The organism is Lujinxingia vulgaris (assembly GCF_007997015.1).
GTDB lineage: Bacteria > Myxococcota_A > Bradymonadia > Bradymonadales > Bradymonadaceae > Lujinxingia > Lujinxingia vulgaris.
Genome location: NZ_VOSM01000001.1, coordinates 690,117 through 805,459 on the forward strand (window position 1 = coordinate 690,117; position 115,343 = coordinate 805,459).

At 64.7% G+C, this 115,343-nt stretch carries 83 protein-coding genes and 1 tRNA gene (1 of these 84 only partly in view); 55 read left to right on the forward strand and 29 right to left on the reverse strand.

Going from position 1 to position 115,343, the window contains the following annotated elements; genetic code table 11:
• The first annotated feature begins 107 nt into the window (after positions 1 to 107).
• The 5 genes from FRC98_RS02790 to FRC98_RS02810 all read left to right on the forward strand — a co-directional run bounded on the left by FRC98_RS02790 (position 108) and on the right by FRC98_RS02810 (position 7,116).
• On the forward strand, positions 108 to 881 hold the full coding sequence (locus FRC98_RS02790; protein WP_230467205.1) for an NADH-quinone oxidoreductase subunit J family protein: 774 nt from the start codon (positions 108 to 110) through the stop codon (positions 879 to 881).
• An 86-nt stretch (positions 882 to 967) separates the two neighbouring features.
• On the forward strand, positions 968 to 1,279 hold the full coding sequence (gene nuoK, locus FRC98_RS02795; RefSeq protein WP_115603029.1) for an NADH-quinone oxidoreductase subunit NuoK: 312 nt from the start codon (positions 968 to 970) through the stop codon (positions 1,277 to 1,279).
• A 94-nt stretch (positions 1,280 to 1,373) separates the two neighbouring features.
• A complete protein-coding gene (gene nuoL, locus FRC98_RS02800) occupies positions 1,374 to 3,497 on the forward strand; it encodes an NADH-quinone oxidoreductase subunit L (protein ID WP_146979771.1) in 2,124 nt (707 codons plus the stop codon).
• Positions 3,498 to 3,591: 94 nt separating this feature from the next.
• Positions 3,592 to 5,406 carry a complex I subunit 4 family protein gene (locus FRC98_RS02805; RefSeq protein ID WP_146979772.1) on the forward strand — a complete coding sequence of 605 codons (1,815 nt, stop codon included), beginning with the start codon at positions 3,592 to 3,594 and terminating at the stop codon, positions 5,404 to 5,406.
• A 66-nt stretch (positions 5,407 to 5,472) separates the two neighbouring features.
• Complete coding sequence (locus tag FRC98_RS02810; RefSeq protein ID WP_146979773.1) at positions 5,473 to 7,116, forward strand: NADH-quinone oxidoreductase subunit N; 1,644 nt, start codon at positions 5,473 to 5,475, stop codon at positions 7,114 to 7,116.
• A gap of 143 nt (positions 7,117 to 7,259) precedes the next feature.
• Here the strand turns inward: FRC98_RS02810 and FRC98_RS02815 are convergent, their stop codons facing one another.
• Positions 7,260 to 8,222: an FHA domain-containing protein gene (locus FRC98_RS02815; RefSeq protein WP_146979774.1), complete on the reverse strand. Its 963-nt coding sequence runs from the start codon at positions 8,220 to 8,222 to the stop codon at positions 7,260 to 7,262.
• A 217-nt stretch (positions 8,223 to 8,439) separates the two neighbouring features.
• Here FRC98_RS02815 and FRC98_RS02820 point away from each other — a divergent pair, with 217 nt between their 5' ends.
• Positions 8,440 to 9,216, forward strand: coding sequence for a tRNA 2-thiocytidine biosynthesis TtcA family protein (locus tag FRC98_RS02820; RefSeq protein ID WP_146979775.1), 777 nt, complete (start codon positions 8,440 to 8,442; stop codon positions 9,214 to 9,216).
• Positions 9,217 to 9,283: 67 nt separating this feature from the next.
• Here FRC98_RS02820 and FRC98_RS02825 read toward each other — a convergent pair whose 3' ends face one another.
• Complete coding sequence (locus FRC98_RS02825; protein WP_230467206.1) at positions 9,284 to 12,076, reverse strand: DNA translocase FtsK; 2,793 nt, start codon at positions 12,074 to 12,076, stop codon at positions 9,284 to 9,286.
• A 571-nt stretch (positions 12,077 to 12,647) separates the two neighbouring features.
• Here FRC98_RS02825 and fusA point away from each other — a divergent pair.
• The 3 genes from fusA to FRC98_RS02840 all read left to right on the forward strand — a co-directional run bounded on the left by fusA (position 12,648) and on the right by FRC98_RS02840 (position 16,582).
• Positions 12,648 to 14,735, forward strand: coding sequence for an elongation factor G (gene fusA, locus FRC98_RS02830; RefSeq protein ID WP_146979776.1), 2,088 nt, complete (start codon positions 12,648 to 12,650; stop codon positions 14,733 to 14,735).
• 136 nt (positions 14,736 to 14,871) lie between these two features.
• Entirely contained in the window at positions 14,872 to 15,435 is a 564-nt protein-coding gene (locus FRC98_RS02835; protein ID WP_146979777.1) for an NADPH-dependent FMN reductase, read from the forward strand.
• Between the two features lie 19 nt (positions 15,436 to 15,454).
• Positions 15,455 to 16,582, forward strand: coding sequence for a CNNM domain-containing protein (locus FRC98_RS02840; protein WP_146979778.1), 1,128 nt, complete (start codon positions 15,455 to 15,457; stop codon positions 16,580 to 16,582).
• Positions 16,583 to 17,175: 593 nt separating this feature from the next.
• On the opposite strand, the gene FRC98_RS02845 is transcribed toward FRC98_RS02840, so the two are convergent.
• Positions 17,176 to 18,417 (reverse strand): hypothetical protein, encoded by a 1,242-nt coding sequence (locus tag FRC98_RS02845; protein ID WP_146979779.1) that lies wholly within the window; start codon positions 18,415 to 18,417, stop codon positions 17,176 to 17,178.
• Positions 18,418 to 18,703: 286 nt separating this feature from the next.
• On the opposite strand from FRC98_RS02845, the gene FRC98_RS02850 reads away from it, so the two are divergent.
• On the forward strand, positions 18,704 to 19,222 hold the full coding sequence (locus FRC98_RS02850; RefSeq protein ID WP_146979780.1) for a metallophosphoesterase family protein: 519 nt from the start codon (positions 18,704 to 18,706) through the stop codon (positions 19,220 to 19,222).
• 14 nt (positions 19,223 to 19,236) lie between these two features.
• Here FRC98_RS02850 and FRC98_RS02855 read toward each other — a convergent pair whose 3' ends face one another.
• The 3 genes from FRC98_RS02855 to FRC98_RS02865 form a co-directional block, all read right to left on the reverse strand.
• A complete protein-coding gene (locus FRC98_RS02855) occupies positions 19,237 to 19,851 on the reverse strand; it encodes a methyltransferase domain-containing protein (protein WP_146979781.1) in 615 nt (204 codons plus the stop codon).
• A 27-nt stretch (positions 19,852 to 19,878) separates the two neighbouring features.
• On the reverse strand, positions 19,879 to 21,270 hold the full coding sequence (locus tag FRC98_RS02860) for a dicarboxylate/amino acid:cation symporter (protein WP_146979782.1): 1,392 nt from the start codon (positions 21,268 to 21,270) through the stop codon (positions 19,879 to 19,881).
• Between the two features lie 107 nt (positions 21,271 to 21,377).
• The gene (locus FRC98_RS02865; RefSeq protein WP_146979783.1) at positions 21,378 to 21,809 is read right to left on the reverse strand and encodes a DoxX family protein; all 432 of its coding nucleotides are present in this window, start codon (positions 21,807 to 21,809) and stop codon (positions 21,378 to 21,380) included.
• 195 nt (positions 21,810 to 22,004) lie between these two features.
• Here FRC98_RS02865 and FRC98_RS02870 point away from each other — a divergent pair, with 195 nt between their 5' ends.
• Complete coding sequence (locus FRC98_RS02870) at positions 22,005 to 23,672, forward strand: acyl-CoA carboxylase subunit beta (protein WP_230467207.1); 1,668 nt, start codon at positions 22,005 to 22,007, stop codon at positions 23,670 to 23,672.
• A 36-nt stretch (positions 23,673 to 23,708) separates the two neighbouring features.
• Positions 23,709 to 24,113, forward strand: coding sequence for a hypothetical protein (locus FRC98_RS02875; RefSeq protein WP_146979784.1), 405 nt, complete (start codon positions 23,709 to 23,711; stop codon positions 24,111 to 24,113).
• Positions 24,114 to 24,205: 92 nt separating this feature from the next.
• Here FRC98_RS02875 and FRC98_RS02880 read toward each other — a convergent pair whose 3' ends face one another.
• The gene (locus FRC98_RS02880) at positions 24,206 to 25,102 is read right to left on the reverse strand and encodes a ParB/RepB/Spo0J family partition protein (protein WP_146979785.1); all 897 of its coding nucleotides are present in this window, start codon (positions 25,100 to 25,102) and stop codon (positions 24,206 to 24,208) included.
• Between the two features lie 11 nt (positions 25,103 to 25,113).
• The gene (locus FRC98_RS02885; protein ID WP_146979786.1) at positions 25,114 to 25,902 is read right to left on the reverse strand and encodes a ParA family protein; all 789 of its coding nucleotides are present in this window, start codon (positions 25,900 to 25,902) and stop codon (positions 25,114 to 25,116) included.
• Positions 25,903 to 26,169: 267 nt separating this feature from the next.
• On the opposite strand from FRC98_RS02885, the gene FRC98_RS02890 reads away from it, so the two are divergent.
• Both FRC98_RS02890 and FRC98_RS02895 read left to right on the forward strand, forming a co-directional pair.
• Positions 26,170 to 26,243: transfer RNA gene (locus FRC98_RS02890), tRNA-Pro, on the forward strand.
• Between the two features lie 150 nt (positions 26,244 to 26,393).
• Positions 26,394 to 27,254, forward strand: a complete 861-nt coding sequence (locus FRC98_RS02895) for a UbiA prenyltransferase family protein (protein WP_146979787.1) — start codon at positions 26,394 to 26,396, stop codon at positions 27,252 to 27,254.
• Here the strand turns inward: FRC98_RS02895 and FRC98_RS02900 are convergent.
• The 3 genes from FRC98_RS02900 to FRC98_RS02910 all read right to left on the reverse strand — a co-directional run bounded on the left by FRC98_RS02900 (position 27,204) and on the right by FRC98_RS02910 (position 29,668).
• Positions 27,204 to 27,605 (reverse strand): hypothetical protein, encoded by a 402-nt coding sequence (locus FRC98_RS02900; protein WP_146979788.1) that lies wholly within the window; start codon positions 27,603 to 27,605, stop codon positions 27,204 to 27,206. The genes FRC98_RS02895 and FRC98_RS02900 overlap by 51 nt on opposite strands.
• Before the next feature lie 138 nt (positions 27,606 to 27,743).
• The gene (locus FRC98_RS02905) at positions 27,744 to 28,874 is read right to left on the reverse strand and encodes a THUMP domain-containing class I SAM-dependent RNA methyltransferase (RefSeq protein ID WP_230467208.1); all 1,131 of its coding nucleotides are present in this window, start codon (positions 28,872 to 28,874) and stop codon (positions 27,744 to 27,746) included.
• Between the two features lie 95 nt (positions 28,875 to 28,969).
• The gene (locus FRC98_RS02910) at positions 28,970 to 29,668 is read right to left on the reverse strand and encodes a pirin family protein (protein WP_146979790.1); all 699 of its coding nucleotides are present in this window, start codon (positions 29,666 to 29,668) and stop codon (positions 28,970 to 28,972) included.
• Between the two features lie 288 nt (positions 29,669 to 29,956).
• Between FRC98_RS02910 and FRC98_RS02915 the strand changes: the two genes are divergently transcribed.
• The gene (locus FRC98_RS02915; protein ID WP_146979791.1) at positions 29,957 to 30,871 is read left to right on the forward strand and encodes a phosphotransferase family protein; all 915 of its coding nucleotides are present in this window, start codon (positions 29,957 to 29,959) and stop codon (positions 30,869 to 30,871) included.
• A 90-nt stretch (positions 30,872 to 30,961) separates the two neighbouring features.
• Positions 30,962 to 31,939 (forward strand): asparaginase, encoded by a 978-nt coding sequence (locus FRC98_RS02920; RefSeq protein WP_146979792.1) that lies wholly within the window; start codon positions 30,962 to 30,964, stop codon positions 31,937 to 31,939.
• Between the two features lie 57 nt (positions 31,940 to 31,996).
• Here FRC98_RS02920 and FRC98_RS02925 read toward each other — a convergent pair whose 3' ends face one another.
• Both FRC98_RS02925 and FRC98_RS02930 read right to left on the reverse strand, forming a co-directional pair.
• Positions 31,997 to 32,716: a response regulator transcription factor gene (locus tag FRC98_RS02925; RefSeq protein ID WP_230467209.1), complete on the reverse strand. Its 720-nt coding sequence runs from the start codon at positions 32,714 to 32,716 to the stop codon at positions 31,997 to 31,999.
• Positions 32,717 to 33,019: 303 nt separating this feature from the next.
• Entirely contained in the window at positions 33,020 to 36,130 is a 3,111-nt protein-coding gene (locus tag FRC98_RS02930; protein WP_146979793.1) for a fibronectin type III domain-containing protein, read from the reverse strand.
• A gap of 284 nt (positions 36,131 to 36,414) precedes the next feature.
• Between FRC98_RS02930 and FRC98_RS02935 the strand changes: the two genes are divergently transcribed.
• From FRC98_RS02935 to FRC98_RS03000, 14 genes are all read left to right on the forward strand, one after another.
• A complete protein-coding gene (locus FRC98_RS02935) occupies positions 36,415 to 38,076 on the forward strand; it encodes a cation:proton antiporter (protein WP_146979794.1) in 1,662 nt (553 codons plus the stop codon).
• On the forward strand, positions 38,069 to 39,634 hold the full coding sequence (locus FRC98_RS02940) for a cation:proton antiporter (protein WP_230467210.1): 1,566 nt from the start codon (positions 38,069 to 38,071) through the stop codon (positions 39,632 to 39,634). The genes FRC98_RS02935 and FRC98_RS02940 overlap by 8 nt, the downstream gene beginning before the upstream one ends.
• 25 nt (positions 39,635 to 39,659) lie before the next feature.
• Positions 39,660 to 40,145, forward strand: coding sequence for a Na+/H+ antiporter subunit E (locus FRC98_RS02945; RefSeq protein ID WP_146979796.1), 486 nt, complete (start codon positions 39,660 to 39,662; stop codon positions 40,143 to 40,145).
• Positions 40,142 to 40,396: an MrpF/PhaF family protein gene (locus FRC98_RS02950; RefSeq protein WP_146979797.1), complete on the forward strand. Its 255-nt coding sequence runs from the start codon at positions 40,142 to 40,144 to the stop codon at positions 40,394 to 40,396. The genes FRC98_RS02945 and FRC98_RS02950 overlap by 4 nt, the downstream gene beginning before the upstream one ends.
• Positions 40,397 to 40,403: 7 nt before the next feature.
• Positions 40,404 to 40,715: a monovalent cation/H(+) antiporter subunit G gene (mnhG, locus tag FRC98_RS02955; protein ID WP_146979798.1), complete on the forward strand. Its 312-nt coding sequence runs from the start codon at positions 40,404 to 40,406 to the stop codon at positions 40,713 to 40,715.
• On the forward strand, positions 40,712 to 40,984 hold the full coding sequence (locus tag FRC98_RS02960) for a Na(+)/H(+) antiporter subunit B (protein ID WP_230467211.1): 273 nt from the start codon (positions 40,712 to 40,714) through the stop codon (positions 40,982 to 40,984). The genes mnhG and FRC98_RS02960 overlap by 4 nt, the downstream gene beginning before the upstream one ends.
• Positions 40,962 to 41,666: an MnhB domain-containing protein gene (locus tag FRC98_RS02965; protein WP_146979800.1), complete on the forward strand. Its 705-nt coding sequence runs from the start codon at positions 40,962 to 40,964 to the stop codon at positions 41,664 to 41,666. Before FRC98_RS02960 ends, FRC98_RS02965 begins: the two co-directional genes overlap by 23 nt.
• Entirely contained in the window at positions 41,663 to 41,968 is a 306-nt protein-coding gene (locus FRC98_RS02970; RefSeq protein ID WP_146979801.1) for an NADH-quinone oxidoreductase subunit K, read from the forward strand. The genes FRC98_RS02965 and FRC98_RS02970 overlap by 4 nt, the downstream gene beginning before the upstream one ends.
• On the forward strand, positions 41,965 to 43,476 hold the full coding sequence (locus tag FRC98_RS02975) for a complex I subunit 5 family protein (protein WP_230467212.1): 1,512 nt from the start codon (positions 41,965 to 41,967) through the stop codon (positions 43,474 to 43,476). The genes FRC98_RS02970 and FRC98_RS02975 overlap by 4 nt, the downstream gene beginning before the upstream one ends.
• 41 nt (positions 43,477 to 43,517) lie before the next feature.
• Positions 43,518 to 44,993: a complex I subunit 5 family protein gene (locus FRC98_RS02980; protein ID WP_370469234.1), complete on the forward strand. Its 1,476-nt coding sequence runs from the start codon at positions 43,518 to 43,520 to the stop codon at positions 44,991 to 44,993.
• Between the two features lie 2 nt (positions 44,994 to 44,995).
• Positions 44,996 to 46,780: a complex I subunit 5 family protein gene (locus tag FRC98_RS02985; protein ID WP_146979803.1), complete on the forward strand. Its 1,785-nt coding sequence runs from the start codon at positions 44,996 to 44,998 to the stop codon at positions 46,778 to 46,780.
• Positions 46,781 to 46,891: 111 nt separating this feature from the next.
• Entirely contained in the window at positions 46,892 to 47,779 is an 888-nt protein-coding gene (gene sppA, locus FRC98_RS02990; protein WP_146979804.1) for a signal peptide peptidase SppA, read from the forward strand.
• 4 nt (positions 47,780 to 47,783) lie between these two features.
• Positions 47,784 to 49,280, forward strand: coding sequence for a TolC family protein (locus tag FRC98_RS02995; protein WP_146979805.1), 1,497 nt, complete (start codon positions 47,784 to 47,786; stop codon positions 49,278 to 49,280).
• A gap of 106 nt (positions 49,281 to 49,386) precedes the next feature.
• The gene (locus FRC98_RS03000; protein WP_230467213.1) at positions 49,387 to 49,998 is read left to right on the forward strand and encodes an MlaC/ttg2D family ABC transporter substrate-binding protein; all 612 of its coding nucleotides are present in this window, start codon (positions 49,387 to 49,389) and stop codon (positions 49,996 to 49,998) included.
• A gap of 79 nt (positions 49,999 to 50,077) precedes the next feature.
• Here FRC98_RS03000 and FRC98_RS03005 read toward each other — a convergent pair whose 3' ends face one another.
• The 8 genes from FRC98_RS03005 to aspS all read right to left on the reverse strand — a co-directional run bounded on the left by FRC98_RS03005 (position 50,078) and on the right by aspS (position 63,207).
• The gene (locus tag FRC98_RS03005) at positions 50,078 to 51,397 is read right to left on the reverse strand and encodes an FHA domain-containing protein (protein ID WP_230467214.1); all 1,320 of its coding nucleotides are present in this window, start codon (positions 51,395 to 51,397) and stop codon (positions 50,078 to 50,080) included.
• A gap of 77 nt (positions 51,398 to 51,474) precedes the next feature.
• Positions 51,475 to 53,664: a TadA family conjugal transfer-associated ATPase gene (locus FRC98_RS03010; RefSeq protein WP_146979808.1), complete on the reverse strand. Its 2,190-nt coding sequence runs from the start codon at positions 53,662 to 53,664 to the stop codon at positions 51,475 to 51,477.
• A gap of 213 nt (positions 53,665 to 53,877) precedes the next feature.
• On the reverse strand, positions 53,878 to 55,134 hold the full coding sequence (locus FRC98_RS03015; RefSeq protein ID WP_146979809.1) for an ABC transporter ATP-binding protein: 1,257 nt from the start codon (positions 55,132 to 55,134) through the stop codon (positions 53,878 to 53,880).
• Between the two features lie 27 nt (positions 55,135 to 55,161).
• Positions 55,162 to 56,265, reverse strand: a complete 1,104-nt coding sequence (locus FRC98_RS03020; RefSeq protein ID WP_146979810.1) for an ABC transporter ATP-binding protein — start codon at positions 56,263 to 56,265, stop codon at positions 55,162 to 55,164.
• Between the two features lie 11 nt (positions 56,266 to 56,276).
• Positions 56,277 to 57,527, reverse strand: coding sequence for an ABC transporter permease (locus FRC98_RS21235; RefSeq protein WP_230467215.1), 1,251 nt, complete (start codon positions 57,525 to 57,527; stop codon positions 56,277 to 56,279).
• Between the two features lie 87 nt (positions 57,528 to 57,614).
• On the reverse strand, positions 57,615 to 59,108 hold the full coding sequence (locus tag FRC98_RS03030; protein WP_146979811.1) for an ABC transporter permease: 1,494 nt from the start codon (positions 59,106 to 59,108) through the stop codon (positions 57,615 to 57,617).
• A gap of 114 nt (positions 59,109 to 59,222) precedes the next feature.
• On the reverse strand, positions 59,223 to 61,154 hold the full coding sequence (locus FRC98_RS03035; RefSeq protein WP_146979812.1) for an ABC transporter substrate-binding protein: 1,932 nt from the start codon (positions 61,152 to 61,154) through the stop codon (positions 59,223 to 59,225).
• A 241-nt stretch (positions 61,155 to 61,395) separates the two neighbouring features.
• Positions 61,396 to 63,207, reverse strand: a complete 1,812-nt coding sequence (gene aspS / locus FRC98_RS03040; protein ID WP_347342143.1) for an aspartate--tRNA ligase — start codon at positions 63,205 to 63,207, stop codon at positions 61,396 to 61,398.
• Positions 63,208 to 63,476: 269 nt separating this feature from the next.
• Between aspS and FRC98_RS03045 the strand changes: the two genes are divergently transcribed.
• The 8 genes from FRC98_RS03045 to FRC98_RS03080 all read left to right on the forward strand — a co-directional run bounded on the left by FRC98_RS03045 (position 63,477) and on the right by FRC98_RS03080 (position 71,652).
• Entirely contained in the window at positions 63,477 to 64,157 is a 681-nt protein-coding gene (locus FRC98_RS03045; RefSeq protein ID WP_146979814.1) for a hypothetical protein, read from the forward strand.
• Between the two features lie 191 nt (positions 64,158 to 64,348).
• Positions 64,349 to 65,512 carry an ADP-forming succinate--CoA ligase subunit beta gene (gene sucC, locus FRC98_RS03050; protein WP_146979815.1) on the forward strand — a complete coding sequence of 388 codons (1,164 nt, stop codon included), beginning with the start codon at positions 64,349 to 64,351 and terminating at the stop codon, positions 65,510 to 65,512.
• An 85-nt stretch (positions 65,513 to 65,597) separates the two neighbouring features.
• On the forward strand, positions 65,598 to 66,467 hold the full coding sequence (gene sucD / locus FRC98_RS03055) for a succinate--CoA ligase subunit alpha (RefSeq protein WP_146979816.1): 870 nt from the start codon (positions 65,598 to 65,600) through the stop codon (positions 66,465 to 66,467).
• 61 nt (positions 66,468 to 66,528) lie between these two features.
• Positions 66,529 to 66,957 carry a nucleoside-diphosphate kinase gene (gene ndk, locus FRC98_RS03060; protein WP_146979817.1) on the forward strand — a complete coding sequence of 143 codons (429 nt, stop codon included), beginning with the start codon at positions 66,529 to 66,531 and terminating at the stop codon, positions 66,955 to 66,957.
• A gap of 194 nt (positions 66,958 to 67,151) precedes the next feature.
• Entirely contained in the window at positions 67,152 to 68,315 is a 1,164-nt protein-coding gene (gene rlmN, locus FRC98_RS03065; RefSeq protein WP_146979818.1) for a dual-specificity RNA methyltransferase RlmN, read from the forward strand.
• A gap of 74 nt (positions 68,316 to 68,389) precedes the next feature.
• Complete coding sequence (locus tag FRC98_RS03070) at positions 68,390 to 69,316, forward strand: PfkB family carbohydrate kinase (protein ID WP_146979819.1); 927 nt, start codon at positions 68,390 to 68,392, stop codon at positions 69,314 to 69,316.
• A gap of 60 nt (positions 69,317 to 69,376) precedes the next feature.
• Positions 69,377 to 70,159, forward strand: coding sequence for a hypothetical protein (locus FRC98_RS03075; protein WP_146979820.1), 783 nt, complete (start codon positions 69,377 to 69,379; stop codon positions 70,157 to 70,159).
• Positions 70,160 to 70,362: 203 nt separating this feature from the next.
• Positions 70,363 to 71,652 (forward strand): serine/threonine protein kinase, encoded by a 1,290-nt coding sequence (locus FRC98_RS03080; RefSeq protein WP_230467216.1) that lies wholly within the window; start codon positions 70,363 to 70,365, stop codon positions 71,650 to 71,652.
• Positions 71,653 to 71,755: 103 nt separating this feature from the next.
• Here the strand turns inward: FRC98_RS03080 and alaS are convergent, their stop codons facing one another.
• On the reverse strand, positions 71,756 to 74,416 hold the full coding sequence (alaS, locus tag FRC98_RS03085; protein WP_230467217.1) for an alanine--tRNA ligase: 2,661 nt from the start codon (positions 74,414 to 74,416) through the stop codon (positions 71,756 to 71,758).
• Between the two features lie 377 nt (positions 74,417 to 74,793).
• Between alaS and FRC98_RS03090 the strand changes: the two genes are divergently transcribed.
• Positions 74,794 to 75,834 (forward strand): tetratricopeptide repeat protein, encoded by a 1,041-nt coding sequence (locus FRC98_RS03090; RefSeq protein WP_230467218.1) that lies wholly within the window; start codon positions 74,794 to 74,796, stop codon positions 75,832 to 75,834.
• A 33-nt stretch (positions 75,835 to 75,867) separates the two neighbouring features.
• Here FRC98_RS03090 and FRC98_RS03095 read toward each other — a convergent pair whose 3' ends face one another.
• The gene (locus FRC98_RS03095; protein ID WP_146979824.1) at positions 75,868 to 76,800 is read right to left on the reverse strand and encodes a mechanosensitive ion channel family protein; all 933 of its coding nucleotides are present in this window, start codon (positions 76,798 to 76,800) and stop codon (positions 75,868 to 75,870) included.
• Positions 76,801 to 76,815: 15 nt separating this feature from the next.
• The gene (locus tag FRC98_RS03100; RefSeq protein WP_146979825.1) at positions 76,816 to 77,616 is read right to left on the reverse strand and encodes a DUF432 domain-containing protein; all 801 of its coding nucleotides are present in this window, start codon (positions 77,614 to 77,616) and stop codon (positions 76,816 to 76,818) included.
• A gap of 174 nt (positions 77,617 to 77,790) precedes the next feature.
• Between FRC98_RS03100 and FRC98_RS03105 the strand changes: the two genes are divergently transcribed.
• On the forward strand, positions 77,791 to 79,038 hold the full coding sequence (locus FRC98_RS03105) for a carboxypeptidase regulatory-like domain-containing protein (RefSeq protein WP_146979826.1): 1,248 nt from the start codon (positions 77,791 to 77,793) through the stop codon (positions 79,036 to 79,038).
• 33 nt (positions 79,039 to 79,071) lie between these two features.
• On the opposite strand, the gene FRC98_RS03110 is transcribed toward FRC98_RS03105, so the two are convergent.
• The 3 genes from FRC98_RS03110 to FRC98_RS03115 are packed head-to-tail and all read right to left on the reverse strand — an operon-like array spanning position 79,072 to position 81,745.
• Positions 79,072 to 79,842: an ABC transporter ATP-binding protein gene (locus FRC98_RS03110; RefSeq protein ID WP_230467219.1), complete on the reverse strand. Its 771-nt coding sequence runs from the start codon at positions 79,840 to 79,842 to the stop codon at positions 79,072 to 79,074.
• Positions 79,839 to 81,362 (reverse strand): hypothetical protein, encoded by a 1,524-nt coding sequence (locus FRC98_RS21240; protein ID WP_230467220.1) that lies wholly within the window; start codon positions 81,360 to 81,362, stop codon positions 79,839 to 79,841. The genes FRC98_RS03110 and FRC98_RS21240 overlap by 4 nt, the downstream gene beginning before the upstream one ends.
• Before the next feature lie 56 nt (positions 81,363 to 81,418).
• Positions 81,419 to 81,745, reverse strand: coding sequence for a tol-pal system YbgF family protein (locus tag FRC98_RS03115; RefSeq protein WP_146979828.1), 327 nt, complete (start codon positions 81,743 to 81,745; stop codon positions 81,419 to 81,421).
• A gap of 61 nt (positions 81,746 to 81,806) precedes the next feature.
• On the opposite strand from FRC98_RS03115, the gene era reads away from it, so the two are divergent.
• From era to FRC98_RS03135, 4 genes are all read left to right on the forward strand, one after another.
• Positions 81,807 to 82,751: a GTPase Era gene (gene era, locus FRC98_RS03120; protein ID WP_146979829.1), complete on the forward strand. Its 945-nt coding sequence runs from the start codon at positions 81,807 to 81,809 to the stop codon at positions 82,749 to 82,751.
• Between the two features lie 77 nt (positions 82,752 to 82,828).
• A complete protein-coding gene (gene der / locus FRC98_RS03125; RefSeq protein WP_146979830.1) occupies positions 82,829 to 84,151 on the forward strand; it encodes a ribosome biogenesis GTPase Der in 1,323 nt (440 codons plus the stop codon).
• Between the two features lie 27 nt (positions 84,152 to 84,178).
• Positions 84,179 to 87,733 carry a serine/threonine-protein kinase gene (locus FRC98_RS03130; protein ID WP_146979831.1) on the forward strand — a complete coding sequence of 1,185 codons (3,555 nt, stop codon included), beginning with the start codon at positions 84,179 to 84,181 and terminating at the stop codon, positions 87,731 to 87,733.
• Positions 87,730 to 88,566 (forward strand): class I SAM-dependent methyltransferase, encoded by an 837-nt coding sequence (locus tag FRC98_RS03135; protein WP_146979832.1) that lies wholly within the window; start codon positions 87,730 to 87,732, stop codon positions 88,564 to 88,566. The genes FRC98_RS03130 and FRC98_RS03135 overlap by 4 nt, the downstream gene beginning before the upstream one ends.
• A gap of 14 nt (positions 88,567 to 88,580) precedes the next feature.
• On the opposite strand, the gene FRC98_RS03140 is transcribed toward FRC98_RS03135, so the two are convergent.
• Positions 88,581 to 89,855 (reverse strand): hybrid sensor histidine kinase/response regulator, encoded by a 1,275-nt coding sequence (locus FRC98_RS03140; protein ID WP_146979833.1) that lies wholly within the window; start codon positions 89,853 to 89,855, stop codon positions 88,581 to 88,583.
• A gap of 273 nt (positions 89,856 to 90,128) precedes the next feature.
• A complete protein-coding gene (gene ligA, locus FRC98_RS03145; protein ID WP_146979834.1) occupies positions 90,129 to 92,111 on the reverse strand; it encodes an NAD-dependent DNA ligase LigA in 1,983 nt (660 codons plus the stop codon).
• A gap of 357 nt (positions 92,112 to 92,468) precedes the next feature.
• Between ligA and FRC98_RS03150 the strand changes: the two genes are divergently transcribed.
• From FRC98_RS03150 to FRC98_RS21245, 11 genes are all read left to right on the forward strand, one after another.
• The gene (locus FRC98_RS03150) at positions 92,469 to 92,960 is read left to right on the forward strand and encodes an RrF2 family transcriptional regulator (protein ID WP_146979835.1); all 492 of its coding nucleotides are present in this window, start codon (positions 92,469 to 92,471) and stop codon (positions 92,958 to 92,960) included.
• Positions 92,961 to 93,016: 56 nt separating this feature from the next.
• A complete protein-coding gene (gene sufB, locus FRC98_RS03155; protein ID WP_146979836.1) occupies positions 93,017 to 94,453 on the forward strand; it encodes a Fe-S cluster assembly protein SufB in 1,437 nt (478 codons plus the stop codon).
• Positions 94,454 to 94,562: 109 nt separating this feature from the next.
• On the forward strand, positions 94,563 to 95,321 hold the full coding sequence (gene sufC / locus FRC98_RS03160) for a Fe-S cluster assembly ATPase SufC (RefSeq protein WP_146979837.1): 759 nt from the start codon (positions 94,563 to 94,565) through the stop codon (positions 95,319 to 95,321).
• Positions 95,318 to 96,655, forward strand: coding sequence for a Fe-S cluster assembly protein SufD (gene sufD / locus FRC98_RS03165; RefSeq protein ID WP_146979838.1), 1,338 nt, complete (start codon positions 95,318 to 95,320; stop codon positions 96,653 to 96,655). The genes sufC and sufD overlap by 4 nt, the downstream gene beginning before the upstream one ends.
• Positions 96,656 to 96,700: 45 nt before the next feature.
• Positions 96,701 to 97,945, forward strand: a complete 1,245-nt coding sequence (locus tag FRC98_RS03170; RefSeq protein ID WP_146979839.1) for a cysteine desulfurase — start codon at positions 96,701 to 96,703, stop codon at positions 97,943 to 97,945.
• Complete coding sequence (gene sufU / locus FRC98_RS03175; protein WP_146979840.1) at positions 97,942 to 98,418, forward strand: Fe-S cluster assembly sulfur transfer protein SufU; 477 nt, start codon at positions 97,942 to 97,944, stop codon at positions 98,416 to 98,418. Before FRC98_RS03170 ends, sufU begins: the two co-directional genes overlap by 4 nt.
• A 3-nt stretch (positions 98,419 to 98,421) precedes the next feature.
• Positions 98,422 to 98,991: a NifU family protein gene (locus FRC98_RS03180; protein WP_146979841.1), complete on the forward strand. Its 570-nt coding sequence runs from the start codon at positions 98,422 to 98,424 to the stop codon at positions 98,989 to 98,991.
• A 189-nt stretch (positions 98,992 to 99,180) separates the two neighbouring features.
• On the forward strand, positions 99,181 to 102,417 hold the full coding sequence (gene icmF, locus FRC98_RS03185; RefSeq protein WP_146979842.1) for a fused isobutyryl-CoA mutase/GTPase IcmF: 3,237 nt from the start codon (positions 99,181 to 99,183) through the stop codon (positions 102,415 to 102,417).
• A 78-nt stretch (positions 102,418 to 102,495) separates the two neighbouring features.
• A complete protein-coding gene (locus FRC98_RS03190; RefSeq protein WP_146979843.1) occupies positions 102,496 to 104,394 on the forward strand; it encodes an ABC-F family ATP-binding cassette domain-containing protein in 1,899 nt (632 codons plus the stop codon).
• Between the two features lie 317 nt (positions 104,395 to 104,711).
• Positions 104,712 to 105,515, forward strand: coding sequence for a hypothetical protein (locus FRC98_RS03195; RefSeq protein WP_146979844.1), 804 nt, complete (start codon positions 104,712 to 104,714; stop codon positions 105,513 to 105,515).
• 658 nt (positions 105,516 to 106,173) lie between these two features.
• Positions 106,174 to 115,343: the 5' portion of a tetratricopeptide repeat protein gene (locus tag FRC98_RS21245; protein ID WP_230467221.1), read on the forward strand. It continues 2,308 nt past the right edge of the window; only the first 9,170 of its 11,478 coding nucleotides appear in the window; its start codon is at positions 106,174 to 106,176; its stop codon lies off the right edge, out of view.

Genomic DNA, 115,343 nt, shown 5'->3' on the forward strand with positions numbered 1-115,343 from the left:
CCTGCACCGGCCTCCAAAATGGAGGTCGACTTCGGCAGGCTCTGCCAATGCTTCGAAGTTGGCCGTCACGGGCGTACGCGTCCCGGCCTCTCGCGTGGAGTGTTTCAATGGGTTTTTGGGAACCCCTTTTCTTCTGGATGTTTGCGCTGGGGGCGCTGGTCACAAGTCTCACCGTGATTCTTGTGCGCAACCCCCTCTACAGCGCGCTTGCGCTGATCGTGGACTTCTTCTTCTTCGCCGGCCTCTACGTGCTGCTCTCGGCCCACTTCCTGGCGATCGTCCAGGTGTTGGTCTACGGCGGCGCGATTATGGTGCTCTTCCTCTTCATCATCATGCTCTTGAACCTGCGTGATGAGGAGCTTGGCGAGAACCGTTTTCAGCTGCATTTTGTGGCGGCGATCGCCAGCGGACTTGCGATCTTCTTCTTCGCGGGCGCCTCGATTCTGGCCGTCGTCAGCGACGAGAAGGTCGACCAGGGCCGCCAGGAGTATGCCCGGCAGGTGGAGCAGGCCGAGGAGGGTGAGCGCGTCGCGCGTATAACCGGCTCGGAGATCCCCGGGCTTGCCGCCGACCTCAATGAGGAGGGGCTTGAGCGCAGCTACCAGGCGCAGCTTGCGGCCTGGGAAGCCGGCCAGGGCAACCCCGCCCGGGGCAAGTACAACCGCTTTGATACCACCGTACCTTTTGAGCTTCCGCCGGCGCTCAGCGCCGAGACGCGCGAGGGTTCGGTAACCCCCGGTCGTCAGGGGCTCTACGGCACGTTCAAGCCGATCAGCATCGCGCTTGTGAACCGTTTTGTGGTCCCCTTTGAGCTGACCGCGATTCTTCTTCTGGCGGCCATCATCGGCGCCATGATCATCGCTAAACGACGCGTCGCTTAACCGACGCTTATGCGCAACCCGGGCCGCCCACGCAACGTGCGGCCCGTGACCAACCGGTTGCACGTCTTTGTGGATGGAGTGTGGGCATGTCCTGGGAACCAACCCTCGCACATTATTTGATCCTCTCGGCGGCGATCTTCTCGATCGGGATGATCGGGGTGATGGTGCGTCGTAACGCGATCATCCTTTTTATGAGCATCGAGTTGATGCTCAACGCGGTGAACCTGACCTTCATCGCCTTTAGCCGTTATCGCATCGACATGGACGGGCACATCTTTGCCTTCTTTGTCATGGCGGTGGCGGCGGCCGAGGCGGCCGTTGCCCTGGCCATTGTGCTGCATGTCTTCCGGCATAAGCGCAGCGTGAACGTCGACGAGATGCAGCAGCTTCAGTACTAGGACACGGGCCGCATGATGGATGGGCCGCTCCCCTCGATGTGAATGGAAGGGGAGGGGCCGCAGGTGCGACTCCCTGGCGATAGAATAGGCGATCATGGAACCGCTTTACTCCGATAGTTTTTATTTCCTCGGCCTGATTGTGCTGATGCCGATGCTCGGCGCGATCATCAACGGCCTTTTTGGCGCGAAGCTCCCCAAGAACCTGGTCAACTGGGTGGCCTGCGGGGCGATGGCGCTTTCCTTTGCGTTCGCGCTGGTGAGCTTCCAGGCCCTGGTCAACCAGGGCAATGGCGAGGAGGTGGGGCACCTGAGCTACACCGCCTTCCAGTGGATCTTCAGCGGGAGCCTGGGCGCCGAGATCGCGTTTTTGTTCGATCCCCTCTCGGCGGTGCTGGTGCTGATCATCACCGGCGTCGGTCTGCTGATTCACATCTACTCGACCGGCTACATGGCCGAGGACCCCTCGAAGTGGCGCTACTTCGCCTACCTCAACCTCTTTGTGTTCGCGATGCTGCTCCTTGCCCTGGGCAAGAACATGCTCGTGACCTTCATCGGTTGGGAAGGCGTGGGGATGGCCAGCTACCTGCTCATCGGCTTCTGGTACAGCGACGCCGACAAGGCCGCCGCAGGCCAGAAGGCCTTTATCGTCAACCGTGTGGGCGACTTCTTCTTCCTGCTGGGGATGTTTATCCTCTTCTTCACCGCGGGCACCTGGGATTACCTGGAGCTTGAGGCGCTGGCCACGAACACCGCCACCGCCGCTGTGCTACTCCCGATCGCGCTGCCTGTTGGCGTGCTGATCTTCCTGGGCTGCACGGGTAAGAGCGCGCAGATTCCGCTCTACGTCTGGCTCCCCGACGCGATGGCCGGTCCGACGCCGGTCAGTGCGCTGATTCACGCGGCGACGATGGTCACCGCCGGCGTCTTCTTGCTCTCGCGCATCAACTGGATCTTCACCCTCGATCCCAACCTGATGATGATCGTGGCCGTGGTCGGCTCCTTGACCGCGCTGATGGCTGCGACGATCGCGATCGTTCAGACCGACATCAAGAAGGTGCTGGCCTACTCCACCGTCTCACAGCTCGGCTTTATGTTCATGGCCGTGGGTGTGGGCTCGTTCACCGCGGCGGTCTTCCACCTGATGACCCACGCCTTCTTTAAGGCGCTGCTCTTCCTCGCGGCCGGTAGCGTGATTCACGGCATGCACCACGAGCAGGACATGCGCAAGATGGGCGGGCTTAAGAAGTACATGCCCTGGACCCACGCCGCCTTCCTGGTCGGGACGCTGGCGATTGCCGGGGTGCCGCTCTTTGCCGGCTTCTACTCCAAGGACTTCATCCTCTGGAGCGCGCTCTCCAACGTGCACGTGCTTAACGTCGCCGGCGTGCTGGAGACGGCGCAGATGGAGATGTTCACCACCACGCTCGCTCCGGCGGTTGTGGCGGCCGAGGGGCACGCGCTCGAAGTTCTCGGTGGCGCGCTCTTCATCAACTGGTTCGTCTTCATCGTCGGTGTGCTCACCGCGGGTTTGACCGCCTTCTACATGTTCCGCGCCTACTTCATGACCTTCCATGGCGAGTGCCGTGCGGATGACGAGACCAAGAGCCACATCCACGAGTCGCCCTCGGCGATGCTGGTGGCGCTGCTGGTGCTGGCCTTCCTCTCGGTGGTCGGTGGCTACATCGGCTGGCCGCACTTCATCGCGGCGGCCTTCCCGGCAGGCCTCAAGCACTATGCGCTGGGCCTTGAGCACTGGCTGGCCGAGGTCTTTGTGGTCTCGGACACCTACCGCATCATCGGCCGCTTCGGTGAGCACCCCTACCTGGCCGAAGGCCTGGCCGCGGCGACCAGCGTGATCATCGCCGGTGTGGGCATTGGCCTGGCGTACCTGATGTACGTCAAGCGCACCGACCTTCCGGGCGTGATTCACGCTCGCGTGACCAAACTTCATTACGTGCTGTCCAACAAGTACTTCGTCGATGAGGGCTACTTCGCGGCGTTTGTTCGCCCGACGTTGCTTATCGGGAAGGTGATGACCTGGTTCGACAAGAACATCATCGCCGGCCTGCTGGTGGGAGGCGCGGCGTTTATGACCCAGAACCTGGGTCGCATTTTGCGCAACCTGCAGAGCGGCAATGTGCAGCGCTACGCCACGTACATCAGCCTTGCGCTGGCGCTTGTAGTCCTGGCGATCTTCTACCCGGGCTGTCTCGCTTAAAGGCAGGCCCACGTTGGGACGTTCGAGGTAACCCTTAAGGCGCGCGCGCAGCATCGATGGCAACGCGCGTGAACCGAGCACTGGATTAGGACCGATGGTTCAATTGACGAACATCTTTAGTGCCCTGGCGGGCAACCCGCTTCTGGCCCAGGCCGCGGCGGTCAGCGAGGGAGGCATTCCCTGGCTGACGTTGACGACTTTCGGGCCGCTTCTGGGGATCCTGGCGCTGCTCTTGATCCCGCGCGATCAGGTGCAGGTGCTGCGTAACGTGGCGCTGCTCACCTCGCTGGGTGTCTTTGCGGTGAGCATCGGGATTCTGGTGCTCTTCGACCCATCGCTTCCGATGGCGGCAGGGGAGGCGTTCACCTTCCAGCTGACCGAGGGGCCCTACGAGTGGATTCCCTCCCTGGGGGTGAGCTACGCGCTGGGCATTGACGGCTTCAGCTACTGGCTGGTGCTCTTGACGACCTTCTTGATGCCGCTGGCGATCTGGTCGACCTACTCGTCGGTGCACGAGAACGTCAAAGAGTACATGATCTGCCTGCTCTTCCTTGAGGTGGGGATGATCGGTGCGCTTGTGGCCACCGACGTCTTCCTCTTCTACATCTTCTGGGAAGTGATGCTCATCCCGATGTACTTCATCATCGGCGTGTGGGGTGGGGCGGATCGCGTGAAAGCGGCCGCGACCTTCTTCATCTACACGATGCTGGGCTCGATCCTGATGCTGCTCGCCATCATGTACGTCTACTTCCAGGCGGGCGTGCAGACCGGGACCTTCTCCTTCCTTTACACCGACATCCTGGCGGCGGACTTCAGCGCCACCGAGCAGTTCTGGCTCTTTGCGGCCTTCTTCCTGGCGTTCGCGATTAAGGTCCCGCTCTTCCCCTTCCACACCTGGCTGCCGCTGGCGCACGTTCAGGCGCCGACTGCCGGTTCTGTGATCCTGGCGGCGGTGATGCTGAAGATGGGTACCTACGGGATCCTGCGCTACGCCTTCCCGCTCTTCCCCGATGCGCTCAAGACCTTTGCGCCCTATATCGCGGTGTTGTCGGTGATCGGCATCATCTACGGGGCGATCGTGGCCCTGGTGCAGGATGATGTGAAGAAGCTCGTGGCCTACTCCTCAGTCAGCCACCTCGGCTTCTGTGTGCTGGGCCTTGTGGCCATGACGCCCCAGGGCATCAGCGGGGCGATGTACGTGATGCTCGCCCACGGTATCGCCACCGGCGGACTCTTCCTCTGCGTGGGCGTGCTTTATGAGCGTCGTCACTCGCGCCAGATCGCCGACTTCGGCGGGGTGGCCAGCGTGATGCCGATGTTCGCGACCTTCTTCATGATCATCACGTTTGCCTCGGCCGGTCTGCCCGGTCTCAACGGCTTCGTCGGTGAGTTCCTGAGCATTATGGGCACCTCGCAGAGCCACTTCCTTTGGTTTGAGTCGCCCTTTGGTTTCATCAAGCCGGAGAACGCCGGCTCGGGCTACGGGGTCTACGAGCTCTCGGCCATGACCGATGTGGCGATTGGCTCGGCGCGTCAGGCCGGCCCGGAGATCACGGCCTTTGTCTTCACGATCTTTGCGACCTCCGGCGTCATCCTGGGCGCGGCCTACCTGCTGTGGATGTTCAAGCGGGTGATGTTCGGCTCGGTGGTTCACGATGAGATCCGCACGATGCCCCGCCTGAGCGCCCGCGAGATTGGCGTGCTCGTGCCGATCGTGCTGATGGCCATCTTCATGGGCGTCTTCCCCAAATTCTTCCTGAGCCGGATGGATCCCTCGATTCATCAGTTTTTGACCTACATGGACCAGAACGTCACCGAGGCGAACACCGTGGTGGTCGAGCCTCTTGACCCGAGCTGGGTCCCGCAGGGCTCGATGATCGACCTGGCCAAAGAGCGTAACGAGCGCTGAGACCTTCAAGCGCCCGGACGTTAACTCGGCGTGTGTTTCTGCGCCGTAGCTGCTGAGACGGATGTAATGACCATGCAATTGCTCTCCACATTGAACACGCTCGCGATGCTCACACCGCCCCAGGGCGCGGAGTTCGCCGCGATCGTCCCCGGGATGATCGTCACGCTTGTGGCGTTGGCGTTCATTCTCATCGACGTATTTCACCGCAAGGGGACGCCGCGCGACTACCTGGCCTACTTCTCGGTCATCGGTCTGGGCGTGGGCGCCGCGAGCAGCTGGTACCTGTGGGACGGCACCCTGGAGGCTCCGACCTTCTTCGGGATGCTCTACCTGGACCGCTTCGCGCTCTTCTTCAGCGCGTTGGCCTGTGTGAGCGGCGCGCTGGCGATCCTCTGCTCGCCAGCGGTCCTGCGCAGCCACCGGATGGACCGCGGGGAGTATTACCTGCTGGTGCTCTTCAGCGTGGCGGGCATGATCTTTATGGCGGCGTCGGCCGACCTGCTCAGCCTCTTCATCGCCTTTGAGATCATGTCGATCCCGATCTACGTGCTCGCCGGCTTCCTGCGCGAAGATTCGCGCAGCGCCGAGGCCTCGATGAAGTACTTCGTGCTGGGTGCCTTCTCGGCGGCGTTGATGCTCTACGGCATCGCGCTGATCTACGGCGCCACCGGCACGACCAACCTGGAGATGATCGCCCAGAACCTCTACTACCTCGAAGGTGGTGAGGGGCAGCACGCGGGCTTTGGTCTGGCGATGCTCGGTGTGCTCCTGATCTTCAGCGGTTTTGCGTTTAAGGTCGCCGCGGTTCCCTTCCACATCTGGACGCCCGACGTTTACACCGGCAGCCCCACGCCTGTGGTCGGTTTCATGGCGACGGCGGTCAAGGCGATCGCGTTCGCCGGCCTGATGCGCGTCTTCGCGGTGGCCTTCCCGCTCGATGTGCTGCGTGGCGGCTTCTTCGGCTACGGCTGGATTGACATCGCGTTTGCGCTGGCGGCCTTCTCGATGGTGCTCGGCAACGTGGTGGCGCTTGTGCAGAACAACGTCAAGCGCATGCTGGCCTACTCCTCGATCGCTCACGCTGGCTACCTGCTGCTGGGCTTTACGGCGGCCAACGCCCACCCGCGCTTTTTCCTGCACAACGACGCCATCCTCTTTTACCTGGTGTCCTACACCTTCGGCACGATCGGGTCCTTTGCGGTGCTCTCCTACTTCAGCCGCCGCGGTGAGTCGGTGGAGACCTTCGAAGACCTGGGTCAGCTGGGCATCAAGTACCCGATGATGGGTCTTGTGATGGGCATCAGCATCTTCTCGGCAGCGGGCATCCCGCCCACAGCTGGCTTCCTGGGCAAGTTCTACATCTTCCGCTCGGCGATCGATGTGGGTATGCAAACCGATGAGTTCTCCTTCATCGGGCTTGCCATCCTGGGCGTGCTCAGCAGCGTGGCCGGCGTGTATTACTACCTGAAGGTGCTCATCTACATGTACATGAAGCCCGAGAAGCGCGCGTTCCGCCCGCTGGAGCACACCGGTCCGAAGGTGGCGATGGTGGTCTGTGCGGCGATGACCCTGTACCTGGGCATCTTCCCGGCGCGCGCCATCGAGATCACCCAGGAGTCCATCCTCGACTTCCAGGGCGTCTCCTCGGCGGTGCAGGCCACGCTCGACCTTGGTCAGCAAGCGCTGGACGCCCGGCAGGCCGCCGAGTAAGGCGCTCGCGATAGACCTTGGGCCCGCCCGTCGCGGACCGGGGTCACGCACACATTTTGAGTCATAAAAAAGCCCCGGAGCCTCAACGGCTCCGGGGCTTTTTTATGTTCTCGGGTCCGGTCCGCGCCGGTGCGCGCAGAGGTTCAGACCGCCGGCAGCGAGAAGCGCAGCGCGACCTTTTCGCCAAGCACCAGCGTATCGCCTTCGTTGAGGCGCCGGCGATCGCCGGGCTCCAACAACTCGTCGTTGTACTGGGTTCCCGACGCGGCGAGGTTGCAGACGATGTAGTTCTTGTTCTGACGGTAGATCGCCACCTGGCGGCGCGACACCGCCTCGCCAGCGTGCTCACTCAGGTCGATGTGCGGGGTGTGCTCACGCTCAGCATCGGCGCGGCCTACCACCAGCGCGTCGAGCTCCACGGCGTAGGTCTCCAGCGCCTTCTGGTCGCGGAAAAGCGTCAGCAGGGCGGGCTCCTCATAGGGGCCGGGCACCGGCAGAGGTTGAACTTCGGGGCGCTCGCGCGGGGTGGTGCGCTGCGGCTCGAGTTTTGCCGCCGGGGTCTGCTCGAACTCGACCTCTGGTTCGCTGGCGAGCATGTCGGGGACGTCGCCCAGGTCGTCTTCGGCGCCCTCAAAGAGCGGGTCATCCTCGCTGTCGATGGGCTCCACATCCAGTGCTCCGAACTCGGCGAGATCTTCGGAATGTTCGCCCACCGCGGCCTCGACGGCGACCTCGGGGTAGTCGAGCGATGCATCGGCACCGGGCGGGGTCGGGGGCTCCTGGGAGGCGTCGCTGACTTCCACGAGGTCGTAGCCCTCGCCATCGAAGTACTGGTCCTCCTCGTCCGGGTCGCCATAGCCCTGGTCGAGATCGTCGTACCCATCCTCGGCGTCGAGGGGCTCAACCGGGATCTCGGCCAGCTCGAAGTCGTCGTCGGCTTCGTAGCCCTGCTCAGCGTCAACCTCCTCAGGGGCCTCGTCGAAGGCAAAGGGATCGTCGTCGGGGGCCGGCGCCGCCGCGCTCAGGTCGGCACCGCAGCTCTCGCAATACGCTTCGCTGGCGTAGTGGGCAGTCTGACATTGGGGGCAGATGATGGCGTCGGACATGAACTCCTCCAGGGGATGGTTCCAGACGTTGGGTGCGGCCGAGAGCCGGCCTCGATGCGCATAGTCTACTCTACGACCGGCCCGCGCGCCTAGGCCTGTGCGTGACGCCGCAAGCGAAGGGCGTAGGCCTTGCGCACCGGCGCGCAGCCGGTAGAATCCGCCGCCGAAGCTGCCCGCGAGCAGATCGTTGTCAAACCTGCACCCTGAGAGCCCCACCATGAGCGCTGCGCCCCTTGAAACCCCTGAGCCCCCCCGCGTCAGCCGCCCGGTGATGAAGCTTGTGGAGCGCGCCGTGCGCGACTTCGCGCTGGTGGAGCCCGGCGACCACGTGGCCGTAGGCATCTCCGGCGGCAAAGACTCGCTTCTGCTCGCAGCCGCCATGCTGGAGCTCGCCGCGCGCGAGGATATGGGCTTTAAGGTCACCTTGATTCACCTCGACCAGAACCAGCCCGGCTTTGACCGCGAGGGCCTCAACGCCGCGATGGCGCGCCTGGGCGCGCCGCTCGAAGTGATCGACCGCGACACCCACTCGGTGGTGCAGAAGATGCTCAAACCCGGGCAGATCCCCTGTGCCATCTGCGGGCGAATGCGCCGCGGCATCCTCAACGCGTACTGCGCGGAGCAGGGCTACACCAAACTCGCGATGGGGCATCACCTCGATGATGCCGTGGAGACGTATTTCTTAAATCTGCTCTTTGGCAGCCGCCTCGACCCGCTCAAGCCCGCCACGCCGGCGTCGACCCATCCGGTCACGACGATTCGGCCGCTGATTCTCGTCGAGGAGCGAAAGATTGAAGCCTGGGTCGACGAGGTCGGGTTGATGCCGGTGGCTTGCCCGGTCTGCGACAGCTTCCCGCAGTCGAGCCGCCGCGACGTCAAGGCCTTCTGGCAGGGATTTTCCGAGCTCGCCCACCGCGATGTGTACGCCTCGGTGCGTGAGGCCCTCTATGGCGACCCGGCGGTCTTCAGTGACGTTTCGGTTGAGAGTGCCTGAACGAAAAAAAACGCCGCGTTTCGCGGCGTTTTTTTGTGGCGGATGATGTCCTGTTGGGCAGGGCGCCTCAGTAAGGGGACTGGTCGACCAGCACCTCGCGCGGCTTATACCCGTCGGATTCTCCGACGATGCCCTCGATCTCCATAATATCGACCATGCGGGCGGCGCGGTTGTAGCCCACGCGCAGCTTGCGCTGGAGCATCGAGATGGAGGCCTGTTTCGATTCGACGACCAGGCGCACAGCCTCCTCGTAGAACTCGTCTTTATCCTCGTCGGCCACCGCGCTCTCATCATCCTCACCATCTTCGGCGAGGATCGATTCATCGTAGTTGGGCTCGCCCTGGACCTTGAGGAACTCGACCATCTTGTCGATCTCCTTCTCCGAGACGTAGGCGCCGTGGGTACGCTGCAAAAAGCTCGTGCCCGGCGGCACAAAGAGCATGTCACCGTTACCCAGCAGGTTCTCGGCGCCGTTGGCGTCGAGGATAACCCGGCTGTCGGTCTTGCTGGTCACGCGCAGCGCCAGACGGGTGGGGAAGTTGGCCTTAATAAGGCCGGTGATGACGTCGGTGGAGGGGCGCTGGGTGGCCAGGATCAGGTGGATGCCGGCGGCACGTGCCTTCTGGGCCAGGCGCGCCACGGCGGTCTCCACGTCTTTGGAGGCGGTCATCATCAGGTCGGCGAACTCGTCGATGATCACGATGATGAAGGGCAGGTGTTTGTGCTCCGGGTCGCCTTTGTGGTCGATGCCTAAGGAACGCAGCGCCTCGGAGTCTTCCAGGCCGTTGAGCTGGTCGAGCTCGGCCTGTTTGGTGAGCTTTTTGATCTTGTCGTTGTAGCCGGTGACGTTGCGCACGCCCATATCGGCCAGGGCCTGGTAGCGACGCTCCATCTCCTGGACCGTCCAGTTGAGCGCGACAGTGGCCTGCTTGGGGTCGGTCACAACCGGCAGGAGCAGGTGCGGGATGTCGGCGTAGATGCTGAACTCGAGCATCTTCGGGTCGACCATGATCATGCGCACATCGTCGGGGGTGTGCTTGTAGAGCAGGCTGCAGACCATGGTGTTGACCGCCACCGACTTACCCGCGCCGGTGGCACCGGCGACGAGCAGGTGGGGCATCCTCGCCAGGTCGGCGATAACAGGCCCGCCCTCGGTGTCTTTGCCCAGGGCCAGCGGCAGCTGCATCTTCTTATTATCGGCAAAGGCTTCATCGGCGATGATCTCTTTGAGGTAGACCATCTCGCGGGAGGGGTTGGGCACCTCAATGCCCACCACACCCTTGCCGGGGATGGGCGCCACGATACGCACGCTGTGCGCGGCCAGCGCCATGGCCAGGTCATCCGAGAGGTTGGCGATCTTCGAGAGCTTGACGCCGGGAGCCGGGCTGAACTCGAACATCGTAATGACCGGACCGGGGCAGATCTCCACCACGGTGCCCTCGACCTTGAAGTCGGCCAGAGTCTTTTCGATCTGGGCGGCCATATCGCGCAGGGCGTCGGAGTCGACGGCGACCTCCTCGCCACGGTCAAAGTTCAAGAAACTGATGGGCGGAAGCTCGTAATTGCCCTTTTTCTGGGGCTTGAAGAGCAGGCCGCCGTTGTCGTCGCTCTCGAGCATCTGCTGGCGCTCGCGGGCTTTGCGGGTGGCCTCGCTCTCGACGATCTGCGGGCCGAAGTCGCCTTTGACCGGGGCGCTGGCCTCGCGCTCCGAGCGCATGTCGATGACCTGGGTGTCGCTGACCTCGATGGCCTCCTCGGAGGGGCCGGCCTCATCGAGCCCGGCGATCGGAATCGGCTCGGCTTTGATGTCGGCGTCGGTCGCAAGCTCGCCCATCTCCCAGCCCTCGTCGTTGGCGACGGGGTTGGAGGGGGCATCTTTTTTGGCGTCGCTTTTCTTGTTCTTTTTCTCGCTCTTTTTCTCGGAAGAGGTCTTCGCGGGAGCCTCGTCGCTGGCCTCATCGGAGGAGGCCGGAGCGTCGTCGGCGAGCTCGGCGTTGCGCAGGCGCGGGCCAAAGAGACGCGCCAGGCGACCGGCGACCTTGCGCTCGACCTCCTCGTCGAGGCTCTCCTCGAAGTCGTAATTGCGCGTGGTTTTGCCCAGGACGGCGCGCTCCGCTTCCAGGCGTGCTTCTTCGGCGATGGTGAGCTCTTCGCCGGCGAGCAGGCGGTCGCGTTCTTCCTGGTAGCGCTGCTTGAACTCGCGGCGCACCGCGCGGCGGTGGCGCATCCAGGCCATAAAGCGGTGAATCTGGGCGGCGAACCAGCGCGCGACCGCGCCCGGGCTCATGTCGGTGACAAGCACCGCACCGATAAGAAACGCGCTGCCCGCCAGAATAGCCGTTCCCACCGTGCCCACCGCGCCGCGCATCAACTCGCCGCCGAAGGCGCCGATCCAGCCGCCGGGCTCATGGCCGAGCACGAGATAGCCGCTTAGCGCCAGGTGCCCGAGCACCGTGCCCGAGAGCACGAAGAGCAGCTGTCCGATGATCTCGCCAGGGCGCGCTTCAATGTCGCGGCCCAGCAGCATGGAGATGCCGAAGTACCAGAGCAGGGCGTTGATGAAGAAGGCACCGAGCCCGAAGATCGTCAGCAGCACATCGCCCACCCAGACGCCGAAGGGGCCAATCAGGTTAGTGGGCGCAGCTTCGCCACGGGCGAGGTCGGCCGGGTTGAAGCTGGCGATGGAGAGAAGAAAGACCAGCGCCAACGCCAGGAGCACCACCCCGCTGAGCTCACGCTGCAGCGCAAAGGAGGTGCCGTTGACCCGGGGGGCCGCTTTGGCCTTGCTGCTCGAGGAGCGGGAGGTCGACTTTTTCTTCGAGGATTTTGAGGATGAAGATGCAGCGCTCTTGGCCGCCATGACTGCCCTCCGTGGCAATGCATTGGGGTCGCAGAGCTTGCGTTTTGCGCCGAGTGGGCCCTGGCGAGCGACGCGCTTCCGTGCGCGTGACCCGCACCCACGCGATTGAACAGGGCGCGCAAGTCTGCGAGACGATTCCACGCTCAACCTACCACGGCGATCGGAGGCTGCAAGTTTTCAATTCGGCGCTGGGAGGGGGCAGAGCGGGGTGGAAAAGAGGCGGCCGAGGAGGTCTTCGGGAAGAAGGGGGCGGGGGGCCACGTTCAACGGCCAGCGCGGAGAGGGGAGTGGGGCTTGATATTTCGCGCAGAGCCGCTATAGAGTCCGCCGGCGCTCGCGGGAGCGACGCAGGCGCCGCGTCGTTTTCTCTGAGCAACTGGCGAGGATATCACCTTTGTGAGGCCCTCGCCGCTGCCTCCCGGCCCGGGTGGTGGCTTCGTATGCCGTATCCCGAAGATCGTCGGGGCGTGGCAAAAAACTTCGTCAACCGACGTGACAGGCGCTCCGAAATGGGGTAGGCGCTACGCGCAAATCGCGCCAGCCCGTCGTCTCAACATAACCGAGTAGGATCATGGACCTGAACAAACTTCGTAACATCGGGATCTCCGCCCACATCGACTCCGGTAAGACCACGCTCACCGAGCGTATCTTGTTCTACACCGGCCAGATTCACGCCATCCACGACGTCCGCGGCAAAGACGGCGTCGGTGCCAAGATGGACTCCATGGATCTGGAGCGCGAAAAAGGCATCACGATCCAGTCGGCGGCGACCTACTGCAAGTGGGGCGAGAACGCCATCAACATCATTGACACCCCGGGCCACGTCGACTTCACGATTGAAGTTGAGCGCGCCCTGCGCGTGCTCGATGGCGCCATCCTGGTGCTCTGCTCGGTTGCCGGCGTGCAGTCGCAGTCGATCACCGTTGACCGTCAGATGCGCCGCTACAACGTCCCGCGCATGGCGTTCATCAATAAGTGCGACCGCTCCGGTGCCGATCCCTTCTCGGTGACCGAGCAGCTGCGTGACCAGCTCAAGCACAACGCCGTGCTGATGCAGTACCCGATCGGTCTGGAAGACAAGCACGTCGGTGCGGTCGACCTTCTGACCCGTAAGGCGCACTACTTCGAAGGCGACAACGGTGAGATCATCCGCACCGAAGAGGTTCCCGCCGAGATCAAGGACGAGGTCGAGAAGTACCGCGCCAAGCTCGTGGAAGCGCTGGCTGACCTCGATGACGAGATCGCCATGGCGTACCTCGAAGGCGAGCCTGTGACCGCCGAGATGCTGGTTCCGGCGATTCGCAAAGCCACCATCTCGCGCTCGATGACCCCGGTCTTCATGGGCTCGGCGTACAAGAACAAGGGCGTTCAGCTTCTGCTCGACGCGGTGGTCAGCTACCTGCCCAGCCCGCTGGAGATGCCCTACCACGCGCTCTCGATGGACGAAGAGGAGAGCAAGGTGGATCTCGAGCCGGTGCCCGAGAAGCCGCTCGTCATGCTCGCGTTCAAACTGGAAGACGGTCGCTACGGTCAGCTGACCTACTGCCGCATCTACCAGGGCCGCCTCAACAAGGGCGACTTCATCTACAACATGAGCAACCAGAACAAGCACAAGGTCGGTCGTCTGGTGCGCATGCACTCCGATGAGATGCACGACATCGACACGGCGGTTGCCGGCGACATCGTGGCGCTCTTCGGTATCGACTGCGCCTCGGGTGATACCTTCACCGACGGCAACATCGAGGTGACCATGACCTCGATTCACGTGCCCGACCCGGTTATCACCTTCGCCGTTGAGCCCAAGAAGAAGGACGGCCTTCAGAACTTCTCCAAGGCGCTCAACCGCTTCTCCAAGGAAGACCCGACCTTCCGCGTCTCGCGTGACGAGGAGAGCGGCCAGACCATCATCGGTGGTATGGGCGAGCTTCACCTGGAGGTTTACATCGAGCGTATTCGTCGTGAGTACGGCGTCGACGTTGAGGTGGGTCAGCCGCAGGTTGCTTACCGTGAGACGGTCACCACGCAGGCCGACTTCGATTACACCCACAAGAAGCAGACGGGTGGTTCGGGTCAGTACGCGCGCGTCGTGGGTTGGCTTGCGCCGGCCGATGAGGGTGAGCACTACCAGTTCATCAACAACATCACCGGTGGTGTGATCCCCAAAGAGTACCAGCCCTCCTGTGATAAGGGCTTCCAGGACCAGATGGACGAAGGTGGTCTCATCGGCTTCCCGGTGGTCAACGTCAAGGCGGCGATCATCGACGGTAACTCCCACGCGGTTGACTCCTCCGATATGGCCTTCCGCCTGGCGGCCCGCGCGGCCTTCCGCGACGCCTACAAGCGTGCCAACCCGGTCATCCTCGAGCCGATCATGAAGGTTGAGGTCGAGAGCCCCGAGGAGTTCAGCGGGGCGGTGCTCGGTGGTCTGAACAAGCGCCGCGGTATGATCACCGGCTCGCGTACCCGTCAGGGCTACGCGGTGGTGATGGCGGAGGTGCCGCTCAGCGAGATGTTCGGCTACTCCAACGACCTGCGCAGCTCGACCCAGGGCAAGGCGGAGTTCTCCATGGAGTTCGCCAAGTACGCTCCGGTGCCGCGTTCGGTCCAGGAAGACCTGATCAAGGAGTACCAGGCCAAGCGCGCCGCTGAGAACAGCTGAGCCAGATGGTCTTAAGTAGCAAGCAATAAGGGCGGCGCTCCCCGGAGAACATCCGGGGAGCGCCGCTTTTTTTATGCGCGACTTTTTCGCGCGTACCCTTTTTCGAGAAACGTCTTAAAGGCGCTGGAGGTTCACGATGGCATTGAAAGTCATGGGTTTTGCCGCATCGCTGCGTCAGAACTCCCATAACGGAAAGCTCTTTGAAGTGGCAGCCTCGCTGCTCGACGCGATGGAAGGGGTGGAGGTCGACCGACGGAGCTTCGCGGAGTTCGAGATGCCCCTTTATAATCAGGACCTCCAGGAGGAGGGCTTCCCCGAGGGGGCGGAGCGGATGAAGGCGGCGGTGGAGGCGGCGGATGCGCTGCTGCTGGTGACCCCGGAGTACAACTACTCGATCCCGGGCAACCTCAAGAATGCGCTGGACTGGCTCTCCCGCTACCGTCCCGGGCCGCTTCGTGATAAGCCCTTGCTCCTGATGAGTGCGTCTCCTTCGATGATCGGCGGCAACCGCGGTCTGTGGCAGACCCGTATCCCGCTGGAGTCGATGGGGGCGGTGGTCTCACCGCGGATGTTCGGGCTTTCGATGGCCCACCAGGCGTTTGAGGATGATGGCAGCCTCAAGAGCGCCGAGTTGAATGAGCAGCTCGATGGTTTGCTCGCTGATTTCGTTGAATTTGCCAGAGCGTTGACGCGCGCCTGAGCGCGAGGACGAAGAGTCGATGACACTGCTGATAATTTATGCGCTCTTTGCGCTCGGGACCTCCTTTCTGTGTTCGCTGCTGGAGTCCGTGCTCTTAAGCGTGACCCCCTCCTATGTGGCGGCGCTGCGTAACGAGGGCCAGCCCATTGGCGAGCTGCTGCATCGACTCAAAAGTGATGTGGACCGGCCGCTGGCGGCGATTTTGAGCGTGAACACCATCGCGCACACCGTCGGCGCGGTCGGCGTGGGTGCCGAGGCCACAAAGATCTGGGGCGAGGGTTATGTCGGGGTGGTCTCGGCGGTGATGACGCTGGCGATTCTCTTTCTGACCGAGATCATTCCGAAGACCGTCGGCGCGAACTACTGGCGAGGACTCAGCGGTCCGGTCGCGCGTATTTTGCCGGTGTTGATTATCATCAGTTACCCGCTGGTGGTGGTCTCGCAGCTTCTGATGAAGGTGCTCTCCTCAAAAGAGGCGCAGCCGCAGCTGAGCCGCGAAGAGATGAGCGCGATGACCGAGATCGGCGTGCAGGAAGGGGTTGTCGACATCGGTGAGTCGATTCTTCTGCAGAACGTGCTGCGGGTCGGAGCGCTGCGGGTGCGCGATATCATGACCCCGCGCACGGTGCTTCTAGCCGTGGAGCAGGACACGGCCATCGGCGATTTTTTTGAGACACATCCCAACCCGGTCTTCTCGCGCATCCCGATTTACCGTGAGAAAGCCGACGAGATCGTGGGCTATGTGCTCAAAGGGGACCTGCTCCTGGATCTGGCGCGCGACCATGAGACACGCAAGCTCGTAGAACACCGCCGCGACATCAAGTTTGTGCCGGAGCACCTCTCGGTGCGTGAGCTTTTTGAGCTCTTCGTGGCCGAGCAGCACCATATCGCGGTGGTGGTTGATGAGTACGGCGGCATCGCCGGGCTTGTCACCATGGAGGACGTGGTGGAGACGCTGCTGGGTCTGGAGATCGTCGACGAGTCGGACGTGGAGCAGGATATGCGGGATATGGCGCGCAAGCAGTGGCTGCGCCGCGCCAAACGCATGGGCATCTCCACCGAGCAGTTTGAGAGCGTGACGGCCCAGGCCAGCGAAGGGGTCGCGGTGGACGCCGAGAAGAGCGAGCGTACCCCCGACGACGTCTGAGCGTAGCTGGCGCTCTCCATCAAGCGTGCGGCTTTTGAGACAGCCCTGCGGGCTCCTTCGGGAGTTCGCAGGGTTTTTTGTTCAGGGCGCTTTTCTGCGACGAGGTGCCGGGGAGGGCGTCGCGCAACCATGGCGCGTTACCCATCGGCGGGGCACGGTTCGACGGGGACACAGTCGTTGAGGTAACGCGCGCTGCCCGCGCTCCGTGGGAGGTGTTCGTCGAGGTGACGAGGGGTGTCCACGAGCCGTGGGGGGCGTTCGTCGAAGTGACGCGAAGTGTCCACGAGCTGCGGGAGTCGTTCGTCGAGACGACGAAGCGTGTGAGTTACCCATAAGGGGGTATTCGTCGAAGTGACGAAGGGGTGCTTAAGGGCTTCAGGGAGCCTTCGTCGAAGTGACGAGGCGCTTGAGTTACCCATAAGGGGGTATTCGTCGAAGTGACGAAGGGGTGCTTAAGGGATTGGGAGGTGGGGCGTTGAGGTCAAGAGGGACCTGAACGAAAAACCCCGGCCGCGAGCGGCCGGGGTTTTGGGACTTTCGATCAGGTGGAGGCGCGGCGCGTTACGCGAGCGTCTCCACCCCGGGGATGTGGCTTAGAAGCGGTAGCCCGCGGCCACCGAGGTGAACATGCCGCCGCCGGCGCCACCGAGGAAGTCAGGGCCGTTGGTGATGAAGCCGGCCTGGAAGGCGCCGTCGAGGGTGAAGTCACCCAGCTCGACGCCCAGGCCCGCGCGCCAGCCGAAGTCGCTGGTGCGGATGTTGGCGGTGGTGGTGTCGCGCACGTTGTTGCCAGCGTTGGGGTCGATCTCGTTGGAGGTCGTCGCGCCCAGGTAGGTGTACTGCGCGCCGGTGCGGAAGTAGAGCCAGTCGAGGAGCTGGATGTCGGCGGCGACGTGCAGACCCGGGGTCAGGTAGGTGGTGACGCGCTGGCGGTCGAAGTCGGTCTCGACGTCGGGGTCGGTGCCCTCGGTGGCCACGCCGAGCAGGGCGTAACCGGCCAGGGTGGTGGCTTCCTTGAGCTCAAAGACCGGACCGACGCCGGCCATGATGCCGAAGGCGCTGGAGGAGGCTTCGGTGCTGGAGGTCTCGTCGCCGTTGGCGTCGTAGGTGCGGCCGGTCAGGCCGTTGCTCTCAAAGGTCACGTCACCGAGGATGCCGAGGCTGGTGCGCTCGGCCATGGGGACGTAGGCGCGGGCGGTGGCGCCGATGGCCAGGCGAGTGACGTCGAGGACGTCGTCGCCGCCGTTGATCTGGTTGCCGGAGTTGAACTGGATGTTGAGGCCGGTGTCCACGCGGGTGTCACCCATCATGGAGTAACCCAGGGTCAGGCCCACGAAGTTGTGGGTCTCGGCGTCGACGACGTCTTCGCCGTCGACGTTGCGGAAGCCGCCGTTACCCAGCGAGAGGCGGGCGCCGGCGGAGCCTGCGCCCATGTCAAAGCCGGCGAAGAGGTCGAAGATGGTGTGGGCCTGGGGGCTGATCGGGGCGAGCGGGTTGCCGATGTTGCCCAGGTTGGGGTGGCCCAGGTTGTAGGGGTAGCTCTGCGCGGTGAAGAGGTCGCCGCGGTAGATGCCCAGACCGAAGACCATGGCGTCGTTGCCGATGAGCGCGAGGCCGGAGCCGGCGTTCTGCGCGCCGCCGTACTCCAGGCTGAGCAGGTTGTTGTACTCGGTGGAGGTCTGGGGGAAGAGGTAGACGTCGTTCTTGTCGAGGATCAGGCGGTTCTGGCCGAGGCTGGCACGACGCGCGGCGTCGGCTTCCGGCACAAGGGTCAGGGTCATGGCGCCGGCGGCGGCCAGGGTGAACATCCATCGCAGTTGCGTATTCATCTTCATGTACAGCTCCGTGTTTGCGACACCTACATTGGTGTCCATCCAAAGCGGCCGGCGGCCTTGCCGGCCTACAACTCAAACGGTGATACAGTGACGATTCAACTTCTGCATGGTACTTCGACGTTCATCTCGTCCCGCGAATCGCGAGCTCTCTAAGTTCGGGTTTTCTCGGGAGTGAGACGCGGCCATCGTGCACACGTCAGAAGGGTCGTGCAAGATATTTCTTAGACACGCCGCGTCGTGACGGGCCAGTCATTTCAAGGGTTTACGAGACTTTACGAGGGTGGAGATGGGACGAACAAGCGTGGGGCTGGTCTCAGATACGCACGGCTGGCTGGACGAACAAGTCCTCGAAGTATTCAAAAACGTCGCGCATATTGTGCATGCCGGTGATATCGGGCGAGAGGAGGTGATTCATCGCCTGGAGGAGGTGGCGCCGGTGACGGTGGTGCGGGGCAATATCGACGGCGGGGAGCTGCGATTTTATCCGCTGGAGGCCAGCGTGATGGTGGCCGGCAAGAAGATCAGCGCGCTGCATATCGCGGGCTCGCCCAAGCGCCCACGACCGGCGGCCCGCGAACTTATCTCCAGGCTGCGGCCGGATGTGCTGGTGGTGGGGCACAGCCATATCCCGGTGGTGGGGAAGGTGGGGCCGACGCTCTGGGTGAACCCGGGGGCTGCGGGGCGGGTGGGGTTTCATACGGAGCGCTACGCGGCGATTCTGCATATCGAGGAGGATGGCAGCTTCGCGATGGACCGGGTGGTGCTGGGGCCGCGCAGCGCGTCGTTGGAGAAGGGAGAGCGCTGAGGGGCTCATGGGGCTTACGCGCGCTCGAAGATGCCGAGCCACTCCATCTCTTCGCGTCCGGGGTGGCTTAGGTCCGGGGGCACGGGGTCGAGCCGGCGTGTCTTGAAGTGGGGGGCGACGAGCGCCTCGACGCCTGTGGGGCGAAGGGGAAAAGGCGGGCCGTTGGCCATGCGCTCCGTCTCGCGCTGCGGATCGTCTTCGAGCACCGGGAAGATCAACGTGGCGAGCAGGCCGCCGGGGGCGATGAGGGCGGCCATGCGCTCGGCCCAGCGGGGGCGAAGGGTGGGGTCGATGGCGCAGAGGAAGGTGTAATCCCACACCACATCGAAGGGGGCGTGCAGATCGTCTTCGAAGAAGTCGCCCACCTGGTAGGGCGCGCGCTCTTCGGAGAGGCCGGCGGCGTCGCGAAGTTCCATAAAACGCTCGCGGGCCGTCGGCGCGAGGTCGAGGCCGCGGGCCTCGTCGAAGGTGCTGGCCAGGGTGATGACGTCGTAGCCTGCCCCACACCCGGGGACCAGGGCGGAGCGACCTTTGAGTTCGCCGCGTTCGACTAAGGTTTGAAGAAGGGGGGAGGACTGGCCGGCGTCCCAGCCGGTGCGTCCCTCGCGCCAGGCGTCTTCCCAGGACATAGGGTTCCTTTGCGGTGGAGGTGGGAATCAGGTGGTGGAGTAGGAGGCGTCTTCGTCGGCCGGGGCGAAGAGTTTGCTCTCGTCGATGGCGTCTTCGAAGTGGGCGATGGCGGTGGCGCCGATGGAGTCGCTCCAGACGTTGATCATCGTGCGCATCATGTCGAGGGGGCGGTCGATGGCCCAGAGAAGCGCGATGAGCTCCAGGGGCAGGCCCACGGCCTCAAAAATGATGACCATCATCACCAGGCCCGCGTGTGGGATGCCGGCGGCGCCGATGCTGACCATAAGCGCCAGCACCACGATGGTGAGCTGGGTGCCGAAGGTGAGTACGAAGTCGGGGTTGGCGCTGGCGTAGACCTGGGCGATGAAGAGCACGGCGACGCATTCGTAGAGGGCGGTGCCGTCCATGTTGATGGTGGCGCCGAGGGGAAGCACAAAGCCGCCGACCTCGTTTTTGACGCCGACGTTGTCTTCGAGCTGCTCGAGCGTCATGCCCAGGGTGCCGGCGGAGGAGGCGGTGGAGAAGGCGGTGAGCAGGGTGGCGCCCATGGCGCCGAGCACCCGGTAGGGGTTGCGGCGGGTCAGCGCCCAGAAGAGGAGGGGCAGGGTGAGGAGGCCGTGTAAGAGGAGGGCGGCGGCGACGGTGCCTGCATAACCCACAACGCTTGTGAGCGCTTCGGGGCCGGTGATGGCGAGCAGGCGGGCGATGAGGGCGGCGATGCCCACCGGGGCCAGCGCGATGACGAAGAGGGTCATCTTCATCATCACGGCGAAGAGGGCCTGAAAGAAGCCGTCGATGGTCTCCAGGAAGGGCTCTTCGACCTGGAGGGTGAAGATGCCAAAGAGGATGGCGAAGAAGATCAGCCCCAGGAGATCGAAGCTGGCCGCCGCAGCTACCACGTTGGTGGGCACGACGGAGAGGAGCATCTCCCAGGGTCCGCTGGGCGCGGGGATATCGACCTCGCCAATGGCCATGGGCATCTCAAGACCGACGCCGGGCTTGAAGAGGTTGACGAGGATGAGGCCTAAGAGGATGGCGAGCAGGCTTGTGGTGACGTACCAGCCGGCGGCGCGGGCGCCGATGCGGCGAAGGCGGCTGAAGTCGCGCATGCCGGTGACGCCGCAGACCAGGGAGGCGAAGACCAGGGGAATGACGATCATGCGCAGGAGCGCCAGGAAGAGCTCGGCCAGCCCGTGGGCGGCGGCGCCGGCCGGGGTCTGGTTCATCAGGCTCTGCAGGGCGGTGTTGATCTCGCGGGTGGCCCCGATCAGGCTTTCGGGGCGGTAGCCCTGGCCGAGCACCTGCTGGCGCGCCTGCTCCAGGAGATCGTCGTAGTAGGCGCCGTGCAGGGCCATCCCCCAGACGACGCCGGCGATCATGCCCAGGAGGATCCACCAGTGAAGTTTGATCTTTCGCATCGGGTACGCTCACGTCTTGAGACTTCGACAGCACACAGGTTGTGTGCGTGGAAGTAGAGCGCGAGCGGGGCGCGGGCACAAGGGCCGCGTCTTATCTGAGGCGATGATCAGGTGGCGAAGTCGCCTTTTTTGCGCGCGATGAGGTGGTCGAGGGAGAAGCGCCCGGGGCCGGTGAGTATGAAGGTGATGTAGGGGAAGGCGTACATCAGGGCGAACTCTTTTTTCTGCCAGGGATCGTCGCCGTGGATCACGAACGCGGCCATGAGCATCGTGAAGAGTAGCGGCACGCTGACGAAACGGGTGCCAAGGCCGAGCATCAGGAGGATGGAGGCGCCGACCTCGGCGCCCACGGCCATTGTCAGGCTCACCGGGCTGGAGAGGCCCAGGGGGTCGGCAAACGTCTCCGCACGCTCGCTAAAACTTAAAAGTTTGGGCATGCCGTGGGCAAAGAGCATCGCGCCGCCGATCCACAGTCGGAGAATCAAAAGGCCGAGATCGTTGAGGAGGGGGCGCTGGCGAGCGGGGATGAGGTGTTCCATGGGGGGACTCTACGGCAAGGTGAGCAGCAATGTGCAAGAGGGGAAGGCAACCAAAGGGGGGCGAAGCGGATATGCTTCGATGTGCCCCCAAACGTCGGTGGGGAGGTGGGGATTCCCGGGGCAGGCCGGAAAGGCGGGGATGGCGCGGTTGCGTGTGATCGGCCCGGAGCTTTATCCTGCGGGCGAAACGCGATCATGGCGACATTCAATGACGGGCAGCTGGTGACGCCGAAGGGGGCGGACCAGTATCAGGAGCGAGCGATGGCGGAAAACAAACGCATGCGAGAGCTGGTCGAGAAGTTGCGAGAGCGCCGTGCCGATGTGGTGCAGATGGGCGGCGAGGAGCGCGTGGCGCGCCAGCATGATCGCGGCAAGCTCGATGTGCGCCAGCGCATCGCCTACCTCTTTGATGAGGAGAGTTTTAGGGAGTTCGGGCAGCACGCGTTTTTTCACTCCAACAGCCAGCCTGTGCCCAAGGAGAAGGTGCGCACGCCGGCGGACGGGGTGGTGTGCGGGTTTGGTAAGATCCGCGGTCGGATGGCGGTGTGTGCGGCTTATGATTTTACGGTGCTGGGCGGTTCGATCGGCGATGTGGGGGAGTTGAAGGTGACGCGGGCGCGGGAGTTCGCGCTGAAGAATCGCGTGCCGATGATCTGGCTGATCGACTCAGCCGGGGCGAGGGTGCACGGGGGCTCGGGGATTGACGGTGATCAGATCACGCTCTTTGCCAACACCGGTTATCTTTTTCGGGAGCAGGTGATCATGAGCGGGGTGGTGCCCCAGGTGGCCGCGATGCTGGGGCCGGGGGCTGCGGGCACGGCGTATATCCCGGGGCTTGCGGACTTTGTGCCCATGGTCGATGGCACGAGCTTTATGGCGCTGGGCGGTCCGCCGCTGGTGAAGGCGGCGGTGGGTGAGGATATCGACGAGCAGGCGCTGGGCGGGGCGCGGGTGCATAATGAGGCGTCGGGGGTGGCCGACCAGATCTACAAGAGCGATGAAGACTGCCTCGACGCCATCAAAGACTATTTGAGCTACATGCCGCAGCATTGCGAGGGTCGTCCACCGGTTGCCGAGGTGGCGCCGGATGAGGCGCGCGAGCCCGGCGGTGAGCTGTGTGAGGGGCTTCTCGACGTGCTGCCGGAGTCGAGTCGGCGGGCGTACGATATGCGCAAGCTCGTGGGGGCGGTGGTCGATGAGGGCTCGATGTTTGAGATGAAGCCCAAATTTGCGCGCAACATCGTCACCGCCTTTGCGCGTATGGGCGGGCAGCCGGTGGGGGTGGTGGCGAATAACCCCAAATATCTGGGGGGGATTCTGGAGAATGACGCGGCCGATAAGGCCGCGCGATTTATCAACCTGTGCAACAGCTTCAACATCCCCCTGATCTTCTTCCAGGATGTGCCGGGCTTCATCATTGGCAGCAAGGTGGAGAAGGCGGGGATCATTCGCCACGGCGCGAAGATGCTCTTTGAGGTGGCCAGCGCGACGGTGCCCAAGCTGACCGTGATTGTGCGTAAGGCCTACGGTGCGGGTTATTATGTGATGTGCGGGCGGGCGTATGAGCCGGATCTGATTGTGGCCTGGCCCACGGCTGAGATCAGCGTGATGGGCCCGGAGGGCATGGTGTCGATCTTTGCCCGCAAGATGCTCGATAGCGCGCCGGACGCCGAGGAGGTGAAGGCGCAGATGGTCGAGGCGATTCGCCCCTACATCGACATTTACAAAGTGGCCGGGCGCGGGCTTATCGATGAGGTGATTGATCCGCGGGAGACTCGCGACTATCTACTGGCAGGGCTGGAGCTTGCGCGGGAGAAGCGCGTGGAGCGCCCCTATCGAAAGAGCGGTGTGCGGCCGGTCTGAGCAGAAGACACGACGACTACGAACAAAGGTAAGACGATGGCACTGACCTGGTGGATGATAGTGGCGGCGATCGCGGCGGTGGTCGTGGTGCTCTGGCAGTTCGGGGCGGGGCGTTTGCAAAAGCCCCTGGCGCACGCGATGCGCACGGGGGAGCTGGCCGGGGTGCTGGCGGCGGTGGAGTCGGCCTCGCCAGCGGAGCAGCCCACCCTGTGGGATCACGCCATCGGGGAGTTGTGGAAGGCGTATCAGCGCGAGACGGCGACGCGGCTCATCACCGAGGCGGCGGCGCGCTCCGATGCGGACATCGTGCAGTACTGGGTGCGCCAGGCCATGGAGGTGGAGCCGGAGATCGCCGCGCAGTATTTTTCGCCGGAGTTTCTGGAGGCGTTCTTTAAGCCGGAGGTCGCGGCGCGCTGCGGGCGAAAGGGCTGCTGCGGTTGAGTGGTGGCGGAGTGATGCTCGGGTGGCAGGAGCAAGAAAAGAGAAGAGCCCGGCGCGTTGGCGCCGGGCTCTTTTTGTTGGCTCAGGGATGCTTAGCCCTGCGATTCTTTATCGTCGACGATGATGCGGTCGAGGACGGACTGGAGGATCTCGACGTCGTCGTAGAAGATCTCGATCTTGCCCTTGCCCTGGCGGTCTTTGACTTTGACGCGGGTGCCCAGGCTGTGCTGGAGGCGCTCGGTGAGGTCGCGCACGAGCGCATCGTCGCGGTAGCGGTTGCGTTTGGGCTCAGCTTTTTTGCCCGGGGGCTCTTTGAGGTTGCGCACGTACTCTTCGGTCTCGCGCACCGACCAGCCCTCGGCGACGACCTGGGCGGCCAGGCGCTCGGCGGGCTCCTCCTCGAGGGTGATGATGGCGCGGGCGTGGCCGGCGCTGAGCTCGCCACTGGCGACGAGGTCGAGCACAAACTCGCTTAAGGTGAGCAGACGCACGGAGTTGGCCAGCGCGCTGCGGGACTTGCCGACGCGGTTGGCCAGGTCGGCCTGGCTAAGCCCCGAGTCGTCGAGGAGCTTCTGGTAGGCCAGGGCTTCTTCGACCGGGTTGAGGTCTTCGCGCTGGATGTTTTCGATGAGCGCCAGGGTGTAGGCCTCAAAGTCGGTGACGTCTTTGATGACGACGGGGACTTCGCTCAAGCCGGCGCGTTTGCAGGCGCGCAGGCGCCGCTCTCCGGCGATGAGCTCGTAGCGGCCCTGTCGCTCGCGTACGACAAGGGGCTGGATAAGCCCGCTCTCTTTGATGCTTTCGGCGAGCTCGTCGATGCGATCGCCGTCGAAGTGGGTGCGGGGTTGGGGGCGCGCGGTGTCGATGCGGGCGATGGGAAGTCGAATAAACTCGCGCTTCTCCGCGCTCTCGGCCTGTTTGGGGATGAGCGCGCCCAGGCCCTTTCCGAGCGCTTTGCGCGTCGGCTTCTGATCGTCGGTCGGTGCCATAGATGTCCTTATCAGGCGGAGGCGCTGACGCCGCCGTGCCCGTTACGCTTTAAGAATTCGCGGGCGAAGTCGCGGTAGGAGATCGCGCCGCGGGAGCTGCGGTCGTATTCGCTGATCGGCATCCCAAAAGACGGCGCCTCACCCAGACGCACGTTTCGAGGGATGACCGTCTGAAAGACCAACTCGCCGAAGTGAGTGGAGACCTCGGTGGCGACCTGCTCGCTTAGGTTTGTGCGCGAGTCGTACATGGTCAGAAGGATGCCTTCGATGGTGAGCGCCGGGTTGAGGTGTTCGTGAATCAACTCGATGGTGCGCAGCAGGTGGCCCAGGCCCTCAAGGGCGTAGTACTCGGTCTGAATGGGGACGAGCACGGTGTTGGCGGCGGCCAGCGCGTTGATGGTGAGCAGGCCTAAGGAGGGCGGGCAGTCGAGGATCACGAAGTCGTAGTCGTCGGGCACCTTCTCCAGGGCCTGGCGAAGTCGGAATTCGCGGTCGTCGGCGCTGACCAGCTCGATCTGGGCCCCTGCAAGATCGGTGGTGCTGGGGATCAGATCGAGGTTTTCGGTGTGGGTGGGGCGGATCAGCGTCTCGACGGTGCGCAGGCCCACGAGCGCATCGTAGATGGAGGTGTCGCACTCATCGCGATCGACGCCGACACCGCTGGTGGCGTTGCCCTGGGGATCGAGGTCGATCAGGAGCACCCGGCAGGACTCACCGGCCAGGCAGGCGGCCAGGTTGACTGAGGTCGTGGTCTTTCCCACGCCTCCTTTCTGGTTCGCAATTGCGACGATTTTTTTCACGATCGCACCTCAGTGCTGCTGCGCGGGCCCTCAAAGCCCCGACGTTGACGTCTACCCCGGCCTCCCTGGCACGTGTCGGCGCGGGGCCGACGAGGGCAGCGCATGATGGATCGCCGATCGGGAAAGTTCAAGGGTTGGGAAGGGAGGGTTTTGGATGAAAAGTGAAAGTTTTTCAAAAAGGGTGTTGACGCCATCGGGGGGGCTGGGTATTTAAGCGCTCCACTCAACGAGGGGCTGCCGCAAGGGGCCTTGAGAAGAGTCGGATGTCGGGGCGTGGCGCAGCCTGGTAGCGCACTTGCATGGGGTGCAAGGGGTCGCAGGTTCAAATCCTGTCGCCCCGACTTAAGAGACCCGCGAAGCGAATGCTTTGCGGGTTTTTTTATGCCTGAAACATCGGGGGCGGGGTGGCGCGGGCAGAATGTTCGTCGCACTTTTATTGCGCGTTGCGGGTTGCTAAGCAAAGCGGCGGTGGTTTGAGGCAGGAGTCTGCGATGCGCGTTGTCAGCGCACTGATCTTTTCGAACATCTGGATTGCGGCCGGGGCGGGCGCGTTGACGCTGGCGAGCGCGAGGCTTGCGGGTGGTGATCCGGTGGAGGTCGGGGCGCTGGGGGCGATGGTGTTCTGGGCGACGCTCGCGGTCTACAGCCTGGACCGGTGGGTGGGCGGTCGGGGCGAAGATCGGCTTGTGGGGAGCGTGCGGCACCGCTGGTTGAGCGGACATCGCGGGGTGGTGACGGCGTTGATCGGGATTGGCATTGCGGGCAGCGCTGTGTCGGCGTTGATGTTGCGCCTGCCGACGATATTGGCGCTGGTGCCGCTGGGTGTGGTGTCGGTGGGGTACAGCCTGCCGCTGATCTTCTGGAAGGGGGCACGGCTCAAAGATCTGCCGGGCTTGAAAACACCGGCGACGGCGCTTGTGTGGGCGGTGGTAACCTGCGGGTTGCCGGCGCTGGAGTTGGGTGAGGCGATGGCGCCGGGCCTGTGGGTATGGCTTGTGCTTGAGCGCGCCCTTTTTATGTACGCGCTGACGCTGCCCTTTGATGTGCGGGATATGCGCAGTGATCGCGCGGGCGGGGTGCGTACGCTGGCCGGGCGGCTTGGTGAGGCGCGGAGTTTCGGGCTGGCGCAGCTTGCGGCAGTCGCGGTTATGGGATCTGCGCTTGTACGCGTGGTCTCCGGCATGGGCGTGGGAAGTGTGGCGGTGGTGCTCGCCAGCCTCGCTTCGCTTGGCTTGCTTATCTACGGCAAGCGCCGCTTCGCGGCGCGCCGCCCCCCCGGTGAGCTCTATTATGGTGGTGCGCTAGACGGGATGATTCTCGGTCAGGCGCTCCTCCTGCTGGTCTTCGGCTGAGGCGGGTTCCGGGGCGGTGGCGATGTGCACCCGGAGGTGGCTGGCGAGGGCGCTGGCCGGCCCGAGATCTTCGAGCGCTGGCGAGGCGTAGTCGGGTGGCGAGACCTCGGAGAGGTTGGCCTGCTGCGCGCTGCGCCGGGCGGCGAGTGCCTGCCGGTGGCCGCGCTCAAAATGGTAGATCTGGGGGCGACCGCCGGGTGGGAAGGCCACGAGCACGGGCTCGGCGTCGGGTGCGTCTTCGAGCGCGTCGCGCTCCTGTCGGCGCGTGAGCAGCGCGTCGAGCTCGCGGCGGATTTTGATGATGCGTCGACTTTTGAACCCGAAAAGATTCCAGCGAAAGTTCAGTCCCATCACGTCCCCTCGTCATGGTGTTTCATGTGGTTTCGGGTGAAACGTCCCCCGTGTCGGTGCCCTTGGTGGGCGAGTAGGATCTATTATCGAGCGCGTGCGGTGAGTTTTGCGTGATAGGGGGAAAAAAGTGAAAAAAATTCAGCGCAGGGGAGCGCCACGCCAGAGATCGACGGAGATTCCGCCGTTGAAGATCGTGGCGACGCGTTGCAGGCGGTCTGTGGCGAGCTTTTGAACTTCGGCGGCGCGCTCGCGGGGCCAGATAAAGGCGACCGACCAGCGGGGGAGCTCGTTTTGCCAGCGCTCCAGCAATGTGGGCAGGGCGTCGCCGCTGGCCAGGCGTTCGCCGTAGGGCGGGTTGGTGAGGATGAGCCCCGGTGGGGTGTCAGGGGCCTGAAGCTCGGAGAGGGGGGCGGGCGTAAGGTGAAGGTGGGCGTTGACGCCGGCGCGGCGGGCGTTGGCGGCGGCCGCTTCCAGGACGTGAGGGTCGCGATCGAAGCCCAGAAGGGAGGGGGCTGCGTCGGGCTTCTGTGTCGACTTTAAGTTCGCCCGAAGGCCGCGAAGTTTCGGGGGCTCGAAGTTTTGCCAGCGCTCGAAGGCGAAGTTTCGCGCGAGATTTGGCGCGGTCTTCGTGGCGAGGAGGGCGGCCTCAATGAGGATGGTGGCGCTGCCGCACATCGGGTCGAGGAGCGGTTGGTCGGGCGTCCAGTCGCAGAGGAGGAGAAGACCGGCGGCGATATTTTCACGTAGCGGCGCGGGGCCGGATTCGGTGCGCCAGCCGCGTTGTTGGAGGCGCGGTCCGCTGGCGTCGAGGCTGAGCTGGCAGCGATCGCCTTCGATGCGGACCATGATGCGCTGGGCGGCCTCTTGGTCGCCGAAGTCGGGGGCGGGGCGCTTAAGATCGTCGGTGAAATGTTCGCGGATTGCCTGGGCTGTGACCTCGCTGATGGTGCCGGTGTGCACCATGCGGCTCTGCTGGCTATGGGCCTGTATGGTGAGGGTGAGGTCGGGGCCGAGGAGGCGTTCCCAGTCGAAGCGCCGGCACTTCCGGTAAAGCTCGGAGGTGTCTCGGGCGCGGAACTCGTCGAGGCGAAGCCAGACGCGCGTGGCGCTGCGCAGGGTGAGGTTGGCTTCGTAGAGGGTGGCGTAGGTGGCCTGAAACTCGACGCCGCCGGTGAGCACCTGCGGCTTTTTGATCTTGAGCTGGCGTAGCTCAGCGAGCAGGGCGTTTTCGAGGCCGGGCTGGGTGGTGGCGAAGTAGGTCTGGGCCATGAGGAGAACCGGGGGCAGAGAGAAGGGCAGTGGCGCGGGCGACGATGCCCGCGCCGCCGTCCGGGTGCAAGAGGCCTCCGGCGCGTGGAGCATGTTCAGGCCAGGTCAAAGAAGAGCACTTCGGATTCTTCGGTGGCTTTAAAGCTCAAGGTGGGCTCCTGGAATGCGGCCAGGCCATCGCCTTCGCTGAGCGCTTGGCCGTTGACCTTGAGTGTGCCGCGCACGACCTGAACCCAGCCGTAGCGGCCTTCGGGAAGTTCGATGTCGGCGGATGCTCCCTCGTCGAAGTGGGCGGCGAAGATGCGGGCGTCCTGGTGGATCTTCAGGGCGTCGCCCTCGGCGTCGGGAGAGACGATGAGGTGGAAGGAGTTGGGGGCGGCGTTCAGATCGAACTTGCGTTGCTCATAGGATGGCGAGAGGCCGGGCTCGGAGGGGGGAATCCAGATCTGGAGAAAGCGTACCGGTTGGGTATCAGAGGCGTTGAACTCGCTGTGGCGCACGCCGGTGCCGGCGCTCATGCGCTGAACTTCACCGGGGCCGATGGTGGAGCCGTTGCCCATGGAGTCGCGGTGGGCGAGTTGGCCATCGACGACGTAGGAGATGATCTCCATGTCGCGGTGGGGGTGGGCGCCGAAGCCTGCGCCGGGGGAGACGATGTCGTCGTTGATGACGCGCAGGTTGCGAAAGCCCATGCGTTCGGGGTTGTGGTAGCCGCCAAAGGAGAATGAGTGGCGGGAGTTGAGCCAGTCGATGCGGGTGGTGCCGCGTTGCGTTGCGGGGAGGTGTTCAAGCATGAGTACTCCTGAGAAGATGCGGCCGCCGGGGCGGCCTGGCGATTTAGGTCGGCGAGAACTTAAGCAGCAGAGTCGCCGTGGAAAGGGACGCTTCGCGACTGTGAAGCGACGGGGTGGGCGGTGCGTTGCTCGACAGGGTGACCGCCCGGAGGACGGCTATTTAAGCGGTCGTGAGAGGGCTGGTGCGTAAGGGAGTGAGGCCTGGTGCAGAAGAAAAGGAGTCAAAAACGGGCAGCTCGTGATGGCGAGGCACGTGCGGGGTTGGTTCCGGATGAGCGACCCTGGGAGTTGGTTGAGCATCAACCGCTGGATCGCGAGGCGCTGCAACGACGCCTGCGGCGCTGGGAGCCGGTTGAGGTGATCGGGAGGTTGCCCGGCGGGACCAACCCCGGCGTGGAGGTGAGGCTGGGGGACGGGCGTCGCGCGGTGTATCGGGAGTACGCCGGTGGGAAGCGTGCGTGGGCGACCGAGTGCGGGGTGTGTGGTGAGTTGGCGGCCGAGGTGGGCGCGCCGGAGCTGCTGGGCGTCGGGGAGGAGCGTGATGGGACGGGGCAGGCCCGTGCCTGGTCGCTGGTCGCGTTTGTGCAGGGCAGTGACGATGCGCGGCCGCAGGCGCTCGATGTGGCCGAGGCGATCGTGCGGGTCGCCAGTGCACGCAGCTATCCTTGCCCGGGGTTGTTGGGGGAGGGGCTGGCGCTGACGAAGCGCTGGGCGACGCATCGCGAGGAGTATGAGGGGTTTATGGGGTGGGCGCTCGGCCAGGAGGTTGTGGTGGGGCGGCTGGGGGAGGAGCGGCTGAAAAAGGTGCGCGCGTGGATAGCAGAGGCGGAGGCGTCGCTCGCCGGGGTGGGGGCGCGGGCCTACCTGATGCACGGGGATCTTAAAGATGCGCATATGCTTGGACGGCGTGTGGGTGGGGCGTGGGGGTGGTGGCTGGTCGACTGGGAGATGGGGCGTGCGGGGCATCCGCTGATCGAGCTCGGGCGCTGGTCGGCGTCCCGAGCGTTGAGTCGCTGGCGCGCGGAGACAGCCGAGGTGCTGGAGCATCTCGACGCGCTGTGGTTACACGGAGGCGTTGAGGATGCCCGGGAGGTTGTGGCGCTTTACCGTCTTCAGACGCTGGTGGGGACGCTCAAGGCCGGGGGGCGGCGCGACGACGCGGTGGGCTGGGCGTTGGCGGCGATGGATGAGCTCGTGGCTTGATAGCGCGGGAGGGCTGGCGCATAGTCGGCGCGCGAAGACGCAAAGAGGTGCGCCTGAGGTTGCACCGCCACTGCAGAAGAGAGGTGAGTGATGCCACGCGTATTGATTTTGCACACCGGAGGGACGCTGGGGATGAGTGGCTCGCCGCTCTACCCCGACGCCTACGCTACGCGCCTGACCGAGGCGGTGCCGGAGCTTGAGCAGCTGGCGACGATCGAGACGCGTATCGTCTTTAACCTCGATTCCAGCGATATGGGCCCGCCGCATTGGGAGGCGCTGGCACGCGAGATCGATGCGAGCCGCGAGGATTTTGATGGCTTTGTGATCGTGCACGGCACCGACACGATGGCGTACACGGCGGCGGCGCTGAGTTTTGCGCTGGTGGACCTCGGAAAGCCGGTGATCCTCACCGGGGCGCAGCGGCCGCTGGGGGCTCTTCGCACCGATGCGCGTCGCAACCTGGCTGATGCCGTGGAGCTTGCGACCCGGGCGATTCCGGAGGTCGGGATCTGTTTTGACGGGATCCTGGTGCGGGGGACGCGCGCGACCAAGAGTCACGCCAACGACTACCGTGCCTTTGATAGCCCGGGGACCGCGCCGATTGCGAAGTTAGGGGTCGACATTGAGCTGAGCGCGGGGCTGCGTCAGCCGGTCGGAGACTATGCGTTTCGACCGGGCTTCGACGCCCGCGTGATGATGTTGCATATGACGCCGGGCTTAAGCCCGCAGCTCATCGAGCCGCTCCTTAAGGGAGGGGCGCTGGGGGGGCTTGTGCTGGCGGCGTACGGGATGGGGACGGTGCCGGCGAGCAAGCCTGATATGACGGCGATGGTCGCGCGGGCGGTGGAGGCGGGCGTGGAGGTGCTGGTGATCACGCAGGCCGCCGGGAAGGTGGATCTGGGGCTCTATGAGAACAGCCGCCGGCTGGCCGATGCTGGAGCGATCGGTGGCGGTGGACTTCATGTGGAGGCTGCCGTCACGAAGATGATGCACGCGCTGGCGAACTTTGAGACGTCGGCGTCGCGGCGCGACTATCTGCTGCGCGACATCGCCGGGGAGCGGGGCTGAGAGACGCGGCGCGTCTTTCCCGTCCCCCCGGCGATGGATGAAGCGTAGGTGGCGAGCTCAGGCCACGAAGAACTGGTAGCCCTTGCCGTGGACCGTCTTGATCCAGTCGGCTTCGCCGCCAAACTCGACGAGCTTTTTGCGCAGGCGGCTGATGTGCACGTCGATGGTGCGGTCGAGGCCGTCGTACTCGCGATCGAGCAGGTGACGGTAGAGCTCATCGCGGCGCACGGTGGTGCCGGAGCGCCTGGCGAGCATCCAGAGCAGGTCGAACTCAAAGGTGGTCAGCTCGACCAGGGTCTCATCGATGGTGGCCTGGCGGGCGCGTCGATCGATGAAGAGCGGACCCATGTTGAGTTTCTTGGAGTCACCACCGGCCACCGAAAGATCGGTGACTTCGCTGATCTGCTCAAGGCGGCGCAAGAGCGCTTTGAGGCGGGCCAGGAGCAGGGGCGGTGAGACCGGCTTGGTGACGTAGTCGTCGGCGCCAACCTCCAGCCCGCGAATGTGGTCGTTATCGCCGTGGGAGCCGGTGAGCATGATGATGGCGCCCATGTATGCGGGACGCACCGCCTTGCACACCTCAAAGCCGTCGGAGTCGGGCAGGCCCAGATCCAGGAGCACCGCGTCGGGGTTCTCGCTGCGGATGCGCTCAATGGCGCGCTCCCCACTATGCTCAACCTGCGTTTTATAACCCTCGACTTCCAACAGCTCGCTGAGCGCGCTTGCCAGGCCGGGGTCGTCCTCGACGATCAAGACAGTCGCTTCACTTTCCATCATGCCAACAGTCTCCTCAGGAAGACGCAAAATCTAATTCGTGGCGAGTTAAGCTCAATGAGTGCTCGCCGGAGGGGGCGGCTGCAGTATCCGGAAGCATTGCATCGTTCTGCGCGGCGACAAACCCCTCCGGCAGACGTTATCGCGGCGGAACTATAACACCGGGGATAACTTCGGGCGCGGGGCGATTGCAGTATTTTACAAGATTTCACAATGGGCGCCAGCGCAACGTTCAAAAAGAATGAAAGCCGCGCCCGGGGCGGGCGCGGCTTCAAACTTAACAGCTGTTAAGAGTGCGGAATGCGCTCAGGGGATGGTGAGGGTCTCCTCGGGAACCTCGACGGTGACTGTGGTGCCGATGTCGACGCGGACGCGGTAGGTGAGCTTGGACGCGTCGACGTCGGCGTCGGTAACGCTGGCGGCGTTTGCGGCGCCGAAGGTCTCCCAGACAACCGGGTCGGCGGCCAGGCTGGCGCGCTCCCAGGTGAAGGAGAGGGAGGTCGCGGGGCGGAACCCGGTGGCGTCGGCCGAGGCCGAGGCGTCGATGCCGCTCTCGCCGCGGGCGATGACGTAGACGGTGATGGGCGCACCGTCGACGGGGGTGCCGTTGGTGATGGTGAGCGCCATGTCGTTGTTGACCGCGTCGTAGGTGCCGTCGATCGGGTCGAAGGTGTAGGTGGGCGCGTTGGCGGGAATCGCTGTCGAGCCGGCGGAGGCCGACGAGCCGATCTGGGAGTCATCGCTGGCGTCGAAGATGTCGTAGCCGGTGATGGTGGGAGCGGCGCGTGAGCCGGTGGCTTCGTTGGACGCGTCGGAGGATCCGTCATTGGTCAGGGCGCGCACAGTGTAGTTGTATGCGGTGCCGGCGCTGGTAGCGGGGGGCGTCCAGCTAAGGTCAACCTGGTCGGGGTTGGAATTCGAGGCGCTCAGATCGGCGACAGCGTCGATGGTTCCGGGGGCCGCAGAGGTGTCGGCGTAGGAGGTGACGTCGCCCACGGAGTCGAGTGAGGCGCCGTCGCGGAAGATCTCGTAGCCGGTGACGGCGGGAGCGGCACGCGAGCCGGTGGCCTCATTGGACTCGGCCGAGGGGCCGACGTCGCTCAGGGCGCGGACGGTGTAGGAGTAAGTAGTTCCGGCGTTGCCTGTGGCGGCGCTCCAGGAGAGGTCGACCTGGGCGGCGTTGGTGGAGGAGGCGGTGAGGCCGCTCGGAGCGCCGGGGGTGCCGGCGTCGGCAGAGGCGTCGGCGTAGGAGGTGACCACGCCCACGGAGTCGAGTGAGGCGCCGTTGCGGAAGATCTCGTAGCCGGTGATCTCGGGAGCGGCGCGCGAGCCGGTGGCGGCGTTGCTGTCGGAACTCTCGCCAGAGACGTTGAAGGCGCGCACGGTGTAGGAGGCGCTGGTGCCGGCGGAGGCCGAGGCAGCGCTCCAGCTAAGGTCGACCTGGGCGGCGTTGGTGGAGGAGGCGGTGAGGCCGCTCGGAGCGCCGAGGGTGCCCTCGGTGGCGGTGGTGTCGTCGAAGGTGGTCTGCGAGCCGTCGGTGACTTCAGCGATCTCGGTGCCGTCGCGGTAGACGCGGTAGCCGTCGGCGCCGGCGACGGCGCTCCAGCTCAGCGCGACGAGATCGGTGTCGTTGGTCGAGGCGGTCAGGTTGGTGGGCGGCGTGGGGATGGCCGGGTCGGTGGTGAAGGACAACTCACCGGAGTAGGAGGTGCCGGTGGCGTTCACGATGAAGGCGCGCACGAAGTAGGTCGTGGCCGGGTCGAGGTCGGAGAAGGTTTCGGTGAATGTGCCGGTGGCGGTGGGAGCGCCGCGCAGGGTGCAGTCGGTAGCGCCGGCGGCCGGGTACTCGACGCCGGCCTGGGTGCTGATGCAGATGCCGTGCTCGGTGGCGGCCGGATCGCCCAGACCGGTGACGTTGGCGTTGATGGTGGCGGCGCTGATGCCCACACCGGTGATGTCGACCAGGGTGACCTGGGCGCCGAAAGCGCGGTAGCCGGCCTGGCCCGGCGTGGTGACCGAGGGGGCACCCGGAGCGCTTAAGACCACGCGGTAGAAGCGCGTCTCACCGGTTGCCGGGGCGTCGAAGTCGCTGTAGGTCGCCGAGGTGGCGCCGCTGATGTCCTGGTAGTCGCCTTCCTGATCCTGGTCGGAGCTTGTGCGCTGCCACTGGTAGGTGAGGTCTTCGGTGCCGCGGAAACCCGAGACCTGGGGGCTGGGAGCGCCGGCGTTGGCGTCGGCCAGAGCGCGGACGCGGTACTGGCGCGGCTGGCCATCTGCCGTGGTGCTGCCGCTGATGCTCAGCTCGACGCGATCGGCAAAGTCGCCAGCGCTCACCTCGGTGGTGCCGGCGGTGATGGTGCCTTCGGGGGCGTCTTCGTCCAGGTAGTCGGTAACAAGGCCCACATCGATCCAGGTGCCGTCGTCGATCTGAACTTCGTAGGAGGTCGGCGTGGGTGCGGGAAGTTGCGCGGTGACGGCATCCGAAGGATCGCTGTCGGCGTCGGGGTACGAGGCGATGATCTCGTAGCTGAGCTCATCGCCGGCGCTACCGGTTGCGGCGGACCAGGTCAGGCGAACGCCGCCGGTCTCAGTGCCCTGGGTTGCAGCGAGGTCTTCGTAGCCGGAGAGGGTGCCGGCGGGGGCGTCTTCGTCGGCGTAGGTCGTCTCACTGACCACGGCGATGGAGGTGCCGTCGCGCAGAACCTCGTACTCGACGATGCCCGCGGCCTCATCCCAGCTCAGGGTGATGACGTCGCCGTCGACGGTGGCGGTGACGTTGGCCGGCGAGGGGGCCAGGGTGATGAAGGCCAGGGTGTTGCCGTAGCCCGAGTCGGCGTCGCCGTCGATGAAGTAGGTGGACACGTTGTAGCTGGTGCCCGGGTTGAGACCTTCAACGCTCAAGGAAAACTCGCCAGGGGCGCTGAGAGCGGTCTCAATGGCCATGCAGTCGGCGTTGTCGAGCGTGGGGCTCTCCTCGGTCGCGGACCAGCAGAAGCCCAGCTCGCTGATGCCCTCGACGGGAAGCTCAGCCAGCTCGCCATTAAGTTGCGCGCCATCGGCGGTGATAGCGGTGGGGGTTGTGGTGATGACGTCGGTTTCCGGGCAGGGGGTCTCGCCCGAGCAGACCAGCTCGGCGCCTTCGCACTGGTACTGGTCGAGGTTGCAGGGGCCGCAGGGATCGCCCGGATCGTTCTCCAGCACCTGGATGCCGCCGCAGGCGTTGAGGTCGGCGTCAGGGCCGACATCGGGGAGCTCGGTGCGCAGCACACAGACACCGGCCTGGCACGCTTCATCGGGGAAGCAGTCCTGGTCGATCTCACAGACCTGGTCGTTGAACTGAGGCTCACAGCCTAACAAGCTCGCCGCTGCGCTCAGGGTGAGGGCGGCGCGCGCGAAGATGGAGAAGCGTGGGGTCATTGCGAGGTCTCCTGCCGAGATTTGGGGCGTCGCGTCCGGTCTGGAGCGCGGCAAACATAAAGCGATATCACGATCAGGGTTGAGCCTAGTACAAATAGAAACGAGTGTCGACGCGTTGCGCCCGAGCGCGTGCTGCGGCGTTGAATGCGGCGGTGGTGTGCGCACTCTTAGGGGCGCTTAGCTGTAGGAAGTTCTGATGATGGGATGCGAGAGACTATGGATGTGTCGATGAGGGTAGCGCGGGGAAGTACGCCCGGGTGGCGGCGGGGCGGCGAGGTGTGGCGATGATGGAACCCGGGTTTATGGAGAATCTGGGGTGGATTATCTGCGCCTCGACCCTGGTGGTGTTGCTGGCGGATCGCCTGCGGGTGCCCTCGATTGTCGCGTACATTGTGACAGGACTTCTGCTGGGGCCGGTCTTCGGGCTGCTGGAGGTGACGCACGCCGTAGAGCTGATCGGGGAGGTGGGCATCGCGCTGCTGCTCTTTGTGGTGGGGCTTGAGCTCAGTCTGGAAAAGATCCGGGACGTGGGAAAGGTCGCCGCAGTGGCGGGCCTGACGCAGGTGGGGCTGTCGGCGGCGGGCGGCTTTGGCATTAGCTACGCGCTGGGATACGAGCCGATGCAGGCGTTGTTGCTGGGCATTGCGGTAACGTTTAGCAGCACGGTGGTGGTGGTCAAACTCGTCGATCATAAGGGGGAGCTCGACGCGCTCTACGGGCGGATCGCGGTGGGGATCTTGCTGGTGCAGGATATCGTCGTGGTGCTCGCGCTCACGGTGCTTGCCGGCGTGTCAGAGGGGGGCGGAGATGTTGGGGCCGGTGCGCTGCTCTCGAGCGTGGGCTTTGCGCTGGGCGGTACGGCGATGCTGATGATCGCGGCGCTGGCGGCCTCGCGTTGGGTGTTGCCTCGACCGATGGGGTGGGCGGCGCGGTCGGCCGAGACGCTCTTTATGTGGAGTCTGGGCTGGTTCTTTGTGTTCGTGCTCGTGAGTTATGTGCTCGACTTGAGTCTGGAGATCGGGGCGTTTCTGGCCGGGCTGAGTCTGGCGCAGTTGCCTTACAGCGAGGAGCTTAAGCGGCGAGTGCACCCGCTGATGAGCTTCTTCATCGCGATCTTTTTTGTGACGTTGGGCTTGCAGGTGGACCTGGGCTCGGCGCGGCAGGGGCTGGGGGTGGCGCTGGTGCTCTCGGCTTTTGTGATGATCGGGAAGTTCCTGATCTTCATGGTGACGGTCAGCCGAAGTGGGTATGGGGAAGGCACAACCTTTCGCACGGCGGTGTCGCTGGCTCAGATCAGTGAGTTCGGGTTTATTTTTGCCTCGATGGCGCTCTCGGCGAAGTTGATCGGTGAGGAGGTGCTCTCGATTGTGGCGGTTGTGGGGCTGCTGACGATCGCGCTCTCCTCGATGTTCATCCAGTACAGCGATCCGCTCTATGCGTGGCTGCACAAGAGGGGGTGGTTGCGGATCTTCGGGGCGTACACGAATCCCGAGGAGGAGGTGCGCAAGGAGGGGGCGCGCGATCACGTGATCATCGTGGGGATGAACCCGCTGGGCAGAGAGCTTGTGCGTTATCTGGAGGGGTGTGGCGAGCAGGTGGTGGCGATCGATACCGACGTGGCCAAACTGCAAGATCTTCCGGCGGAGACGATCCTGGGCAACGTGGAGCACGGTCCGGTGCTGGAGGAGGCCGGGCTTGCGCATGCCCGCGCGATCATCAGCGCGCTGCATATCGATGATACCAATCGGGTGGTGGCGCTGAAGGCCCGGCGGGCGGGGGTTCCGGTGGCGATTCATGCGTTTGACGGGGCGCTCATCAGCGAGCTTGAGGCGCTGGGAGTCGACTATCTGATCACGCCCCGTGCCGATGCGGTGGAGCAAGAGTGGGAGCGTTTGAAAGCCTCGTTGTTGGAGAATGGAAACGGGCAGGGGTCTGCGCATGATTGAAGTGGCGGTGATTGTCTTTGGGGCTGCGGTGGCTTTCGGGCTGGGGCGAGGGTTGCGCATCCCGGTGATGCCGCTGCTGATCGTGGCGGGGCTGCTCTTTTCGCTCACCGGCTTGCTCGATGACCGTGAGGTGGTCGGTGCGATGCTGGAGATGGGGCTGACCTTTCTGGTGTTCACCGCGGGGTTGGAGATGGCGCCGTCGCGGGTGCGCGAGCAGGTGGGGGCGGTGTGGCGGGTGGGTCTTGCGCAGTTTGTCTTGCTCGGCGGGCTGGCGATGGTGGTGTTGTGGCTGGGCGGTCAGAGTGTGGAGGAGTCGCTCTATGTGGCGCTGGCGGTTGCGGCGAGCTCAACGCTTGTGGTGGTGCGGCTGTTGCGTCAGCGGCGCCAGATTTTTGAGCCGCTGGGACGGATGCTCATCGGGGTGTTGCTGCTGCAGGACGTGCTGATCATTCTGGGGCTGGTCATCGTCTCGGGGCTTGCCGAGGGGCCGGCGGTGGTGCTGCAGCGCGTAGGAGGAGGGACGCTTGTGATGGGGCTTGCAGCGTTGCTCTACTGGCAGGTGCTGCCGCGGTTGATCGATCGTTATGAAGATGATGATGAGATCGGGTTGCTGATTGTCGTCGCCACGCTCTTTGCGATGTTGGGGCTGGCATCGCTTGTCAGCGTGCCGATTATTGTGGGTGCTTTCGCCGCGGGGCTGGCGCTCTCATCGTTTCCGACCAATGCGCTGGTGCGGGGGTTGATCGGACCGCTGATCGACTTTTTTATGGCGCTCTTCTTTGTGGCGCTGGGGGCGTTTCTGGTGGTGCCTTCGCCGGAGGAGCTGCGGGTGGGGCTGGGGCTGGTGGTGCTCTTGTGGGTGGTGACCCCGGTGGTGGTCGTGCTTGTGGCGGAACGCGCCGGATTTACAACGCGCGGGGCGGTGGAGGCGGGGCTATTGCTGGCACAGACCAGCGAGTTTTCGCTGGTGGTGGCGCTGCAAGGGGTCACCAGCGGTCAACTCAGCGAGGGGACGTTGACGATTATTACGCTTGTGACGGTGGTGACCATTGGTCTGACGCCCTGGATTTCAGGACGGGGGCTGGTGCGCCTGGGGATGCGGTTGCATCCGCGGCCGCGGGCGGTGGAGGGGAGCACTGATCGCGAGGATCATGTGGTGGTGATTGGCCTGGGGGTTGCCGGCGCGATGTTGATGGAGAAGATTCAGGCCGCGCAGATGCAAGCCGTGGGGCTGGATTATGATCCCGGGGAGGTCTCGAATCTGAGGGAGCGCGGCTATCAGGTGGTCTGGGGTGATGCTGACGATCCGCGGGCGTTGGACGCTCTGAATCTCGGGGGGGCGCGCGCGGTGTTCATCACCACGGGCAGGCTCTCGCATGTGGAGCAGGTCGCCGAACGTGTTGGCGAGGAGACGCCCATCTGGGTGAATCTGATGGACGACTCCCAGGTGAGCGCGTGTGAGGCGGTGGGGGCGCATACGGTGAACTACTCCCGGGCGTCGAGTCGCCGGGTGATGGCGTGGTTTGAGAGCTTGAACTCGGGCGAGGCGTCATCCTGACGACGATGGTGGCGAGGGGGGGACGATGGTGGGAGGCGTGTTCTGGCGCGTGGTGCTTTTCGGGGTTTTGTGGTGGGTGTGGGCCGGCGACAAGCCTGCGTCATGGTGGTTTGGGGCGCCGGCGGTCATGTGCGCCGCGATCATGGCAGCACGCCGGGTGCCGGCGGAATCCCATGCACTGAGTGTGAAGGGGCTTGTCGCGTTTTTGTTTTATTTTGTGCGCGCCTCGTTGCAGGGGGGCGTCGATGTGGCGTGGCGGGCGTTGAGCCCGCAGATGCGACTTCATCCGGGCTTTCTGGAGTATCCGATTCGCTTTGAGGCTGGGGGGGCGCCGGCGGTGTTTTTCGCCAACATCATCAGCCTCTTGCCGGGCACGCTCAGTGTGCGGTTGGTGGGGCACTCGGTGATGGTGCATGCCATCGATTTGCGCGCGCCTGTTGAGGCGCAGCTGCAGGAGCTGGAGGCGCACGTCGAACAGATGTTTGGCGGTCCGGGCAGGGAGGGGCGATGATCGTGGTGGTTGCATTGGTGATGGGGAGTTTTTCGGCGGCGATCGTAAGGATCTGGCTTGGCCCCAGCGGCGCGGACCGAATGATGGGCGCGCAGCTCTTCGGAAGCTCGGGGGCGGCTACCGTGCTGGTGCTGGCTGCGATGCTGAATGACTGGTTGTTGGTCGACGTAGCGCTGGTGTTTGCGTCGCTGGCGGCGGTCACGGTGGTGGCATTTGTGGAGCGCACTGAGCGGGCATCGAGCCCGGAGTGAGGGGGCGATGGAGGGGGTGAGGGCGGTGCTGGCGTTGGTGCTGATGATGATCGGGGCGCTCTTCTTTGTGGCCGGTTCGGTGGGGATGCTGCGCTTTCCCGACGTGTATACTCGCCTTCATGCGTTGACCAAGGCCGACAATCTGGGGATGGGTTTGGTGGTCCTCGGGTTGAGCCTCAAGGCGCCGGGATGGCAGCCGGTTCTCAAGCTGGTGTTGACCTGGATCTTCGTGATGATCGCCGGGACGGTCTCCTGCCATCTGGTGGCGCGGGAGGCCTATCGCCAGGGGGTAAAGCAGGAGGATGGGGGGGAGCCGTGATTGTCTTCGATGTCGTGCTCACGTTGACGCTGTGGGTGCTTGCGGTGGGGGCGGTATCGCAGGCGGATCTTTTTAAATCGGTGGTCCTCTTTGTGACGCTGGGGGTTGTGGTGGCGGTGGCCTGGGTGCGTCTGGGGGCGGCAGATCTGGCGATGGTGGAGGTTGCGGTGGGAGCCGGGGTGACCGGTGCGTTGTTTCTGAACACGCTGGGGTATCTGGAGCAGGGGCGGGGCGAAGGGGGGGCAGATGAAGACGAGACGGGCGTTTGAGACGGGGGTGGCCCTGGCGAGTCTGGGGCTGGGAGCCCTGGTCGCGCTTGGCGCGATGCGTCGCCGATCTCTAGGGCCCGCCGCGGGTCATCTCGTGCGAGACCGGCTGGAGGAGAGCGGGGTCAGCAGCCTGGTCACTGCGGTGCTTCTGAACTTTCGGGCCTACGACACCATGCTAGAGGTGGTCGTGCTGGTGGTGGCGTTCTGGGGGGCGTGGTCGTTGCGGCCGATGCACACCCGCGTGCCCGAGCGCGAGACCGATCCGATCTTGTTACGGACGGTGGGAGGCATGCTGCCGGTGCTCTGGTTGCTGGGGATCTATCTGTTGTGGGCGGGAACCAGCCGTCCGGGCGGGGAGTTCGCCAGCGGTGCGGTGCTGGGCGCAACCGGCGTGCTCACGTTGCTGATTGGCGAGCGGGTTCCGGGGACGGGGCGTCGGGTGGTGCGCAAGGTGCTGGTGGTTGCCGGGGTGGTGGTTTTTATGATCGCCGGGGTCGTCGGAGCGCTAGGTGCGATAGAGGGGCACGAACTCTGGAGTTACCCGGCGGAGGAAGCGGGGCGATGGATCGTGGCGATTGAGGTGGCCGGCGCGGCGACCATCGCGTTTGTCCTGATCGGGCTGTTTGCGGGGGGGCGAGAGCGCCTTCATGGGGCTGCATCCGTGCGCTCGGAGGAGGGATGATTCCATCGGAGATCTATGTGGTCGCCGGAGCCGGGCTGGTGTCGGTGGGGTTATTTGCCTGGGTGGTGCGACGTCATCTGGTTCGTCGGATGATGGGAGTCAACGTCTTGAGTACAGGCGTCTTTATGATGCTCATCGGAGGTGCACGACGCGTGGACGGTGTGCCGGACGCGGTGCCTCAGGCGATGGTGCTTACCGGGATTGTGGTTGCAGTGAGCGCGACGGCGTTGGGGCTGGCGTTGATTCAGCACATCTATGAGCATCGGAGCCAGCAATCTGTGGGAGAGAGGGGGCCGCTTTGAGCTCGCTTCCGCTGATCAGCGCCGCGATCTGGGTGCCCCTGCTCGGGGCTCTCTTCGTGTCATTGTGGCCGCGTCGCTATGCTGCGCTGTGGGGGATGGGGGCAGCGCTCGTGAGCGCGACTTCAGCGTTGGGACTTGTGGTTGCGGTCGCAGTGGCAGGGCCACGTCGCGAGCGCCTGGGTGGATGGGGGGCGCCGGCGGGTATTGAGCTGTGGGTCGACGGTCTCTCGGCCTTGATGATCGCGATGACGGCGGTGGTCGGCCTGGTCATCAGCGTTTACGCGGTAGCTTACTTTCGGGCCGCCGATGGAGCGGCCGACTCGGAGCGCCGGGAGATTGATCTTCGGCGCGAGGCCTACTTCTGGCGGATCTGGCTCGTGGTGTGGGCGGCGATCAATGCGGTGTTTGCTTCTGCCGACCTGTTCAACCTCTACGTCACCCTGGAAGTGGTGGGGCTGGGGGCTGTCGCGCTTGTGGCGCTGGCCGGGGGGCGCGCGCTGCCCGCGGCGATGCGCTATCTCTTTGTGACCTTGAGCGGCTCGCTCCTCTATTTGCTGGGCGTGGTGTTGATTTACAGCGAGGGAGGGACGCTGGCGCTCTTTCAGGCCGGTGAGATGCTGGTGGTGGGCGCGCTCAGCCAGGCGGCGCTGGTGGTGATGGTGGTGGGACTGGCGCTGAAGACGGCGCTCTTTCCCCTGCATTTCTGGCTGCCGCCGGCGCACGCTGATGCGCCGGCGCCGGTGAGTGCGCTGCTCTCAGCGCTGGTGATCAAGGTCACGTTCTACATCCTGGTGCGATTGTGGGTGGTCGTGTTTCCCCCGGAGGTGAGCCAGCCGGTGGGGGAGATATTGATGATTCTGGGGCTGGTCGCGGTGATCTGGGGCAGCTGGCGGGCGCTGCGGCAGGAGCGCTTAAAGATGCTGGTGGCGTACTCGACGGTCGCTCAGGTGGGGTATCTTTTTCTGGTGTTCGGGTTAGGTCCGCGGGCCGACGGGAGCGCGGGGTGGCAGGCCGGGGCGTATTTTGCGATCTCGCACGCCTGCGCCAAGGGAGCGATGTTTCTGGCCGCCGGGGCGATCGCGCGGGCCGTGGGGCATGACCAGATCGAAGAGATGCGCGGGGTGGGGGCACAGCTTGCGCTTCCATTCTTCGCATTCGGCCTGGGAGGAATTAGCCTGATGGGGTTACCCCCCAGCGGCGGCTATGTCAGCAAATGGTTGTTCATCACGTCGGCGGCAGCGACCGGAGATGTGATCGTCGTTGTGGCGGTGGCGTTGGGAGGGCTTCTGGCGGCGGCGTATGTTTTTCGGGTGCTGGCGTTGGCCTTTGAGCGCGCGCCGCGGGAGGGGGCACCTCCGCTGCGTCCGATCCCCTCCACGCTGGGGTGGGCGGCGTTGGCGCTGGGGGCGGTCGCGGTGGCGTTGGGACTGGCCGCCGGCGCTCCGCTGGCACTTCTGGAGGTGGGCCTGCCCTTCGGTCAGAGTTTGGCCGAAGGAGTCACCCCTTGAGCGTCCTTTTCTGGCTACCGCTGGCGGTTGTGCTCAGCTCCATGATCCCGGGGCTGGCGATCTTTTTGCTTCGTGAAGATCAGGTCATCACCCGCACTACCCTCAACGTTCTGGGCGCGCTGACCAAGCTCGCCCTCATCGCCGCGATGGTGCTCGGCGTCTACCGCGGGCAGCTCTACGAGACGCGCTTTCCGCTGATGCCCGGCTTTGACCTTGTGCTTCACGCCTCGGCCCTTCCGATGCTCTTTGTGGTGCTCTCGGCGGTGCTCTGGCTGATCACCACCATCTACGCCATCGGCTATCTGGAGCGCTCGCCAGGGCGTAGCCGCTTCTTCGGCTTTTTCAGCGTATGCGTCAGCGCGACCACCGGGATCGCGCTCTCCGGCAACCTCTTCACCTTTGTACTCTTCTACGAGCTGCTCACCCTGGCGACCTACCCGCTGGTGGTGCATCGCGGCACCCGTGAGGCGCTGCGCGCCGGCAAAATCTATCTCGCATACACGCTCACCGGGGGCACCGTCTTGATGGTTGCCGTCGTGTGGATGCACGCCGTGGTGGGGCCCTTCGACTTTATGGAGGGAGGGGCGTTGGCCACCCATTTTGAAGATCATCGCCAGGCGCTGACGATCCTCTTCTGGGTGATGGTGGCGTCGCTGGGGGTGAAGGCGGCTCTGGTGCCCCTGCACGGCTGGTTGCCGGTCGCCATGGTCGCGCCGGCCCCGGTCAGCGCGCTTCTGCACGCGGTCGCCGTGGTCAAGGCCGGCGCCTACGGCATCGTGCGCCTTGTGTACGACGTATACGGCATCACCTTTGTGCGCGATCTGGGGTTGGGAACGGGCCTGGCAATCTGGGCGTCGATCACCATCATCTATGCCTCGTTGCGGGCGCTCTCCCAGGACAAACTCAAGCGCATGCTGGCCTATTCGACGGTCAGTCAGGTCGCCTACATCATTCTCGGCGTGGGGCTGGGCGGGCCGCTGGCCAGCGTCGGGGGCATCGTGCACCTGGTGCACCAGGGAGTGATGAAGATCACGCTCTTCTTTTGCGCCGGTAACCTGGCGGAAACGCTGGGGATTCATCGCATCTCCCAGACCCGTGGGGTGGCCCGCCGCATGCCCTGGACGATGGCCGCCTTTACGGTCGGCGCGCTGGGGATGATCGGGGTGCCGCCGCTGGCGGGCTTTATCTCCAAATGGTCACTGGGCACGGGCGCTGCGGCAAGCGGATCGCCCTGGGCGCTGGCCGTGCTTGCAATCTCCAGCGCGCTTAACGCGGCCTACTTTTTGCCGGTGGTGTTTCGGGCCTACTTCCAGGAACCGCTCCGTCCCTGGCCGCGGGAGAGTGAAGCCGAACGCTTTGAGACCCACCTGAGCCTGCTGCTGCCGCCGGTGATCACCGCGCTCTTTGTCATCGCGATGGGGCTGGCGGCGAGCAGCACCTGGAGCCCGCTCTCCTGGGTGGAGCTGTTAGTGGCGCGCATCTATCCCGGTCCGGCGTCCGGGGCAGGGGGAATGTAGCCATGGAAACCATGGTGGAGATGAAGGTGGTGGGCCTTATTCTCGCGCTGGCCTTTCCTTTGCTCGGGGCGCTCTTCTCGGCGCTGGGAGTGGCGAGACGTGCGCTGCTGGCCGGTCCCCTGTGGGGGGCACCGGCGATCGCGAGTCTTTTCGTGGTGGGCGCAAAAGAGGGCCAGGTGCCCACGCTCTTGCTCGACGCGCGTTCTGGTCTCGACGCCACGTCGATGGCCTTTCTGGCGGTCAGTGCGATTGTGTGGTCGATGGCGGCGCTCTACGCCGGCGCCACGATGGCCCCGGAGGGAAACCTGCGTCGTTTTGGCGTCTTCTTCTTTGGCGCGATGGCGGGCAACTTCCTGCTGATCGGCGCGCTCGACATGATCAGCTTTATGTCCGGCTTTGCGCTGATGAGTTACGCGGCCTACGGGCTGGTAGCGCACGCGATGAGCGTCTCGGCCTGGCGGGCGGGCCGTGTCTATCTGGTTCTCACCGTCGCCGCCGAGCTGGCGTTGTGGGCGGGCGCGGTGCTGGCCTGGTCGATGGCCGATACCTGGGAGTTGGCTGAAATTCGCCAGGCCCTGGCAACCTCCGAGGGCGTTGCACCTCTGGCGACGGCGCTGATCTTTGGCGCCTTCGGAGTCAAGGCTGGTCTTGTTCCCCTGCATGTCTGGCTGCCTCTGGCCCACCCGGCCGCTCCCACCGCTGCCAGCGCCGTGCTCAGCGCCGCGATGATCAAAGCCGGCGTGCTCGGTTGGCTGCGCTTTTTGCCCCTGGGCCTCATCGAGCTTCCCACCCTGGGCGCGATCGCCGTTGGGCTGGGCGCGCTGAGCACCTTTGGCGCTGTCATCATCGGGCTGATGCAAACAAAGCCCAAGACCATCCTCGCCTACTCCAGCATCAGCCAGATGGGCTACGTCGCCTTGCTGGTCGGAATCGCGGCGCGCTGGCCTTCGACCTACCCCACCGCGCTGCTCGCGATCGTCGTCTTTGTGGTGCACCACGGGCTCGCCAAAGGGGCGCTCTTTTTGAGCGTGGACGCCGCACCCCGACAGGCCACATCGAGCTCTCGGGCCCGCACCATCGTCAGCGCCGCGCTCGTACTTTTGCCCGCCGTCGCGCTTTGCGGTGCCCCGCTGACCAGCGGCGCGCTGGCCAAATACGCGCTCAAGAGCGTCTCGCACCTCGACGAAGTGAGACTGCCCACCGCCTTGCTCGACGCCTGGCTCGTTGCCGGGGCGCTGGCCACCGGCGTGCTGATGGCGCGCTTTCTCATCGTCATGTGGCGCGCCCGCAATAAGGCCGATTCCCGATCGCTCTCGGCTGTGGGGTTTGCCGCCTGGGTGTGTCTGGCCACCGGTTCGATCTGGGCGCTGGCGCTTGTGCCTCCGGCGCTTCCTGCTGCGTGGATTGGCGGCATTCAGACGCTGACCTCGGTCTGGTCCGCGCTGTGGCCTCTGCTCATCGTCGCGGCGCTGGCCTGGGTGATGCTGGGCATCTCCAACACCTTTGTGCACCGCGGCGTGGGGCGCGTTGCGCCCGGTGACCTCCTCACTCCGACTGTCGCGCTGGGGCTCTACGGACTTCGATGGCTTAATCGCCTCAGCGCGCTTCTGGAGCGCTACTGGACGCGCGGGCTGGCGCGCCTGGGCGATCGCCTCAACGCGATTGAGCTGCGCGTAAAATCCACGCCCGGAGCTCGCTACGAGCTTCTCGCCAGGTGGCTCTCCGGCGAGTGGCTCGCGCTGGCGCTTGCCCTCATGCTCGCCGCGGCGATCTGGCTCAACGCGTAGCGTCATGTTTCGATCTGGGCGCCCTCCGTGGTATGAGAGGCCCGATTGAGGTCGAATGATCGCGCCGCCGGCTCCTCGCCGTGCTCTCGGCGTAACTTCTGAGGATGACGCATGAAGAAACGTGGAATTATTACCCTGGTCGCCATCTTTGGCGCGCTCTTCTTCGGCTTGATGGTCTTTATCGCGGTGCTCATCACCGCGTTCTCCCCCGAGGGCTTCAGCGGCCCCGGCGAGAGCATCGGTGTGGTGGAGGTCGAAGGCACGATTATGGACGCGAAGGATACCATCGAAGACATCCGCCGCTTCCAGAAAGACGACAACATCAAGGCCGTTGTGGTGCGCGTGAACTCCCCGGGCGGCGCGGTCGCCCCCTCTCAGGAGATCTACGAGGCGGTCAAAGATCTTAAAGAGGTCAAGCCGGTCGCCATCTCGATGGGCGCGACCGCCGCCAGCGGCGGCTATTACATCGCCTGCGGCGCCGACACGATCTTTGCCAACAACGGCACGCTCACCGGCTCGATCGGGGTGATCACGCAGTTTTTCAACGTCGAAGGGATCATCAACCGCGTCGACCTTGAGGTGAACACCATCAAGAGTGGTGAGTTCAAAGACTCCGGCTCTCCTTTCCGGGAGTTTTTGCCCCAGGATGAGGCCGTGTTCGCCGAGATGGTCAACGACATCCACAATCAGTTTGTCGAAGACGTCGCCGCCTGTCGCGAGCTCGATGAGGCCACGGTGCGTCGCCTGGCCGACGGGCGCGTCTACACGGGCCGTCAGGCCAAGGCCAATAAGCTCGTCGACGAAATCGGCACCCTGCAGGACACCATCGATTATCTCGCTGCCGAAGTCGGGCTGGAAGATCCGCCCGTGGTCTACCCGCCGGAAGAGAGCATGAGCTTTGTGCAGGAGCTGATGAGCGCCGGCGTGCGCTCAACCGCCGAGGCCGCCCGGGCCGAGGCCGCTCCGCGCGTTCAGCTCCTCTACACCGGCCCGCGGTAAGCCCATGCCTTGCACACGACTTTCCGCCGGTGCGCTCGCGCTGATCATCGGAGTCTCACTCGTCGCCAGCGCGCCTGCCGCACGGGCCGAAGATACGCCGGAAACCTCGGCCGAAGGGCAGGGCGCAGACGACGCTCTGCTGCTGACGCTCGATGAGGTGGAGGCGCGCGCGCGCCGCAGCGACGACCTTCAGGCCGAGCAGCAGGCCCGGCGAGATCACGCCCGCTGGCAGTCGTACCGCGCCGATCGCGCCTGGTGGCCAAAGCTCGAAGCGCAGACCCTGGTGGCTCCTGTTCCCGCCAACGCCGACCCCTCCCGCATCGACGAAAACCTCGACGAGATCCTCGCCCTCAACCTCGGCCCGCTGGTGCGGCAGACGGCACGGGTGATTGTGCCCGTCTATACGTTTGGCCGCATTGGGCTGGCTCAGGAGCTCGCGGAGGTCGGGGTGGACGTGGCCGAGATTCAGGCGGCTGAGGCTGTAGAGACCCAACTTCTCCGCGCTCGCCAGGCCTTCTTCGGACGCCAGCTCGCCGAAGCCTTCGGCAGCCTGCTGACCGAGGGAGAGGCGCTGGTCAATCAGACCCTGCGCGACATGGAAGATGCGCGCGACTTCGGTGAAGCGGACTTCTCCACCGAAGATCTGCGACGCCTTCAGATCTTCAAAGCGGAGCTCGACACGATGGTGCTCGATAACGCGCGCCTTCGTGATCTGAGCGAGTCTGCGCTGCGTTATATCACCGAGGTGGACCAGCCCCTGAGCGTGCCGCCGCTGGATCCGGCGCAGGCGGATATGCCGCTCGCCAGCCTTCAGGCCTGCCAGAGTTTTGCGGAGGCCAATCGCCCCGATCTCAAAAAGCTCGCCGGGGCGATCCGCGCCCGTGAGCTGCAGAGCACGATGGCGCGTCGCGACTTTTTGCCCAACGTCTTTGCGGCGGCCGACTTCGGGTTTGCCTGGTCCACGGAGTCACCGGCTCTGCAGCGCGTCTGCCGTCGGGCGGCGTCGGGCGAGCCCTGTGTGAACGTCGACACGCTGTGGACGCGACCTTACTCAAACCCGCTGAACTCACTGACCTTTGGTGTGGCGTTGGGGCTGCGCTGGAACTTCGACTTTGCCCAGCAGCGCGGCAAGGTCGGTGAGGCCGACGCGAAGCTCGCCGAGCTTAAGGCACAGGCGCGCCGCGCCCGCGGCGCGGTCGCTCTGGAGGTGGAGCAGGCCTGGCGCACCGCCGCGGACGCCCGCGAGCGTCTGCATATTGAGCAGCGCCGACTCGACGCCGCCCGCCGCTGGCGAAACCAGTACGGGCTGACGCAGGAGCTCAGTGAGGCCACCGATATGCGCGACGCCCTCGATCCGCTGCGCGCATATTATGAAGCGCAGGTCGCGGTGCTCGAATCGGCACACAGCTACCTGGATGCCCGCGCGCGCCTTGCTCGCGCTATCGGCGCGCCCTCCCTCGACAGGCTCTCCGATCTGGGCGGGCAGCCTGCCACCAACTGAACTTTCTCATGCGCTGTGTTGAATGAAGACCGCCGGCCCGCTGTCTTAGTGATGAGCGCGGCCAGATGCGTCGCACAAAATGACCGACTTTGCAGGAGCACGACGTATGAAGACCCACACGTCCATCAAACGACTGGTTGCAGGACTGAGCGCCGGCGCGGCGTTGGCACTTTTGAGCCTCAACGCCTGGGCCGATGCGCCGGCTGAGGTGGTTGAAGAGCGCACCTCGGCGATCGCGAAGGTGCTTGAGAAGCCCGACAGCGAGGCGCGCAACGCCGAGCTGACCCGCGAGCTCAACGAGACCCTGGACTTTGCCTATCTGGCCTCACAGGCCTTCGGCGAGCACTGGGAGGCGCGCACCCCGGAGGAGCGCGCGGAGTTTCTGGACCTGCTCCAGCGCATGCTGCAGGCCAACTACCAGGACAAGCTCAGCGGTCGCACGCTCAACGAAGATTACACCATCACCTTTGGCGATGAGCGCACCCGCGGATCGCGCGCCTTCGTGCGTGGCGAGGTGACCCGTGAGGGCAAGACCTATCCGGTGGTCTATCGCCTCTATCAAGATGGCGAGTCCTGGCGCATTTACGACCTTGTCATTGACGACATCAGCCTGGAAGAGACCTACCGCGAAGGCTATGTCCCGATCATCGAAGATGAGGGCTGGGGCGAGCTGATTCGTCTGATGCGCGAGCGCATCGAAGAGATGGAAAAAGACTGAGCCTCAGTCTAATGACCAGGCAAAAAAGAAGCGCCGGCCCATGGAGCCGGCGCTTCTTTTTGAGGTCTACAACCGGCCTTCAGGGAGCCGGGGCATAGGCATCAAACGCGATGCGCTTCTCGCGCATATGCGCCTCGACCTCATCGAGGAGAGCGCGCGACTCCGGATCGTCGGGGAGCACCTCCAGCGCCTCGACCAGCAGCGCGTGGGCCGCTTTCGGATCGGCGTCGCGGCGGCTCTTGAAGAGACGGCTGGCCTCGCTGCGCAGGTTGTAGGCGATGGTGCGGTTGAGGTGAGCCAGCGTGGTCTGCGCGCGCTGCTCGGCGATGGAGCCTTCCGGGAGCTGCAAGAGCATCTCGCGGGCTTCCTCGTGGCGGCCCTGTTCGCTGAGAAGTTCGCCCTGGGCGAGCTTCTCGGCAGCCTGGCGCTCCACATCGACCTGGTCGCGCAGCGCGCGCGCCTCGGCACTTTGAGGCGCGAGTGCCAGCGCCTCATTGGCCGCGGCGATGGCGCCGTCCCAGTTGCCAAGCTCGAGCTGGGTGCGGCCGTCGGCGACGTGCTCGGCGACCTGCTCCTCAAGGCTCGGCGGGGCCTGGGCTTGAGCCTGGCCTTCATTTTCACCGGATCCCACCAGCGCAAAGACCGCCGCGCCGCCCAGCGCCAACCCCAGCAGCACGAGCACCGCAAGACCGGCGTAGGTCGTCATGGCGCTGCTGCTGCCGCTACCGGCAAAGTCGGCCGGGTTAACCGACGCATTGCCCTCCACAAAGACGAACTCCAGGTTACCAAACTCCACGCGGTCGCCCGGCGAGAGCGCCTGCTGCGACTGCACGGCTTTGCCGTTGAGGCGCGTGCCGTTGGAGCTGCCGCAGTCGACTACCGAGTAAAGATCGCCGTGCCGCGCGATGATCGCGTGGCGCCGGCTGATCGAGGCGTCCGAGAGCAGGATGAAGTTCTCGTCGGTGCGACCGATGGTGTTCTCAACCTCCGAGAGGCTGAACTCCTCACCGGCAAACGCATCATTGATGCGCACCAGTTTGTGATGCTCGCTACCCGAGTCGATGAAGAGGGTGGAGAGCACGTTCTGGTTCTGCATGCGCGCCGAGCGCTTGAACTCAAGATAGAGGTAATAGTCGCCGATGCGGATCTGGCTGGCGGTGCCCAGGTCGCGCTGTTGCACCACCTTCTGCCCGTCAACCACGACGCCGTTGGCGCTCCCCAGGTCTTCGATGTAGCAGCGGCCGTCCTGCACGAAAATTCGCGCATGTTCGCGGCTCACACTTCCGGTCGGAAGCACGATATCGCAGGTGTCCAGACGCCCCACCACGTAGGAGCCGTGGTCGAAGGAGAAGGTGTCGGCGACCTGGTTATTCTGGTCTTCGATCGTGATCGTAAACATGATGTTCGCCGATGATGATGGCGGCCGAGCCGAACGCCGCATCCCATGAAAAGGTCTGCGGCGTCGGGCTCAGCGCGCTACTCGCGGAAGATGCCCAGGTCGACGTCGACGCCGGCGTGGCGCAGGTCTTCATAAAACATCGGGATGTAGCCCGTCGGGTAGAACTCGCCGGTGCCGCCTTCGACGCGGTAGTAGAAGACGTCGCCCAGGCGGAAGGTGTCGAGATCGACGCCCTGAACCTCCGAGATCTGCTGGACGCGGAAGCCGCCTTCGCTGGTCGCATGAAGGACGACCACCAGGTTGACCGAGCGAGCGACCTGCTCGCGCAGCCCGCGGGGGCTGAGGTCGGCGGCGCCCAGCAGGCTCAGACTCTCCAGACGTCCCAGCGCATCGATCGCGCTGGAGCCGTGCAGGGTGAGCATGCTGCCTTCGGTGCCGCTGGCCGCCGAGGTGACCCAGTCGTAGGCCTCCGCGCCGCGGCACTCGTCGAGCACGATGCGCTGCGGATGCATGGCGACCGCACCCCGAAGCAGGTAGCGCATATCGAAGCCCTGGGCCGGGTTCGCCTCGAGGCGAAGCGCGGTGGGGGCGTCGAGGTTCAGCGAGCTATGCTCTTCGATGGCGATAAGCCGCGAGCTCTCGGGCACCAGGCGGCTCAGCGCGCCAAGCAGCGTGGTCTTGCCGGAGCTGGTCGGGCCGGCAATGACGATGGAGCGACCGGCCTCCACCGCGCGACGGAGGAAGTCGGCCATTCCGACGCTCATCGCGCCCTGGGCGGCAAGCTCATCGAGCGAGGGCTGGTAGCGCTTGGGCTTGCGGATCGTTAGCACCGGGCCGTCTACCGCCAGAGGCGGCATCACGATATGCACGCGGGTCCCATCGCTGAAACGAACCTCGTCGGCCGGCGAGACGCCGTCCTGCGGGCCGAGCAGCCGGCGCGCGGCCAGGGTCAAGAACTCGGGGTGGCTGAAGGCCCTCGGCGCGATCACGAGCTTGCCGCCGCGCCGCAGGATGATGCGATCAAAGCGGTTGACGTAGATCGCCTGAACGTCCGGATCATCGAGGTAACTCTCCACCGGCCCCAGGCCCACCGCTTCGGTGAGCAGGGTCTCGATGAGTGCCTCGCGGTCGCCCGCCGGGCTGACCACGTCGATGGCCTCATCGATGATGTTCTCAAAACGCGCGCGGTCGCTGTCTTCGGGCGGGTAGGCCAGCGGCAATTCTTCTTCGCCGAGCTGCTCAAAGAAAACGCGCGCGACATCGACCTGAGCCAGATGCGCGTCGGCGTCGAACTCATCTTCGAGCGCGATGCGAGTGGCGAGCGGACGGATGCCCAGAGGTCCGGGCGTCTCCACCACACCCTCATCAAGCGGGGCCGGGGGAGCGGGCTCTTCTTCGGCCGGCGCGTCAAAGACGGGCACGTCGAAGGCCGGGGCCGCGGGCTCGGCGCTTGCCGGAGCTTGCGGGGCGGCCTGTGGTGCGGGCGTGGGAGTTGCGGCCACATCGAAAGGATCGACTTCCTCGTAGGCCGGTTCATAGGCCTGACCTTCGCCGGTGACGCGGTCGTCTTCGGTGAGGGGCTCGACCTCGGGAGACACTTCCAACACGTCCACTTCGGCGTGATGGGCGTCCATGTCGGCGTAGGTCTGTCGAAGATCCTGGCCCATCGCCCCGCCCGGGGGCGGGGTGGGCGTCGGAGGCGCAACCGGAGCGCCGGGGATCGAAGGCGCGCGGGGCGGCATATTCTGCGGCCCGCTGGCGGGCTGCTGCGGTGCCGAGGGCTGCTGCGGAGCCTGGAAGGGCTGCTGCGGGCCACTCTGCGGCTGCCCGCCGAAGCCACCGGACTGAGGACCGTCCATCACCGTGGGGAAGTGACGGTCCATCGGGCGATTGCCACCCGGGGCCTGCGGAGGCTGAGGCGGAAGCCCTCGACCCGGAGCCTGCGGAGGCATCGGCGGACCCGGGTTCACCGACGCATTGGGCTGCTCGACCTGCAGGATGAAGTCGCCGATGTAGATCTTGTCGGCTTCACTCACCGACTGCTCGGCGGTGACCTTGCGTCCGTTGACGTAGGTGCCGTTGGTGCTCTTCAAGTCGACGATAAAAAAGGCGCTATCGCGCAGCACAATGCGGGTGTGCTGCTTGGAGACGTTGCCTTTGGGAAGGACGATGTCGTTGCCCTTCATACGCCCGATGGTGATCTCGGACTTGTCGAAGTCGAGCCGTGACTGCTGCCCACCTTTCTCGCTGATAAGTACGCTGAACATGAGGGGCAGATCCTCCTTAGAAAGATAAACGGACGTGAGGTGCAAGAGGGGAAAACGCTGTCGCGGTGGTCCCCGCGCCAGGTTGGCCTTACACGCCTGTCGCACCCGCGAAAATCGGGGCGCAGGCGCGTGATTTCAGGCCCATCTCAAACTGCCCGGATGGTCGCACCGGGTCTGGAGGGTGTCAAGAAGCCTGCCGGCGAGCCGGTGGGCTCAGACCTTGCTCTGCTCGCCAGCTTCCGGCTCGGCGCTCTCGGCGGGTGCTTCGGCGGTCGAGACATCGGAGCTCTCCGCGCCGGCTTCGGCGTTCTCGGCAACTTCGGTCGTTTCGGAGGCCTCGGTGCTGGCCACGCCGTCGGTGCCGTCCGGTGCTGGTGCGTCGGTTGTGCTCGACGCCTCGTTCGCCGGCGCAGCCACATCGACCGGCTCGCTCTTCGGCGCGTCGGGCTGGCGGGGAAGTCGCGCCCAGATGTCCGGATCGTTGGGCGCAAACTCCGGATCGTAGAGGTGGCAGCGAACCTTATGGCCCGGGGTCGGCTCCACGGTGCGCGGCTCCACGGTCTTGCAGGGGGCGAAACACGCCGGGCAGCGCGTATGAAAACGGCAGCCCGAGGGCGGGTTCATGGGGCTGGGAACATCACCCTTGAGAATGATGCGCTGGGCGCGACGACGCGGGTTGGGCTGCGGAATCGCCGAGAGAAGCGCCTGGGTGTAGGGGTGGAGCGGGTTCTCGTAGAGCTCGTCGCACTCGGCGAACTCCGCGATCTGCCCGAGGTACATCACGGCGATGCGATCCGAGATATGCTGCACCACCGAGAGGTCGTGAGCGATGAAGAGGTAGCTCAGGTTGTACTCCTGCTGAAGATCCATCAGCAGGTTGATGACCTGGGCCTGAACCGACACATCGAGCGCGCTCACGGCCTCATCGCAGACGATGAAGTCCGGGTTGAGCGCGAGCGCCCGGGCGATGCCCACACGCTGGCGCTGCCCCCCGCTGAACTCGTGCGGGTAGCGGGTGATGTACGAAGGTTGAAGACCCACGCGCTCGAGAAGCCCCTCAACCATCTCGCGCACCTCGGGCCCCTGGGCCACCTTATGGAAGGTGATCGCCTCGCCGATGATGCTCTCAATCGTCATGCGCGGGTTGAGGCTGGAGAAGGGGTCCTGGAAGATGATCTGCAGGTTGCGCCGCAGGCTGCGCATCTCGGCCGGGCCCATCTTCAGGATGTCCTGACCCTTGTAGAGCACCTCGCCATCGGTGGGTTCGAGCAGGCGCAAGAGCGAGCGCCCCGCGGTGGTCTTGCCGCACCCCGACTCCCCCACAAGCCCGACGGTCTCGTTGGCGTTGACCTCAAAGGAGATGCCGTCGACGGCTTTTACCGAGCCGACCTGACGGTTGAAGAGGCCCTTCTTGATGGGGAAGTGCTTCTTAAGGTTGCGGACTTCAAGCAGAGTAGGGGCGACGCTCATAGCGAGTACCTTGGGGCCTTAAGCAGGTTACCGTGCGACTTCAGCCGCATCTTCGTTGGGGGCGACCGAGCCATCGGCCGCCACACTTCCGTCGGTGGTGGGCTGGGTGCCCGCGCGCACCTTCTCGGCGTACCAGCACGCCGCGGTGTGGCCGGGCTCAAGCTCCACCGTCGGCGGAAGCTCGGAGCACTTCTCGGTGGCAAACTTGCAACGCGTGCGGAAGCGGCAGCCCGAGGGGAAGTCCTGAGGACGCGGCACCATCCCGGGGATCACGTAGAGACGGTCGTCGCGCCCGCGCGCCCCGGTGGTGTCGATGGTCGGCAGGCTGTTAAACAGCCCGATGGTGTAAGGGTGAGCCGGCTTCTCGAAGACGGTGTAGACGTCGCCGTACTCCACGATGCGCCCGGCGTACATCACCGCGACGTCGTCGCAGGTCTCCGCCACAACGCCCAGGTCGTGGGTGATGAAGAGGATCGACATGCCCCCCTCGGCCTGAAGCGACTTCAGAAGCTCCAGAATCTGGGCCTGAATCGTCACATCGAGGGCGGTGGTAGGCTCGTCGGCGATGAGAAGTTTGGGCTTGCTGGAGAGCGCCATCGCGATCATCACGCGCTGCTTCATGCCCCCGCTCATCTGGTGGGGGTACTCGTCGATGCGCTGCTCCGGAGCCGGGATGCCCACCTTTTCCAGCATGTCGATGGCGTACTCGCGGGCCTCGGCGTACTCCATGTCCTGGTGGAGCAGGATCGCCTCAATGATCTGGTTGCCGACGGTGAAGACCGGGTTAAGGCTGGTCATCGGCTCCTGGAAGATCATCGAGATGTCGTTGCCGCGCACCTTGCGCATCTGCGCTTCGGTAAGCTTGGTGAGGTCCTGTCCGCCGAAGAGGATCTGCCCGTCGACGATCTTTCCGGGCGGCTGCGGGATCAGCCGCAGCACGCTCAAAGAGGTCACCGACTTGCCGGAGCCCGACTCGCCGACCAGCCCGAGCGTGCGCCCGCGCTTGATCTCGAAGCTCACGCCGTCGACCGAGGGCAAAACCCCGTCGTCGGTAAAGAAGTAGGTCTTGAGCCCGTCGACCTTCAGGATCACGTCATCCGACGCGTCAGTCTTGTTGCTATCGTTGGCCATAAGGTCCGCTCTTACTTACGAAGTTTGGGATCGGTGGCGTCGCGCAGCCCCTCACCGATGAGGTTGAGCAGGCTGATGGTGACGAAGATGGCAAAGCCCGAGCTGAGAATCAGCGTCATCTGCTGGGTGTTGCGCCCGCTGGTCAGAATCTGCCCCCAGCTCGGCGCGTTGGCCGGACCCACACCCAGAAAGCTCAGCGTGGCCTCAATGAGGATGGCACCGGCCACCCCGAAGGTCGCCGAGACAAAGACCGGCTGCACCGCGTTCGGGAGCACGTGGCGGAAGATGATGCGCGCGCGGGTAAAGCCCAGCGCGATCGCCGCCTGCACGAAGTCCTGGTTGCGCAGGCGCAAAAACTCCCCGCGCACCAGGCGCGCGATGCCCGTCCAGCCGGTCAACCCGATGATGAGCATGATGTGGAAGATCGAGGGCTCCTCAATGAACCCGGCCAGGGTCAGGATGAGGAAAAGCACCGGGAAGCACATCATAATTTCGATCATGCGCAGAATGATGTTGTCGACCCGTCCGCCGAAGAAGCCCGCCAGGCTCCCCAGCACAAGACCGATGGCGGTGTAGATGCTCACCGCCACAACGCCGATGGTGAGCGAGATGCGCGTGCCGTAAATCAGACGCGTGAACACATCGCGACCCTGGCGGTCGGTGCCCAGAAAGTGCTCCAGACTCGGACCCTGGCTGACCGCCATCAGGTCCACATCGCGGTAGGAGTACTCGATAAGCGGGAAGAACAGACGCGCACCTTCCAGCTCTTTGAGCGAGGCGTAGTCCACGTAGGGCTGGCTGAAGGCCATCATGTAGATGACCGAGAAGAGCACCACGCCCACCGCCGTGACCGCCCCGATGTAGCGCAGCCGTGTCTGGCTGCGTTCGGTGTCGGTGAGCTCGGTTTTAAAGCGCATCATCAGCGTCCAGGCGATCAGGCTCACCGGGACGTAGAAGAGCAAGAAGTTAAAGAAGATGTCGACGCCGCTATCAAAGAAGTTCTGATCGAAGAGCGCCGCAAACCACGGAAAACTCGTGGTGCCGTGCAGCTGCGTATACGGCCCGACCCCCTCGGGGATATGCATGTAGAAGGGCACGTTCATCGCCAGCACAGGCGCGATCATCGCGATGACGAAGAGCGCCAGCACGCCGTAGACGCTGTAGTAGCTGAGTCGGTACTTCTTGAACTGACCCCAGACAATCTGCCCGTAGGTCTTGTACTCGGGCCGCGGGGGGCTGGAGGAGGTTTGGGAGTCGGTCATCGTCGCCTGTCCAACGTAAGGTGCGAGCCGGGGGCTCTAAGCGCCCCGGCAAAAAAGGTCGAATCCTGCGGGCTCAAAGAGCGCTCATCAATCGAAGGTGATGCGCGGGTCGACCAGCGCGTAGCTGATATCCGAGAGCAGCAACCCGATCAGCGTGAGCACTGTCGACATCAGCAGACAGGCCATGATCGCGTTGTAGTCGTACATGTAGATGCTCTCATAGAGGTAGAGCCCGATGCCGGGGATGTTGAAGATGAACTCGATGACGATCGAGCCACTCACCAGCGTCGGCAGAAGGGTGCCCAGCAGCGTCAGGATCGGGATCATGCCGTTTCGCACCGCGTGCTTGAGCACGACCATCGACTCGGCCAGACCCTTGGCGCGGGCGGTGCGGATGTAGTCGGCGCGGATCACGTCCAGAAGACCGGTACGGGCATAGCGGCTCAGAGCAGCGAGCGAGCCGTAGGTCAGACAGATCAGCGGCAACAAGATGTGCCAGGCAATCGAGCCCATCTGCTCAAGCACCTCCATATTCTCCGAGCCGTCGCCGATGAAGCCGCCGGCCGGGAACCAGGAGAAGGGGCGACCCACCGCGAAAAACTGGATGAGCAGAACCGCCGTAAAGAAGCTCGGCAGGCTGTAGAGCACAAAGAGCGCGATTGTCACCACCTGGTCGCGTTTTGTGTTCTGGTTGTACGCGCTCCAGATGCCCAGCGGCACGCTGATAAGGTACGCGATGAGGATCGAGAAGAAGCTCAAGGTCATCGTGTAGGGGAGCTTCTGCATCACCGTATCGAAGACCGGGCGGCGGTCGACCGTGCTCACCCCGAAGTCCAGCTTGAGCAGGTTCTCCCAGTACTTGGCGAAGCGGGTATCCATAAAGAAGATGCCCACTTTGTCGGCCGCAGAGTACTCGAAGCGCTCCTGATTCTCTTCGAACCAGGGGAGCCACTTCTCTTCGAGGATCGTCGCGACGTCTTCCTCGGTCACGTCCTGGGGGATAGTCCAGGAGCGGAGCTGGTTGTTCTCCGAGGCGATCTTGCGGTTGGTCTCGCGAAGCTCGGCGGTGGGCTCCGGGTTGAAGCGGTCAACCTGCGGGCGCTGGGCGTTGATCGCCAGGCGCTGCACGGCCAGTCGGCGGATGTCGAGGCGCTCGTGGTTCTGCGCCAGCGCGATCAGGTGCGGCACCGCATAGTTACCCAGGTTCTCCACGTGCTCCTGAGCGGCGATGATGTCGGCCGACATCGGGCGCTCATTGGCCGGGGTGCACGAGGCATCCGCCGGTGCACCTTCCGGGCAGACCGGACGCTGGAAGTCGGCCACAACCCGCAGCTGCTCTTCGACCTCGGCGATGGTGAGGTTGTAGCGGGTGTTGAGCAGGATCGGTTTGTCCAGATTGAACTGCTCTTTGAAGATGCGATAGCTCTCGCGAGCGTCCTGCGAGACGGTCTCGGTGCCGTCCGGGTTGGCCGCTGCCGCCGGATCGCCCGGTGCCAGGTTGAGCACCAGGAAGATGATCAGCGAGATGATCGTAAACGTCGGGATCATCAACAGGACGCGCTTTAAAATGTAAGTAAACATGCTGCCTCGCCCTCAGGGGGGCCGGTTGCGCGCGAGTGTCAGGCGCGCGAAGGATGCCTTAAGCGCACAACGCCGAGGCCTGCCGCAGTGGGCGAGCCTCGGCGCCGGCGCTGCTTACTCGCCGGACTCGTCGATGTACCAGGGCAGCGAGTAGGTCTGCGGGCGAATCTTCTGGAAGACCACGTTCTTGACGCGCGGGTTCCAGGCCACCGATTCCTTGGGAGCGTAGAAGAAGCTGTAGGGCTGCTCCTCGTGCACGATCTGGTGGAAGCGGCGCAGCAGGCGCATGCGCTCTTCGGTGTCGAAGGTCACGCGCAGGGTCTCAATGATCTCGTCGGCCTCGTCGTTGCGGAAGCCCACGCGGTTGGAGCCCTTGGGAATGTCGGCCTGGCTGGAGTGCCAGATCTGGAAGGGATCGTTGAACCAGCTCAAGCCCCAGCCGCCGGTGAAGGCGTCGAACTGCTTGTCATCCATGCGGCGCTGCATCAGCGGCCACTCCACGAAGTCGCCACGCATCTCAATGCCGATCTTACGAAGATCTTCGCGGTAGACGGTCACCCAGCTGCGCACGGTGGGGCGGTTGTACGAGGTCAGCGTGAAGCGGAAGTCGATGTTCTCGCCACCGATATTCTTCTGGCGGATGCCATCGCCATCGGTGTCCACCCAGCCGGCCTCGTCGAGGAGGGCGGCAGCCTTTTCCAGATCGAAGGGGATAGGCTCGATGCTCGGGTCGTTGGCCGGGTGGTCGTAGTAGAAGGGACCGGTCTGCAGCTCGCCCAGGCCGTTGAGCACGTTGTCGATGATGCTCTGACGGTTGAAGGCATGCGTCATCGCCAGGCGCACCTTCTGGTCGGCGAACATGGGCTTATCCATGTTCCAGCCCACGTAGTAGTAGGCGAAGGCGTCGATGATCTCATGCTCAAGCGTGCCGTTCTTGAAGGGGCTGTTGGGACCGGCGTTCAAGATCTCGCTGCGGTAGCGGGGCTCGGGAAGCTTGGGCAAAAAGTCGAGCTGGCCGCTGAGGAGGCGAGCAAAGCCCTGCTCGGGGTCTTTGATGATGTGGAACTCGATGCGCTCAATCGGAGGCCTCGCGCCGAAGTAGTCACGATTTTTGGTGAGCACGACCTGACCGCTGGGGGTGTAGCTGTCGAAGATGTAGGGGCCGGTGCCGATCGGGAAGTCTGCCGACCAGTGGGTGTTGAACTCCACCGGGATGCTCTCTTCGGGAAGCTCGTTGCCCTCGCGGTCACGCGAGAAGAGCCACTTGGGCAGCGGGTAGGCCATCAGCGTGGTGGTACGGGAGTGGTAGACCGGGCGCTTCCAGGTGACCTTGAAGGTGTAGCGGTCAACAACTTCGACCTTCTCGATGTCTTCGACGTAGCTCTTGATGAAGCCTGCCTCAACCTGCGGGTTCATCGCCATCTCGAAGTAGAAGGCGGCGTCTTCGGCGGTCATCTCGCGGGGCTCGCGCAGCCACTCAAACTCGGGGTTGCTGAAGTCGACCTTGGGCACGTGCCAGTAGACGCCTTCACGCAGGCTGACGGTGTACTCGGTGTTCTCCTCGTTGACTTTGACCATGTAGGCCAGGTCGGAGACGAAGTTGTCGGGGTTGTTGAAGTCCTGACGCACAAAACCGCTGTGCACGTAGGACTGGATCTCGCTGACGTCGACGGAGTTCTCGGTCAGCCAGTTGAACCCTTTGGGGTCGCTGGAGATCAGGCGCTTGAGCGTGCCGCCTTGCACCGCGTCGGGGGCGATGAGCTGGTCGGTGGCCGGGCTGAGCAGGTTGTCCGGATCGTTGATTGCCGCGGCGTAACGGTCGTTCGAGGCGCCGGCACCTCCGCCGGCGTTGCCGGCCACAGCCACACCCGACTCCAGCTGGGAGAGGATGCGCTCGGTGGTGCGATTGAGGTCACCCAGGCTGCGGTTGACTTCAATGATCTTTTTGTTGGCCTGGTAGGATTGCGCGATGCTGATAATCGCCAGCAGGGCAACCACGATCAGGACTCCGATCAGGGCGAGGGTGGCTTTGAATGTTCTCGGCATGAACTTTACCGCTCCAGGGGTCGGACCAGGGCTTGGGCGAAGACACAGGGCTGCGCCGGCCAGGTTCAACGATCACTTTAAGACGTTATCATCCGGCGAATGCAACCGGGCGCGCTCAGGCGCACGCGGGCTCGCCATCAAAGAGGGCGTAAGCTACTGGACCCTCTAAAACTCTGTCAACCACCCCGAGGCGCTCCTTTTGCAGAGCACTCGGGGTGGTTGGTGGTGTGTTAAGTGGTTGTTATTGTTCGGTTTCTTGTTCCGTGCGGGCGGCTTTTGCGCTGACGCTCAGGCTGAGCTCGTCGAGCTGAGCGGCGTCGACGGCGCTGGGGGCTTCCGACATCAGGTCGGCCGCGCGCGTGGTCTTCGGGAAGGCGATGACGTCGCGCAGGCTGGCCGCGCCGGTGAGCAACATCACCAGGCGGTCCACGCCGAAGGCGATGCCGCCGTGGGGCGGGGTGCCGTAGGTGAGCGCCTTGAGCAAGAATCCGAACTTCTCGTTGGCCTCTTCCTGCGAGAGCCCCAGGAGCTCAAAGACGTTGTTCTGCACGTCCTGGCGGTGAATACGGATCGAGCCACCGCCGATCTCGTTGCCGTTGAGCACCAGGTCGTAGGCCTGCGCGCGCACCGAGAGCGGGTCGGTCTTGAGCTTCTCAAAATCTTCGGGCAGCGGGCTGGTGAAGGGGTGGTGCATCGCGTAGAGACGCCCCTCTTCTTCGTCGGCCTCGAACATCGGGAACTCGGTGATCCACACAAAGCGGAAGGCGTTGGGGTCGGCCAGGCCGAGGTCTTTTCCGAGCTGCTTACGCAGGTTGCCCAGCGCGGGGTTGACCACCGACTCGCGGTCGGCCACGAACACGATGAGGTCGCCGGCCTCGGCGCCCATCTTCTGCTCGATGGCCGTGCGGGCGGCGTCGTCGAAGAATTTGGCGATCGAGCCGCTCCACTCGCCATCGCCCACCTTGGCCCAGGCCAGGCCTTTGGCGCCGTAGACTTTAACGGTGTCTTCCAGCCCGTTGATGTCTTTGCGGCTGAGCGTGTCGGCGCCGCCCTTGATGCAGAGGCCACGCACGGTGTTGCCGGCGGCGACGGTAGCGCTGAAGACCTTAAAGTCGCTTGTCGCCACAAGCTCGCTGACGTCGCTGATCTCCATGCCGAATCGAAGATCGGGGTTATCGACACCAAAGCGGCGCATCGCCTCGGCGTAGGCCATACGCTCAAAGGGGAGGTTGATTTCGATGTCCAGCGTGCCCTCGAAGATCGACTTGATGAGGCCCTCACAGACCTTCATCACGTCTTCGGCGGTCACAAAGGAGAGCTCCATATCGATCTGGGTGAACTCCGGCTGGCGGTCGGCGCGCAGGTCTTCGTCGCGGAAGCATTTGACGATCTGGAAGTAGCGGTCGAAGCCGGAGACCATCAGAAGCTGCTTAAAGATCTGCGGGGACTGCGGCAGCGCGAAGAACTTGCCCGGGTGTACGCGGCTGGGCACGAGATAGTCGCGCGCGCCCTCCGGGGTGGAGCGGGTGAGCACCGGCGTCTCAAACTCCCCGAACCCCTGCGAGGTGAGGTAATTGCGGGTGAGCGAGTAGACCTTGCTGCGCGTGAGCAGCGAGCGCTGCAGCATCGGGCGGCGAAGATCCAGGTAGCGGTACTCAAGGCGCAGGTTTTCGTTGGCGTCGCAATCGTCGCGGATGGCAAAGGGCGGAGTTTTGGCTTCAGAGAAGACCTCAAGCGTCTTCACCACGACCTCAACGGCGCCGGTGGAGCGATCTTCGTTGACGTTCTCGCCACGGCTGACCACCTCCCCGATGATCGCCACGCACCACTCCGAGCGGAGCTGGCCGGCGCGGGTGAGCGTCTCGTCGTCCAGATCCGGATCAAAGCGCAGCTGGCAGATGCCGGTGCGGTCGCGAAGATCGACAAAGACCATTCCGCCAAGGTCACGGTGGCTGGCGACCCAGCCGACCAGGGTGACGGTCTGACCGATCTGGCTCTCGCTGAGCTCGCCACACATATGGGTGCGCTTGTGCTGATCGAGGAAGGTACTCACGAGCTGCTCCTTAAAAGGGATCATCAAAGGTTCATGCCCGGCTTAAGCCTCAAGGGGCCCGGGCGAATTTGACGCAAAGCGTCGATGGAATCGCGGACTAAAACACGCGCTTTGCCGCAGTGTCAACGACGGCGCTTATGCCACCGGCTGTGCGACTTCTTCGAGAAAGTATTTTGTGACTTCAAGGCCGTGCTCATCATCCCACCCTCAAAGCGACCTGGTGAGCTGCGCACTCGCCATATGGACTTTCCACGACGAAGGAGGCGATGATGGCGCTCGTAGAACTGGGACTTACGCGAGACGTAGCGATGGATGAGAAGCTCCCCGTAAAGTGGGGCAAAGACAGGCCTGTCAGCCCGGGGCCGAGCGCGCAGGTCATCTCGACGCCGGGAGCGCGGATGGTTTACAGCCCCTTTCTAAAGGAGCGACCCGGGCGCGCGCTGCAGGTGTTGGGGGAGCGCGACAACCCGGCGGTGGTCCCCTGGGGCTTCTGGGGGGCGGTGATGCTGGCGGGGTTACTCGCCGCGATGATCGTCTTTCGCGGCAGCTCCGGCCTGCAGTCGATGTGGGACCTGCTCTGGGTGATGATCGCTGTGGTGGTGGGCTCGGTGATGCTCAAACTGGGGAAGAAGACCAGTCTTGAAGAGCATCTTCTGTGCGAGCTCGATCTGATGCGCGGCATCGTGACCTGGCCCGTGCAGGGGAGTGAACTTGCGGTGACCTTTGATGAGGTCGAAGAGATCGTGTTTGGCATGACGCAGTACCCCATCTCCAGCGATGGGGAGGGCACGAAGGTGCATGCCTTCTCGTTGCTCTTGCGCGACGCGCAGGGGCGGCTTGTGCCCATTGTCGAGGCATCGCCGCATAAGGGAGAGACCCACGCGATCGGCAAGGTCTTCTCCCGGGTGCTGGAGGTGCCCCTGACCTATGTGGGGATGGGCATTAAATAAGGTCGAATTCGGGGGCACCGGTGCGTCGGAGTAGGGCGAGCAGGCCGCCTTGACGCGCTGGCACCCCGGCGGTAATAAGGCGGCGGCCGCGCATTGCGGGCCGCTATTTTTGTGTTTTTGGCAGGGCGTGGAGGCCGGCAAAGCGGGTCGCGCTGCGCGTAGGTTGATCTTCCAACGGCAGGTAAGTTCGTATGAACATCCATGAGTATCAGGCCAAGCAGATCTTTCGCGAGTACGGGGTGACCGTCCCCCAGGGGACCCCGGCGTTTAGCGTCGACGAGGCGGTGAAGGCCGCCGAAGAGCTCGGCGGAGAGCTCTGGGTGGTCAAGGCCCAGATTCACGCCGGCGGTCGCGGCAAGGCCGGCGGCGTCAAGCTCGCTAAGAGCCTCGATGAGGTTCGCGAGATCGCTACCGAGCTGCTCGGCTCGACGCTGGTCACCCACCAGACCGGCCCCGAAGGCCAGGTTGTGCGTCGCCTCTACATTGAGAGTGGCGTGGACATCGCCCGCGAACTCTACCTGGGGATGGTCGTCGACCGCGCCCGCGACGGTGTGGTGCTGATGGCCTCGACCGAAGGCGGCGTCGATATCGAAGAGGTCGCCGAGAGCCATCCCGAGAAGATTCACAAGGTCTTCATCGACTCGCTCACCGGTATGGCCGACTTCCAGGGCCGCCAGGTCGCGTTTGCGCTTGGCCTGGAAGGCAAGGCGGTGTTCAAGGCGGTGAAGTTCATGAAGGCGCTCTACAAGCTCTTTGTGGAGAAAGACGCCTCCATCGTGGAGATCAACCCCCTGGTTGTGACCGGCTCCGGCGACCTCATCGCCCTCGACGCCAAGGTCAACTTCGACGACAACGCCCTCTACCGTCACGCCGACGTTGAGGCGCTGCGCGACGTCTCCGAGGAAGATCCGGCCGAGCTCGAAGCCAAGAAGCACGGCCTGAGCTACGTGAGCCTCGATGGCAACATCGGCTGCATGGTCAACGGCGCCGGCCTGGCGATGGGCACCATGGACATCATCAGCCACTACGGCGGCGAGCCGGCCAACTTCCTGGATGTTGGGGGCGGAGCGACCAAAGAGACCGTCGCCGAAGCCTTCAAGATCATCACCCAGGATGAGGCGGTGAAGGTCATCTTCATCAACATCTTCGGTGGCATCATGAAGTGCGACGTGATCGCCGACGGCGTGGTCAACGCCGTGCAGGAAGTTGGCCTGAAGGTGCCGCTTGTGGTCCGCCTGGCGGGCACCAACGTGGATCTCGGCAAGAAGATCCTCGAAGAGAGCCCCTTCGACATCGTGAGCGCCGACAGCATGGCTGACGGCGCCCGCAAGGCCATTGAGCTGACCCAGGGCTGATCGCCCCGGCGCATTCCAAGACGCGTTGACCGGCGCGGCCGCCCCCCCTCAAGGGGCGCCGCCCAGAGACATATAGAGGTTGAAGATGAGTGTAATGGTAGACGAGTCCACCCGGCTGATCGTGCAAGGGATCACCGGTTCGGTCGGTAGCTTTCATACCGAACAGATGATCGAGTACGGCACCAACATCGTCGGTGGCGTGACCCCGGGCAAGAGTGGCCAGAAGGTTCACGGCGCGCCGGTCTTCGATACGGTGGCCGAGGCGGTCGCCGAGACCGGGTGCAACGCCAGCGTCATTTACGTGCCGCCCCCCTTTGCGGCCGACGCGATCATGGAAGCGGCCGACGCCGGCGTGGAGCTGATCGTGGCCATCACCGAAGGCGTGCCCGTCCAGGACATGATCACGGTGGTGCGTTACCTCAAAGACAAGAACGTGCGCCTCCTCGGTCCGAACTGCCCCGGTGTGATCAGCCCCGGTAAGTGCAAGATCGGCATTATGCCCGGTCATATTCACCTCCCGGGCAAGGTCGGCGTTGTGAGCCGCTCCGGCACGCTGACCTACGAAGCCGTCGGTCAGCTCACCGCGCTGGGCATCGGTCAGAGCACCTGCATCGGTATCGGTGGCGACCCGATCAACGGCATGAACTTCATCGACGCGCTCGAGCTCTTCGAGAACGACCCGGACACCGAAGCCGTCGTCATGATTGGCGAGATCGGTGGCACGGCCGAAGAAGAAGCCGCCGAATGGGTTCAGAAGAACATGAGCAAGCCTGTGGCGGGCTTCATCGCCGGCGCCTCGGCCCCTCCCGGAAAGCGCATGGGACACGCCGGCGCGATCATCTCCGGTGGCAAAGGCACTGCCGAAGAGAAGTTCAAGGCCATGGAAGCCGCCGGCATCGCCGTCTCGCGCTCGCCGGCCGAGATCGGCGAGACCCTCAAGAAAGCGATGGGCTGAGTTTGCCCTTTGTTTTTATAGCGACACCCCAACATCCAACGATTGAATCTGGAGAAACACCATGGCGATTGAACGCACCCTGAGCATCATCAAGCCCGACGGCGTGGAAAAGAACGTGATCGGCAAGATCATCGCGCGTTTTGAAGAAGAAGGCCTCACCCCGGTGGGCATCCGCATGGCGCACCTGGCCAGGCACGAAGCCGAAGGCTTCTACGCCGTGCACAAAGAGCGTCCCTTCTTCGGTGAGCTCGTTGAGTTCATGACCCGCGGCCCGGTGGTCGTGATGGCGCTGGAAGGCGAAGATGCCGTGGCCAAGAACCGCGAGATCATGGGCGCCACCAACCCGGCCGAAGCTGCCGAAGGCACCCTGCGCGCGCTCTACGCCACCGATATTGGCGAGAACACCGTGCACGGCTCCGACTCGGCTGAGAACGCCGCGATCGAAATCAAGTACTTCTTCAGCGACGTGCAGCTCTTCTCACGCGGCTGATTTCTGGGGCCGTCGCCGGCGTTGTGCCGGCGGCGGCCTTCACCTCGCGCACCGCATCGCGGACGCGGGGTGAATGCTCGGCTGACGCACCCATCACCAGGGGAGCGTGTGTTGAGCTGGCGGCACGGTTTGAGATCCCTACGCACTCGGCGTAGGCTCAGCTCGGCCGCCTTTTTTCTGAGAGAGAGACTCCCATGCGACGCGAACGCTCCCCGAGCATCGACCAGGCGCTCGAAGCGCTGAGCCAGGGCACCGACGAACTCGGTCCCATTGACCTGAAAAACTTTAGCCAGGCCGAGCTCAAGAAGCTGCTCGCTGAGGGTTTTGGCGAGAAAGCCTTTCGCGCCAAGCAGGTCTACCAGTGGCTCTACCTGCACCTGGCCGACGACTTTGAGGCGATGACCAACCTCTCCAAAGGGCTGCGCGAGCAGCTCAGCGCGAAGGCCCGCGTCTCGCCATTGGAGTTTGACGGCTCGCATACCGCCAGCGATGGCACGACCAAGCTCACGTTTAAGTGTGACGATGGGGCGGTTATCGAGACGGTGTTCATTCCTTCGGAGGGGCGCAACACGCTGTGCATCTCCAGCCAGGTGGGCTGCGCGATGGGCTGCACCTTCTGCTACACGGCGAAGATGGGCCTAAAGCGCAACCTGAGCACAGCCGAGATCGTGGAGCAGGTCGTGCAGGCGCGCCGACGCATGGGCGATGTGAATGGCCACATCGGCAACATCGTCTTCATGGGCATGGGTGAGCCGCTGCATAACGTCGACAACGTGATTCGCGCGATCCATATCCTGACCGATGAGCAGGGGCTGAACTTCTCGCGGCGCAAGGTCACCGTGTCGACCTCCGGGCTTGTGCCGGCGATCAAACGTCTGGGCGAAGAGACCGATGTGCAGCTCGCCATCAGCCTCAACGCCACCACCGATGAGACGCGCGGGCAGATCATGCCGGTCAACGACCGCTGGGATCTTCAGACGTTGATGGCGGCGCTCAAGGAGTTTCCGCTGACCAACCGCGAGCGCATCACCTTTGAGTACGTGATGATTCGCGACTTGAACGACACGCTCGAAGACGCGCAGCGCATCATTGAGCTGACGCGGGATATCCCCTCAAAAATCAACCTCATCCCCTTCAACCCCCACCCGCGCACCCCCTTCCAGACCCCGCCGGAGGAGCGCATCGACGCGTTTCAGAAGTATCTGGTCGATCGTAACGTCGGCGTGTACCGTCGGCGCACCCGGGGGCGCGATGAGATGGCCGCCTGCGGCCAACTCGGCAAACCCGGGGAGAAAGAGCCGCCGCACGTGCGCAAGCGGCTGGAAAAGTTTCGCAATGAGAGCCCGGCCAACGCCTGAGTGTGAACAGGCCGAGCGCGTAGTTCATTAAAGCATCGGGCGCTGTGGTGCGTCTGAACGGAGTGAGTCCAGGCATGAGTCTTTTGGTCGTAGGGTCGGTGGCGTTTGATTCGGTTGAGACGCCTTTTGGTAAGGCAGAAGAAGCCATCGGCGGGTCGGCGATGTTCTTCTCCACCTCCGCCAGTTATTTCACCGACGTGCAGCTCGTCGCGGTGATCGGGGAAGACTTCCCGCAGGAAGAAGTCGACTTTTTAAACTCCCGTAAGATCGACTGTGAGGGGCTTCATCGTGTGGCCGGCAAGACCTTCCGCTGGGAGGGCAAGTACGGCTTCGATCTCAATGAGGCCATCACGCTGGACACGCAGCTCAACGTCTTCGGTGACTTCCACCCGAAGTTGCCCGAGAGCTACCGCAACGCCGATATCGTCTTTTTGGCCAACATCGACCCCAGCCTCCTGCTGGTGGTGCTTGAGCAGGTCAAAAATCCTCGCCTGGTCGTGGCCGATACGATGAACTTCTGGATCGACGGTCCCAAGCGCGACGAGCTCGAGCGGGTCTTGAGTAAGGTCGATATGCTGGTGATCAACGAAGGCGAGGCGCGTAAGCTCGGTGGTGAGGCCAACGTGGTCAAGGCCGCGCGTGCCATTCAGGCCAGGGGGCCGAAGCACCTGGTGATCAAGCGCGGCGAGTACGGCGCGCTGCTTTTCAGCGGCGAAGAGATCTTCTTTGCGCCGGCCTATCCGCTGGAGTCGGTCTTTGATCCGACCGGCGCCGGCGACACCTTCGCGGGGGGCCTGCTGGGCTACCTCTCGAGCTGTGAGACCATTGGTACCAGAGAGCTTCGCCAGGCCACCGTGGTGGGCTGTGTGATGGCGAGCTTCTGTGTGGAAGATTTCAGCCTCAACGCGCTGCGCGATCTGAACACGAAGGCGATTGAAGAGCGTTTTGGGCTTTTTGAGCAGCTTGTCGGGTTTGGTCCGCTGGAGCCGCTGGACGCCTGACGATGTCGGTAGGAAGGGTCGGCACCCGCTGCCGAAGATGAACTTAGATGAGGTAGAGCGATGAAAATGTCGAATGCGTGGATGGTGTGGTTGGCCTCGGCGGCCCTTCTGGGCACGGCGGCCTGCGGTGGAGAGACCGATGAGGAGGTCGACGCGGGCGTGGAAGCCGACGCGGACGCCGGCGATGACGAAGCTGGCGAGTACGCCGAAGAGCCCGAGTTTGAGGCGCAGTACGACATGCGCTTTAACGCCTTTGCGTTTGAGCAGGGCACGCCGGGCTTTTCGCTCAACAGCCCGCTTGAGTACTTCCTGGACCAGAGCCTGGATTACCCGGTCGTGGTGCTGGTGGAACTTCGCGATATCGACACCGCCGCGGGCACCCTGCAGGTGCGCGGCGGTGCCGGGCTGAAGACCGCCACCGAGGGTGAGTACGTCTGGGATGAAGAGGTCGCGGAGCCGGAGGCGGTGGCGGGCACCATCGCTGCCAATGGCGATTTTGAGGCGACGCTGCCGCTCCTGAGCTTTGTGGCCACGGTGGAGTCGGGCGACGAGATCAACAAGACGGTGATCCCGATTCGCGACCTGGCCATCGACGCGAAACTGCAGGCCAGCGCGGCTGGTGAGAACCCGGTGATCAACGACGGGATGCTCAGCGGGTTTGTGCTGCTCTCCGAGATCGAAGATGTGGGGCTGACCATTGTTCCCGGCCAGAATCCTCTTCCGCTGACGCAACTCTTCGGCGGACCGGAGTCGGTGAATTACGATTACGATGAAGATGGCGAGAACGACGCCTGGCAGCTCAGCGCGACGTTCAGCGCCGAGCAGACCGTGATCGTGGAGTGATTGCAGACCGACCTCGTGGCCGAAAGTGGTCGCGAGGTCGGTGCTGGCTGCGGCATGGTGAGTGCGCCGCTACACGGGCCGATTGACACCGTCGATCGGCCCTCTCTACAATCGCCGCTTCGATCGGGTGACTCATTTCCGGGTTCGACTGGCGACGCGTTGTGCGAGAAGCCGGCCCGACGCGCAAAAGACGTAGGCGAAGCGTGGAACGCGAGAACCGACAGCTCGGGGAGTATCGGCTGCTGGCCCATCTGGCCAAAGGTGGGCAGTCGGCGGTGTTTCTTGCGGCGCGCGGTGGGCCGCACGGCTTCTTCCGCCCGGTGGTGATCAAGGGCATCCCGGACCGCAACCTGGGCGATCGCCGCTTTGAGGCGCTCTTTTATAAAGAAGCGACGGTCTCCTCGCGTTTTTCGCATCCGCACGTGGTCACGGTGCACGACGCCAAGCAGGTGGGCGATGAGCACTTTATGGTCATGGATTATGTGGCCGGTCAGACCGTCGCGGACCTCGCGCAGCGGGCGTTCTCGCAGGGCGACGGGCTGAGCCTGCACGAGTCGCTGCTCATCGTGGCGGATGCGTGTGAGGGGCTCGACTATGTGCACGGTTTTGTGGACATCGATCAGCAGAGCTACTCGATTGTGCACTGCGATATCAGCCCGCAGAACCTGATGGTGACCTACCAGGGCATCACGCGGGTCTTCGATTTTGGCATCGCGCAGGTGGTGGGGGAGACGGCGGGGGGCAGCGATGAGCTGGTGGGCGGAAAGTTTGCCTACATGAGCCCGGAGCAATGCCGTGGTGAAGGCGTGGACGGGCGCTCGGACATCTTCAGCCTGGGTGTGATCGCCTATGAGCTTGTGAGCGCGCAGCGACTCTTCCGCCGTGGTTCGGTCGAGGAGGTCAAAGAGGCGCTTTTGACGGAGCCGATCGATGCGCCGAGCACGGCCTCGGAGTGGGTGCCGGCGGAGATTGACCCGATCATCATGAGGGCGCTTGAGCGGGATCCGGCCGAGCGTTATCAGCGCGCTGGCGAGTTCGGCGCGGCGATCCGGGCGTATCTGACGGGGCTGGGCGTTGATCTCGAAGCGCTACGTGAGGGGCTCGGTGGGAAGGTTGCGGCGCTCTTTGCGCAGGAGCGCCAGGAGGTTGCCCGCGCACTCCGAGACGCCCGCGAGCAGATGAGTGACCAGGCGCTCCGACCGCCCAGTGAGGCGTCGGTGGAGGTCGCGACCTACCGCGCCCAACTCGTCGCCAGCGAAGAGGCGCTGGAAGAAGCGCACGCCCGCGTCGAAGAGCTGAGCCTGGGGGCGCAGCGGGGCGCGGAGCTTATCGGCGCGCTCTCCGACGAGGTGCGCGCGCTGCGTCGGCGCCAGAGCTACTTTGTGGCGGCGATCGTGGCGCTCTCACTCTTTGCGGCGGCGATTGCCACTTTCTCGATGACCGAGCTGGGCGCCGGCGCGACAGCGAGCGCCGAGGCCGCGCAGCAGGACTGAGGCCGCTGAGGCGCATCATTAAAGAACTTCGGCGCAATTGTGCATGGATCAAAAAAGCCCGGGCTCGATGAGCCCGGGCTTTTTTGCGTCATTCAGATGAGCCTTAGCTCAGCGCGTCGCGCACCGCGTCGGCAAAGGCCTCGACCGCCGCCGGGATGCCGGCCGGGTTCTGACCGCCGGCCTGCGCCAGGGTGGGGCGCCCGCCCCCTCGCCCGTCAACGTGGCTGGAGACGCGGTTGATGAGGTCGCCGGCCTTGACCTTGCGCGCCTTAAAGGCGGCGTCGGTGACCACGCAGATCAGCGCGGCCTTCTCGTCGATCTCGCTGGCGAGCAGCACGACGGCTTCGGCCTGGCCGAGCTTCTCACGGAGGTTGTCGGCGTAGGCCATCAGCTGGTCGCGGGTGCCGGCGGCCACCGAGGTGGCGATGACCTTGAGGCCGTCGATCTCGGCAGCGTCGTCGAGCAGGGCGTCGGCGCCGCGGTTGGCCAACTTCTGCGAGAGGCTGTCGACCTCGCGCTCCAGGCGGCTGCGATCTTCGAGAATGGCGCGGGCGCGGTCGTTGAGGTTGGCCACATCCGATTTGAAGAGCTCGGCCAACTTCTGAAGTTGAGCGCGCTCGTTCTGGAAGGCCTCCAGCGCGCCCTCTTCGGTGAGCGCCTCGATGCGGCGGATGCCGGCGGCGACGCTGGACTCGCTGGTGATGCGGAAGAGGCCAATATCACCGGTGTTGGCCACGTGGGTGCCGCCGCAGAGCTCCACCGACTCACCGGGGATCTCCACCACGCGCACCGTATCACCATACTTTTCGCCGAAGATGGCCATGGCGCCCATCTCGTCGACGGCGGTGTCGCGGTCGACCCCGGTGTGGCAGGTGACCTTATGATGTTCGCGGATCTGACGGTTGACGCGGGCCTCGATGCGGCGGAGCTCCTCGGGGGTCAGGGGCTTACCGTAGCTGAAGTCAAAGCGCAGGCGGTCCGGGGCCACGAGCGAGCCGGCCTGGAAGATGGCGCTGTCGACCTCGTCGCGAAGCGCGGCGTGCAGAAGGTGGGTGGCGGTGTGGTTGGCCGCCGTCTTCTGGCGATGGCGTGTATCGACCACCGCCTTGAACTCACCCTTAAAGTCGGGCTCGCCTTTGACCACGCTGACGCGGTGCACGATGCCGATGGGCGCCTTCTGAGTGTCTTCGACCTTGAGCACAAGGTCGCCATCTTTGCCGATGAGCTGGCCGCGGTCGCCGACCTGGCCGCCGCTCTCGGCGTAGAAGGGCGTCTGGGCCAGAAGCAGCTCGTAGCCGGTGGCGATCTTGCGCATCTTGCGCACGGTGGTGGTGGCCTCCAGCGCGCCGTAGCCGATGAAGGTGTCGGCGCTGCCTTCCTCAACCGTCACCCAGTCGCCCACGCCGGCGGCGTCGGCGTACATGTCTTTGCCGCGGCTGGTCTCCTGGTGCTCTTTCCAGAGCGCTTCGTAGCCTTCCCAGTCGATGCTCATGCCGCGTTCTTCGGCCATGATCTCGGTGAGGTCCGGCGGGAAGCCGAAGGTGGCGTGAAGCTGGAAGACTTCATCGCCGCTGAGCGTCTTTTGATCTTCGGCGTCGGCGCGGGCAGCGGCGTCTTCGAAGAGCTCCAGACCGCGCTCCAGGTTGCGGAAGAAGCGCTCTTCTTCAAGCCGGATGAGTTCGCCGGCCTCCTGACCGGTAGCGCGCAGCTCGGGGTAGACCTCGCCATAGGCCTCTACCACGGTGGCGGCGACTTTATGCAGGAAGGGGCCCTTGAAGCCCAGGTTGCGACCGTGGCGCACAGCGCGGCGCAGGATGCGGCGCAGCACGTAGCCGCGCCCGTCGTTGGCGAACTTCGCGCCGTCGCAGATGGCGAAGGTCACCGTGCGCACGTGGTCGGCGATGACGGCGTAGTCCGAGAAGTTCTCGGCTTTGTAGAAGACTTCCAGGTCGCGCTCAACATCGTCGCCCAGGAGCTCAAAGAGGGTTTTGAAGATCGGCGTGAAGAGCTCGGTGTGGAAGACGTTGTCGCGCTCAGCGAGCACCATCGCGGCGCGGTCAAGGCCGAGGCCGGTGTCGACGCTCTTCATCGGCAGCGGGTTGAGCGTGCCGTCTTCGTCGCGGTTGAACTCCATGAAGACGAGGTTCCAGATTTCGTTGATGCGGTCGTCGTCGTAGCCTTCTTGGAAGGTAAAGGGGCCCTGTTCGGGGTGCAGATCGTAGTGGATCTCGGTGCAGGGACCGCAGGGGCCTGTGGGGCCCATCGACCAGAAGTTTTCTTCGTCGCCTTCTTCGATATCGCCCAGGCGCAGGACGCGCTCGGGGGCGACGTCCATCTCTCTGGTCCAGATATCAAAACACTCGTCGTCATCTTTGTAGATGGTGACGTAGAGGCGGTCTTTGTCGAGCTTGAGCTCGTTGAGCAGAAAGTCCCAGGCCCACTTGATGGACTCGCGCTTGTAGTAGTCGCCAAAGGACCAGTTCCCGAGCATCTCGAAAAAGGTCAGGTGGCGGCCGTCTTTGCCGACTTCGTCGAGGTCGTTGTGCTTGCCGCCGGCGCGCACGCATTTCTGGACGCTGGCCGCGCGGGTGTAGTCGCGGGTCTCATTGCCCAGCAGCAGGTCTTTAAACTGGTTCATGCCTGCGTTGGTAAAGAGCAGCGTCGGGTCGGCCTGGGGGACGACTGGCGAGGAGGCGACCACGCGGTGATCGTGCTTTTCGAAGAAGGCGAGGAAGCGGCTGCGAAGTTCGTTGGGAGTCATCATAGCGTCCACATCGTATGGCGAGTTCGAGCTGAGAGCGGGGCCGCGGCGACGCGAGATCGGCCGAGGCATCGGGAGCAAAGAACAGCCTTGCTCGCGAGTGTCTTCCGCGCGCGTGCGGTCAATGGGGGCGGTGTTTAGCACGGGGGGAAGCGCAGAATCAACAAGGGCGCGGCGAATGCGCGCTGCCGCGCGGGTCTGCGGGCGATTTCGGTCCGGACTGAGGAGGCGGGGGAGAAGGGCGGCCGGGAAATTTTTTGACGGCGCGGACAATCTCGACGAGCCTGAGTGGGTACTGAGAGCGGCCTCGATGCCTGGCCCCCGGCCGTGCAGGCTTAATGTGTAGCCTGTGGGATTGTGAAAGTGACACTGGAAGGTTTATGAAAGTATTGCTTGAGCTTTTGGGCGACGCCTGTCGAGTTTTAAAGGGTGTGGAGACGCTCTCGGAGTTTCGCCCCGAATCGCGCGACCGTATGCGTGAGCTGCTCTCCCAGCTTCGCCTGGAGCTCGATCGCCTGCTCGATGCCGATGCGCCGGTCGACCCGGAGTTGGCCGGTCGCGAGCCCTTTTTGCAGCGGGCGCTCGAGGCGATCGCCTCCCAGAGTTACGTGGAGGCGCGCGCGGTGCTGGCTGAGGCGGTGGAGCGCTTCCCGCAGGATTTTGAGTTCTTGAGTTATCTGGGGCTCATCGCCTGGGAGCAGGGCGACCTTGTGGAGGCCGAGCGTTCCTATCGGCGCGCGATGGAGGTGGTCTTTGCCGAGGGGCTTAACGCCGGGGAGGTGGAGAGCGGCGACGATCCGGTGCTTCGCGCCGTGGAGGGTCGCGCGCTTTGCCTCTATCGGCTGGGTGAGCTTGAGGCGGCGCAGCGCCATTTTGAGTGGCTGGGCTCGAACTTCCCCGAGCAGTACATCGGCTGTCTCTTTCTGGCCGGGGAGGCCTACCACCGCATGGGGCTTCTGCGGGAGGCGCTGCGTTGTTATGAGGCGGTGCCCGTGGAGCCGGCGGTGCTCTACAACCGGGGGCTGGCGCTCTACGGCTGCGACCGGCTCGAGGAGTCGGCGCGGGCGTTGATCGAAGGGTTTGTCGCAAACATCTATGTGGCGATGACGCTGCTGGGGCGCTTTGGATACCGTCGCCCCTGCACGCCGGGCTACCTGGGCAGTGAGGCGTATGCCGAGGAGCTTGTGGAGGCCTGCGTCGGGCTCTGGCACGGGCATCCGGGGAGCGTGCGATTTATGGAGCGCTGCTTCGACCATCCGCTGGTGCAGGCGCATCTGCAGCAATGCGGGGAGCAGGGCGGCACGCGTCTTTTGCAGGCCGGAGAGAGCGGGGTGGAGACCGACGCGTTTCTGGAGCAGCTCAACGACGCGGGCACCCTGCAGAGCATGGCGCGGCGCGTGATTCAGCGCCTGGATGCCTGAGCTGAGCGACTCGCCAGAGGGTTGAGGCACCGCTCAGGTGGGGGAGTCGCCGGAGGTGGTCGCCAGGGTATCTTCGCGCGCGGTGCGGCGGCTGCGCGTCTCCGAAGAGGTCGCGCTCTCGCGCAGCTGCGCGATGAGGGCTGAGCCCTCCAGACTTTCGCTCAGATGAATGACCCGCTGGGGAAGGGGAACGTCCACACCCAGATCGCGCAGCCGGGCGTGAATCGCGCCGGTGAGCTCGCTCTTGGCCGAGACGTAGTTCTGGCGCTCGCTCCACGCGCGCACCAAAAGCTCCATGCCGTTTTCGCCAAAACGGTCGATCAGCACAATCGGGGCGGGTTCATCGAGGATCGTGGGCAGCGCGTGCATCGTGTGGGTGAGCTTTCGTTGCAGCACCAGAAGATCGCAATCAAAGGGCACCCGGACCGCCACCTCAATGCGGCGTACGCCGTAGAGGGTGTAGTTGATGATCGTGCTCTTGAGCAGCACCTCGTTGGGGATGCGCACCATCAGGTTGTCGAAGGTGCGGATGCGCGTGCTCAGAAGATCGATGGAGATCACCGTGCCCAGGGTGGTGTCGATTTTGACGGTGTCGTCGATCGAGAAGGGCCGATCCATAAAGAGAAAAAAGCCCGAGATGATGTTGGAGACGCTGGTCTGGGCGGCAAAACCCAGCGCGACGGTGAAGATGCCGGCGGCGGCCAGAAGTCCGCTCAGCTGCACGCCCAGCGCGCTGAGCGCGATGAGCACCACGAGCATAAAGGCGCCGTAAAAGGCTGTCTTGCTGGCGATGACGGCGCTGTGAGGGCTTGCGCCGTGGCGCAGTCGCACCACGCGCTCGACCCCGCGGGCAAAGAACTTCGCGATGAAGTAGCCCACAATGACCCAGAAGACGCCCAGGATATAGGGCTCAATGCCCTCCCAGCCGCCCAGGCGAGTGAGCCAGCGGTTGATGGTCTCGTTCATAGGGGTGTCTGGGGCTTAAAAGCCGTGCTCCAGGCCGGTCTTGGCGCGGTAGGCGTGCAAAAAGGTGTAGGCGCGGCGCGTCTCGTGGGCGTTGGGGCGGCGACCGCTGTGGGCGATGGCCTCCCCGCCTTCGGGGCCGTTGTCGATGAGCACCTCGGCCTCATTGGGGCCGAGCAGACGCATCTTCACCTGGCTTGTGCAGAGGGTGTCGCGATCGGGGTGGCGGTAGAGCCCCAGTGAAGCGGTGGGCAGCATGATCTTGCTGACTTCGCGCGGCTCCGGGGTGGTGTTGGTGACCGTCAGCGGGATCGTCGCCCACAACGCATAGTGCGTCTCGTCGGGGAGGCGAAGATCCAGTGCGCAGATCGGGTGATCTTCAAGCCCCTCGCCGGCATCCGGCGCACAGACCGGCGCCCGAAAGGAGGTGCAGATCTGCCCGGAGTCCACCGGCCCGTAGAGCCCCGGCGAGGTGCGTGGCGCGGGAAGATCGAGAAGATGCACGTTGCCGCCCGGGTGCAGCGCCTCGATGCGAAGCCCCAGGGGCAGCCCCAGCACCACTTGCATGGTGAGCCCCGCCGGACATAGAAGCTGCGGGGTAGGGAAGGCCAGGAGTGCGCGCTCGCCAAAGTTCGGAAGAAAGCGCAGCGCGCTGCAACTTGCAGGAAGGGCACAATGTCGCGTGCTAAGCTCCTCGCCAGTGTCGATCACCAGCGCCTGCGCGCCACGACGTTTGAGGTGAAGGGGTTTATCGTAGACGTTGAGCGCTTTAAGCGCACCGTCGTCGAGTTTGATCTGCAGGGGCCACCGGGTTTCCATAGACGACCGTAAGCGCCGGGCATTGCCGACGCATAAGAGAGCGAGAGAGTGAGGAGAGGCCAGAGATGGTGGGCGGGGGGAGTCAGCGCGGTCGGCCTGGCTGCGCTCGCCATTGGCGTCCTCGGAGAGGCCGACGAGGAGCAGATTAAGCACAGCGTCGACTTGGAGCAAGGGGTGCTCGCCCCCTATCAGGGCGAGGTTGAGCAGCCTCGCGCTCTGGCGGGTGATGATGCACCGCCGACGCAGGCGCGATGGGTGCAGGTGCTCGATGAGGACGAGCGCGCGCTGGCGTCACGGGTGATGGTGAGCGCGCCGGGGCTGTGGCCCCCCGTAGTAACTCGCAGCGATGAGGCAGGCTACGTGGCGCTGCCCGAGCCCGGCGCGCGCGGCCCGGGCAAAGAGCCGATGCGCTTTTATGAGTTCCTGGCCCGCAGCGACGACGACGACGACGAGCCCCGGGCCTTCTGGGGCGTGATTCAGGGCCCGGGCGGTCCGGTCTTTGCCGAGGAGGGCGCGCGTTTTGTGCGCGCGGCCCCCGCCGCCGATCTTCGCCTGGGCATCGTCGACGCCGAGGGCGCGCCGGTGGAGGGGGCGTTTGTGCGACTCTCGCGTGATAGCCTCGCGCTTTTGCATCTGCACGTGACTACACGCGAAGATGGCGTGGCGGCGTTTCGACAGATTCCTCCGGGCACTTATTACGTGACCATCGACGCCGACAGGCACTCCCGGCGCACCCTGCAGGTGCAGCATGAGGCCGACGACGCGTTTATGCTCAACGTCGAACTTCTCGAAGGCGGCGGGTTGCGCATGCCCGAGGCCTGGCGCGCGCCGGTGGCCCAGGTGCTGGGGCAGTCGAGCTCGAAGTCGTCTGCAAGCGAAGCGCCTTCGCCTGAAGACGCCACATCCGAAAAAAAAGACGACGAAGTCGCGCGCGAGGCGCTTGAGATCTATGTGGCCGATCCGCAGGGCGCCGGTGTGAGCGGCGCCTGGGTGGAGGTCTGGCAGGCTGGCGAGCGTGTGGCCTCGGGCGTGAGCGCGGGAAGTCGCGCGCTGCATGTGCAGGTGCCCGCCGGCGCGCCGCTCACCGTGTACGCCACGCATCCCGGCTGGGGTGAGGGGCAGCTTGGGGGCGTTAAGGCCGGCGCACGGGGCGGCGCGACAGTGCGTCTGGGGCGGCCGCTGCTCTCGGCGCCGGTGCCTGATCGGGTGCGCTCGATGTCGGCGATTGAGGCAGCGTTGGAGCAGCGCATTGTCGACACCGGTTCTGGCCACCAGATCGATGTGGTGGACCCGCAGAGTGCCGCGGCCCGCGCCGGGGTTGAGCGCGGCGATGCGCTGGTCTTTGCGCGGCGGGTTGGCGGGGAGATGCGGGTGACGGTCTCGCGGGGCGGCAGTTTTCTGGAGGTCGCGCTGCCGCAGTGAGTCGCAATGGTGTTGCTGGAAAGTGGTTTGATTTCAGGGGTTTATGTTGCCAATAAGATCGATCTTTCCGGTCGTCTTCAGGTAGAGTTCCGTCAAATCCCTCACCTCGCCGGACTTCATCTTCCGGTCGAGTTCGGCGCGGCTGATGTCCATCGCGAGCTCGCCGCCCTGCAGGAGCACGAAGCGGGAGCAGAGGCGCTCAAGCATATCCAGGATATGGCTGGAGAGGAGGATGGCGCCGCCCTGATCGCAGTGGCGCTGGAGGCGAGTGCGCAAGCGAGCGGTGGATTCGGGGTCGAGCCCGACGAAGGACTCGTCGAGCACCAGCAGTTTGGGGCTGCCGAGCAGCACCGAGGCGATGGCGAGCTTTCGGGCCATGCCGCCGGAGTACTCTTTGAGCACGACATGGCGAGCATCTTCGAGCTCGGTGATGGCCAGCAGCTCCTCGATCTCGGCGTCGCGCTGAGCTGCGGGAAGTTCGCGCAGCTCGGCCACAAAGTGCAGGTACTCCAGGCCCGTGAGGTAATCGAGCATGGCCAGGTGCTGGGGCACAAAGCCCAGGTGTTTGCGGGCCTCCACCGGGTTTGCGACCACGTCGACGCCGTTGATGTGCACGCTGCCCTCATCGGGGGCGGTGATGCCGGCGACGCAGCCCATCGTCGAGGATTTGCCGGCGCCGTTGGGGCCGATCAACGCTACAAACTCGCCCGGCGCGATGCTCAGGTTGACCTGATTGACGGCGACAAGCCGGCGGTAGCGCTTGGTGAGGTTCTCTAAGACCAGGGCAGGGGTGGGGGCGGTCATGCGGGGCTCCGGCCGGGGGCGGCGGGTGAGGAGGACGGGGAGGGCAGAACGAGGGCTGCGGCGATGAGGGTGGCGCTCACCACCAGCGCGACGGGGAGCGAGAGGCCGGCCAGCGCGGCGAGTATCAGGGTGACGCCGGCGGGCAGCCAGCGCTCGCGGGTGCGGGTCTGGGGCAGCAGGCGCAGCGCCGCGGCAAGCCCCGTGGCGAGCGCGAGCGAAGCGAGCGCGACGAGCCAGGCGCCGGGCTCTGTGCGCCATAGTCCGTTGATCAGCGCGACGAGCAGCGCAAAGGGGAGGGCCAGAAAGAAGACTTCGCGCACGGCCAGGCGAAACACGGCGTTGTCCACATCGGTCGGCGCCAGCGCAAGCGCGGTGGGGCTGTGCAGACGCCCGGCCTGGCGGGAGACGCGCAGCCAGGGATTGATGATCAGCGCGAGCATTAAGGTCGGCGCCATCGCCACCGCCCAGCCGGGGCGCGCCGCCGTTTCGATCACGGCCAGTCCCACCGCGGCGAGCACGAGGACCACGGCGTAGCCCACACGTCCGGCGGCCAGGCGGCGGTCGCCGTCGAGTACCAGCGCCCGGTAGGCCAGCGCCGCACCGCGGCTCAAACCCCGCTCCAGGCGCTGCGGCACCTCAAAGGAGGAGCGCTGGTAGTCCATCACCGCCTGAAACTCCGCGCTGTCGGCCTCGCGGAAGCGCGCGGCCATCGCGTGGTAATGCCCCGCAAAAGTGCGCCACGACGTCAGCATGGCAAAAAGCCAGGCGCCGGCGAGCAGCGCGCTGCCGATTAAGAAAGGCTCACTGATGCGCTCCAGGCGCAGCGGCTCACCCAGGAGTAACTTCCAGAAAAGCGCGGCGATCACCACCGCCGCGAGCCCCGCGCCGGGCGCATAAAGAAAGACCTGGCCGCTGCCGCCGTAGATATCACCACCGAGCTTCGGCCCACCTTTTTGGGAGTGCTCGTCAGGAATCAGCTGTCGGCCGGCCAGCACCATCGCGCACATCGAGAGGCCCGCGCCCAACCACAACGCCCCGAAGAGCATCGCGATCGACGCCAGCGCCGCGCCCACACCCCCATTCCACATCAGCGGCACAAAAATCAGGCTGGCCGCCGCCGCGCTCAAAGTCGCTTCGGTGAGCGTGGAGAGGGTGCGGTCCACAAAAAACGCCGAAGGCCGGATGGGCAGAGGTTGCAACGCCAGCGCATCACTGCGCCGAAAGAGCAGCTCCATCACCCGGAAGTTGAGCACCGAAGCCAGAAGAGCGCTCAGCCAGAAGGCCGCCTCCAGCGCGTTCTGACCCGGCGGCAGGCGATCGGCCTCGACGCCCTGGCTCGTCGCCAGCGCTTCGGGCGGCGCCAGCAGATCAGGCGCAAGAAGATGCCCGACGCCCAGGAGCGCGAGCACGCCCAGCGCGCTCATCAGCAGGGTGAGCGGTCGGTTGGAGTGGCGAGCAGCGGCGCGGTTTCGCCACTGCTGGCCCCGCAGCGCGAGCACGCGCCAGAGGTTGGCATTCACAATTCAATCAGCCTGAGCAAGTTCAACGTCGAGGGGCAATCTGGCGACTATGCGCCTTATTCGTTAGCATGCGTGGGGGAAGTCGTCTCGGAGCGCTCCGGCAAGTTCAGCGGCTCGGCGCCCGCGCTTTGATCGCCGCGCGAACCGTGATAGACGGGGCTTGGCGAGCCCTGCCGCTCCATCACGGAGCTGACTTCGCGGTGGATGTTGCGAAGACGCATCTCCACGGTCGGCGCCAGCGGGCTGGCTGGGTAACGTTTCAAAAACGCCTCGTACCCCGAGAGCGCCTCACCGTAGTTTCCCCCGCGATAATGGACCTCGGCCGCCTCAAAGAGCTCGGTCTCGGTGGCCTCCGGCTCGGAGCAGGCCATCATCGCCAGCATACTTACTACCAGCAGTGCCCCTAACCGTGCGCGCGCTCGGCGCGCTATCCCTGGAATACTCATGTCGGACTCCACACCCCTTGAACTGCCCGCCGGATTTGTCGCTCTGGTGGGTCAGCCCAACGTGGGCAAATCTACGCTGATGAACGCCGTGCTCGGCGTGAAGGTGGCCATCGCCACCTCCAAACCCCAGACCACGCGCAACCGCATCTTAGGGGTGCAGACCTTAAGTGGAAAGGGCCAGCTCTGCTTTGTGGACACCCCCGGCATCCACCAGGGGCCCAAGCGGCTCAACCGGGTGATGAACGAGGTCGCCCTGCAGAGCCTGCGCGAAGTCGACGTGGTCTGCCATATGGTCGACGCCGCAGCCCTCGCCGGCTGGCAGCGCCGCACTGGCCAGCAGGGGCTTCCGCCGGAGGAACGCTATGTCATTGAACGTCTCTCCCAGGCCGAGGTGCCCGCGCTGCTGGTGCTCAACAAGATCGACCAGATCAAAGATAAGAACCTCCTGCTCCCGATGATCGACGCGCTCACCGAGCGCACCGATTACGCCGCGGTCGTGCCACTCAGCGCGCTGACGGGTGAGCAGCTCGATGCCTTTGTGGAGACGGTGCTCGCGCAACTTCCTCACCAGGGGCTGCTCTTCCCGGAAGATATGCTCACCGACCAGGCCGAGCGTTTTCTGGCCGCGGAGTTTGTACGCGAGCAGGTCATGCTGCAGACCCGAAAAGAGATCCCCTACAGCGTGGCGGTGGAGGTCGAGCATTTTAATGAAGATGAGGCGCGCGACCTGCTTGAGATCTCGGCGGTGATTCACGTCGAGCGCGACAGCCAGAAGGGCATCATCATCGGGCAGGGCGGCCAGCGTATCAAAGCCATCGGGCAGGCTGCCCGCGCCGAACTGGAGCGCTTCTTTGGCCGCCAGGTCTTTTTAGAGACCTTCGTGCGCGTCGAGCCGCAGTGGAGCGAGAAGTCGCGCCACCTGCACCGTTTTGGTTACGAATAAAGAAAAGAGCAGCACCTCCGAAGTTCAACATGGCCGCGCGAATTGCGCCGCCGCACCATGCAAGTGACGAAACTACCATGGCCTTTATGATCGCCATCGTCGGCCGCCCCAACGTGGGGAAGAGCCGCCTCTTTAACCGCCTGATCGAGTCGCAGACCGCGATTGTGCACGACTTTGAGGGTGTGACCCGCGATCGCCAGTACGGCGATGGCGACTGGTTCGGCCGCCCCTTCACCGTGGTCGACACCGGTGGTTTTGTGCCGCGCTCCGAAGACCCGATGCTCGTGCAGATGCGCCACCAGGCGCAGCTGGCCGTCGATGAAGCCGACGCCATCATCTTTGTGGTCGACGGTCGCGCCGGGCTTGCCGGAGCCGACCAGGAGATTTTTGAGTTGCTGCGCACCACCGACAAACCGGTGTATCTGGCGGTCAACAAGATCGACACCTGGACCGGCCAGGAGCAGTTCCTTGCGGACTTCTATCAGCTGGGCGTGCCTCTTTACTCCCTGAGCGCGGAGCACGGCATTGGCCTCGACCCGCTGATGGACGACGTGATGGAGCACGCGCCCAAGGGCGAAGTGCTTAAAGACGAGCCTTTCGCGCGCATCGCCGTGGTGGGTAAGCCCAACGCCGGAAAATCCAGCACGATCAACGCCTTGCTGGGCGAAAACCGCCTGCTCACGAGCGATGTGGCCGGGACCACCCGCGACGCCATCGACACGATGGTGCGCGTCGACGGCAAAGAGTACCTGGTCATCGACACCGCCGGTCTTCGCCGCAAGCGCAGCATCAGCCAGCGCCTTGAGGAGTTCTCGGTGGTGCAGGCCATCCGCAGCATCGACCGCGCCGATGTGGCGCTGCTGGTGCTCGACGCCACCCAGCCCATCTCCACCCAGGACAAAAAGATCGCCTCGGTGGTGCAGAACCGCGGGCGCGGCTGCGTGATCCTCGTCAACAAATGGGATCTCGTCGAGAAAGACACCAACACCGCCGGCGAGTATGTGAAGTCGCTGCGGCAAGAGCTGCAGTTTGTGGATTATGCGCCGGTGATCTTTGTCTCGGCGCTCACCGGGCAGCGCGTGCACAAGATCCTCGGCGCGGTCGACACGGTCTTTGAGCAGTACACCCGACGCGTTCAGACCTCCGAGCTCAACCGCTTCCTGGAAGGGGCCGTGGCCCGGCACTCGCCGCCGATGCACGGCAACCGCCGCGCGAAGTTCTTCTACATCTCGCAGGTCGCCACCCGCCCGCCGACCTTTATGTTCTCGGTCAACTATGTTGACGCGGTGGCGCCCTCGTACCGGAAGTATCTGGAGAACCAGCTGCGCGAGGCCTACACCTTTGAAGGGGTGCCCCTTCGCACGGTGCTGCGCCCGCGTCAGCAACGCGAACGCGATTAAATGACTTAAGGCCACGGGAGTGGAGCGGTGTCCAGGATCATCTGCTCGGAGTTTGAGCTCGTCGCGCCCATCGGCAAGGGGGGGATGGGCCAGGTGTGGGAGGGGCGCCACCTGGCCAGCCGGGTGGATGTGGCCGTCAAGATCCTGCACCCGGAGGTTGTGACCGACGCAGAGTATCGGCGCACCTTTGAGGCGGAGCTGCGCGCGGTCGCCGCGCTGGATCATCCCAACATCGTCACGCTGCTCGACTACGGCAGTGTGGCGGCCTCGACCGCACGTCAGTCGGGGGGAGCGCTCGTGGAGGGATGCCCCTACCTTGTGATGGAGTACGCGCGAGGTGGGGCGCTGATCGATCACTTGAGCCACATGGAGTGGCCGGAGCTCAAAGCATTGCTTCTGCAGATGCTCGACGCGCTGGCCCACGCCCACGCCCGTGGGCTGATTCACCGCGACCTTAAACCCGAAAATGTTCTTGTAGGATGCGGCCCGGACTGGTCTCTGAAGTTGACGGATTTTGGGCTGGTGCATGTCGACTCGACCTTTGATGACGAGGGTAAGGTCGGCAAGGTCTGGGGCACGCCGCAGTACATGGCGCCGGAGCAGCTGCGCGGCTTCTGGCGCGACTACGGCCCCTGGACCGATCTTTACGGTCTGGGCTGCATGGCCTACGAGCTGGTGAGCGCGTGCTGGCCTTTTGAGGGGGCTTCCCCCTGGCAGATCGCGGCGCGTCACCTCAAGGAGCCCGTCCCTGCGCTGAAGCCTCGTTTTGAGGTCCCCGAGGGGCTGCAGGCCTGGGTGGAGAAGATGATGGCCAAGCGCACCTGCGATCGTTTCCAGCGTGCTGCCGATGCGGCCTGGGCGCTCGCGAACCTGACATTGCCGGGGGAAGGTGAGGCGGGCGGACCGCTCTTTGATGCGGCGGTCAGCTGGTATGATCGCGAGCGCGATGCTGACGATGCGTTTCGAGCGTCGCATACTACCGTCATTCTGCCCCATTTACATGCCGGCGCGACGCGGCGCTCCTCGACGGCTTCGCTCAACGCGGGGGATTGGGGCGATGCGCTCGAAGAGGCCGCGGCCACATGTGATGAGCCGGTGAGCCCGGGGCCGCCGCTGCCGCTGAGCTGGCGTCGGGGGCAGGAGGCGGCGATCTCCAATGAGCTTATCGGGATCAGCCTGGGGCTCTTTGGTCTGCGTGCGATCCCGCTGGTCGATCGCGAAGAGGAGCGTGACAAGCTCTGGAGCCTGCTGCACGGCGTTCATCGCAGCCGGCGAGCGCGGATGGTGCTGATTGAGGGTGCGGCCGGCACGGGGAAGTCGCAGCTGGCGAGGTGGCTTTGCGAGCGGGCGGAAGAGGTCGGGGGGGCGGTGGCGCTGGAGGCCTGGCATAGCCCGGTGCAGGGGCCGCGCGACGGCATCGTCCCGATGCTCTCGCGCCATCTGGGCTGTGTGCATCTTCCGCCGGGCGATGCGCTCAGCCGTCTGGAGCGCGTCTGTGCCCCGCTGGATGTTAACAACCCGCGCATGCTTCAAGGACTCGCCCAGCTGGTCGCCGCACCTGAGCGGAAGACTGAGGGCGCGAAATCGATGCGCCTGACCACCCAGAGCGACCGCTTCTCGGTGATCTACCATTACCTCAAACGCCTGGCAGCACAGCGCCCTGTGATCCTCTGGCTCGATGACGTGGCCTGGGGGCAGGAAGCCATCGATCTTGCGGGCTACATCGACGTGATGCAGACGCATGACCCTGCGGCGATCCTGGTCGTCATGACCGCGCGCACCGAAGCTCTGACTGAACGCACAGCCGAGCAACATGTGCTCGGCGCGCTTGAGCAGCGCGGGATGTTGAGGCTTCCCCTGGACGCGCTCGCGACGGAGGACGGTGAGGCGCTGGTGCGGACGTTGCTACGCCTTGATCATGAGCTCGCTGAACATGTGCTTCAACGCGTCGGCGGGGTACCGCTCTTTGCGGTGCAGCTGGTCGCAGACTGGGTCGCGCGCGGCAAGCTGGTGATGGGACGTGAGGGCTTTGTGCTTCGCCCCGGCGCCGACATCGCGATCCCCGATGGTCTTCATGCGCTCTGGGATGAACGCGTGCGCGCCTTCGCCGGTCCGATCGATGGCCCGGTGATTCAGCAGCTCGAAGTGGCCGCCACCCTGGGAGTTGTCATTGAACTTGAGGAGCTCCGGGCGGTCTGCGAGCGCGCCGGGTTGCCCGCCCCCGACGACCTGGGGCCTCGCCTCACCGACGCCAGCCTCGCCCAGCGCCACGACGAGGGCTGGCGCTTTGCGCACGGTCTTCTCCAGGAGAGTCTGGAGCGCTCCGCACGCGAAGCAGGCCGCTGGCCACGCTGGAACCAGGCCGCCGCCGATGTTCTGGAGCAGCGCTATTCCTTAAGTGCCCCCGGCGTCGCCGAGCGCGTCGCCTGGCACTGGATCGAGGGGCACCGTGCCGACCGCGCGATGACGCCGCTGAGGTTTGCCATCGCCCAGGCCATTCAGCGCAGCGAATATCCTCACGCCGAGGAGCTTATCGCCTGGCGAGAGGGGTTGGCCGAAAGCCTCGAAGAGCGCACCGGCCGCCGCGCCGCGCTGCAATGCGCCGTCGACCGCGCCTGGCTCGCCGCGGCGCGCGCCGACTACGGCCTCTGCCGTGCGCTCGCAGAGACCGCCCAGCGTCAGGCGGCCACACTTGGCTTCAACGGCGTTGCTGCCGAGGCCGCCAGCTGGGCCGGCGTGGCCGCACGCCATGCCGGCGATCTGGAGCGCGCGCAAAGCCTGCTCAAGCAGGCCCGCGACGTCTTTAAAGCGCGCTCGGCCTCCCGGGAGCTCGCCCGTGTCGAGCTGGAAGGCGGCCGAGTTGCCGAGCTCAGTGGAGACCTCGACGCGGCCCATCGGCGCCTGGAGCGCGCCCGCGACGCATACGCCCGTCAGGGCGATGCCTACGGTCAGGCGCGCGCGCTCAACGCCCTGGGTGATGTCGCCCGCAAAGCCGGCGATGTCGAGGCATCCCGCGTCGCGACGGTCGAGGCGATGCGTCTCTTTGAGAGCGTCGGCAACCTCAGCGGGGTCGCCGACTGCCTCAATGACCTGGCCGAACGAAGTCGCCTGCAGGGACATCTGGAGCGCGCCCGCGAGCGCGCCGAAGAGGCGCTTAAACTCTATGAGGCGATGGGCTCCAATGAGCAGTTCGCGGTGCGTCTGAACCTCGCGCTCATCGCGTTGCGCAGCGGTGACCCCTCGCGCGCGCTGCACCTCTGCGCTCCGCTCGACGATGCATTTGAGCGCGCAGCTCAGGTGGCCCCCCGCGCCCAGGTGCTCGCGACCACGCTGGCCGCCCAGGCCCGGCTGGGCCGCTGGCGAGAGCTTTTGGCCACCATCTCCACGCGCGACCCCGTGCTTTGCGGAGCGGCCCTCAACGCCTTCGGCGTCTATGAGCTCTTTGAGGAGGCCTGCGAGGTTGCCAATGTTCACGGGCAAACGGAGGTGGTCGAGGCGTTGCGCCGCCTTATGAAGAACCTGCACGGGGACTTCGACGGGCTCAACATCGAGTCGAGCAGGGTGAGCGACGAGCCTCAATGAGCCACGGCGACTATTATCAGGAACTCTCGCGTGCCCGCGAACCGGCGCAGCGCGCTGGCTGGCGCCATCGCCTGGAGCAGTGGTTGCGCTTTGAGCTGACCTGCGCCGCGCTCCGACCGCACCCCGGCGACCACATCGTGGATCTGGGATGCGGCCCGGCGGCTCTCGCCGCCTACCTTCATCCTCATCCCGCCCGATACCTGGGAGTTGAGCGCCACCCCGCAGTCGTCGACCACGCTCGCCAGACGCTCGCCACACTGAGCTCCGACGCCAACCTTTTGCACGCCGACCTCTTCGACCCACGGGTCGACGCCGCCGGCCCCTTTACGCTCGCCATCGCCATCGGCGCGCTGGTCGACGGCCGCGCCTCCACCCGGGCTCAACGCGCCGAGCGTGCCAGCGCCCACGTGCGTCGCGTACTGGAGCTGGCCGGGCAGGGCGCGGCGCTCTTTGTGCTCGACCAGACCGCGCTCGACGCCGACCCGATCCGTAGCCTGGAGCCGGCGCTGCTGGGCATCCACGAGCACGAGCTCCGCGCGATCGCCACAGAACTCTCCCAACCCTTGACCCTCGCTCAGCCTATCGCCGGCGAGTGGATGGTGCTCGCGGGCGCGCGCCCGGCCAACTTCGACGCCCTGGCCGAACGCGCGACCTGCGGCGAGCGCGTCCTCGAGCGTTGGCGGGCCGCCGGTGGCCACGACCCGGCCGACCACACCTGGCTGTGGTGGGTCGCCGGCGAGCACAGCCGTGCCTTTGACGCCTTCGCAAAGGTGCCGCTGAATCATCCCCGCCATGCGCTGCTTAAAGCGCGTCTGGAGCTGATGGACGCGTAAGGTGGGAGGCTAGCTCAGTGCGGCGCGTGCTGCGCCAGCTGCCGCGTCTGCACACTGCTGCGCAGCGTCTGCTGCTCCGGTCGCACCGGCAAATACACCGTGAAGAGCGAGCCGCGCCCCTCTTCGCTGTCGACCTTGATGTAGCCCCCGTGCATCTCGGCAAAACGTTTGGCAACCGCCAGCCCCAGCCCGATCCCCCGCTTATTAAACTCGAACTGCCCCGAGGAGTGGTGGCCGGTGTTAAAGGTGCTGAAAAACACGTCGAAGATCTGCGCGATGTCGTCGTCGGAGATTCCCACGCCGCTGTCGCGCACCGTCAACGCCAGCACCTCCGGATCGTCGGAGAGCCCGATATCCAGCGTGATGACCTGATCGTCGTACGAGAACTTGATCGCGTTCATCAGCAGGTTCAGGCACATGTCGTTGAGCTTATCTTCGTCGGCCAGAATGCTCTGAGCCTCCGGCGCAACGACGGTCTCCAGGCGCTGATTTCGTTTCTGAAGAAAGGGATCAAGCTGGTCCTGCAGCGAGTCCACGAACTTACGCACGTCTACCCACTCCAGATCCAGCGCCTCACCGGACCCGTCATCGCCGAGCATCTTAAAGATGCGGTTGGAGATATTCTTGAGCCGCACCGCGCTCGAATCGATCCCGCTGAGCGCCTTGGACGCCACCGAGGAAAGGTCTTCGCCAAGCTCTTTACGCAGCAGGAAGGTGTAGCCAAACACGATCGCAATTGGGGTGTTCAGCTCGTGGCTGACCACCTCCATAAAGACGTTTTTGACCCGATCGAGCAGCTTGAGCTCTTCGTTGGCAGCGCTCAAGAGCGCGTTCTGCTCTTCGAGCTGCTCGTTGGCCTCGCGCAGCTGCGCCATCAACTCTCGCCGCTCCCGCTGCGCCCGGTAATACTCAAAGGCCTGCGCCACAAATAGGCGCAGCTCCACCGGCTTCCAGGGCTTGGAGATGTAGCGGTAGACGTGCCCCTCGTTGATCGCGTCGATGACGTCGGAAATGTTGGAGTAGCCCGTAAAAAGCACCCGCACGATCTCGGGGTGGTCCTCGCGCAGCTCGGCCAGAAACTCAATGCCCGACATCTTCGGCATGCGCTGGTCGGTCATCACCACCTGCACGTCGTGCGCGGCGATGAGCTTGAGCGCTTCCTCCACCGACTGGGCGGTGAGCACGGTGTATTCTTTACGAAAAAGGCGCGCGATCGCGTCGAGGATATCCGGCTCGTCGTCGACCACCAGAAAGGTCCCCCGAGACTGCGCACCCGTAAAGCTGGTCATAACATCACCCGTTGAGCGCTCGGACTCAGGGGGGCTGCCCCTGAGCGCGGTTGCCGCGCGCGGGTCGCAGGTTCAAGGCGACCGGGCTGCTGCGCCGCGGAACGTAGGTCAGTGTCGAAGTGAAGCGAAGACTAACAGATGCTCCCCCGGCGTAAAAGGCGTATTGAACACCCCGACCTCACTTATTGCTACGTCTAAGCACTTGCCATTTGGCAGGGTTAAACACAGGCAGGGCTCAGACTGTGAATCAAACAGTCTGAGCCCCTGAAATATTTAGCCTTCGCCTTCTTCCAGCAGCTTCAAGAAGGTCGACTCGCCAATGATCGCGATGTTGCCGCCCTCGGCGTTGAACTTCTCCGCCTTCTTGAGCTTGCTCGAGCGCCAGCCGCCCTCAAAGCGCTCCATATCGGCGTCGCCCATCACCAGGTAGTCCAGATCTTTGACCACCGAGGAGGGGCAGTCGCCTCCGCGTTTTTCGACCTCGGCCTGCGCGTCTTTGCGCGTCATCGACTCCATCGCGCCCGTAAAGAGCACGCGCTTTCCGGCCAGCGGCGAACCTTCCACCGCCGGCGCCTCCCGCGGGGTGGGGAAGACCAGCGTGATATGCTCCAGCAGATCGTCGATAAGCTCGGCGTTCTCCTGCAACCCGCGGGTCACCGACTCGGCGATCACCTCGCCAATGGTGTGCACCTCGGCAAACGCCTCGGCCTCCACCGCGCGAATCGCCTCCATCGAGTCGTAGCGCTCGGCGAGTATGGCGCTGACGTGTTTGCCGAGCTCATGGATGCCGAGCGCCTGCAAGAACTTCTCGACCTCCACCTCTTTGCGGCCGCCAATACGCTCAATGAGCTTGTTGGCCAGAATCTCGCCGACGCGCTTCAGCCCCATCAGCTCCGAGGCGCTCAGCGTAAAGAGGTCCACCGGCGAGGTGACGAGCTCGGCGTCGTAGAGCTGCTCGAGGAGTTTCGGGCCAAAGCCTTTGATCTCCATGCGGCTCACAAAATGCTCGATCTGGCGGATCTTTGCAGCGCGGCAGTTCTCGCTGTGGTTGGCCATCAGCACGTCGTTTTGCCGCTCGGTGGGCGCGCCGCACTCCGGGCACGCGCTCGGGATCGCGACGGGCTCATCGCCTCCCTCCAGCACCCGCTCCAGGTTGGGGATGACCCCGCCTCGGCGCATCATCAGCACTTTCGATCCGAGCTTCAGGCCTTCCTCACCGCCCAGGTGCTCCATAATCGCCAGGTTATGCAGGCTCACCCGGGTCACCGTCGCGCCGGAGAGCACCACCGGATCGACGATGCCCACCGGGTTGATCGCCCCGGTGCGCGAGACGTTCCACACCACATCGCGCAGCACGCTCTCGCCAGCGTCCCCCTGAAACTTATAGGCGATGGCCCAGCGCGGGTGATGCGCGGTCGAACCCAGGCGTTTTTGCTCGGCGATGCTGTTGGCTTTGTACACGACCCCGTCGGTCTCATAGCCCAGCTGCCCGCGACGCTTCGAGATATCGTCGTAGGTGGCCTGAATCGCCTCGTCACTGACCTGAAACGTCTCCGGCGTCTCAAATCCCAGCGCCTTGAGCCGCGCCATCTTCTCGGCTTCGCTCTCAAAGGTCTCGCCAAGCAGGTCAAAGGCGAAGAAGCGCAGCTCGTAGTCCGCGGTCTTTTCCGGATCTTTGAGTTTAAGTGCGCCCGCGGTCAGATTTCGGGGGCTGGCGTAATCGTGCTTAAACTTCCGCTCAAACACCTCCACCGGCATATAGGCCTCGCCGCGCACCTCAATCGAAGACGCGTCGACCTTCAGCGGCAGCTTCTTAATGCGTTTGACCTGCTCGGTGATCACCTCGCCGACGGTGCCCGTACCCCGGGTCGCCGCCACGCTCAGCCGACCCTGGGCGTCGTAGCGAAAACATCCGGCAACGCCGTCGACCTTGGGCGTCACAACCACATCCCCCTCGAACTTCTCATACCACTTCAGAAGGGTGGCCTCGTCGTACGCCTTATCCAGCGAGAGCATCGGCGGATCGTGGGTGAGCTTCTCGGCGTTCGGGTCGATCGCGTCGACGTCGGCGCCGGCCGGCCCGATCTGATCGAGTACCTCGCTCGACGGCGCCTTTCGACGCAGCGCCTCCACCAGACGATCAAACGACTCATCGCTGATCTCCGGAGCGTCATCCACCCAGTATTTGCGGTTGTGGTAACGCACCTGCTCTTCGAGCTCTTCAATCGAAAGGTCTTCCCAGGTTGGGGCGCTCATCTTTACTGCTCCACGTCATCGGGTCTGCACTGCATTCTATCTCGCCGGCTGCCGCCACCGGGCACGACCGGGAGTTATGGCGCGAGCCGGGCGTTTGCTCAAGGCTGATCCCTGCGACGCGACGCTGGCAGCGCGTGCTTTCTCGAAAATAGTGCTCGGAGCGGAAAGAAAGTCCGATACCCGGCCGTTACCCGCGTAACCCGAGCCCCGCAGGGTGAGGTTTTGTGTTAATCCGTACAAAAGTGTATGGAATGGTCGAAAGCACCTTGAATGCGTACGTTTGAGTATGCTATCGAGCCGCCCAGCGCACACGGCGCTTAGAGTTAGTTGAGTCCCCTCCAGAAGACCGAGGTTTCGATGAAGATCACAGCGCTTGAAGAATACGGGCTGCGCTGCATGCTCCGGGTGGCCGAACAGCCTCCTGGCGAGTCGATCTCGGCGCAGGCTGTGGCCGACCTGGAGGGAATGTCGCTGCCTTACACCCAGAAGATTTTGCGCACCCTCTCCCAGGGCGGCCTTATCGACTCGCGCCGCGGCGCCCAGGGCGGCTTCCTGCTGGCCGCGCCCGCCGACGAGGTCAGCCTGGGCGATGTGATCCGCGTGCTCGGTGGCCTCTTTGAGGTCGAAGAGATCTGCGAGCGACACACCGGCGAGTTGGAGCGGTGTGCGCGAGGCTGCGGCTGCTCGATTCGACCGGTCTGGTCGTACATTTCCAACTTTGTCATTGAGACCCTCGACGGGATCTCGTTGGCCACGCTCCTGGCAGACGAAGCCAGCGTGCGTCGCCACCTGAGCCGTCAGCACCTTACGCACTCCGAGCGGCCTTCGACCCAGAGCTCTTCACACTGAGCTTCAACACACCTTCAGGCACGCTCCCCAGGCATCACCAACCCCGAGGTAAGACGATGAGTTCAAATATCGAGTCCATGCTGGATCGCCCCTATAAGTACGGGTTCGTCTCGGACATTGAGACCGAGACGATCCCCCCGGGGCTCAACGAAGACGTCATCCGTCTGATATCGGCCAAGAAGAACGAGCCGGAGTTCATGCTTGAGTTCCGCCTCAAGGCCTACCGTCACTGGCTCACCCTGGAGGAGCCCGAGTGGGCCAACGTCCACTACGAGAAGCCCAACTTCGACGACATCATCTATTATGCTGCCCCCAAAGAGAAAGAGAAGAAGGCCAGCCTCGATGAGGTCGACCCCGACATCCTCGACGTCTACGAGAAGCTCGGCATCCCGCTCCACGAGCAGAAGATGCTGCAGAACGTCGCCGTCGACGCCGTCTTCGACTCGGTCTCGGTAGCCACGACCTTCAAGAAGCGTCTGAGCGAAGCGGGCGTCATCTTCTGCTCCTTCTCCGAGGCGGCCCGTGAGCACCCCGAGCTCATCAAGAAGTACCTCGGCTCGGTCGTGCCCTACACCGACAACTTCTACGCCGCGCTCAACTCGGCGGTCTTCACCGACGGCTCCTTTGTCTTCGTGCCCAAAGGCGTACGCTGCCCGATGGAGCTCTCGACCTACTTCCGCATCAACACCCAGAACACCGGGCAGTTTGAGCGTACGCTCATCGTCTGCGAAGACGGCGGCCACGTCAGCTACCTGGAAGGGTGCACCGCCCCGCAGTTCGACACCAACCAGCTGCACGCAGCGGTCGTCGAACTCGTGGCCCTCGATGATGCCGAAATCAAATACTCCACCGTCCAGAATTGGTACGCCGGCGACGAGGAAGGCAAGGGCGGCATCTACAACTTCGTGACCAAGCGCGGCCTCTGCGCCGGTCGCCGCTCCAAGATCTCCTGGACCCAGGTGGAGACCGGCTCGGCCATCACCTGGAAGTATCCCTCCTGCATCCTCAAAGGGGATGAGTCCATCGGCGAATTTTACTCGGTGGCGCTGACCAACAACATGCAGCAGGCCGACACCGGCACCAAGATGGTGCACATCGGCAAAAATACCCGCTCCACCATCATCTCCAAGGGCATCTCGGCGGGCCGCTCGCAGAACAGCTACCGCGGCCTGGTCAAAATTACCCCCGGCGCCGACGGCGCGCGCAACTACTCCGAATGCGACTCCATGCTCATCGGCGACCGTTGCGGCGCGCACACCTTCCCTTACATCGATGTGCGCAACCCCACCGGCAAAGTGGAGCACGAGGCCTCGACCTCGCGCATCGGTGAGGACCAGATTTTCTACTTCCAGCAGCGCGGCATCGAGATGGAAGACGCCATCTCCATGATCATCAACGGCTTCTGCAAAGACGTCTTCCAGGAGCTCCCGATGGAGTTCGCCGTCGAGGCTCAGGCCCTTCTCGGCATCAAACTCGAAGGTTCGGTGGGCTAAGCCCCACATAGTATCCCGCGGAACCGGCCCACAGGCCGCCGCCCGCTCCATCTTCAAACGTGACGAGCGCGTCGTTTCCCGACCGCGCTCTTAAATCGAAGGACGCACTATGCTACTGCAAGTCAAAGATCTACGAGCCACGGTTGGCGACGAGACGATCCTCAAAGGTGTCAACCTCACCGTGAATCCCGGAGAAGTGCACGCGATCATGGGCCCTAACGGCAGCGGCAAAAGCACGCTGACCAAGGTCCTCGCTGGCCACCCCTCCTACGAAGTCACCGGCGGCGAAGTCACCTTCGAGGGCAACGACCTCTTTGAGCTTGAAGCCGACGAGCGCGCCCGCGCCGGACTCTTCCTGGCCTTCCAGTACCCGGTCGAAGTCCCCGGCGTCACCAACGCCGCCTTCCTCCGTCAGGCCTACAACGCCAAACAGACCGCCAACGGCCTCGATGAGCTCGACCCGCTGGAGTTCGACGACTACGTCCGCGAGCGCATGAAGCTCGTCGAGATGGATCCGGCCTTTCTCAACCGCAGCGTCAACGTTGGCTTCTCCGGTGGGGAGAAAAAGCGCAACGAAATCCTGCAGATGGCCGTGCTTAACCCCCGCGTCGCCCTCCTCGACGAGACCGACAGCGGTCTGGACATCGACGCGCTGCGCGTGGTCGCCAACGGCATCAACGCCCTCTCCAACGAAGGTAACGCCGTGGTGCTCGTGACCCACTACCAGCGCCTCCTCAACTACGTGCAGCCTGACTACGTTCACGTCATGGCCGGCGGTCAGCTCGTCAAGTCCGGCGGCAAAGAGCTCGCCCTTGAGCTCGAAGAGCGTGGCTACGACTGGATCCTGGAAGAGCAAGGAGCGGCATGAGCGCGCTAAAAAACACCACAGAGCAGCACCCCTTCATCGGTGAGTCGCTCGCTCAGCCCGGCCCCCTGGCAGACCAGGGGCTCCCCGGCTGGTGGGCGGCGTTGCGCACCGAATCGCTCGGGCGCATCACCTCCATCGACGTGCCCACTTCCCGTCATGAGGAGTGGCGCTTCATCAAGCCGGCCACCATCTTCGACACGGAGTTCATCTCTCCGGACGACGTCAGCTTCGAGCCCGACGATGAGGCCATCGACGCCATCAAGCTCGCCGAAGACTGCGCCGCGACGCTCGTCTACATCAACGGGCGCTTCGACAGCACCCGCTCCTCGGTGGCCGAGCTGCCCGAAGGCGTCGTGATCGCCGACTGGAGCCAGATCCTCGACCACGACCAGATCGATACTCTGGCGGAGTATGTCGGCACCAACGACTACTTCAACAACGACGTCTTCTACGAAGTTAACACCGCCCAGTTTGGTCACGGCGCGGTCGTGCTCGTGCCTCGCGGCAAGGTCGTCGAGAAGCCGATCCACCTGCTCTTTCTCACCACCGGTGAGAAGGGCGCGGTGCACGCCAACCCCCGAAACCTCATCGTCGCCGGAGAGAGCGCACAGCTCACTGTGGTCGAGGAGTACCGCGGGGCAGGGGAGGGCGCCTACCTCAACAACGTTGTCGACGAAGTTATCGTCGGCGCCAACGCCGACGTGAAGCACTTTAAAGTGCAGCGCGAATCCACCGACGCCTTCCACGTCGCTCGTAACCTGGTGACCTTGTCTCAAGACGCCCGCTACATCTCCACGGCCGTCACCCTGGGCGCGGCGCTCTCCCGCAACGACTCCTACGCCCGCTACGTCGGTCAGAACATCGACTGCACCCTCGACGGGCTCGCACTCGTGCGCGGCAACCAGGTCGCCGACACCCACACCGCCATCGACCACGCGCTGCCCAACTCGCGCAGCTACCAGCTCCACAAGACCATCGTGGACGACCGTGCCCACACGGTGTTCAACGGTAAGATTTTTGTCCGCGAGGACGCCCAGAACACCCGCTCCGAGCAGCTCAACCAGAACCTCATCCTCTCGGCTCGGGGTCACGTCGACACCAAGCCCCAGCTTGAGATTCTAGCCGACGATGTCGTCTGCTCCCACGGCGCCACCGTCGGGCAACTCGAAGACGAGCAGCTCTTCTACTTGCAGAGCCGCGGCATCGACGAGGCGAAGGCACGCAACCTTCTCACCTTTGCCTTCGCCGCCGAAGTCATCGAGACCATCACCGTCGCATCGGTGCGCGAATCCCTGGCCGACGCCGTGATCGCCTCCACCGACACCGGGCTCTAAGCAACACACGGGCCCGGGCAGCCGCCCGGGCCCAACGAGGTAAAGATGTCCGCACAACCCACCGCTCTCAGTCGCTCCTGGGAGGAGGTCCGCGCCGACTTCCCCATCCTGGCGCAGTCGATCCACGGCCACCCGCTGGCCTACCTCGACACCGCCGCCTCCGCGCAGATGCCCCAACAGGTCATCGACCGGCTGGTCTGGTACCACAGCACGCTGCACTCCAACGTGCACCGCGGCGTCCACACCCTGAGCCAGCGCGCCACCCAGGCCTTCGAAGACGTACGCCTCAAGGTCAAGAATCTGCTCAACGCGCGCTCGCTCAAAGAGTGCATCTTTACCGGCGGCACCACCGACGCCATCAACCTCGTGGCGCATAGCTTCGGTAAGGCCTTCCTGAAAGAGGGCGACCGCGTGCTCCTCTCCGCGCTGGAGCACCACGCCAACATCGTCCCCTGGCAGCGCATCTGCGAAGAGGTCGGCGCCTCTATCGACGTCATCCCCATCAACGACCGCGGCGAACTGATCCTCGACGGGCTCGACGACCTGCTCACCGAGCGCACCCGCATCGTCGGCGTGAACCACGTCTCCAACGCGCTCGGCACCGTCAATCCCATCGAAGAGATCATCGCCCGCGCCCACGCCCGCGACATCCCGGTGCTCATTGATGGCGCCCAGGCCGTCGCCCATATGAAAGTCGACGTGCAGGCCCTCGACGCCGACTTCTACGCCTTCTCCTCCCACAAGCTCTGCGGCCCCACCGGCATCGGTGTCCTCTACGGCAAAGAGCACTGGCTCGAGAAGATGCCGCCCTACAGAAGCGGCGGCGACATGATCCTCAACGTCAGCTGGGAAGGCACCACCTACAACGGACTCCCTCACAAGTTCGAAGCTGGCACCCCCTCCATCGCCGCAGGTGTGGGCATGGGCGCGGCCATCGACTACCTCCAGGAGCTCGGCTTCGAGCGCATCGCCGCCCGCGAGGCCGAACTCCTCGACAAGGCCACCGAGCGCCTCAGCGCCATCCCCGGCGTGCGCCTCATCGGCACCGCCGAACACAAGGCCTCCGTCCTCTCCTTCGACATCGAAGGCGTCCACCCCCACGACATCGGCTCCATCCTCGACAGCGAGGGCGTCGCCATCCGCGCCGGGCACCACTGCGCCCAGCCCGTCATGACTCGCCTCGGAGTGCCGGCCACCGCCCGCGCTTCCTTCGCATTTTACAACGACGACCAGGACATCGACCGCCTCGTCGCCGGCATTTACTCGGTCAAGGAGATCTTCGGCGTATGAGTGATATGCGCGCGCTCTACCAGGAGGTGATCCTGGATCATAATCGCAACCCTCGTAACTTCGGTCCCCTCGAAGGCGCCAACCGCGTCGCCCAGGGAACCAACCCTCTCTGCGGGGACAACTACACCATCTACGCTCGCGTCAACGACGACAACATCGTCGAAGCCGTCGGCTTTGAGGGCAGCGGCTGCGCCATCTCCAAGGCCGCAGCCTCCATGATGACCACCCGCATCAAGGGCAAAAAGGTCGAGTCCGCCGAGCAACTCATCGAAGAGTTCCGAGCCATGCTCACCGGCGAACTCGACATGCAGGGCGACCACAGCCTCGGCCACCTCACGGTCTTCGAGGGCGTCGCCCAGCTTCCCCAGCGCGTCAAATGCGCCGTGCTCCCCTGGCACGCCATGAACGCCGCCCTCGAAGGCGACGAAGTGACCTCCACCGAGGGCGACTCGGACATCTGGAGCAAGGAGTAACCCATGAAAATCGCCGAGATTGAGCCCACTCCCAACCCCAACGCCATGAAGTTCGTCCTCACCGAGGCCGTCACCCACGGCTTCGTGACCCGCTCCTTTGAGGACTTCAACCAGGCGTCGGCTGTCCCCCTGGCCAAAGCGATCTTCGAGATCGACCACGTCATCAGCGTCTATTTCGCCGACCGCTGGATCACCGTCACCCAGGATGGCGGCGCCGACTGGTCGCAGCTCCTGCGCGCCGTCGCCGAACCCATCCGCGCCGCCAGCTTCGCCGACGCCAACCCCGAGGGCGGCCTCTCCGTCAGCGGTGACGACACCGATGACTCCGACTTGCCGGGCATGGACGACCCTCGCCTGCCCATGATCCGCGAAACCATCGACGAGCACATCATGCCCTTCCTCGCCGGCGACGGCGGCGGCCTCAAGATCATGGGCCTTGTCGATAACCAGCTCCTCGTGCGCTACGAGGGCGCCTGCGGCACCTGCCCCGCCTCCATGACCGGCACCCTCCTGGCCATCGAGAATCTACTCCAGGTCGAGGTCGACCCTGAGCTCTACGTCGCCACCGTCTGAGCGACTCCACAGCGAAGCACACCCATCTTCGAGGCCACCCCACCCGGGTGGCCTCGTTGCGTTGAATCTTCCCCCCGCTGAGACTTGTCAATCGCCCCCCACCTTTGTTTTAGTGCCCCCAACTTTGTTGGCTTCGCCGCCCCTCCCGGCGGCACCATCCTTCGACCCCCTCTCAGCCCGGATGAGACCATGAGCGTCCACGCCCTCGCACCCGACACGGTCAACACCCCCATCTCCCTGACCCACGCCGTGCGTTTTGTGACCGCCGCCAGCCTCTTCGACGGCCACGACGCCGCCATCAACGTCATGCGCCGCATCCTCCAGGCCTCCGGCGCCGAGGTCATCCACCTGGGCCACAACCGCTCCGTCAACGAGATCGTCAACGCCGCCATCGCCGAAGACGCCCAGGGCATCGCCATCAGCAGCTACCAGGGCGGGCACGTCGAGTTCTTCAAATACATGGTCGACCTCCTCAAAGAACGCGGCGCCTCCCACATCAAAGTCTTCGGCGGGGGCGGCGGTGTCATCGTCCCCGAAGAGATCGCCGAGCTCGAAGCCTACGGTGTCCAGAAGATTTTTAGCCCCGAAGACGGCCGCCGCCTCGGCCTCCAGGGCATGATCAACCACATGCTCGAACTCACCGACTACGACCCGGTCGCCCGCGTAGGCATCGCCGACCCCGCAGACGTCACCTCCGCTCGCCCCGGCGCCCTGGCACGTGCCATCACCATGGCAGAGCAGGGCCGCCTGGGTGAACTCAGCCTCCCCGCCCCCGACACCTTAGCCCCGGTCCTGGGCATCACCGGCACCGGCGGGGCAGGCAAGAGCAGCCTCACCGACGAACTCATCCGCCGCTTTTTGATGGACTTCGACGACCGCCGCATCGCCCTCATCTGCGTCGACCCCTCCCGCCGCAAAACCGGCGGCGCGCTCCTGGGCGACCGCATCCGCATGAACGCCATCGACGACGACCGCGTCTACATGCGCTCGCTCGCCACCCGCGGCTCCAGGGGCGAAGTCTCCGACGCACTCGCCGACGCCATCGCTGTCGTACAGTCCGCCGGCTTCGACCTCATCATCGTCGAGACCAGCGGCATCGGGCAGGGCGACGCCGACATCGTCGACTACGCCGACTGCTCCCTCTATGTCATGACCAACGAGTTCGGTGCACACACCCAGCTCGAGAAGATCGGCATGCTCGACTACGCCGACTTCGTCGCCATCAACAAGTTCGAGAAAGCCGGCAGCGAAGACGCCCTCCGCGCCGTCCGCAAGCAGCTCCGCCGCAACCGCCAGATTTCCTACGACATCCCCGACGATGACGTCCCCGTCTTCGGCACCATCGCCAGCCAGTTCGGTGATACCGGCGTCAGCGCCCTCTACCACGCCCTGGCCACACGCTTCTTCGGTGCCTTTGACTCCCGCTGGAACTTCGACGGCCCCATCAGCCAGAAGACCCACACCATCATCCCCGCCGACCGCACCCGCTACCTGGCCGACATCGCCAGCACCTGCCGCGGCTACCGCGCCTGGGCCGAATCCCAGGCCGACATCGCCACCAAGCTCTACCAGCTCGACGGCGCCGCAAAGCTCCTCGGCGAAGACAACGCCGAAGCCCTCTTCACCCACCGAGACGAACTTGAAGACCGCCTCGACCGCCGCACCCGGAAGCTCCTCGACGGCTGGGAAGACCTCAAAGCCCGCTACGCCGGCGACCACTTCGAGGTCCAGATCCGCGACAAGGTCCGCCGCTTTGAGCTGACCTCCACCTCCCTCTCCGGTTCCAAGATCCGCCGCGTCTCCCTGCCGCGCTTCCAGGACTGGGGCGATATCGTCCGCTGGCAACTCCTCGAAAACGTCCCCGGGGAGTTTCCCTTCACCGCCGGCGTCTTCAACTTCAAGCGCCGCGACGAAGAGCCCAAGCGCATGTTCGCCGGTGAAGGCACCCCCGAGCGCACCAACAAACGCTTCCACTACCTCTGCGAGGGCGAAGCCGCCAACCGCCTCTCCACCGCCTTCGACTCCGTGACCCTCTACGGCGAAGACCCCGATCTTCGCCCCGACATCTACGGAAAAGTTGGAAACTCCGGCGTCAGCGTCTGCACCCTCGACGACATGAAGCGCCTCTACGACGGCTTCGACCTCTGCGCCCCCAACACCAGCGTCTCCATGACCATCAACGGTCCGGCGCCCATCATCCTGGCCATGTTCCTCAACACCGCCATCGACCAGCAGGTCGACGCCTTCACAGAACGCGAGGGCAGGGCGCCCACCGACGACGAGCGCGCCGACATCGCCGAAAACGCCCTCAAGGTCGTCCGCGGCACCGTCCAGGCCGACATCCTCAAGGAAGACCAGGCCCAGAACACCTGCATCTTCTCCACCGAATTCGCCCTCAAGATGATGGGCGACATCCAGGAGTACTTCGTCGACCACAGGGTCCGAAATTATTACTCCGTCTCCATCAGCGGCTACCACATCGCTGAGGCCGGCGCGAACCCCATCAGCCAGCTCGCCTTCACCCTCGCCAACGGCTTCACCTTCGTCGAGTACTACCTGGCGCGGGGCATGAACATCGACGACTTCGCCCCCAACCTCTCCTTCTTCTTCTCCAACGGTATGGACCCCGAGTACACCGTGCTCGGTCGCGTCGCACGCCGCATCTGGGCCGTCGCCATGCGCGAGCGCTACGGCGCCAACGAGCGCTCCCAGAAGCTCAAATACCACATCCAGACCTCCGGACGCTCCCTGCACGCCCAGGAGATCCAGTTCAACGACATCCGCACCACCCTTCAGGCCCTGCTGGCTCTCTTCGACAACTGCAACAGCCTCCACACCAACGCCTTTGACGAAGCCATCACCACCCCCACCGAGGCCAGCGTCCGCCGCGCCATGGCCATCCAGATGATCATCAACCGCGAGTTCGGCCTCTCCATGAACGAAAACCCCTGGCAGGGTTCCTTTGTCATCGACGAACTCACCGACCTCGTCGAAGAAGCCGTCCTCCAGGAGTTCGAGGCCATCAGCCGCCGCGGCGGCGTCCTCGGCGCTATGGAGACCCAGTACCAGCGCTCCAAGATCCAGGATGAGTCCATCCACTACGAACTCAAAAAGCACTCCGGCGAACTCCCCATCATCGGCGTCAACACCTTCTTAGCCCCCGAAGGCATCGACGACGGCGACGGCATCAAACTCGAGCTGATCCGCTCCACCACCGAAGAAAAACAAACCCAGCTCGACAACCTCGCCAGCTTCAAATCCTCCCACGACGCTCAGACCGACGCTGCCCTCCAACGCCTCAAAGAGGTCGCACTCGGCGACGGCAACATCTTCGATGAGCTTATGCGCACCGTCCGCGTCGCAAGCCTCGGGCAAATCACCCGCGCCCTCTATGAGGTCGGCGGCCAGTACCGCCGCTCCATGTAACGGCCCCCCGTCACCCGCATCACCCCACCCACGCACACACCCGAACACCTCCCCCCGCCCGGGGGGACATGAGGCTCTATGGTCGTCATCTCTGTGGACTCCGTCGCGAAATCCTTCGGCGATCGCACCCTCTTTAAAGACGTCAGCTTTGGCCTGGGCGCAGACGACCGCGTCGGCCTCCTGGGCGTCAATGGCGCCGGCAAGACCACCCTCCTTCGCATCCTCCTTGAACTTGAGCCCCCCGACGAGGGCAAGGTCACCCACGCCCGTCAGGCCCGCATCGAATACCTCCCCCAGGAGCCCGACCTTGAGCCTCAGCGCACCGCGCTCGAGACCGTCATCGCCGATGGCCCCCAGGCCTTCCGCGTCGTCGAGGCCTACGAGGCCGCCTGCCGCGCACTCGCCACCAACCCTGAGGACAACGACCTCATCATGCGCGTCGCCGAGCTCGGTGAAGAGATGGACCGCGTCGGCGGCTGGACCCTGGAAAACGAAGCCAAAACCATCCTCTCCCAGCTCGGCATCCTCAACCACGACCAGCCCGTCGGTCAGATGAGCGGTGGCCAGCAAAAGCGCGTCGCTATGGCCCGATCCCTCGTCCGCCCCAGCGACCTCCTCATCCTCGATGAGCCTACGAACCACCTCGACATTGAGACCGTCGCCTGGCTCGAAGACTACCTCGCCAGCCGCAGCACCGGCCTCCTCCTCATCACCCACGACCGCTACTTCCTCGACCGCGTCGCCAACGTCATCCTCGAACTCGCAGACCACACCGTCTACCGCCACGCCGGCAACTACTCCGCCTTCCTCGAAGCCCGCGCTCACCGCGAAGAACTCAAACACATCGCCGAGTCCAAGCGCGCCCAGCTCGCCAAAAAAGAACTCGCCTGGCTGCGTCGAGGCCCCAAAGCCCGCACCACCAAAAGCAAATCCCGCATCCAGCGCGCTCACGCCCTCATCGACGGCGCGGTCAACCTCGACGAACAGAAGGTCGAAATCGACACCGTCGAGAGCCGCCTGGGCAAAAAGATCATCCGCCTCGACCACGTCTCACACGCCTACGAAGGTCGCACCATCCTCAACGAGGTCTCCTACACCGTCGACCGCCGCGACCGCCTCGGCATCGTCGGCCCCAACGGCGCCGGCAAATCAACCCTCCTCAACATCATCGCCGACCGCCTCACCCCCGACCACGGCTCCGTCGATATCGGTGAGACCGTCGTCATCGGCTACTTCGACCAGCAGGCCGAAGGCCTCGACCCCGACATGCGTGTCCACGACTACATCACCGAAGTCGCCCACCGCATCCCCACCTCCGACGGCTTCCTCACCGCCTCGCAGATGCTCGACCTCTTCCTCTTCGACCGCGACAAACAGTGGACCTACATCCACAAACTCTCCGGCGGTGAGCGCCGACGCCTCTACCTGCTCCGCATCCTCATGCGACAGCCCAACGTCCTCCTCCTCGACGAGCCCACCAACGACCTCGACGTCGACACCCTCACCGTCCTCGAAGACTACCTCGACAGCTTCGACGGCGCCGTCATCACCGTCAGCCACGACCGCTACTTCCTCGACCGCACCTGCGAACACCTCCTCACCTTCAACGAAGGCGGCAACGTCGAAGAAGTCCCCGGAAACTACGCCTTCCTCGAAGAGCGCCGCGCCCAACAGGCCCGCAAAGACCGCCAGGACGCCGCCGCTCGCGCCGAAGCCCAGCGCAGCTCCACCCCCGAGCCCGCCGCCCCCACGACCGACGCCCCCCGCAAACTCTCCTACAAAGAGCGCCGCGAACTCGAAGCCCTCGAACCCCGCATCGCTCAGATCGAAGAGCGCCTCGAAGCCATCGACCAGGCCATGGTCGCCTCCGCCACCGACTACGAAGCGGTCGCTTCCCTCGATGAAGAAAAGGCCACCCTCAGCGCCGAACTCGAGACGGCCCTCGAGCGCTGGATGGAACTTTCCGAGCTGGCCTGACCCCGCTTCAAGCCCCGGGCTCCACGCCCCTGGCCGGAGCTACCCCTCCATAAACAAAAATCGACTTGACCAGGCGTCTTCCGCGCTCAGACTCCCCCCACTTCTTTCTCGATGTGGCGGGAGGGCGACGCGTGGCCGCCTCCCCCGTCTTCAGGTCGAAGCCCCTCGAAAGGGCGTTGGCTTCACACATCTCCGTCGCAAGCGCTCTGCCTTGCGATGCCGTCGGGGACCTCAACGCACCCCGGGCATGCCGTCGACCATGCCCCCGCCGCGCTGACCTCGAGCCCCCACCGGGCTCCTTTCCCGACGGAGACACCATGTTCGATACCCTCTGGAGTTCGCTCAACCTCTACCAGCAGCCCAACGGCAGCATGTCCTTCTGCATCACAGACATCGAAGAGAAAGCCTGCGACGCCGGCCTCGACGAGGTCTGCTCCCGCGCTGAGAGCGCCCTCGAAGCCTGCGCTCACTCCCAACTCCTCGACGACCAGTGGGCGAACTCCGGCCAGACCGGCCTGCCTTCCCGCGCAGACGCCGTCAAAACCAGCGCCCTCATCGCCCGCACCCTCTCCCAGATCCACGACGTCTGCCAGACCTTCGGCTCCCAGCACCGCGATACGCCCCGTAAACTCGCCGCCATCGAAGTGCTCAGGGTCGCCTTCCCACGCGGTGTTCGCCCCGTCGTCGCCTCGCGCCTGGAGGAGCAGCTCGCCGCCTACGACCTCCTCATCCAACGCCTCCAGCGCGACCTCCACGTCCAACTCGGCGCCGTCGGCATCACCGACCTCGTCGCGGACCTCATCACCTACAAAACCGACTTCGCACGCCAACTCGCTGTCCATGACGACGTCCTCTCCTTCGAGCGTGTCAACAGCGCCCGGCACGCCGCACGCGAAGCCTTCGCCGCCGTCATCATCCAGGTCCTCGCCAGCACCCTCGATCAACCCGAACTCCGCGCAAGCCTCTTAGCCTCCCTCCGAGACCAGCAGGCCCGCATCGCCATTCACCACCGCCGCCGCGGCAAAAACGTCACCCCCGACGACCACGACATCGACATCATCGAGCTCCCCACCAAACCTGAGGATGACCTCGACCTCCCTGACGCGCCCGACGCTGAATAAGGGCCAACCACCGCAAGCGTAAGCAGCACTCCGACGCCGGGCATCCGCCCGGCGTCTTTTTTTTGCCCCCGTCTTCACACGACCCAACCCAACCTGCCCGCACCTCGCACCCAACCCTCCCTCGCTCCCTTCACCGCACCCCGGCCGCCGCACCCGACCCACACCTTGACCCCTCGCCGACCTGCTAACTTTTGCAGGTTATCCCTCATTCGGGGGCATGATCCACCCCTCCGGGTGGGACTCGACCCTCAGCCTGACCCCTCCCACACCCCTCCGGGTGGGACTCGACCCCCGGCCTGACCCCTCCCACACCTCTCCTCATCACTCGCTACACCGAGCGCTCCCCATCGCCTGACCCCACGCCTCTCACCTCACCACCGGCCGTCCACACCCATCACCTCTCACCACCTCACTCCACCCCCGGCGCTCCGACTCTCCTTCCCCTCACCCTCCCACTCCCCATTCAGGCCACCTTTTCGCTACGTCTTGTAACCGCACCTCTTTCATCACGCCGACCGCCTTGCCGCACTCCCGCTTTGATTGCTACATTTGCCAGACGGCTTCACCCCCCGAACAGTGTAGGATACCGCGCTCGCCATCAGCCTTAACGCATGCCTCCTCGCGTCAGGCACTCCCGCTCTACAGACAGGTAAGATCGATGACCGATCAGCTCCGCGCGCTCCAGGACCAGTTGGCCACCGACCCCGGTAACCCCGACATCTTCCGCGCTTTCCAGAGCCTCTGCTGGGAACACGGACACTGGCAAGAAGCCCTCTCCGTGGCTCGGGAACAGGCCAGCATCAGCACCCTCTCGCCAGACTACGAGAGCCTCGCGCAGAGCCTCCACACCCTCGCCGAATCCCTCCAGCCCGGCCCCGAAAAGGCCCGCGCACTCCTGGCCCTGGGCGATCTTTACCTCAACGAGCTCAACCAACGCCCCCGCGGCATGGAAGCCTACCAGGCCGCCTTCAAAGCTCACCCCGAAGATGCCCTCCCGCTCCAGCGTGCCTCCGCCGTCTACCTCGAGCACGCCGAATGGGAGAACCTCCTCACCACACACCAGATCGAAGCCCGAGTCGCCACCGAGCCCGCTCAGCGCACACGTCTCCTCCTCGCCATCGCCCAGATCCACGCCGAGCACCGAGACGACATCGCGACCGCCCTCGAAACCCTCGCGCAAATCGATCACCCCGATCCCCTCGTCGCCCAGCTCACCGCCCTTTATGAGCGCGGCATCACCGTCGCCGACGCCATCGACGAAGCCGATGAGCTCGCCACCGCGCTCCTCGCCGAAGGGGAGGGCGCCGACGCCGCGCAGGCCTGGCTCGAAGCCGCCCAGCTCGAATACGACCGACTCGCTGGACAACCCCCGCGCGCCCTCGACTTCGCCCGCAAGGCCCTCGACGCCGACCCCGACAACGAGGACGCGCGCCTCATCATCGACGAACTCAACGCCCAACCCGACGCCTCCGGCCAAACCTCCAACGACACCGACCCCATGACCCAGCCTGGCTCCACCCCCGAAGACGCCCCTGCAACTCAAAAGCGCTGCGTCAGCGCCTTCTTCGATGCCATCCCGCCCTTCGATGGCGACCTCGACCAGGCCCGGCAGGCTCTCCAGGATGACCCCGCCAACCTCTCCGCCCTCGCCACCATCCGCGCCGACCTGCGCGGGCAGGGCGACCTCGGCCAACTCGCCGAAACCCTCGAACACGCCGTGCGCTACCTCCGCAAGCGCGACGGCGAATGGGAGGTCATGACCGAGCTCGCCAGACTCTACTGGCTGGAGCTCAACGACGACGAACGCGCCGAGTACTACTTCAAGCGCCTCAAACTCCTCGATGACGCCCACCCCGACGTCTTCGCCTTCTACGAAGCCTACTACGAAGACGCCGGCGACTGGCGAAAGCTCTTCTCCCTGCTCGCCGGACGCCTCACCCAGCTCGATGACCGCGACGACTACTGGCTCGTCGCCGAGCGCCTCTCCGACATCGCCGAGACCGAACTCGGCAGCGCCGAGAAGGCCATCGACGTCTGGAAAAACTTCCTCCGCGAGTTCCCCGCAGATCTTGAGGCACGTCGCCGCCTGCGACACCTCTACGAAGATCACGGCAAGTGGAACGCCCTCGTCGACCTCATCAAAGACGAAGTCCGCCAACTCGAAGAGACCGACCCCGACAACGCCCCCGAGCGTATCGCGCTCCTCGAAGAGATGGCCGACATCTACCGCGTCCGTCTCAACCTCGACTCCATGCTCATCACGATCATGGCCCAGATCCTGGAGCTCGACCCCCTCCACCCCTCGGCCTTCGATCAACTCCGCGACCTCTACGAAAAGAACCGCCGCTTCAACGACCTCGCAAGCCTCCTCTCCGACGCCGCCGAGCGCGCCGCAGAGCAGGGCGACATCGGCCGCGCCGTCGGCCTCCTCCTCGAAGTCGCCGACATCTGGCAGGAGCGCCTCAATAACGTCACCCAGGCCATCCCTTACCTGGAGCGCGTCATCGAGATCGCCCCGGAAGAGGCCGACGTCCGCGACCGCCTCCGCCAGATCTACGAGCAGCGCCGAGACTTCCGCTCCCTCTTCGACCTCGAGGTCAAAGAGGCGGTCCTTGAACTCGGCGACCTGCGCGAGACCCGCCTGACCGAACTTCTGGAGATGGCCCGCGAGAAACTCCGCGACCCCGAGCGCGAAGCCCGTGTCCTCGAAGCCCTCACCGAATCCCACCCCTCCGAAGAGCGCCTCGACGACCTCCAGCGCACCTACCGTCGCCTCGAAGACTGGCGCGCCCTCGCCAGCCTCCTCGAATCCCGGGCGCCCTCATTCGAGCCCGACAAAGCCCTGGCCGTCTGCGAAGATGCCGCACGCCTCTACCACCATCGCCTCTCCGACCTCGACGAGGCCGCTCGCGCCTGGCAGGCCATCCTCCATGAGAACCCCGACCACCTTGAGGCCTTCGACAGCCTCAGCGAGATCTTCGGCCACACCTCCCAACTCGACGCCCTCGAAGACCTCTACCTCAACGCCGAGCGCCCCGAGGACCTCTACCAGCGCCTCGACCTACTGACCGAAGGCCGCGACGACGCCGACGTCGTCGACCTCCGCGAACGCCAGGTCCGCATCGCTCAACAACACCTCCAGGACAACGCCCGCCTCATCACCGCCCTGGAAGACCTCCTCCTTCGCGCTCCCGACGACGACGCGCAGGCCGCCCTCTACGAGCGCCTGCTCCCCGTCTACGTCGCCGAGTCCCACTTCGATCGCGCCATCGAGGCCCACCAATTCCTTCTCGCACGACGCGACGAAGACGGCCCCCGCGTCGAAACCATGCTCGCCATCGCCGACCTCGAACACCGCCGCGGCCAGCCTGACCAGGCCCTGGCCTTGGCCCTCAAGTGTTTCGAGCGTTTCCCGGCCGACCCCGAAATCCTCGACGTCTCCCTCGACTACGCCCGCGCCGCATCCCTCCAGCAGACCCTCGCCGACGCCTGGATCGAAAGGGCCGAGTCCATCGACGACGAAGCCACCCAGAACGACCTCTTCACACGCGCGGCCACGCTGCTCGCAGAAGACCTCCAGCAAACCGAGCGCCCCATCGAGCTCTTTGAGCTCCTTCGCCCCCGCCTTCCCGAATCCATCGAAGTACTAGCGGCGCTGGACCCTCTCTACGACCGCGCTGGCCGCCACGAAGATCGCGTCGACACCCTCCGCGCTCAAATCCAACTCCTGGCAGAGCAGGGCGCCGCAGACGCCGACCTCGTCGACCAGCTCTCCAAAATCGCCGACGTCCAGCGCGCTCACCTCGACCAGAAAGACGCTGCCCGCCAGACCTACATGGAGATCCTCGATCGCGACCCCGATCACCTCGGCGCGCTCCGAGGCGTCAAAGAGCTCCACCGCCTCGACGAGCGTCACCACGACGTCGCCGAGTTCCTCATGCGCGAGATCCCTCTGGCCGCCTACGAGGGCCCCGAAGCCGTCTGGCGCGCCCGCATGGAACTCGGCGACCTCATGCGCGACCACCTTGATGACCCCCACGGCGCGCTCCGAGCCTACGCCGAGGTCTTAGGGGAAAACCCCGAACACGACGGCGCCCTCACCGCCGCCCGTCAGTTCCTCGATCGTGACGACTTCGCCCGCGACGCCGCCTTGCTCCTTGAGCCCATCCTCCGCGACCTCAACGCTCACGAACCCCTCGCCGAAGCGCTCGAGGCTCGACTCCGAGTCTGCGACGACCCCTTCGAAGAGCAGGAGATCCTCGACGAGCTCATCCCCCTCTACGCCGACGAGCTCAAGGACCTCGAAGCTGCCTTCACCCACGCCTGCCGCCAGTTCAACATCGACCCCGAACGCGACGATATCTGGCTCCGCGTCGAACAGCTCGGCGCCCGCCTCAACCGATGGGCCCTCATCGAAGAGATGTTCACCGCCCAGAGCCCGCTGCTCGGCCATGAGTCTCCCACGCGCTTCGACCTCCTCCGCCACCTCGCCGCCATCCGTGAGCACCAGCTCAAAGACCGCCCGCGAGCCCTCGAAGCCTGGGAGCGCCTCCACGCCTACGACCCGATGGACCTCCCCACCGTCGAAGCGCTGGAACGCCTCTACCGCAAAGACGAGCGCACCGCCGATCTCGTCGATATCCTCCGCAAGCGCGCGCTCCTGGTCGACCTCGACGAAGATCGCGTCAACCTCCTGGCCAAAGCCGCAACCCTCCTCGACCAGTCGCTCCACCAACCCGTCGACGCCATCGAACTCTACCGCGAAGTCCTCGCCATCGAGCCCGATCACACCGACGCCGTCGACGCCCTGGAGCGTCTCCTCCGCGATCAGCAGGCCTGGCACGACCTCGACGCCTTACTCGCCGAACAGGCCGACCAGACCCTCCAGCCCCAGCGCCGCCGCGCCTTCCTGCGACGCCTCGCCAGCCTGCGCTTCGAACAACTCGACGACCTCCCCGGCGCCGTCGCCATCAGCATCGATCTCCTCGAAGACGATCCCGGAGACGACGCCGTCCTGGCCTTCGTCGCTGACCTCGACGAGCGCCTGGCCTCCGAGGCCTCCTGGCCTGAGCTCCGCCTCGATCTGGCCCGCACTCTCGAACCCATCTACCGCCTGCGCAGCGAGTACGACCGTCTCGACCACGTCCTCGCCATCCGCCTCGACCTCTGCGAAGAGCCCTTCGAGCAACTCGAAATCCTCGATGAACTCGTCACCCTCCGCCACAAAAAGCTCAGCCGACCCCGCCAGGCCTTCGACGCCATCGCCCGCGCTGTCCTTCTGCAACCCGACGACGAGGACCGTCGCAAGCGTCTCATCGAACTCGCCAACGCCGTAGACGCCCTCGACGAGGCCGCCTCCACCCTCGAACAGGCCGCCACCCGCGCCGACGCCTTCGCCGCTGGCGCCATCTGGAAACGCGTCGGGCAGCTCGCCACCCAGAAGCTCAACGACGCCACCCGTGCCATCGCCGCCTTTGAGCAGGCTCTTGAACTCGATCCCAACGACATCCCCGCCATGGAAGCCCTCGAGCGCCTCTTCGAGTCCACCGGCGATACCGAAAACCTCAGCCTCGTCCTCCTGCGCCAGGCCGAGGTCGCCGGCTCCGACCAGCGCCTCAAACTCCTGCGCCGCGTCGCCATCCTCCAGGAGCAGGTCCTGGGCAACGCCCCCGACGCCATCGACACCAACCGCCTCGTCCTGGAGGCCGACCCCACAGACCTCCAGGTCGTCGAGGCCCTCGAGCGCCTCTACGCCGAGCAAGACCTGCACTTCGAACTCGCAGAGCTCCTCCAGCGTAAGGCCGAACTCGTCGAGGAAGGCGCCGCGCGCATGGGCGTCCTCGCCAGACTTGCCGAGGTCTACGAACACCAGCTCCACGACCTCGAAGAAACCGTCGCCACCTACCGCCGCATCGTCGCCGAAACCCCGGGGCATCTCCACGCTCTGGCCCAACTCGACCGCATCCTCCGCGATGAAGCCCGCTGGGCAGACTGGGTCGACGTCGCTCGCCAGCGCCTCGACAGCCCCGCGGCCCGCGATCCCGAACTTCGCCTCGATCTCGAACTTCGCCTGGGCTCCGCCCTCGCCGATGAACTCTTCGACACCGCCGAAGCCCTCCAGGTCTTCCGCGCCATCTTGACCCGCGTCGAGGATCAACCCGACGCCGTCGCACGCCTCGAAGCCTTCGCTCAGGACGACGCCTGGGTCGAGGACGTCGCCCCCGATCTCCGCGAGATCTACCGCCGCAACAACCGCTGGTCCCGACTCCTCGAACTCCTCGACCGCCTCGCCACCCAGCTCCTCGACCCCACCGAAAAGGCCACCGTCCTCTTCGACCGCGGCGTCATCGCCCGCGACCGCTTCGACGACCGCGGCGAGCTCGCCATGACCTGCTTTGCTCAGGCCTGGGCCCTGGAGCCGCAGCGCGAAGGCTACGGCGACGCCCTCATCTCTCTGGGAAGCCGCCTCCAGGCCTGGGACACCCTCACGGAGCATCTCCGCGCCGTCCTCGAGCGTGCCCTCGAACCCCGCATGCTCCTCGACCTCCACCTCAAGCTCGCCATGATCTTCGGCGACGCACTGGGCGATGAGGCCGAGTCCGAACACCACCTGCGCGAAGTCCTCGCCATGGAACCCTCCCATGCCGAAGCCCTCGCCAGCCTCATGTCGCTCCTCGACCACCAGGAGCGCTGGCACGACCTCATCGAACTCTTCGAGGCGCGCCACCAGGCTCTCATCGACACCAAACCCTCCGACGCGCTCACCTTCCTGCGAAAGATCGCCGACCTGCAGGAGAACCGCCTCAACGACGCCTTCTCCGCCGTCGAAACATGGCGACGCGTGCGTGCCCTCGAGCCCCGCGGCCAGCACGCTCTCGACAACCTCGTGCGCCTCCTCTCCGAGCAGCAGCGCTGGGAGGAACTCGCCGACCTCTACACCGACATCGCCGCCTCCAGCAGCCTCCCCTCCGAGGTGCTGCAGGCCGAACTTGCCCTGGCCGACCTCTGCCGTGGTCCTCTCCACGAAGTCCCCCGCGCCGTCGAACTCTACGGCCGCGCCCTCGACATCGACGCGGAGCATCCCCACGCCATCACCTCGCTCGAATCCGTCTTTGACGAAGACCCCGAACACAGCGCCCTGGCGGCCCTGCACCTCGAACCCCTCTACCGCCAACGCAAAGACCGCGCCCGCCTGGCACGCGTCCTCGACGTCCGCGCCGCCGCCAGCGACCTCCCCGCCGAGCGCCTCACCTGGCTGCGTGAGCTCGCCCACATCGTTGACCATGAACTCAACGATCCGGCCTGGGCCTGGCAGATCCATGGCCGCATCTTTGCCCTCGACCCCGCGGATCAGCCCGCCCGCGACGCCCTCGCGATCCTCGCCGCACGCGTCACCGACCCCCACCAGGGCTGGCTCGCTCTGGCCGAGCGCTACGACGCCGTCCTGCGCGAAAGCTACGAGATCGACGACGCCCTGCGCGCACGCCTCCGCGTAGAGCAGGCCGAGATCTTCGCCGACCGCCTCCTCGACACCCCTCGCGCCTCCGACGCCGTCAACCTCGCCATGGGCCTCGCTCCCGACCTCGAGCGTGCCATCGACCTGCGCGAGCGACTCCTGGAGCGCGAGCGCGATTGGCACGCCCTGGCCGATCACTACCGCCTCCTCGCCGAGCAGCAGCCCGAGCACGCCGCACCCTGGCTCGAAAAGCTCGCCGTCCTCTTCGAAGAAGTCCTCGGCGACGTCGAAGCTGCCACCGACACCTACAACCAACTTCTCGAAGTAGACCCCACCTCCGCCTCCTACCGCGCCTCCCTGGAGCGACTCCTCGCCCAGGTCGAACGCTGGTTTGACCTGGCCGAGATCTACCGCTGGCGCATCAACGACGCCCTCGATCCCGACGTCGTCCTCGACAACCGCTTCAAACTCGCCCGCCTCCAGGAATCCCACCTCGACGCCGTCGAAGAAGCCATTGAGACCTACCGCTCCATCCTTGAGGACGAACCCTCCCACGGCCCCTCCATCCGTGCCCTGGAGGGCCTCCGCCACGACCTTGAGCGTCGCAGCGGCCCCTGGGAGCCCATGCGCTTGAGCGTCATCGACCTCCTCCTCAACACCTACGACGAATCCCTCGCCTGGCAGCGCATCGACGACCTCCTCGAAGAAAAGGTCCACCTCCTCGATGACGTCGCCCAAAAGGTCCAGGTCCTCGTCGAACGCGCCCAACTCATGCTCCGCGTGAGCGAAGACGTCGTCGAACGCTCCCAGGCTCTCATCACCCTGGCGCGCGCCTACTGTCTCGACCCCTCCAACGCCGAGATCGAAGAACTCGTCGAAGTCCTCGCCACCGACCTCGACGCCTGGCAGCGCGTCATCCCCATCTACCTCGCTGCGCTCGAAGACTCCGACGACGTCGCCCGCCAGGGCCGCATCCTCGCCGCCATCGCCCGCGTCTACGAAGGCCCCCTCGACGACAAAGAGAGCGCCATCGCCGCCTACCAGCAAAGCGTCGAGATCGCCCCCGACACCGAAGACACCCTCAGCAAACTCCAGGAACTCTACGGCGAACTCTCCAAATGGGAGCCCCTCGTCCAGATCCTGGAGCGTCGCCTTGCTGAGACCTACGACCCCGAGGAAGGCAAAAGCCTGCGCGTGCGCATTGCCCGCATCTACGACGAGACCCTCCACCAGCCCGACCAGGCCCTCCGACTCTACGAAGAACTCCGACAGGACGACCCCGCCGAGCTCTCCTACCTCCTCGTCATGGAGCGCCTCCTCGAATCCCTCCAGGATTACGAGGGCCTCGAAGCTCTGCTCATCGACAAGCTCAGCATCGTCGACGGTGACACCCTTCGCTCACGCGCCTTCCATCGCCTGGGCCAACTCCGCCGCGATCACCTCCAGCGCCCTGATGACGCCATCGCCAGCTTCATCGACGCCTTAGGCATCAACCCCGAGGACACCGACGCCCTCGATGCCCTCATCGATCTCTACAACGCCAACCAGCGCTGGCCCGAACTCCTCGACACCCTCACCACCCGCCAGGACCTCCTCGACCCCGAGGCCCTCGACGACATCACCGCCCTCGAAGTCCGTCAGGGCGACGTCCTCGCCGAACACCTCAACGATCCCCTCCAGGCCCTCGAACGTTACGCCAACGCACTCGCCCGCGACCCCCGGAACTACCTGGTCCGCGGCGCGCTCTTCCGCCTGATGACCCACCCCGAAGCCCTCGTCCCCGCGGGCCAGGCCCTCCAGCAGGCCTACCGCGCCGGCGAAGAGTGGGACGAACTCGAAGCCCTCTACGAGCGCATGATCGAACTCAGCGAGGTCCCCGAGCAGCGCGCCGGCCTCTACATCGATCTCGCCCAACTCCAGATCGACGCCTTTGACCTCCCCGTGAAAGCCTTCGCCACCCTGGGCAGAGCCCTGCGCGACGTCCCCCAGGTCGACTTCCTGCGCGAACAACTCCAACTCCTCGCCGAACACCTCGGCTTCCAGGACGACCTCGTCGCCCTCTACGAAGAAGCCCTTGAACTCGGCGTCGACGACCTCGAAGTCCGACGCTCCATGCACCTCGCCGTCGGCCAGGGGTACGCTCAGGGGATGGGCGAGGCCGATGAGGCGATTCGGCACTTCCAGGCCGTGCTGGAGATGGATGAGTACGACCTCGACGCCCTGCGTTGGCTCGACCAGATCTACCAGGCCCTCGAAGACTGGCCCGACCTCGTCCAGATCCTCCGCGCCAAACAGGCCGTGGTCGACGGCGACGAGCTCCTCCAGACCAACTTCCAGCTCGCCTACCTCCTCGAACTCGCCATCGAACAGCC

What these genes read in the sequence shown, in the direction of transcription:
- FRC98_RS02875 (WP_146979784.1), top strand. Translation starts at nt 23,709, where the DNA reads ATGGCACTGACCTGGTGGATGATAGTGGCGGCGATCGCGGCGGTGGTC.
- ligA (WP_146979834.1), bottom strand. Translation starts at nt 92,111, where the DNA reads ATGAGCGCCCCAACCTGGGAAGACCTTTCGATTGAAGAGCTCGAAGAG.
- nuoL (WP_146979771.1), top strand. Translation starts at nt 1,374, where the DNA reads ATGGAACCGCTTTACTCCGATAGTTTTTATTTCCTCGGCCTGATTGTG.
- FRC98_RS02905 (WP_230467208.1), bottom strand. Translation starts at nt 28,874, where the DNA reads ATGGCCCAGACCTACTTCGCCACCACCCAGCCCGGCCTCGAAAACGCC.
- FRC98_RS02945 (WP_146979796.1), top strand. Translation starts at nt 39,660, where the DNA reads ATGGTGGGAGGCGTGTTCTGGCGCGTGGTGCTTTTCGGGGTTTTGTGG.
- FRC98_RS02865 (WP_146979783.1), bottom strand. Translation starts at nt 21,809, where the DNA reads ATGGAACACCTCATCCCCGCTCGCCAGCGCCCCCTCCTCAACGATCTC.
- FRC98_RS02880 (WP_146979785.1), bottom strand. Translation starts at nt 25,102, where the DNA reads ATGGCACCGACCGACGATCAGAAGCCGACGCGCAAAGCGCTCGGAAAG.
- sufU (WP_146979840.1), top strand. Translation starts at nt 97,942, where the DNA reads ATGAGTGATATGCGCGCGCTCTACCAGGAGGTGATCCTGGATCATAAT.
- FRC98_RS02835 (WP_146979777.1), top strand. Translation starts at nt 14,872, where the DNA reads ATGGCATTGAAAGTCATGGGTTTTGCCGCATCGCTGCGTCAGAACTCC.
- FRC98_RS02870 (WP_230467207.1), top strand. Translation starts at nt 22,005, where the DNA reads ATGGCGACATTCAATGACGGGCAGCTGGTGACGCCGAAGGGGGCGGAC.
- FRC98_RS03140 (WP_146979833.1), bottom strand. Translation starts at nt 89,855, where the DNA reads ATGACCAGCTTTACGGGTGCGCAGTCTCGGGGGACCTTTCTGGTGGTC.
- FRC98_RS02810 (WP_146979773.1), top strand. Translation starts at nt 5,473, where the DNA reads ATGACCATGCAATTGCTCTCCACATTGAACACGCTCGCGATGCTCACA.
- FRC98_RS02970 (WP_146979801.1), top strand. Translation starts at nt 41,663, where the DNA reads ATGATTCCATCGGAGATCTATGTGGTCGCCGGAGCCGGGCTGGTGTCG.
- der (WP_146979830.1), top strand. Translation starts at nt 82,829, where the DNA reads ATGGCCTTTATGATCGCCATCGTCGGCCGCCCCAACGTGGGGAAGAGC.
- FRC98_RS02965 (WP_146979800.1), top strand. Translation starts at nt 40,962, where the DNA reads ATGAAGACGAGACGGGCGTTTGAGACGGGGGTGGCCCTGGCGAGTCTG.
- FRC98_RS02825 (WP_230467206.1), bottom strand. Translation starts at nt 12,076, where the DNA reads ATGGCGGCCAAGAGCGCTGCATCTTCATCCTCAAAATCCTCGAAGAAA.
- FRC98_RS03100 (WP_146979825.1), bottom strand. Translation starts at nt 77,616, where the DNA reads ATGGAAACCCGGTGGCCCCTGCAGATCAAACTCGACGACGGTGCGCTT.
- FRC98_RS02980 (WP_370469234.1), top strand. Translation starts at nt 43,518, where the DNA reads ATGATCCCGGGGCTGGCGATCTTTTTGCTTCGTGAAGATCAGGTCATC.
- FRC98_RS03135 (WP_146979832.1), top strand. Translation starts at nt 87,730, where the DNA reads ATGAGCCACGGCGACTATTATCAGGAACTCTCGCGTGCCCGCGAACCG.
- FRC98_RS02805 (WP_146979772.1), top strand. Translation starts at nt 3,592, where the DNA reads ATGGTTCAATTGACGAACATCTTTAGTGCCCTGGCGGGCAACCCGCTT.
- icmF (WP_146979842.1), top strand. Translation starts at nt 99,181, where the DNA reads ATGAGCGTCCACGCCCTCGCACCCGACACGGTCAACACCCCCATCTCC.
- FRC98_RS02985 (WP_146979803.1), top strand. Translation starts at nt 44,996, where the DNA reads ATGGAAACCATGGTGGAGATGAAGGTGGTGGGCCTTATTCTCGCGCTG.
- FRC98_RS02895 (WP_146979787.1), top strand. Translation starts at nt 26,394, where the DNA reads ATGCGCGTTGTCAGCGCACTGATCTTTTCGAACATCTGGATTGCGGCC.
- FRC98_RS03000 (WP_230467213.1), top strand. Translation starts at nt 49,387, where the DNA reads ATGAAGACCCACACGTCCATCAAACGACTGGTTGCAGGACTGAGCGCC.
- alaS (WP_230467217.1), bottom strand. Translation starts at nt 74,416, where the DNA reads ATGATGACTCCCAACGAACTTCGCAGCCGCTTCCTCGCCTTCTTCGAA.
- ndk (WP_146979817.1), top strand. Translation starts at nt 66,529, where the DNA reads ATGGCGATTGAACGCACCCTGAGCATCATCAAGCCCGACGGCGTGGAA.
- FRC98_RS03180 (WP_146979841.1), top strand. Translation starts at nt 98,422, where the DNA reads ATGAAAATCGCCGAGATTGAGCCCACTCCCAACCCCAACGCCATGAAG.
- sucC (WP_146979815.1), top strand. Translation starts at nt 64,349, where the DNA reads ATGAACATCCATGAGTATCAGGCCAAGCAGATCTTTCGCGAGTACGGG.
- FRC98_RS03170 (WP_146979839.1), top strand. Translation starts at nt 96,701, where the DNA reads ATGTCCGCACAACCCACCGCTCTCAGTCGCTCCTGGGAGGAGGTCCGC.
- FRC98_RS03150 (WP_146979835.1), top strand. Translation starts at nt 92,469, where the DNA reads ATGAAGATCACAGCGCTTGAAGAATACGGGCTGCGCTGCATGCTCCGG.
- FRC98_RS02900 (WP_146979788.1), bottom strand. Translation starts at nt 27,605, where the DNA reads ATGGGACTGAACTTTCGCTGGAATCTTTTCGGGTTCAAAAGTCGACGC.
- mnhG (WP_146979798.1), top strand. Translation starts at nt 40,404, where the DNA reads ATGGAGGGGGTGAGGGCGGTGCTGGCGTTGGTGCTGATGATGATCGGG.
- FRC98_RS03030 (WP_146979811.1), bottom strand. Translation starts at nt 59,108, where the DNA reads ATGTTTACTTACATTTTAAAGCGCGTCCTGTTGATGATCCCGACGTTT.
- FRC98_RS03110 (WP_230467219.1), bottom strand. Translation starts at nt 79,842, where the DNA reads ATGACCGCCCCCACCCCTGCCCTGGTCTTAGAGAACCTCACCAAGCGC.
- FRC98_RS03095 (WP_146979824.1), bottom strand. Translation starts at nt 76,800, where the DNA reads ATGAACGAGACCATCAACCGCTGGCTCACTCGCCTGGGCGGCTGGGAG.
- FRC98_RS02855 (WP_146979781.1), bottom strand. Translation starts at nt 19,851, where the DNA reads ATGTCCTGGGAAGACGCCTGGCGCGAGGGACGCACCGGCTGGGACGCC.
- nuoK (WP_115603029.1), top strand. Translation starts at nt 968, where the DNA reads ATGTCCTGGGAACCAACCCTCGCACATTATTTGATCCTCTCGGCGGCG.
- sufC (WP_146979837.1), top strand. Translation starts at nt 94,563, where the DNA reads ATGCTACTGCAAGTCAAAGATCTACGAGCCACGGTTGGCGACGAGACG.
- FRC98_RS02820 (WP_146979775.1), top strand. Translation starts at nt 8,440, where the DNA reads ATGAGCGCTGCGCCCCTTGAAACCCCTGAGCCCCCCCGCGTCAGCCGC.
- FRC98_RS21235 (WP_230467215.1), bottom strand. Translation starts at nt 57,527, where the DNA reads ATGACCGACTCCCAAACCTCCTCCAGCCCCCCGCGGCCCGAGTACAAG.
- FRC98_RS03045 (WP_146979814.1), top strand. Translation starts at nt 63,477, where the DNA reads ATGGCGCTCGTAGAACTGGGACTTACGCGAGACGTAGCGATGGATGAG.
- FRC98_RS02840 (WP_146979778.1), top strand. Translation starts at nt 15,455, where the DNA reads ATGACACTGCTGATAATTTATGCGCTCTTTGCGCTCGGGACCTCCTTT.
- FRC98_RS03115 (WP_146979828.1), bottom strand. Translation starts at nt 81,745, where the DNA reads ATGCTGGCGATGATGGCCTGCTCCGAGCCGGAGGCCACCGAGACCGAG.
- FRC98_RS02950 (WP_146979797.1), top strand. Translation starts at nt 40,142, where the DNA reads ATGATCGTGGTGGTTGCATTGGTGATGGGGAGTTTTTCGGCGGCGATC.
- FRC98_RS02925 (WP_230467209.1), bottom strand. Translation starts at nt 32,716, where the DNA reads ATGATGGAAAGTGAAGCGACTGTCTTGATCGTCGAGGACGACCCCGGC.
- sufB (WP_146979836.1), top strand. Translation starts at nt 93,017, where the DNA reads ATGAGTTCAAATATCGAGTCCATGCTGGATCGCCCCTATAAGTACGGG.
- FRC98_RS02920 (WP_146979792.1), top strand. Translation starts at nt 30,962, where the DNA reads ATGCCACGCGTATTGATTTTGCACACCGGAGGGACGCTGGGGATGAGT.
- fusA (WP_146979776.1), top strand. Translation starts at nt 12,648, where the DNA reads ATGGACCTGAACAAACTTCGTAACATCGGGATCTCCGCCCACATCGAC.
- FRC98_RS02995 (WP_146979805.1), top strand. Translation starts at nt 47,784, where the DNA reads ATGCCTTGCACACGACTTTCCGCCGGTGCGCTCGCGCTGATCATCGGA.
- FRC98_RS02910 (WP_146979790.1), bottom strand. Translation starts at nt 29,668, where the DNA reads ATGCTTGAACACCTCCCCGCAACGCAACGCGGCACCACCCGCATCGAC.
- FRC98_RS03010 (WP_146979808.1), bottom strand. Translation starts at nt 53,664, where the DNA reads ATGTTCAGCGTACTTATCAGCGAGAAAGGTGGGCAGCAGTCACGGCTC.
- FRC98_RS03195 (WP_146979844.1), top strand. Translation starts at nt 104,712, where the DNA reads ATGTTCGATACCCTCTGGAGTTCGCTCAACCTCTACCAGCAGCCCAAC.
- FRC98_RS02850 (WP_146979780.1), top strand. Translation starts at nt 18,704, where the DNA reads ATGGGACGAACAAGCGTGGGGCTGGTCTCAGATACGCACGGCTGGCTG.
- FRC98_RS03020 (WP_146979810.1), bottom strand. Translation starts at nt 56,265, where the DNA reads ATGGCCAACGATAGCAACAAGACTGACGCGTCGGATGACGTGATCCTG.
- FRC98_RS03015 (WP_146979809.1), bottom strand. Translation starts at nt 55,134, where the DNA reads ATGAGCGTCGCCCCTACTCTGCTTGAAGTCCGCAACCTTAAGAAGCAC.
- FRC98_RS02845 (WP_146979779.1), bottom strand. Translation starts at nt 18,417, where the DNA reads ATGAAGATGAATACGCAACTGCGATGGATGTTCACCCTGGCCGCCGCC.
- FRC98_RS02935 (WP_146979794.1), top strand. Translation starts at nt 36,415, where the DNA reads ATGATGGAACCCGGGTTTATGGAGAATCTGGGGTGGATTATCTGCGCC.
- FRC98_RS02940 (WP_230467210.1), top strand. Translation starts at nt 38,069, where the DNA reads ATGATTGAAGTGGCGGTGATTGTCTTTGGGGCTGCGGTGGCTTTCGGG.
- FRC98_RS02930 (WP_146979793.1), bottom strand. Translation starts at nt 36,130, where the DNA reads ATGACCCCACGCTTCTCCATCTTCGCGCGCGCCGCCCTCACCCTGAGC.
- FRC98_RS03075 (WP_146979820.1), top strand. Translation starts at nt 69,377, where the DNA reads ATGAAAATGTCGAATGCGTGGATGGTGTGGTTGGCCTCGGCGGCCCTT.
- sufD (WP_146979838.1), top strand. Translation starts at nt 95,318, where the DNA reads ATGAGCGCGCTAAAAAACACCACAGAGCAGCACCCCTTCATCGGTGAG.
- FRC98_RS02860 (WP_146979782.1), bottom strand. Translation starts at nt 21,270, where the DNA reads ATGCGAAAGATCAAACTTCACTGGTGGATCCTCCTGGGCATGATCGCC.
- era (WP_146979829.1), top strand. Translation starts at nt 81,807, where the DNA reads ATGTCGGACTCCACACCCCTTGAACTGCCCGCCGGATTTGTCGCTCTG.
- FRC98_RS02815 (WP_146979774.1), bottom strand. Translation starts at nt 8,222, where the DNA reads ATGTCCGACGCCATCATCTGCCCCCAATGTCAGACTGCCCACTACGCC.
- rlmN (WP_146979818.1), top strand. Translation starts at nt 67,152, where the DNA reads ATGCGACGCGAACGCTCCCCGAGCATCGACCAGGCGCTCGAAGCGCTG.
- FRC98_RS03005 (WP_230467214.1), bottom strand. Translation starts at nt 51,397, where the DNA reads ATGTTTACGATCACGATCGAAGACCAGAATAACCAGGTCGCCGACACC.
- FRC98_RS02790 (WP_230467205.1), top strand. Translation starts at nt 108, where the DNA reads ATGGGTTTTTGGGAACCCCTTTTCTTCTGGATGTTTGCGCTGGGGGCG.
- sppA (WP_146979804.1), top strand. Translation starts at nt 46,892, where the DNA reads ATGAAGAAACGTGGAATTATTACCCTGGTCGCCATCTTTGGCGCGCTC.
- FRC98_RS03190 (WP_146979843.1), top strand. Translation starts at nt 102,496, where the DNA reads ATGGTCGTCATCTCTGTGGACTCCGTCGCGAAATCCTTCGGCGATCGC.
- FRC98_RS03090 (WP_230467218.1), top strand. Translation starts at nt 74,794, where the DNA reads ATGAAAGTATTGCTTGAGCTTTTGGGCGACGCCTGTCGAGTTTTAAAG.
- FRC98_RS03035 (WP_146979812.1), bottom strand. Translation starts at nt 61,154, where the DNA reads ATGCCGAGAACATTCAAAGCCACCCTCGCCCTGATCGGAGTCCTGATC.
- FRC98_RS03070 (WP_146979819.1), top strand. Translation starts at nt 68,390, where the DNA reads ATGAGTCTTTTGGTCGTAGGGTCGGTGGCGTTTGATTCGGTTGAGACG.
- sucD (WP_146979816.1), top strand. Translation starts at nt 65,598, where the DNA reads ATGAGTGTAATGGTAGACGAGTCCACCCGGCTGATCGTGCAAGGGATC.